Below are 115,343 nucleotides of genomic sequence, written 5' to 3'. Positions count from 1 at the left end.
AGTGAATAATGGGAGTTTCCTCAGCAACTTAATCGATGAATCTGCTTTTTTCTTTATTAATCAGGGTAGCTAAGACGCCCTGTAGTAAAATGAGCTTTACAACATAGATTTTATAGAGAAGTAGGTATTACAAATCCATATGCAGCGTCATTTAAGTAATAACAATAATAATTCAAGCAGCTCCGATAGCAGTCCCGCTGCCGACAACGAGCAGTTATCATTTGAGGACTTCGGCTTACATCCCGACCTGTTAAAAGCCATTGCTCATAGTGGCTACACAAAGCCCACCCCAATTCAGGCACAATCGATTCCAGCCGTATTGGCTGGGCGTGATGTGATGGGGGCGGCGCAAACCGGTACGGGTAAGACAGCGGCATTTACCTTGCCGGTCTTGCATCGCATCATGCCTTTTGCGAGTCACAGTACTTCGCCTGCACGTCATCCCGTGCGTGCCTTGATTTTAACGCCGACCCGTGAATTGGCTGATCAGGTGGCAGAAAATGTCGAGCGCTATTGTAGTACCTCTGCCTTACGTTCCACCGCCATTTATGGTGGGGTTGATATTCGTCCCCAACGGGATGAGTTGCGCCAAGGTTGCGAGTTATTAATCGCAACCCCCGGCCGTTTATTAGATCATTTAGAACAAAAAAATGTCAATTTAAGCCAAGTGGGTGTCTTGGTGCTAGATGAGGCCGACCGTATGTTGGATATGGGCTTTATGCCTGATCTTGAGCGAATTGTTAGTTATTTGCCTAAGCAACGTCAGAATCTGTTGTTTTCCGCTACCTTTAGTCCCGATATTCGTAAATTAGCTCGGAGTATTCTCAACCATCCCGTTGAAATTACCGTGGCAAATAACAATCAGACCGCAGATACCGTGACTCAAATCGTCTATCAAGTCAATGCGCAGGATAAGCGTTCAGCCCTGTTGTATTTGTTGATGACGCATTATTCAGAGCAGGTGATTGTGTTTGCTAATACCAAGCTCGAAGTGAATCGATTAAGTCGCTTTTTGGTGCAAGAGGGGATATCGGCCGAGCCCATTCATGGGGATCGTTCGCAATTTGAACGGACTAAGACGCTAGAGGATTTTAAAGCGGCTAAGGTGCAGGTATTGGTGGCAACGGATGTGGCAGCACGTGGTTTGGATGTGGCTGGCTTGCCTTGTGTGATTAACTATGACTTACCTTTTAATCCCGAGGATTATGTGCATCGTATCGGTAGAACAGGGCGTGCTGGTGCCAAAGGGACGGCCATTGCCTTTTATGATGAGGCCGAGGAATCAATGCTATTAGCCAATATCCAGGAGCTGGTTAAGCAGGATCTGCAACTAGCGCAATTAACCATTCCTGAGACCTTTATTGAACGGGCAAAAGAGCAGCCACGTCGCTCCTATCAGCAGCAGGCGAAGCGTGAACCGATTGATGCCTTTTTCTATAAGCCGTATGAGCCGGATCTAAGTGATGCACCAGCAGCCACCGGCAAACCACAACGTTCACACGAACGGCAAGAGCCAATGTTGGCGGTTTTGCTCGGTGGTGGTAGAAAATCTAGTCGAGAATAAGCCGTATCAAGTCAGTCTTGGGGCGACTACTTATCGGTCGCGCCTGCGGCTAGTAGCTCGCTAATCGCTCTAGGTCCCTCATCACTTTTGATGACCTGACCCTCCTGCGTATTTAGTAACAACCGCTCCAGATGGGCAATATAAGGCAGCATGGTGCCAAAAAATCGATTGCTGCCCGCTTCTTGAATCAAAATGGTGGGAAAATTTTCTACATCCAAATCGTCCAGTAAGGACTCTTCATCCTCAATATCCACCCATAAAAACACCTGCTCGGGAAACTTCTGGCTCAGTTCCTTAAAGGCCTCTAAGTAGCCATCACAGGTGCGACACCAAGCGGCACAATAACAGACCACAATACGTTGATTGTTGGCTGCAAGCGCCGCTTGAATTTCATCAATGTGTTCAAAAGCTTTTATAAAAAAAGACATGGATAAACCCGTAGTGTAGAAGCGATTTGATAAACTTCTATTAATCTTTTGCATCAGCATTTATACCTGAATTCGCAAATGCCGTCTATTATTATGTGCAATTTACTAACACATGTTAAATCATAAGGGAGCCCCTATGCCTAAGTCCAGAAAGTTTGGCTTAATCATCGTCGGTGATGAGATTTTATCTGGTCGTCGTCAAGACAAGCATTTGAGTAAAGTGATTGAGTTGCTTAGTGCACGAGGTATGGACTTATCGTGGGCGCGCTTTATTGGCGATGACTTAGATGAGTTAGTGCGAATTTATCGAGAAACCTTTGCCAGTGGTGATATCGTTTTTTCTACCGGTGGTATCGGTGCCACCCCAGATGATAAAACCCGTGAGGCTGCGGCTAAGGCGCTCGGCGTGCCATTAGTGCTTCATCCAGAGGCTGAGGCCTTGATTATGGAGTATGTAATGAGTCGCGCCGCCATTGGTAAGATTGATCAGGATATGGGCGCCCCTGAAAACCAGCGCCGTTTAGCCATGGGGGTGTTTCCCGAGGGCGCTGAGATTGTGCCTAATTTTTATAATCGTATCCCTGGCTTTTTTATTAAGGATCATACCTTTGTACCCGGTTTTCCTGAAATGGCTTGGGCGATGTTTGAGTGGGTGCTGGATAATAAGTACTTGGCATTGCAAAATAACCCCACTAAAACCTTGGCGGTGAATGTCTATCATATCCCCGAGTCACGAATTGCGCCTTCATTAGAGGAGATTGAGAGCCGTTGGCCTGATGTGACGACCTTTAGTTTGCCTAAAATGGCGCAAGGTGATACCCCTGGCTTTATAGATTTAGGGGTTAAGGGTAAAAACGAGAGCTCGCTTAAGGAAGCCTATGACTTTTTGCGCGGTGAGGTGTTGCGCGTCGGCGGTCGTTTTAGTTTCTAGTGTCGGCGGACAGCGATGACAGAGGGTAGGTCTAAATATTCGATTCAGGTACTTGAGCGTGCGGCGCGGTTGATGGAGTTACTCGCTCAATCAACTGAGCCCTTGAGTCTTAAGGATTTGGTGGCGCAGAGCGACTTAAATATTTCTACCTGTCATCGAATTTTAAATGACTTAGTGCTTGCTCAGTTTGTCGAGCATTTGCCAGGCGGTCGCTATCAACTCGGTTTGCGTTTGTTGGAGTTAGGCCATTTGGTTAAAAATCGACTCAATATTCAGGAATTAGCCTATCCGCAAATGCAGGAATTGCATAGAAAAACCGGTGAGACCATTAATTTATCGATTCGACAGGGCGATGATATTGTTTATATCGAACGCTGTTGGAGCGGTCAATCAGGCATTCATGTGGTGCGACCCATTGGCGGACGAGCCCCCTTGCATTTAACTGCCGTAGGTAAGCTCTTTTTGGCGGATTTTGATGCGGTGGAATTACTGGATTATGTGCAACGTACCGGTATTCCGGCGAGTACCGCCAAAAGCGTCAATGAAGTGCAGCGATTAAAAAATGAATTAGCGGCGATTCATCAGCAGGGCTTTGCCATTGATAACGAGGAACTAGAAGAGGGGGTGCGTTGTTTGGCAGCAGCGATTCTTAATGAGCAGGGACGGGTCGTGGCTGGTTTATCCCTGTCTGCGCCGGCTGCACGTATCCAATATGCGTGGAGTCAGGACTTAAAACGTGCCGCCAAAGACATCTCTCGCGAGCTGGGTTGCTTTTTATAAGCTCTGCTAGCTAATTGATTTATATATCATTTCTTTTCGCCAATCTGTTTGTGCAATGCAACAAAACACTTGACAGAGAGTGTCTTCTTTGGAATAATAACAATTGTTGCGATGCAACATAGGATTCATAATATGCTGCATCAACGATGAAGTACTCCCATTTAAACTGTCTCGTACTAAAAAGGAATTTATTATGAATAACCAAGTTCAACAGCAATTATTACAGCGTCAAAAAGAAGCCATCGATACGTTTATCTCTGTTCAGGGTTCTTTATTCAGCGGTTTCGAAAAACTAGTTGATTTAAACCTAAAAGCTATTAAAAGCGCTATCGCTGACGCTGCTGACCAAACTCAACAAGTTGCTGAGTTAAAAGATCCTCAAGAAGCTGCTAGCTACGTTGCTGCTATCGCTCAGCCTAACGCTGAAAAAGCCGTTGCTTATACGCAAGACGTGTACGCTATCATGAACGAAGTAAGCAAAGAGCTTATCAAGCTTACTGAAGAGCAAGTAGCTGAATCTCAAAAGAAAATGGAAGAAGCTTTAGAGCAGTTTGCTAAAAATGCACCTACTGGTTCTGAAAGCGCTATCGCTCTATTGAAATCAAGCTTTGCTACTGCTAGCAACGCCTACGATTCTATCAACAAGGCTGCTAAACAAGCGGCTGAAGTTGCTCAAAATAACTTAGCTGCTGCTACAAGTGCTACTTTAAAAGCTACTGAAAATGCAACTAAAGCGGCTGCTGCAGCTAAACCAGCTACTAAAACAGCTGCTAAGTAATTACTTAGCTTTGTAGCTGCAGTCTTAGACGAGTTGCAGCCTACATCAAAGTAAACATACCGTCAGATCGATTGATTTGACGGTATTTTTTATGCGGTTGCAGATTAGCTTTGGAGCTTAAAGACCAGCAGCTTTGATCGCATGAACACAGTTTTTAACCAGCTGCGGGCCTTGGTAAATTAAGCCTGTATAAAGTTGTACAAGATCAGCACCCGCTTGCAGCTTTTCTACGGCTTGGCGTCCATGACTAATACCACCCACCCCGATAATTGCGACATCAGGTCCTAAATGATTACGCAAGGTTTTAATCACTTCTAGTGACATGGCATGTACCGGCGGACCTGATAAACCACCTTTTTCATCTGCATGTGGCAGGCCCTGCACCGCCTCTCGGGAAAGTGTGGTGTTGGTGGCAATCACACCGTCTAGTCGGTGATGACGCACAATATTGCAAATGGCAATGCATTGTTCTTGACTAATGTCTGGCGCGATTTTTAATAAAATAGGCACCTGCTTAGATTGGGCTTGGGCTAGTACTTCACGCTCATCCACTAAGGCTTTTAATAAGCGATCTAACTCATCCTCAGCTTGTAGTGAGCGCAGATTCTCAGTATTCGGTGAGGAGATATTGATAGTAATATAGTCAGCATGTGCGTAGACACCGCGTAGACCGATTAGGTAATCATCAACTGCATGCTCGATGGGCGTGGCTGCGTTTTTGCCGATATTTAAACCTAAAATACCCCCGTATTCACGGTATTGATGCGTTTGTACATTCGCTAAAAAGCTATCTAAACCTTGATTATTAAAGCCCATACGATTAATCAAACATCCTCTTTCGGGAATGCGAAAGAGGCGAGGCTTAGGGTTGCCGTCTTGTGGTTTAGGGGTGACCGTGCCCACTTCGATAAAGCCAAAACCTAAGGTGCCTAGGGCATCGATAAACTCACCGTTCTTGTCCAAGCCAGCAGCTAAACCAACGGGATTTAAAAAGGTCAGGCCCATGACTTTTTTAGGCGTTTGTGGCATATCAGCGCTTAGACATTTTTTTAACACCTCAATCTTGGAGAGGTTATTTAACATCGTTAGGGTTTTATGATGCGCCGTTTCTGCATCCATGCGAAATAATAGCGGTCGTATCAGGGGATAAAAGTTGATTGTTGAAAGCATAACAAGACGCCCTAAAAATAATAATTAATCACGATTATAAGGAATCCACGTCCCGTCTCGGAAAATCTCAACGGGCTGATAGTCCATTTTATAGTTGAGCTTTTGACAACCCTCGACCCAATAGCCTAGATAAAGCCAGGGTTTGGCTGCCACTTTACATAAATCCAATTGGCATAAAATACCATAATGCCCCAAACTTGTTTTATCCTCGGGATCGTAAAAGGTATAAACGGCAGATAGCCCGTCATCACTCATATCAATGAGGGAGACCATTTTTAATTGATGGTTGGCATCACGATACTCTAGCAAGGCACTATCCACATAGCTTTGCAGAATAAACTCCTTATAATCCGTACGCATGCTGAGCTCGCTTTGCACCTCACCATGTCGATGTTGTTGGTACTTCTGATACAGTTGAAAATGCGCCTCTTCCCAGCGCAGCGGTAATCGACGGCAATGCAGGTGACGGTTTTTATTGATAATCCGCTTAAAGCGTTTGGATAAGGTGAATCGATTAACATCAATCCTTAGCGACTGACAAGCACGACATTGAGCGCATTGAGGGCGATACACAAAAACACCGCTACGTCTAAAGCCTTGGCGTAGCAAAGGACCGTAATAAGAGGCATTGACCTGATTTGCAGGCACGATAACTTGTGAGCTAGCTTGCTGGTCCGCCAAATAGCTGCACTTAACGGGAGAGGAGAGGTGGAGATTAAAGGACTGCATCATTGTCCTCACCCGCTGATACGGCGCGAATATACTGTCCGTCCAATGAAATGCGTCCGCTTGGCCAATGCACGGGTGCGGCGGCATAGGCTAATTGTTGTAAATAAAATTCGTAATCCGCTCGTGGGATTAAGGTAGCACCGAAGCTACGTAAATACTCAGAGTCCTGTTGACAATCAATCAGTCGAATACCTTGTTGTGCCAAAAAAGGTACTGCATGGCTAAAGGCAATGCGTGAGGCTTGGGAAAGCTTACTAAACATCGATTCGCCGCAAAAAATTTGCCCTAAACTCACCCCATAAAGACCGCCAATCAGCTCACCATCCTGCCACGTTTCGAAGCTATGCGCCATGCCGTGACGATGTAATTCGCTGTAGGCCTCGATAATTTCATCAGAAATCCAACCACCATCAAAATCCTGTTGCCTTGGAATGGCGGCACATGCCTGTATCACCTCTTCAAAACATTGGTTGACCGTCACTTGAATAGCAGCGTAAGCATGCTGTTCCTCACGGCGAATGGCTCTGAGCTGCTTTTTAAAATTCTTTGACAGATGTAGCTCATGAGGTCTTAACACCAGGCGTTCTGTAGGCGCCCACCAGAGTGTGAGCTCCTCCCCGATTGGACTGCAAGGATAGTAGCCCTGATGATAGGCGCGCCACACCAACCGGGCGCTCACTGCTTGACTAACGGCAATTAGACCCTCGGGATCACTTAAGGCAAAGTGGCTCGGGGGCAAATCGCTGTATTCATCAATCAAATAAAGTGGCGCCATCATGCTTATTCGATAACGTAATTAAAAGGCCCAAAATCACCGCTTTCCAAGGCCTGTACATAATGCTCTAAGGTGGTACGAATGCTTCTAAAAGCTAGCTCATCCCAAGGAATATCCTGGATATCAAAGTAGGCGGCCTCCAAGCTTTCAATACCGGGGTCTAGCTGATCGTTATGGGCTTGAGCTAAATAATACAAATGCAATTGATTGGCGCTAGGCACATCAATGATGGTAAATAAATCACCAATCTCAACCTGAGCGCCGGCTTCTTCGAGGGTTTCACGTTTGGCCCCATGGGCAGTGGTTTCAGAAAGCTCCATAAAACCCGCCGGGAAGGTCCATGTGCCATAGCGCGGCTCAATGGCGCGCTTGCAAAGGAGGACTTTGTTGTTATAAATCGGTAGTGCACCAACCACGATCAAGGGATTGCGATAATGCACCGCACCGCATGCTAAACACGCGTCACGTAGCTCATTATCCCCCGGTGGAATAATGCGACTAAGCTCCGCACCACATTGGTTACAAAAGCGCTGCGAAACCGGGTTGGGGAAAAAGAAGGAAGCATCGTGTTTGTGTTGTGTCATGACTCGTTCGATCAATAGGAAAGGGCGTTGTTAATAACAATGATCTTATTATACGGTGATGGCTAGATAAGTACAGGCTTTAGGAAGTGAGCGGTAAATGGCTTATGGCTATGGAGGTAGCTGTGTTTTAAACTGGAAGAGGCTCGAGGCGTTGAGAGCGTGCCGAGCACTGGGAATAGTGAGTCGAGCACTGGGAATAGTGGGCCGAGCACTGGGAATAAGGGCGAAGATTTTGAGGGTGGCAATGTGCATAGTCTTCAAATAAAGTAAGGGAGGAATTGCTCCACGCGGCTTTGTACTTGCCCTAATTGACAGACGCGGTTCAATGTTTTACCTTACACAGAGATTATTTTTAGCAATGAGGAAGCTCCTATGAAGTTTACACGTTCACTACTCGCCTTGGCGGCCGGCTTGGCTTGTTATGCTAGCAGCGCATTGTCTGCCCAAGTGGTTAATCTTTCTTATAACGGTGCACCCGATGCGGAGAAAAATGCGGTGCACGCCTTTGCTGCTGATTTACAGGCACTGGTCAAGGAAAAAACCGGTGGTGCCATTGAGTTGAAGCTTTATCCTAACTCCATGCTAGGTGAGGAAGAGGCGCGTATGGAGCAAACCATGACGACGCCGAGTCTTAATATTGCCTCCTTTGCTGGTGTCTCACCCTTAGTGCCAGAGGTGTATGTTAGCGCCACCCCGTTTATGTTTAAGGACTTTGCTACGGCACGTCAATTCTTTGATGAAGGCAAGTATTGGTCCATGGTATCCGAGGCTTTGGAGCAGCGTTCAGGTCTAAAAATGTTGGCGGTCGTTGAAGAGGGTGGTTTTTTAGCCTTTACCAATAGCAAAAAAGCCATTGCCTCACCGGATGATTTTAAAGGCTTACGTTTCCGTGCCATGGATCCGAGCCAAGTGGCGCTGTATGAGGCCTTTGGTGCGTCCGGTACGCCTATTCCTTGGACCGAAGTATATATGGCTTTAAAAACCGGTGTGGCAGACGGGCAGATGAATCCACCGATGTACATTCTATTAGGTAGCTTGCACGAGGTTCAAAAGTACCTGACCCTGGCCAATATTCAATATTCCGATCAGTTTTTAGTCGGCAATGCAAAAATGATTGAGGCCTGGGATGAGAAAACGCGTAGCGCCTTTATGGAAGCCGTGGCAGAGGCGAATAAAAATGCCCGCCAGCTCAATGAGGCTAAGGTTGAGGAGCGGATTGAAACCCTTGCAAATCATGGCATGGAAGTGATTCGTCCAAACGCTGAGCAGCTAGCGGCGTTCCGAGAAAAATCAGCACCAGCCTATGAGAAATTCTTAGCCGATCAAAAAATCTCGCAGGAGTTTTTAGACGCAGCTAAAAACGACTTAAAATAATCGCCTAGCTTTGCTTTTCATGATGGCCTTTTGATGAGTTCGAGAGGCCATCTTTGATCTACTAGTTTAAATTTAAATAAAATCGTGAGAAGATAGTATGCGCTCATCTCTATGTGAAGGCGTTGCACGCTTAAGCATCGGCGTGGCCACCTTGATGGTGATAATTAATGTCAGTGTGGTCTTATACGGCATCGCCATGCGTTACGTATTTGGCGGAGCACCGATCTGGACCGATGAACTAGCGCGCTATGCCATGATTGCGACCGCCATGTTAGGGATGGCGGGTGTCTGGTTGCGTGGCGAACATATGCGGATTTCCTTAGCTGAACGATTCCTACCACCTGCAAAAGCACGTTGGGTGGTGCGCTATCAATGGTTTTTGGGTGTCGTGATTGCCTTAGTTGGTGCTTGGCTTTGCTGGCGCTATGCCCAGTCAGTATCCATGTTCCGTTCGCCAACCTTGGGTTTGAGTCGCACCCTACTGATGCTATCGATGCCGATTGGTTTTGCCTTACTTGCCCTCGGCTTGTTGCTGCGGGGTGCTAAGCCTATGCCACAACAAATAGGAGAGGTCTAATGCTAATCACCATGTTTTTGGTCTTTGTTGTGCATGCATTATTGGGCGTTCCGCTATTTATGTCACTCTTAGTGACCTCCTTGGTGGGCTTTTGTTTTGTGGATCTGGAGATGGTCGCCAGAGTGATGCCACAACAATTTTTTAATGGCATTAACAGTTTTTCTTTGATGGCCATTCCATTTTTTATCTTGGCAGGTAATTTACTTAATGCCAGTGGCATGACCACACGCATCATGGACGTGGCGCGCTGTTTAGTAGGCCATTGGCGTGGTGGTATGGGGCATGTGAATGTCGTAGGTAGTGTATTTTTTGCGGGGGTTAATGGCTCTGCAGTTGCGGATACCTCAGCCTTGGGTTCGATTTTAGTGCCGGCCATGCGTAAGGACGGTTATTCCACCGCCTTTGCCGCTGGTCTGACAGCTGGCTCCTCCCTAATCGGTCCAATTATACCGCCCTCGATTTTTATGATTCTGTATAGTGCACTCACCAATACCTCAGTGGGTTCGCTTTTTTTGGCAGGTGTCGTGCCTGGCTTACTACTCGGCGTGGCTTATATGATTTTAAATGCCATGTATGCCTATAAGCATCATTTACCTGCTTCTGAAAAGTGGGCAGGCTGGTCGGTGTTGCTACGCAGTCTATTGTTTGCCTTACCTGCTTTGGTTGCGCCATTTATTATTGTTGCCGGTATCGTCTTTGGTAAGGTCACGCCCACGGAATCGGGTGCCTTAACAGCCGCCTATGTTGCTGTTTATGGACTATTGAGTCGCTCCTTAACACTGCCAAAATTGCTGAGTGCGGTTATTGAGACGGCGCGTTTAAGCTCGGCCATTTTCCTTATTATTGCGGCTTCAGCCACCGTGAGTTGGTTGCTTTCTTATGTACAAGCACCGGCACAATTTGGTGAGTTGATTGCGCCTTTTATCCATAGTCCAACAACCGTTTTACTATTGATTAGTTTGATCACCTTTGTGACTGGGATGTTTATGGAAGAAGTATCGGCGCTGACATTGTTGACGCCGGTGTTATGGCCTGTTGCCATACAGGCAGGGGTGGATCCAGTGCATTTGGGCTTGGTGATAACTTTTAATATTACGATTGCCCTGATTACGCCGCCCATGGGTGCTTGTGTTTATGTGGCAGCCGCAGTGAGTAAGCTAGATATTCTGGATTTATTTAAAACGATCTGGCCCTTTGTGTTGGTTGCTGTGTTGGTGTTGTTACTGGTGATCTTCTTTCCAGTGTTGGTGTTGTGGCTACCACAAATGCTTGCCTAGGGCGAAGGATTGAAGCCTAGCTAAACGGTCACTCGGGTGTGATGATAAGCGTCGACGAGTGCTTGCTACGCCTATTATCACCCCAAGCCCATCGCCGTGGCCTCTTGCTTTAGTACCTGCGAGGCCTTGTACATCTGCTTCATCGGGAAGCGCATGCTGATATAGTCTTGCCCCGACTCAAGCGGAGGAGGTTCATCCTGTCCCTCAAATGGCTTTAAGGTCAGCATGTTATAAACATAGTCGATGTTTTTCTCCAAATCCGTAGGAATATCATCAAACTGACTCATCAGCGGCACCATGGAGTTTATCTGACTAGCCAAGGCATCAGCTTCCAGTAAAATGCGGTTTAAGCGAATAATATCCATTTGGCGACGGTCAGGTTCACTCATCATGCGGTTTAAACTATCGGTAAACAGTGCAAAGGCATCTTGCATTTTTTTGCGCGATAATTGCATTGCCAATAGCGTGGGCTCCGTTGGTTCCACCATCCGTTGATCCTTGGGTAGCGCTTGTAATACACGTACATGGGCAATGGTATCGTGCAGATAGTGATAAAGGGCGTCAATGGTATTACTCACATAGCGTGGTAGTTGATCCTTTTCCCACCAAGGCAATAAAAAGCTAAAGAGAAAAGTAATCACCGAAGCAATCGCTGTATCCAACGCCCGTTCACCGACCAACCAGTAAAAGCCTGGGGTCAGGTAGTGGAAACCAATCAAAATATAGACCGTGATAAAGACCGATCCCAGTTTAAAATTATCCTTAATATAGGTATTGCCTAAAATCATGGCGATGAACATCATCGTCAAAATCACAATATCATTGTGCGTAATGGCAAAGAGTCCGATCGTGATCACGCAGCCAATCAAGGTCCCGATAAGGCGCCAGCTCGTGCGCTGCTGGGTCAGGGTAAAGCCCGGACGCATAATCAGTAGTACCGTCACCAGAATCCAGTTACTATGATTGCTAAGGTTCTGATAGGTATCGCCATCAATGGGGGCGAGTAGCGCCAAAGCGGTGCCTAGCTGCACCAACAGCACTGCCGCCGTCACTCGCAGCGAATAGCGCACAATCGGTGAACGCAAGCCGTCTTTAAGCTGATTTACTAGACGCGACAGAGAATAGTCATTGGTCGAACGGAATTGCAATAAGGAGGGACTGATGGTGATTGCTTCCTTAGCGCTCGCTGTGCGTTGCAGACCGGACTGGCGTGGATCCGGTGGACCTTGGAAGTTTTTGACGTAGCGTAGATTATTACTGATTTCCTCCACATTAAAGTGGGTATTTCGAAGGCGTCGATAAATCTGGATCACTAAACCGTAAATTTCGGGGTCCTCTTGTGGCAGATTTTGCGCCCGAAACTGCTCAATTTCAAACTCCAGCGCTCGCAACTCGGCCTTGACACTACTGCGATAGGAGAGCGGTTCATTACGAATCAAATCGGTGGCAGCATGCTGCAGGGTGGTGCTTAAAATGACTAAAGTATCCCGCATAAACAGTAAGGCATCATGCTCACCTAGCTTTTCTCGAAGAAATTGATAATCCGTATGAGTAGCGACCATATTATCCATAATCGCCACCATCCGATTAAAGATATTCCACAAGCGAGTGCGTTGTTCATAGGAACTGCTCTCATCGGCGCTCGGCAAATGCCGTAAAATCATATCGCGCGCTGCTTGTTGTGCCTCAATCATGCGTGAGGTCTGGCTAATCAGTTGATGAAAGCTTTGATCTAAATCCCGCTCCATATCGTATAAACGGGCTCGTGCCAGCATATAATCGGCGGTGGCATAGAGCGCAGTCGCAATAATGAGACGCTGCTCGTATTTTCTAAACACATAGCTGATACTCAGGCTGAAAAACCAATAGCTAGTACAACCCAACAAGGTGAGTACACTATGTATCATCGCCTCATCAAAGGGTTTGACAAAATTATGATTGATTAGCACCGCTAGTAAGGCGGCAAAGCCAATCAACATGCCAGATTTACCGTAGCCGGCCAGAATGGTATAAAAAAACACCAACAGGGTGACGACAATCCAAGAAATCGCAGGATAGGGACCGACTAGGTTCACCAAAAAAGTGCCTGCACTACATAATAGCAAGGTGGATAAAAGCTCATTACTACGTGCTCGTAGACTGTAGGCAGCAGGTGGATCCACAATTGACATGGCCAAGACACCGCTGGCAAAGGCAACTCCATGGGCGTAGTCCTGCAATAAGCCGACAAAGACCACAACGGCCACAAATAAGCCGAAGGCCTTACGTAGTCCGAAGTATAGCTCCGGGCTGTGGATAAATTTATTGAGCGTATCGCTTGCAATATGCACTGCTTCTCACCTGATAATTAGGACTCATAAGACGCTTTATTATAAACTTTTGGGCGCAATCGATTTTCTAAAATTGATGAGATTGCCATTGCGATACTGTTGTTTTATGCATGATTTTTTAAAAAAAATGATGTATTTAGGCGATTGAATTGATTTTTTAATCCTAATGAGCTAATGTTTCTAGTTATGTTTTTTTATCAGAAAAACAACGGACTTATAGACAGAAGATATTCAATTACCCATTGAGTATAGTTGACTAGTTACACACCAAGTCATCGAGCTATATAGCCCTAAGTTTAGAAGAATCTGTCGTTTCTCGCCACAAGCGAATGCGCAGACTCCGTTTCTGACTTTTTTGCATATTTTTAATGCGATGTACAAGCCGCTGAAGGTCTTGTTCGAGCCAATTATCTGTTGTGGGTGGAGATCCTCTGTGAGGGTTGAAGCGCTGCGGCGGCTAGTTGACTACGTCAAGCACCACAAGTTCAGTAGGGTAACGTACTGGTTATGAAAGGATCATAAAAATGGAACAATTAACGGGCGCAGAGATAGTAGTTCGTTGTCTGGCCGAACAGGGTGTTAAGCACATCTTCGGTTATCCGGGCGGCGCAGTACTATACATCTATGACGCTATTTTCAGTCAAGAAGATTTTCAGCACATTCTAGTGCGTCATGAGCAAGCCGCAATTCATGCTGCCGATGCTTATTCCCGATCGTCTCATAAAGTTGGTGTAGCCCTGGTGACCAGTGGTCCTGGGCTGACAAATGCCGTGACCGGCCTGGCGACCGCATACATGGACTCGATTCCGATGGTGGTTATCAGTGGTCAGGTCGGCACTAAAATGATTGGTGAAGACGCCTTCCAAGAGTGTGATGCCGTGGGGATCACGCGTCCCTGCGTAAAGCATAATTTCCTAGTACGTGATGTCAAAGATTTGGCCGACACCATGCGTAAGGCCTTCCATATTGCTTCGACCGGTCGTCCCGGTCCGGTATTGGTGGATATTCCCAAGGATATTACCGTTGATACGTGTCGCTATGCACCACCCAAGGGGGAGGTGAGAATGCGCTCGTACAATCCAGTGGTTAAGGGGCATCAGGGGCAAATTAAAAAGGCCATTACCGCATTGCGCGCTGCCTCTCGACCGATGGTGTATGCCGGCGGTGGGGTGATTTTATCCAATGCGGCCGAGGAGCTGCGAGAGTTTGTTGATTTATTAGGAGCACCCTGCACCACTACCCTTATGGCCTTAGGCGGTCTTAATGCGAGTCATCCTAATTATGTCGGGATGCCGGGGATGCATGGTACCTATGAGGCCAATATGTCCATGCAAAACAGCGATGTGCTGATTTGTGTGGGTGCGCGTTTTGATGACCGCGTGGTTGCCAATCCTAAGCATTTTGGTCAGGTGCCACGTAAGGTGATTCATATTGACGTGGATCCATCTTCAATTTCTAAGCGTGTACGTGCGGACTTGCCAATTGTGGGTAATGTCAAAGACGTGCTGCAGGAGATGAACGCTCAGCTCCGCGCATTGCGAGATAATCCAGACAAGCCAGCTAAAAATATTGAGGCTTGGTGGCAGCAGATTAATGAGTGGCGTGAGCGTAAGTGCTTAGCTTATACACAGTCAGATGATGTGATTAAGCCTCAATTTGTGGTTGAAAAGCTATGGGAAGTGACTGGTGGCGAGGCCTTTGTTACTTCTGATGTAGGGCAGCACCAGATGTTTGCTGCGCAGTACTATGGCTTTGAAAAGCCGCGTCGTTGGTTAAATTCTGGCGGCTTGGGTACGATGGGCGTGGGCTTACCTTATGCCATGGGTGCGCAAATGGCAAATCCTGATGGGATGTTTGCTTGCATCACTGGTGAAGGCTCGATTCAGATGAATATTCAGGAGCTCGCCACGTGTAAGCAGTACGGTTTTACCCCGAAAATCATTTGTTTAAATAACCGTTATCTCGGTATGGTCAGGCAGTGGCAAGAGCTTGATTATGAGTCACGCTATTCCGAGTCCTATATGGATTCATTGCCCGACTTTGTGAAGTTAGCAGAGAGCTATGGTCATGTGGGGATTCAAGTGACCAAGGTGGCGGATGTGGAGCCGGCCTTGCGTGAGGCCTTTTTCGGTGCACACAAGGATCGTTTAGTGTTCCTTGATTTTATGACTGACCGTGAAACTAACGTTTGGCCGATGGTTAAAGCCGGTAAGGGCTTAACTGAAATGCTAATCGACGGCATTGATGTATAGGGGAAGGGCAAATGAAACACGTTATTTCGATTTTATTGGAAAACGAACCCGGTGCCTTATCTCGTGTGGTCGGCTTGTTCTCTGCTCGCGGCTACAATATTGAGACGCTCACCGTAGCGCCCACTGAGGACCTCAGCTTGTCACGTATGACCATTATGACCAACGGTTCGGATGATGTGATTGAGCAAATTACGAAGCATTTAAATCGCTTGGTGGATGTGGTCAAGGTGGTTGATTTGACCGAAGCACCGATGGTAGAACGCGAGTTGATGTTGATTAAGGTACGCGCTGTAGGCAAGGAGCGTGAAGAGGCTACACGCCTTAGCGATATCTTCCGCGGTCGTATCGTTGATGTCACCGACAAGACCATGACCATTGAAGTCACCGGTGTGCAGGAAAAAATTGATGCCTTTATCGAGGCAGTAGAGCCAGGGATGATTTTAGAGGCCGTGCGGAGCGGAGTGACTGGCGTAGGGCGCGGTAATCGTATTTTAAAAGTTTAATTTTTAAAAATAACGCAGTAATAGATTAATTTTATAGAGGAAGTTATGAAAGTTTTTTACGACAAAGATTGTGATTTATCCCTAATCAAGGGCAAGCAAGTAGCGATCATCGGTTACGGTTCTCAGGGTCATGCGCATGCGCTTAACTTACACGAATCCGGTGTGAATGTGACCGTTGGTTTACGTAAAAACGGTGCGTCTTGGAAAAAGGCTGAAAACGCTGGCTTAAAAGTTGCTGAAGTGGCTGATGCGGTTAAAGACGCTGACGTTGTGATGATTTTATTGCCGGATGAAAACATTGCCGAGGTTTACAAAAACCAGGTTGAGGCCAATATGAAGGCTGGCGCTGCCTTAGCCTTTGCTCATGGTTTTAACGTTCACTACGGTCAGGTCGTGCCGCGTGATGATATCGACGTGATCATGGTTGCGCCTAAGGCACCAGGTCACACAGTGCGTAATACCTACCAAAATGGTGGTGGTGTACCTCATTTAGTGGCTGTTTACCAAGACGTATCTGGCGCTGCCCGTGATGTTGCGCTTTCATACGCGAGCGCTAACGGCGGTGGTCGTGCCGGTATTATTGAAACGAGCTTCCGTGAAGAGACTGAAACTGACTTATTCGGTGAGCAGGCCGTACTTTGCGGTGGTGCCGTTGAGTTAATCAAGGCTGGTTTCGAGACCCTAGTTGAAGCGGGTTATGCACCTGAAATGGCGTACTTCGAGTGCTTGCATGAGTTAAAGCTTATCGTTGATTTAATCTACGAGGGCGGTATTGCTAATATGAACTACTCTATCTCGAATAACGCTGAGTACGGTGAGTATGTGACAGGTCCTCGTGTTGTGACTGAAGCAACTAAGCAAGCAATGCGCGAGTGCTTACATGACATTCAGACCGGTGAGTATGCTAAGAGCTTTATTCTTGAACACGCAGCCGGTGCGCCTACCTTAACCTCTCGTCGTCGTATTAACGCAGAGTCTCAAATCGAGAAAGTCGGCGCTGAATTGCGTGCCATGATGCCTTGGATTGCAGCGAATAAACTAGTTGACCAAAGCAAAAACTAAGCCGGTGCGCTTTACTGTCTTAGGAACCGGTAGCGCTTCGCAGCTACCGGTTTACAACTGCCGCTGCCTCGCTTGTGAGCGAGCAAGGGCAGATAGTCGTTTGATTAGACGTCCCGCCAGTGCCATGTTGCAAATCGGTCGGGACGTTTATTTATTTGATAGCGGGCTGATGGATTTACGGGAGCGTTTTCCCATGCCAGCAGCCGATGAGGTGGAAGCACCACGTCTCACAGCGATATTTCAAACCCATTATCATGCCGATCATGCGCAAGGCTTGTTAAGTCTGCGTTGGGGTGAGGGTATGTCGCTACCAGTCTATGGGCCGGATGATGCGGTCGGCTTTGCTGATCTGTATAAACACCCCGGCATCCTTGATTTTTCCCATACCTTAGCGCCTTTTCAGTGCCTGACCCTAGTGGATAATGACACGGGCAGCGTCACTGTCACGGCCTTGCCCCTAGAGCATTCGAGACCAACCTTAGGCTATTTAATTGAGGTATCTAAAGGCAAAGCCATTGCCTATTTAACCGATACCAAAGGCTTGTCGCCGGAAGTGCTAGCTTTATTGCGTGCCAAGGCAGTGGACTATGTACTTGTAGATTGTACCTACCCACCTGGTGTGAAGGCGAAAGGGCATCATCATCTACATGAGGCCTTGGCCTTGGTGCCCCAAATACCAGCAAAGGCTTTTTACTTAACCCATATCGATCATAGCTTAGAGACGTATTTGATCCAGCATCCCGAGCAATTACCGACCGGTGTGCAACTTGCTCAAGATGGGATGTGTTTTGATTTAAGTGTCGCGTAGCTTTTCTAGCAAATAGCCTATGTGCTCCCTCCGCACTTTTTAAGCTCTGGCATTAGCATAGCGTCAATTCCTTTTTTACATCATCACTTATGCCTGTGGTTCATTCACAGTGACCACCCTTGTGCTTGCGCATGTTGTTGTACAAAGACACGGCATACAGAAAGTGATGCTCTATTTGAGCTTGATCAATCCTTTCTGCAAATGATATTGACAATGATTCTCATTAGTATTAAATAGTTAACTAAATTAAGCGATTAGCTAAGTTAGTTTTTCATTTCAAATCAGATTTTAAGCTTGTGATGATGTCAGAAAATCACTCAGTAGATGAGGCAACTCTCAGCCTAGACGAGTTGCCGTGCAATGTAAAAGCAGTGATTGCACATGTACGTGGCGAGGGTGCTTTACAGCAAAAATTCCTAGATATGGGCTTTATTCCAGGCGTTGAGATTGAGAAGGTACGCTCCGCACCATTACTTGATCCAATTCAAGTGCAGGTGCATGGATACTACGTATCCATGCGTCGTCAAGAGGCAAAGATGTTAGAGGTTAGACGAGTAGCACCATGATTAAAGTAGCCATTGCGGGTCAGCCTAATTGCGGTAAATCGACTATTTTTACCATGATGAGTGGGGTCAAGCAGTATGTGGCTAATTACCCCGGTGTGACGGTTGAGAAAAAAGCACGGTACTGCGCCATGCAGGGCAGACCATTGAGTTGGTCGACCTCCCGGGCACCTATTCCTTTAGCGCCTTCTCTGCTGAAGAGCAGGCGGCTATTGGCTATATCGTTGATGAAGATCCTGACATCATTATCAATGTGGTTGATGCGTCGAGTATTCAGCGTAGTCTATATCTGAGCTATCAGTTACTCGAAATTGGCAAGCCCGTGATTGTAGTACTCAACATGATGGACGTGGCGAAGCGTCGGGGCATGCAGATAGATATTGATGCCTTGGCGGCGGAGTTTAAGGTGCCGGTGATTGAGGCGGTGGCGTCAAAGCAGATTGGTAGAGAGGAAATTCTAGCGGCAATTAGTGCCATTTCTCAAGCGCAGTCACTGGCGCAGTCGCCACCCCAAGCATACCAATTATTTTACCCAGAACTAGAGGCAGCCATTGATACACTGGCACAGCGTATTGCCTCAGAAATCGAGGCGAGCGTTGCCCCACGGTGGTTTGCGCTTAAGCTGTTAGAGGGTAATGCCGTCGTACAAGCCAAGCTACTAGCAATTGCCCCTGCCTTGGCTGAAGCGATTGCAACTGTCAAACAAGGCTTAGCGCAACAGCACCCTGAGCTTGATGCGGTATCCAGTATTGCCGCTACCCGTCATGCTGCAGCCAGTGCCTTATGTCATAACATCGTGCGCTTGCCAGCGAAGTCTTCAACCTCACTCACTGCTCTGATCGATAAGGTCGTGCTAAATCGTTACTTGTCTTTTGTCGTCTTGGCTTTGGTGGTATATGGTACCTACGAGCTGTCGATTGTGAAAGGCTATGAGCTGACCAATTATACCTGGCCTTATTTAGCAAAGGCCAAGAACTTTATTGTGAGCTTATTACCTGCACCGCAGTTGATTGAGGTGCCACTCATTACCGAGTTTGTGGTGTGGTTGGTGAATAGTGCCTTAGCGCTTTTGAACTATGTGCCCATCTTCCTGATTTTATTTTCTATTATTGCGATTCTAGAGGATACGGGCTATATGCCTAGGATCGCCTTTGTCTTGGACCGCGTATTTAATCGCTATGGTCTACATGGTCAATCGACCTTGCCGTTGGTGTTAGGTGGAGCCTTTGTGGGCGGTTGTGCCGTGCCCGGTATTATGGCCACCAAAGGGATTGCTGATGAACGGGCGCGCATTGCCACCATCATGACTGTTCCCTACATGAACTGCTTAGCCAAGGTGCCGTTTTATACCTTATTGTTGGGGGCGTTTTTTGCCTCATCCATGTCATTGATGATGTTTTTTATTTCTACAGTGACTTTCTTTATTGCACTCAGCGTGGCCAGAGTATTGACCATGACGGTGCTTAAAAATCGCGCCAGCAAGCCCTTTATGATGGAGTTGCCACCTTATCATTTGCCAACGGTTAAGGGCGTCTTATTGCGTGCGGTGCAGCGCGTGTGGATGTACATCTATAAGGTCGGCACCATTGTGATGGCGGTGGCTGTCGTACTTTTTGTGCTATTGCAATTTCCGGGGGTACCAGCAGCGACTAAAGCTGCGTTTGAGCAACGTGCTACAACCATGGTTGAGGACTTTAAAGCGAGTGTACAAAACTCACCTTATGCTGAATCGTTGCACAGTAAGGAAACGATTTATCAACTGGTGAATTTACACAATCAATACCGTTCCGAGCGGATGGTGGCGGCCAGTTCAGCGGATAGGGTAAAAGCGTTGGATACACGCTTTGAACAAACATACCCTGAGCTGTTTAGATTTGTGAAGCCTACTAATAACGATGAGCGTGCCGTTAATCGGGCCTTGCGTCAATTAGCACAAAAGTCGCAGTTATTACAAAACGAAATTAAAAACGAGCGTATTGAGAATTCCTTACTCGGTAGTGTCAGTCGCTTTATTGAACCGGCGACACAATGGGCGGGCTTTGACTGGCGTATTAACGTGGCGTTCTTAAGCTCTTTTGCTGCACGTGAAAGTGCCGTAGCCACCATTGGTTCGATGTATGAGCAAGGTCAGGGTGATCGTCCAGAAGAAGCCTTCGCTAGTGCAGAAACGGGTTATACCGCACTGCATGCAGTGGCGATGTTGATTTTTATGATTTTTACGCCGCCCTGCATTGCCTCGATGGTGGTACTAAAGCTTAATGTGCAGTCCTACAAATTGATGCTGTTGGCGATTGCGCTGCCTTTTAGTCTCGGTTTGTTATTTGCTTCTACTTTCTTTACCTTAGCAACGCATTTTGCCTGGGATGGCTTGCATACCATGGTGTATTTCTACTTCACGGTGGTGGCCATTACCTTAGTTTTAGGGTTTTTTAGGGGTTCCGCTGTTTTGCCTGAAACGAGTGGTGGGCAGGCGAGCTATCACTATCGCTAATGGTGTTAGGGAGCGTAGTGTGCAAGTAGCATTTGATTCCTGTTTGTTTTAACTAATCTTAAAGGTGTTCTGATGAAAAAATTCTTAATGATCGCATTATGTTTAGCCTTGGCGCCCAGTGCCTTTGCCCATACTGCCTTAATGTCTTGCTTTGATGAGGGCGATGGCACCATTACATGCGAGGGTGGTTTTAGTGACGGTAGTAGCGCCAGTGGTGTGAATTTCTACGTTGAGCAAGATGGCCAAAAAATTCACAGCCTGACTTTTGATGAGTTGAATAGTGTCAACTTTAAAAAACCCGAGGGTGAGTATAAAGCCGTGTTTGATGCTGGTGATGGTCATCGTATCCAGCTAAATGGCAGTGAGATTAATTAAGCGAAGCGAGGATTATTTATGAAGAAATTTTTCACCTTAAGTGCTTTGATGTTTGCCTTAGGTATGGGCTCGGCCAATGCGCATTTTCAAATGCTTTACACACCGGAGTCTGCTTTAAATCAGGGTCAAACCATTCCCATGAAGCTTGTGTTTGCTCACCCATTTGAAGATTCACACACCATGGATATGAAAAAGCCAGCGTCTTTTTATGTGGTTCACAAAGAAAGGCAAAAGGATCTGCTAGCTGAGCTTAAATCCATTGAGTGGACGGGTAATGAGAATAAAGGCCAAGCCTTTGAATTAGATTACAAAGCACGTTCCATGGGCGATCACATGTTTGTCTTAACCCCAGCGCCTTATTTTGAAGAAAACGAGGACGCATACATTCAGCAAATCACCAAGCTCATCGTCAATGTGGCCGGTATGCCCACCGATTGGGATAGTGAATTAGGTCTGAAGGCTGAAATTGTGCCATTAACCAAGCCTTATGCCGTGTGGGAGCATGGTAGCTTTAGCGGTGTGGTGATGAGTGAGGGTAAGCCAGTGCCATTTGCTGAGATTGAAGTGGAATACCTCAATACGGATGTGGATGTGAAGGCAAACAAAACCGGCCCCCTAAAATATAAAGCACCACAAGATAGCTTTGTGACCCTTGTGCTCAAAGCCGATAGTCAGGGCGTCTTTAATTTTGCCATTCCTAAAGCGGGTTGGTGGGGTTTTGCCGCCCTGGGCGTAGGTCCTGATGACAGCTATGAAGGCAAGGAACTAAGCCAAGATGCGGTGATTTGGGTTCAGGCTAAAGCCATGACACAAGAGTAAATTAAGATGATGGATTTAATTATTATTGGCGCCGTGTTTGCGCTTGCTAGCTGGTATATCTATCATAAGCTCGTTAAGAAAAAGGGTTGCAGCGGTTGCGCTTCATCTAAGGGTTGCGCTGCTGCTCAGCACCAAAAGCAAGCCATGATGAAAAAGCAACGATTGCCAGAAGTGGATCAGAGCAAATAAGTCCGCATAGCGCAGGGCTACTTTAATAGTTAACACAGTGCTTTTACTATAGGCGCTGTTAGCAAGAAAAATCCCGAGCAATTAAGCGTGGGTGCTAATTTGCTCGGGACGATGTTGCTTTAGCGCTGTGAGGGCTTTAACTTATAATCCAAAGGCACGGAAACGATCGGCCTCAACCATATAGTCTTTAGCCGCTGCAGGTGTCTCGATGCTACCAAAAGGCATTTGTGCTGTTAACACCCAGTTGCTAGGAATATCCCAGCGCTCAGCGACGGCGGCATCGATGAGGGGGTTATAGTGCTGTAGTGAAGCGCCAATATCATGCTCGGCAAGCGCCATCCATACGGCATATTGAGCGATGGCGGTCGAATGCTCAGACCAAATTGGGAACTTGTCCGCATAGAGTGGGAACTGCTCTTGCAATGCCTTAATCGGCTCCTGATCTTCATAAAATAATACGGTACCACGCGCAGCTTTAAAGGCATCCATTTTTGCATTGGTGGCTTCAAAACTATCCGCTGGCACGATTTCACGCAATGTCTCACGTGTCATATCCCATAAGGCCTCATGTTCATCCCCAAACAGCACCACCACACGAGAACTTTGTGAGTTAAAAGAGGAAGGGCTCTCACTAACAATTTTTTTTATGAGTTCGTAAAGCTCGGCATGAGAATGGTCGATGTCTTTGCCAAGGTGATAAATAGAACGACGCTTTTTAGCTAAATCATGTAATTTCATTGTTTCTCCAACATTAGAATGGCTGACGGCCTCGCCTGCTTCAGGGGAGGTGGTGATAATAACTAATAACTAGACGCTCATGTGCGCCTGTAAAAAAATTTACTGACTAGTCATATATTACTTGATTGCTGCAAGGTGGTCTAATCAATTCATCTAAATGAGTTGATAGCCAATCTTAATCTTAGCCGTATTGAAAAAAGCATGTGGTTCAAGGTGGCTTAGCGACTACCCAAGGGCGTCTACATGTTACCATGGAGGGTGATGAATTAATTGATTAAATTTACTTGTATAGGTACCTTGGTGAGCAATCAGTTACAACAAAAGAATCAAGCACAAAAGCGCCCGTTACTCGCAAGAGAGGGTTGGCCTTTTATTGCCCTCGCATTGATTTTAACGCTTATCGCAGCTTTTATTAATAGCTGGCTAGGTTTAGCCTTGGCCTTAGTGGCGATATTTGTTATCCAGTTTTTTAGAGATCCGAGTCGTCAGGCACCGTCCGGCGATAGCTTGGTGCTGTCTCCAGCTGACGGTCGTATTGTGGCCGTTGAGGAAGTGCACGATCCCTATGCTGAGCGTCGTGCGCTTAAAATCAGTGTGTTTATGAATGTATTTAATGTGCATTCCAATCAGATGCCGATCAGTGGACGGATTCATAAGGTCGAGTACCATCCGGGTAAATTTGTTAATGCCGATTTGGATAAGGCTTCGGTAGAAAATGAGCGTAATGCCATTGTGATTGAGCGCGCCGATGGGCAGCTGGTCACTTCGGTACAAGTGGCCGGTTTAGTGGCACGACGCATTTTATGTTATGTGACGGAGGGGCAGGTGCTGCAGGCGGCGGATCGTTACGGCTTTATTCGTTTTGGTTCGCGGGTGGATGTGTATTTACCCTTGCAGGCTAAGCCACTTGTCGCTATCGGTGATAGGGTTTCGCATACAACGACGGTATTAGCCGAATTGGAGTCATGATGGCAGAGGATCAACGAGCGAGCGCTGAGGGGGCAGAGGCAGGGGGCGCACAGGCCAATGACGACTTAGCTAGTCCTGATACGCTCAGTCAGGACGATGGTGCAGAGCCCTTATTGATTAATGCAAAACCGGTGCCTAAGCGAGGTATTTATTTATTGCCTAATGCGATCACCACGGCTAATTTATTTGCTGGCTTTTTTGCGGTGATGCAAGCCATGAATCATCGCTTTGAATGGGCTGCTTTAGCGATTTTTGCGGCCATGGTGATGGATGGGATGGATGGTCGTATTGCACGTTTAACCAAAACCCAATCATCCTTTGGTGAGCAGTACGACTCCATGGCTGATATGGTGTCTTTCGGCGTGGCGCCAGCTTTGGTGATGTATACCTACACCCTAAACGATTTGGGTCGTTGGGGTTGGTTAGCTGCCTTTGTGTATGTGGCCGGTGCTGCTCTGCGTTTAGCGCGTTTTAATAGCAATATTAACATTGTTGATAGTCGTTACTTTCAGGGCTTACCGAGCCCTGCGGCGGCTGCTTTAACCGCCGGTTTTGTCTGGTTGTCGGTGGATAATCGCTTACCCATCTCGGATCCGCATGCGTGGGTTGCTTTTGTGATCACAGTGTATGCAGGCTTGACCATGATTTCCAATGCGCCGTTTTTTAGTGGCAAATCAGGTCTCTTTATGGAGAAAAAATCACCAGCGCTATTGATGACGCTGTTGGTGTTGTTATTTGCCTTGTTGATGCTTAATGCACCATTGGTCATCACCGTTGTCTTTTTATCCTATACCCTATCAGGTTGGGTGATTATGCTGCTACGCTGGCGCAAGGCTAGGCGCTTACGCAGCTTGAGAAAGACCGAGTAGTTAAATCATAAATAATAAAAACTAAAAACGCCCGCGGTACCATAAATGGTCGCGGGCGTGGTGCTATTAGCATTCGACAAAGAAACAATCGCGATCAAAGCGGGGGTCCGGTCCAGTATGCCAATGCGTCATCTGCTGACCATCTTTGCCCATATAAATATGCAGCAGCTTATTCCAGTGGTTAACCTCCTTGTAGCGGTAGCTCCAAATCTGCTCACGCTTTTCGCCTAAGCCAAGGGTCTCGATTTCCGCTGGTGGACCAAATTCGCATAGTACCGCTTGGGCAGACCACTGACCACGATCTAGCTTTTTAAAGTTTTGTGGAGTGAGTACCGAATAAACAGAGCCGATTAAATAGCCCTCAGCATTGACATCAGCACCGTACACATATTGCCCGTTAGGCTGTTGTGACCAAAGCAAACGTTGACCGCCATCGGCACGCTCGCACTGATGAGTAGCTTGTCCCATAATGCTCAAAGCCTCAGGTAGTGGAGCATTTGCCGGCACATCACGATAGCTGGCGCAGGCACTAAGCACGCCGGCTAAGGCAAGCAAAAATGCGGGTCGATAAAGGGCATGGAGGGCACGCGGTTGGGCTTTTTGCGGCTTATTTATCACAGATTGCATTATTTTCTCTCAAGTGGTGATTTTAAACACAACTTAAATGGTAAAAGGGAGTATAATTAGCGATTAACTTATAAATTAGTGACAGTTAGGTAGCGACTGGCTAGCTTTAGTTTAGCAGATGATCAGCGTGATTAGCATGCGAGCTTTATCATCAGTCGCCGTAAAACCACCCACTTCAAGGGGTGGATATAAGGCGACAAAGTTGCTACAATCAATCAGTTGTTAATTCAAACCATCTACAAAAAACAGCTAAGACAAGTATAGTATAAATTGCGAGTACGCAGTGTTTTGGCTAGTAGATGGTATTCCATACACACTCTCAAACTAGCTCGTGTCAACAGACAATCTTAACGGTAGGGTTAGTTTGAAATAAGAATCTTAGATGCAAGGTGTGAATTGCAAGGCGGTAGCCACCTCTAAGATTTGCGGTCGGGCTTGATCGTCTAGTTGTAGGAATCCCATCCCTTTAGGGAGGGGAGGAAGTCAAAAGTTTGGGTTTAATTGATTATGTTCACGTTGACGCTCTATCCGTGTCAACGCATGTTTTAAGGATATATAGTATGTCAGTTGCAGATATTGATAAAGCAAAAATTGTTTCAGAATTCGCTCGCAAAGAGGGCGATACCGGTTCACCTGAAGTACAGATCGCTTTGCTTACCGCTCGTATTAACGAGTTAGGTTCTCACTTCAAGGAGCACGCCAAGGATCACCACTCACGTCGCGGTTTATTACGTATGGTTAGCCGTCGTCGTAAGTTACTAGACTACTTAAAAAGAACTAACGCTAACGCTTACCGTGATTTAATTGTTAAATTAGGCTTACGTAAGTAATTGACGGGTCTTTAGAAGTAGAGATTCATAGCCGTGCACAGATGGTTTCTGCTGCACGGCTTTTTATTGTTAGTCCGACAAGCGTTATAGAACCGTGGTATCGCTTGAGATTTCGGACAAAATTGTAGATTAAGGAATCCACATGTTTAATAAATTTACTCAGTCTTTTCAGTATGGTGAGCATACTGTTACCCTAGAAACCGGCGAGATTGCGCGTCAGGCGACGGGTGCTGTGTTAGCTTCGATGGGCGATACAGTTGTGTTAGCGACCGTGGTTGCCGCTAAGGATGCTAAGCCAGGTCAGGATTTTTTCCCACTGACCGTGGACTATATTGAAAAGGCCTACGCCGCTGGTATGATTCCCGGCGGTTTCTTTAAGCGTGAAGCTAAGCCTTCCGAAAAGGAAACCCTTACCTCTCGTTTAATTGACCGTCCTTTGCGTCCCTTATTCCCTGAGGGTTTTTATAATGAAGTGCAAGTGATTGTGCATGTGTTATCGGTGGATCCAGAGATTGATCCCGATATTATTGCCATGATTGCAAGTTCAGCGGCGGTAGCGATTGCTGGTATTCCATTTGATGGTCCTATCGGCGCGGCACGTGTGGGTTATATTGATGGCAATTACGTGCTGAATCCGAGCCCTAGCCAATTAGAAAAATCGCAGATGGATTTAGTGGTAGCGGGTACAGAAGCTGCGGTGTTGATGGTTGAGTCCGAGGCTAAGCAGCTATCCGAAGAGGTGATGCTAGGTGGTGTGGTGTTTGGTCATGAGCAAATGCAAGCCGCTATTAATGCGATTAATGAGCTGGTAGAAAAAGCAGGTAAGCCTGCTTGGGATTGGCAGCCCGCCCCTAAAAATGAAGCCCTAGTAGCCCAAATTAAAGCGGCAGCACAAGAGGGTCTTCAGGCGGCCTATAAAGTGCGTGAAAAGCAAGCGCGTAGTGCGCAAATCAAGCAAATCCATGCAGCGGTGCAGGAGCAGTTAGCCGCTGCTGCCGCTGATAAAGGCGAAGAGCTTGACGCGGTTGAGGTTGAAAATATTCTTTTCTCGCTAGAGTCTGAGATTGTGCGTAGTCAAATCCTTAACGGTGAGCCGCGTATTGACGGCCGAGATACCCGCACCGTCCGTCCTATTTCGATTCGTTTAGGTGTGTTGCCTCGGACCCATGGTAGCGTTTTATTTACGCGCGGTGAAACACAGGCTATCGTGGTGGCGACCCTTGGGACCAAGCAGGATGAGCAAATCATTGATTCGGTGATGGGTGAGGGGCGTGAACGCTTTATGTTGCATTACAACTTCCCACCGTTTTCTACCGGTGAAACCGGTCGCGTAGGTTCGCCTAAGCGTCGCGAAATCGGTCATGGTCGTTTGGCAAAGCGTGCCTTAGTTGCCACCTTGCCTAAGCACGATGATTTCCAGTACACCATTCGTTTGGTGTCTGAGATTACGGAGTCTAACGGTTCTTCCTCAATGGCTTCGGTGTGTGGCGGTAGCTTGGCCTTGATGGATGCGGGTGTACCGGTGCAGGATCACGTGGCTGGCGTGGCGATGGGTCTTATCAAAGAGGATAATAAATTCGCCGTGCTGACTGATATTCTGGGTGATGAGGATCACTTAGGCGATATGGACTTTAAAGTCGCTGGTACCAAAGCGGGTATTACTGCCTTACAGATGGATATTAAGATCCAAGGCATTACCAAAGAAATTATGCAGGCTGCGTTGGCTCAGGCCAAAGAGGGTCGTATGCATATCTTGGGTAAGATGGAAGAAGCGATTTCTGGTTCGCGTAGCGAGCTTTCCAGCTTTGCGCCACGTATGTTGACGGTTAAAATCAACCCTGAAAAAATCCGTGATGTGATTGGTAAGGGTGGTGCGACGATTCGCGCGCTAACCGAGGAAACAGGTAGCCAAATCGATATCAGTGATGACGGTCTAGTGACAATTTCTAGTGCCGATTTAGATAAGGCAAAAGAGGCAGAGCGTCGTATTCTTGAGATTACCGCTGAGGTTGAGGTAAATCAGGTGTATGAGGGTACGGTGCAGCGCATGCTAGATTTTGGTGCGATTGTACAAATCCTACCGGGTCGCGATGGTTTACTGCATATTTCTGAAATCGCTAATTACCGCATTAATGATATTAATGAGGTACTTAAAGTGGGTCAGAAGCTACGCGTTAAGGTGATCGAAGCGGATGATCGCGGTCGTATCCGTTTATCGGTGAAGGCCTTAGGCGGGATTGAAAACGAAGAAAACCTACTGGGTGAGGTTGATACGCCTGCAGCAGAGTAAGTGAGGCGGCAAGTAGTGGCGTGTGTTAAAACCCACAAATTTCTTATGATTGTGGGTTTTAACTAACAAATTTGATTTTTTACTTGTCATCTACTTGCATTAATCTCAAAACCCTGTATAATTTATTGCTTAGCCAGTCGGGGCATAGCGCAGTCTGGTAGCGCATCTGGTTTGGGACCAGAGGGTCGTAGGTTCGAATCCTACTGTCCCGACCACTATTTATCAGTAGATAGTAGTGGTAGCAATTAGCCGTAATCCATTGTGATTGACGGCTTTTTTGTTGTCTAAAATAATGTGCTATGGTGGCGTGTGGCGTCCCTTAGGCTGAGTACTACAGCGCCACCTGTTCAGCCCTAGCCCACAAGCGCGTCACTAAACCCTGCCAATCCTCGTAGTTCTGCGAGACTATCCATGCTGCTACTTCCTCAGCCACCGGTGGAAACACGGCCCGTGGTAGATTAGCTTGCATGAGCCATTGGCGTAAGGCGGTGGTCTCAAACTCAGTAAATACAACAGCCCGATTTAAATCTTCTAAAATTTTGCCATTAGAAAACTGCTCGACTTGCTTGGCTAAGGCCTTGGTATATATTTTTTTTCCTAGTACCATGGCTTCGCTGCAAAGACCGAATCCAGTATTACAAATCACCCCGGCGCAGGCGGCGAGATCTTGCGGGAAGTGTTCGCGACTTAGGGGTTTGACTAGGATATTTTTGTCTTGCACCGTGGTGTCACCTTGACGATAGACGATAAAGCGCTGTTCAGGGATTTGTTGTAACCACTGAATCACCTGTGCCGTATCCTCAAAGGGCAGGTACACCAGGATAAAGTCTTCTTCACGCGTGGCTTGCTCATGGTTCATGGCAATCAGCGGAGGTACGATAGGCGCATCATAGGGCGCCCAATGCACACCGATATAGTGCTTAGCTGGGGCAAAGCTTTTGAGTGCTTGAGCCAGTAGCGGTGATTTTTCCGTGCCGGGAATGGCATGACATAAAGCGTATTGATGGGCTAGGCCGATGGCAGGTACGCCACGTAGCTTGGCGGCCCATGCGCTAACCGGTTCAAAGTCCGTCAATACCAAATCATAGTCCTTGACATTTAAGGCGCTGACATCCTTTATAAAGCGTAGCGGACGGGCATCACTGATGGTTTTAAACCAATTGACGGCACCCTGCTTGGTATAAAATGAAAAGCCCTGAAAGGCTCGGTAATCACCAAACATGGCCATATCAAAATAGGCATTGGCTGGGCGACCACTAAACACAAAATCTACTTTGCAACCGGCTGCTTGTAGCGCCGGTAACATCACACGGGCGCGGGTGATATGACCATTGCCCGTGCCTTGTACACCATAAAGAATTCGCACTAATAAAACTCAATCAAATTAAATCGCCATGATGGCTAAGGCGGCCCAAGCGCTAGCTAAACCTAAGACCATACCAGCCACAATATCACCGGGGTAGTGGACGCCTAAAATCACACGCGATAGCCCTACCAAGGTAGCAAATACATAGGCTGGCACGGCTAAGAAGGGGTATAAAGCCACAATAATCGTCGCAAAGACAAAGGCTGCCGCCGTATGCCCAGAAGGGAAACTGAATTTATCCGACGGGGTGACTAGACTGACCACATCAACGATTTTGTAGCAGGGGCGGTCACGCTTAATGCTATTTTTAAGCACATAGTAAATCGGTAATTCAAAGCTATAAGCTAGTACGCCTGCATAGAACAGCTGCTTACCTTCAGGACCGGCCCAAATCCACATGGCCATCCCGAGTATGGCATACAATGGGCCATTACCAAGTGTCGAGAGGAGTTGACTTAAGATCGCAATATTCTTTTTGCGGTTATAAGCTGATAAGCGGAAAAATAAGCGTGTATCAGTTGCACCTAAGCGCGCGAGCGTACTTGCTTTCATGGAAGACTCCTGTCATTTACAGACGATTCCCTAGTTATCAAGATAATAGTAACAGTCTGTAATGACAGCTTTATGACAGCTAATATCGCTCAGTGCGCCTGCGCTCCTTTAGTCCTCAACCTGGCCGTGGTACTTGGTTTTACCGTCATCGCCATTTCTAAAGCGCACCTCCTCGGGGTAGGGGTAGAAGTCATCCATCTGACCGTTTTGGATACGCTCCTTCTTGCCTTGCCAGAAAGCCGAGGTTAAGAGCTCACTATGATGCTGCATAAAGGTTTTGCGCACCACTGGATCGCCTAATAAAAAGGCGCCAAACTCCTCTGGGAACACATCGTATTTGTCCACCGGATACCAGACCTCACCCGACATTTCCAGTTCCGGATAGGGGGCAGGCGGGATATCGCGGAAATGGCAGTCGGTCATATATTCGATTTCATCGTAGTCATAGAAAATCACGCGACCAAAACGGGTTAGGCCGAAGTTCTTAAAGAGCATATCACCGGGGAAGATATTAGCCGAAGCAAGCTCTTTTAAGGCATTGCCATAGTCGATGATGACGCGCTCTTTTTCCTCATCGGTGGCATTTAATAAATACATATTAAGCGGCTTTAGACGACGCTCCACATAGCAATGACGTACCACAATAAAGTGCTCAGTTTCTTCTAATTGAGACGGCGCAAGTTCGCGTAGCTCCTGAATCATTTCCTCGCTACAACGATGACGTGGTAAGGCGACATTGGAGTATTCTAGCGTATCCGCCATGCGCCCCACGCGGTCATGCTTTTTGACTAAAAGATACTTAGCACGTACATAATCCTGGTCGAAGTCCTTATTCGGGCCGAACTTATCCTTTATCACCTTAAAGACAAAGGGGAATGATGGCAAGGTAAAGACCGTCATGACCAAGCCTTTAATACCGGGGGCAAGAATAAACTGATCCTCAGAGTAATGCAGATGTTGTAAAAAATCACGCCAGAAAATATTCTTACTCTGTTTGTGCAATCCTAGCATGGCGTACATATCGGCCTTATTACGCATTGGCATCAATTGCAGTAGAAAGTTGACATAGCCTGAAGGCACATCCATTGACACGAGGAAATAGGCCCGTGCAAACGAGAAGAGCACGGAAATATGCTGCGGATTAAAGAGCGCCGTATCTACCTCCAACTCGCCCTTAGCATTGTGCATGATGGCTATGGCAAAAGGGTGACGGGCGTGACCGTTAATCACTTGGCCCATGATGTAGCCGCATTTATTACGATAAAAGGGTGATTGCAGTACCTGTATATGTAGATTGAGCTCATTAAGAAGATAGCCCTCACCTAGATAGTCAAGGAGTGCCTGATAAATCCTCTCCACATCGCGCGCTTGATCGGCAAAGGGCACCTGCCAATCATAGAAGTCTAGTACCTTGGAAAAACAAGCGTGTAAATCGCGATCGACCGGATAAAAGGACTTAAAGGTGCCACGATCGGACTCTAGATACTCGGTGGCTGCCGCCGGTTTGACAAAAATAAACTGATTGCGGTAGTAGGCCTTATCCAGTAGCTTAGTGGAGACGGAGTTAAAAAAGGTCTCTGCTAATTCGGGTTGATAATGGTCCACTAAGAGTGCGATATACGCCGTTTTTGTCAGACGCCAGGTCTCCTCATGCTGGATCACCTCGTGGTAGTGTTGGCGTAGCTCGCTAATGGCTTCACTGACCCGTTCATCATATACCTGAATACGATCGGCCACCAGTCGTTGGATCTGCTGCCAATCTCGGTTTTCGAAAGCCTCCTTGGCATGGGCGGAGAAAGAACGGAAAATGCGGTAGTGCTTATTAAAGCCACGTAAAATCGTCTCGGCAATCGCTTGGGCTACATCGAGTAGCTCCGGATCGGCTTTACATTGTTCGGGTAAGGTATTGCTAGCCATAAATCGTAAAAACTTCGCACTTATAAATGCGTAAAAGGTAAATTAGTCATCTATACAATGGTAGGAGATTAGGCTAGTAAACACCATAGGTACTTATCTCTACTGCACTGCACAAAATGGCGCCTGAGCTTGACATTTGCCATAAAAAAACCGAGTTAAACGCAATTTGCATTTAACTCGGTTGTATCTAGGTAGCCTCAGTGATTACATATGGTCGATCATCACCTGACCGAACTGAGAGCAACTCACCTGAGTAGAACCCTCTAAGGCACGGGCAAAGTCATAGGTCACCTGCTTAGACTTGATGGCATCACCCATGGCTTTGATAACGAGGTCAGCAGCTTCGGTCCAACCCATGTGACGTAGCATCATCTCAGCAGAAAGGATCACAGAACCTGGGTTAACCATATCCTTGCCGGCGTACTTAGGAGCAGTACCGTGAGTCGCCTCAAACATGGCAACCGTATCCGATAAGTTAGCACCTGGTGCGATACCGATACCACCAACCTGTGCTGCTAAGGCGTCAGAGATGTAGTCACCGTTAAGGTTTAGTGTAGCGATAACGGAGTACTCCTCAGGGCGTAATAAGATCTGCTGTAAGAAGGCGTCAGCGATATTATCCTTGATGACGATTTCCTTGCCAGTTTTAGGGTTTTTGAAGGAGCACCACGGACCACCGTCGATCAACTCAGCACCGAACTCCTCGCGAGCTAATTCATAACCCCAGTCACGGAAGCTACCCTCAGTAAACTTCATGATGTTACCCTTGTGCACGAGGGTCACGCTGTCGCGGTCGTTATTAATTGCGTACTGAATGGCTTGGCGTACTAAGCGCTTGGTACCTTCTTCAGAAACAGGCTTAATACCAATACCAGAGGTCTCAGGGAAGCGGATTTGCTTCACGCCTAACTCGTCTTGGAGGAACTTGATTAGTTTTTTAGCGTTATCAGATTGGGCTTCGAACTCAATACCGGCGTAAATATCCTCTGAGTTTTCACGGAAAATAACCATATTGGTTTTTTCAGGCTCTTTAACCGGTGAAGGCACGCCCTCAAAGTATTGGATAGGACGTAAGCAGAGGTAAAGGTCTAGCTTTTGGCGTAAGGCCACGTTAAGTGAGCGGATACCGCCACCAACGGGTGTGGTTAGCGGGCCTTTGATAGAAACCACATACTCTTTTACCGCATCCAGTGTCTCCTCAGGTAACCAAACGTCAGGACCATAGACCTGGGTTGATTTCTCACCCGCATAAACTTCCATCCAGTGAATTTTACGCTCGCCACCGTAGGACTTTTCAACCGCTGCATCGATCACTTTAATCATCACTGGGCTAACATCAACACCGATACCATCACCCTCGATATAAGGGATAATCGGGTTATTAGGAACGTTTAAGCTATTGTCCGCATTGACTGTAATTTTTTCGCCGTTTGCCGGCACTTTGATGTGTTGGTAAGACATGCTTTTCTCCAGAACTGGTTGCAATGAATAGACTAGTACAATAAAGGTTAATATAAAAGACAATTAACACTCAACTCTCAGTAACAGCAGAGATTTTAAAAACTTTGCTTACACTGTATAAGACTTGAGATGACTAATATATACTGCTTACTACCTAGTCTTATATAAGACTCGATTAGTGTACCTTATTATCATTGAAATTACTCTTATTTTTCACGAACTGTAATAAATAGTTATATGGCAATTTTTAATCCCACGCGTGAGCAGGTCAGAGATTTTTTTATTCAGACCTGGCAAAAGTATCAACATAAAGCAGCGCTAAGTGCGATGGAGAAAATAGCATTGGGCTGGATTATGAAGCATCCTGAGTACCATGCGATGTTGGATAATCCTGAGGCCCGCAATAAGGACTTTAGCGTGGCCGAGGGGCAGACCAATCCCTTTTTACATCTGTCAATGCACATTGCGCTTGAAGAGCAGATATCCATTGATAACCCGCATGGCATTCGTGAGGTTTTCGAGCAGCTGAGCGCTAAGTTGGACGAGCATGCAGCGCATCATGAGATGATGGAGTGTTTGGGTCAGGTGATTTGGCAGGCACAGCGTAATCGTGGCCCGCTTGATCAGCAATTATATATTGAGCTGTTAAAGCAGCGAGTTAATACACATTAGGGATTAGGACATGGGCATGAAGTTAAATCAATCTTTTGAAAGCACTGAACGCTATATTGCAACCGATGATTTGCGTTTGGCGGTAAATGCCGCATTGAGTCTTGAGCGTCCACTGTTGATTAAGGGGGAGCCTGGTACCGGTAAAACTATGTTAGCCGAGGAGGTAGCAGCGTTTTTGCAACGTCCTTTGTTGCAATGGCATATTAAATCGACCACCAAAGCACAGCAGGGACTGTATGAGTATGATGCGGTGTCGCGCCTACGTGACTCTCAGCTAGGAGATGAGCGTGTCAAGGATATCGCCAACTATATCCGTCCCGGGGTGTTGTGGCAGGCCTTTGAGTCTGAGACGCCGGCGGTGGTGCTCATTGATGAAATTGATAAGGCGGATATTGAATTCCCTAATGATTTATTACGCGAGCTAGATCAGATGGAATTCCATGTCTACGAGACAGCACGTACGATTCGGGCGAAGCACCGGCCGCTGGTGATTATCACCTCGAATAATGAAAAGGATTTACCAGATGCCTTTTTACGCCGCTGTTTCTTCCACTATATTGAGTTCCCAGATAGCGAAACCTTGCGCCAGATTGTGGCTGTGCATTATCCCAATGTCGATCAGGATATCCTTAATAGCGCCATGCAGCGTTTCTTTGAATTGCGTGAGATGCCCGGTTTAAAGAAAAAGCCCTCAACCTCCGAGTTTTTGGATTGGCTGGCCTTGTTGAGTGCCTCAAATATCAATCCACAAAGCGTGGAAAATGGCAATCTGCCCTTGGCGGGTGCTTTGATTAAAAACGAGCAGGATTTGTCCTTAATCGAGCGCTTAGTGGCCATGGCAACAGGGCAGGGACGACGCTAGGACAGGCAAGGCGATGTTAATCAATTTCTTTTATCTGCTGCGGCAATACGGTATTCCTGTGTCAATCAATGAGCTTTTGACCTTGATTGACTTATTACGGCGCCCGCTGATGACGCCCACCTTGGATGATTTTTATCGTACCGCTCGCATGACCATGGTCAAGGATGAAAGTCATTTTGACCGCTATGATCAGGCCTTTGCTGCCTTTGTTAGCAAAGTAGAGCCAGTGATGGAGCAGTTTAAAGAAATCCCTGAACATTGGTTGTTGGCAGAGTTTAAAAAGCATTTAAGCGAGGAGCAAAAAGCTGCCATTGAAAAGCATGGTTGGGATAAGCTAATGGAGCTCTTTAAGGAGCGGTTGGCAGAGCAAAACGAGCGTCATGCGGGTGGTAGCAAATGGATTGGTACCGGTGGCACCTCGCCCTTTGGTCATAGCGGCTACCATCCCGAGGGGATTCGCATCGGTGGTCCCTCTGCTGGTCATCGCACGGCAGTCAAAGTCTGGGAAGAGCGCCATTTTCGTGAGTACGATAGTCAGCAGGAGCTCGGCACCCGCAATTTTAAAATGGCCTTGCGCCGTTTACGACGCTTTGGGCGCGAGGGGGCGGTCGAGGAGTTGGATCTGGATGGCACCATTCGTGGCACTGCTAAAAACGCTGGTCATTTAGATTTGCAAATGGTACCAGCACGTCATAATACGGTTAAAGTCTTAATGCTACTCGATTCGGGTGGCAGTATGGATGATCATATCGCCATTGTGGAAGAGCTCTTTTCTGCAGCACGCAGTGAGTTTAAGCATTTTGAGGCGTATTATTTTCATAATTGCCTATATGAACGGGTGTGGCGCTATCAAGCAGGGCGCCGCGTGTACAAAAGTACGTGGGATTTACTGCGCAGCATGAATGAGGATTGGCGCCTGATCTTTGTGGGTGATGCGGCGATGAGTCCCTATGAAATTATCCATCCGGGCGGTTCGGTGGAGCACTACAATAAGGAAGCTGGCGGGGTCTGGCTAAAGCGCGCAGTCGAGCACTGGCCCAAGTCCATCTGGCTTAATCCTAATCCGCAGACGCATTGGCAGTACTATCACTCAACCCGACTGATCTATGAACTACTCGGTGGCAGGATGTATGGCTTAAGCATCTCGGCGATTGATGAAGCCATGCGTTTATTAGCTAAATAGCGTTGGACTAACGCGGTGATGAGCGCTATTTGCGCATGTTTAGTCTTAAAAAGTCATATTTTTGCAACAAAAAAGGTCTAACGCATCAAACCACTAGACAAGCACGCGTTCACTTGCTATAGTTATGCTCTTAACCTAATACATTACACAAGCACTCGTGGTGAAATAGGTAGACACAAGAGACTTAAAATCTCTCGGACATTGCGTCCGTGCCGGTTCGATTCCGGCCGAGTGCACCAAGACTGGAAGCTTGGCAGAGTGGTTGAATGCACCGGTCTTGAAAACCGGCGAGGGTTAATAGCCCTCCGTGAGTTCGAATCTCACAGCTTCCGCCAGTATTATATAATAAGCCCTTGATGTTCAAGGGCTTTTTTGTTATTGGTTTAAGTATTAAATAATTATTAATGGGCTTCGTAGATCGGCTACTTTCTTAACTAAAAAGAATGTATCGAATGGGAATATAGTATGAAAGGAGCTAGATAATTCCCATAATGCGCCTATAGTGATTACTTTATGAACCTACCCCATTCTATTTAATAATCTTTAATAACTGATCAAATGAATAGATACTAGGCGCTGAGCCGCTACCCTTTCTGGTTATACGAAGAATTTTAGCATCGATAAGTTTATTTAGGTTTGTATGAATAGTCGTTCTGCCAACGCTACTACCATGCTGTTCAGTAATATAACTTTGGACATGGCCGGAATTAAAAATGGGTCTAATGAATATAAAATCGGTTAAGGCTGAACTGTAAGGGGAGTTGGTAGCCGCTACAATTTCTTTTTTCATTTCATTATGAAGCTCGAGAATTGCTTCTACCTTGATGATATTTGATTTGGCTTGGGAGTTGACTGCTTGTAGAAAAAATTTAATCCAACCATTCCAATCTCGATGAGAAGATATATTGTTTAATCTCTCATAATATTCGCCTCTTTTAGATTCCAAAACTTCTGATAAATAAAAGTTTGGCGTGTTGAATCTATTTTTTTTATATAAAGTTAGGGGAATAAGAAGACGTCCTATTCTGCCGTTACCATCTTTAAATGGGTGAATAAGCTCAAATTGAGCGTGTAGAATGGCAGCCTGAACTATCGGATCGACTTCGTCATAGGATATGTATTGTTCCCAGTTCTCAAGAGCTGTAGATAAAACGATTGGGCTAGGAGGAACAAAAATAGCATTTTCTATGGTTGAGCCTTCGGTGCCAATCCAATTTTGTTCTTTTCTGAATTCACCAGGCGATTTGTCTTGGCCTCGGACACTAGTCAGCAATTGTTGGTGCAATTCTAATATCAAGCTTAATGACAGTCTGCGGCCTTCCTCAAGATACTCTTGGGCAGTTATCATCGCCATTCTATAATTAATAATTTCTTGAATGTCATTTTCTTGTCTTGTGGTGGCAGGCAGTTTCCCTGCCTCTTTATCAAGAACATCTTTGTATGAAGCCTGAGTGCCTTCAATTCTTGATGAAAGATCAGCTTCTTGGTCTATTAAGGTAGAAAGTAATACCCTTGGGCTGGGGATAGCCCTTAAAATTCCATCATAGGTGGAGAGAGCAGAGTTAGCGTCACTGATATCTCGAATTAAGCTTGCTAACTCGAGTTTTTCTAGGGGTAGAGGCAAGTTATCAGGAATATATGTGTGTTTAGACATGAGTTGATAGCGTTTATAAAAGATGTTTTTATTGAAGACTCAGTGTACATGAAGTGGGTTTGTGTTCGGAAGTTTGGAGTAAACCGTTCACAAAATAACTGGTGTTCGGCATACAGGACACAAAACAATTTGCGTCCTGTATTTACTGATAAACCGTTCACAAAGCAATTGCTGTTCAGTGCGCCGCACATAAAACCCTATCCGCCACCCTAAAGGCATTAAAAGTAAAAATTAAATGATCGGACAACTAGTGTGACAGAGGGGGGAAGATATTGATGAAGTACTATCCCACAAAAGGCTACCGTCACGGGCGAACATCCCAGGTGTCAAAAGCATTGACGATTTAATTTAATTACTATCTGCTCAAAACTTCACCAATCCAAATTTACTAGTACAAATCAATTAGTTAAACAGTGTTTTCGACTGTATTAATAGACTTATTCACAATAATTGTGGATAAGCTATTGTTAGATTTTTATTGATTAACTCGGTAATCCTCCCACAAAACCATAGCAATTAGAAGTAGAATTTCTTATAAAGGAAATTCAATGAAAAGATCACGGTAATACTCCCCTAAAATCGAAACACTGATGAGTGGAAAATTTCGTTAAACTATTTTTAACGGAATTTTTCATGCGTAGAAAACAATTTACCGAGCGACAAATCTTATCTATTCTTAAACAGCATGAGAGCGGCGAGGGCAGTCTGCTTGCATACGCATGGATAACGGGCCTGAACTCATTATCAATCACATGATGGACTGGGCAAAGGAGAAGCAAATAACGCTTTTACATATCCAGCCCGGCAAGCCACAACAAAAGTTAGAACGATTTTTTAATACTGTTTCTACCTAAAATTGCTACTAAAAAGGGGGGCTACATATTAAGCCGAGTGGTCGCGTGGCGTCGTCGACGTGTGAAGTAGTGCCGTTAACAAACAGTTTGACTCATAAAAAGCCTGCTGACGTTATCGCGGCAAGCGGGCCTTAGTCGTCACATAGGTGTTATAAGGCTCTCGTTTAACGCTCTAAACCCGCAATGCGTCTAAAGCGATTAATCGCAGCACCCACGACCACCTTGCGCAGTGGCTCCGGAGGGAGCCAGCTTGGTTTATCCAAACTAACCACCGTGTGCAATTCCTCCGAATCAATGCCTAAAATCGACTCGGCTAATAATTTGCCATAAATCGAGCCCTTGAGTACGCCGGCGCCATTACAACCAACCGAGGCAAAGATATTCGGACCTAGCTGACCAAAGTACACCGCACCATTGCGGGTCAAGGCTGTCACGCCACCCCACACATGTTCGAATTCATAGCCTTCAAACTGTGGGTAGCGATGTCGAATACTTTTAAGGAGAATTTCTTTAACCTTGAATAAATTCTCTGGACGCTCGTAGGAATACTCGGTGCGCACTAAGAAGCGGCGATCTTGGCTGAGACGTAAGGTCGTGCCAAGCCGATTGGCCGGAATCAAACCCCATTCCTTGTCAGCGCCTAGGGTATTAAGCTGCTCATCATCTAATTGCCCCGTCATACCGGCGTAGGTATAAATGGTGATAAGGCGGTCTTTTAAATAACCAAAGTGCTTGGCAAAACCGTTATTGGCTAGAATAATGGCATTACTCTTATAGTTATGGGTTAAGGTGCGAACCGTGTACTCACCCTTTTTATACTCGATACTACTGGCTGGACAACGCTCTGCTAAAGTGACGTTAGCGGGTAATGAATCGGCTAAGCCACGAATTAAGGCGGCGGGCTGAACCAGTACATTAGTGTCTGAGTATAAGCCAAAGCGATAATAAGGTGAGCCAATATGATATTCCAGCTCCTCCTTATTCAACAACTTGCACGGCAGCCCCCATTGGCGTAAATCATCGGCTAATTGACGCAGACCGCGTTCACCCTTGACCGTCGCCGCACCGTGATATTTACCTATATCGCTCCAAGCACAATCAATGCCATGCTCATCAATCAGTGATTTCAGCCATGCTTTACCCTTATTGAGAATGGTAATTTGCTTTTTGGCAAAATCCGCATCCGCATCATGGCCGGACATTTTGGTATTGTGCGGCACATTAATTAAAAAGCCAGAGTTACGTCCTGAGGAGCCTTCGCCCACGACGGATCCCTCAAGTACCAATATTTCAAGTTCTGGCTTTAATAGCGCCAATTGGCGTGCTGCTGCTAGGCCTGTGTAGCCCGCCCCAATAATAATAAAATCAAACTTCTTTCGTGACGATGGGGGGGCAGCAATGGCGCGCGGTGCTAATACCGCATTCCAACCAGATACGGTAGCGTAGGATGGAAATATCTCAGTGGATGACATGGATTCATTGACTCCAATCAAAATTAAAAACAAGGCTAGTTTTTGCTCTCGAGCCCTTTCATCACTTCTTCTTGCACCACATCCCACACCTCGGTTTTAATATCATTGTAGCGCTGAGATAGTTGAACCTTGGCATTGCGGGGGTGTGGTAGGTCGTTTTCTATATCTTTGACAATTCGACCTGGCTTAGCGCCTAAGACAATCATCCGAGTAGATAGTAATAAGGCCTCATCAATGGAGTGCGTAATAAACACAATGGTCTTATGGTTAGCCTCGTAGATTTTAACCAATTGCTCTTGTAAGACCTGACGGGTCATCGCATCCAGCGCGGCAAAGGGTTCATCCAAGAGTATCACATCAGTGTCATTAGCCAGCACCCGCGCAATGGCTACCCGTTGACGCATACCGCCCGATAACTCCTTGGGGTATGAGTTCTCAAAACCTGCTAAACCCACCATATTAATATAGTGCTGTGCCCGCTCTTCACGCGCTGCTTTGGGTACCCCCTTGAGCTTTAGGCCAAAGGCGACATTTTGCATCACGGTTTGCCATGGGAAGAGGGCATATTGCTGGAACACCATGCCACTGCCTGGATCGACATCCGTAATGAGACGGTCATTGACCATCACCGTGCCTTCACTGGGCTGCTCAAAGCCCGCAATCAGATTTAATAGGGTTGATTTGCCGCAGCCTGAAGCACCGAGCAGTACGACAAATTCGCCCTCCTTGATATGTAAATCCAAGTCTTTAAGTACGACTAAATCGCCAAATCGCTTGGTCACATTGTTGATTTTAATCATAAGATTCTCTCTTTACTTCCAGGCTAAGACTCGTTTTTCGATACGACGCAGTAGTGCATCAATAATCAACACCGTGAGACTGATCATGACCATACCTAATACCACGGTATCGGTTTGGAAAAACTCCTTACCATTCATAATCATAAAGCCTAAGCCCTCTTTGGCGGCAATCAGCTCGGCAGAAATAACACAGGTCCAGGCTAAACCAAGAATAATTTTAAAGCCAATAATGATTTGTGACAGACTGGCGGGTAAAATCACGTGTCGCATCACTTGATAATGTGATGCGCCCATATTACGTGCTGCCTGGATAAGTACCTTATCCACGTTACGGGTCGCATCAATCACATAAAGTAAGGCGGGGGCAATGGTACCCATAAAGACGATGCTGTACTTCTGTGTTTCTGTAATACCAAACCATAATAAGGATAAGGGAATCCAGCTCATTGAGGGTAGGGGGCGCAATAAGGAAATAATGGGATCAAAGACAGCGCAGGCACGGCGCGAGCTACCTAGCACCAAACCGAGTGGTACGGATACCGCCACTGACATTAAGAAACCAATCATCACGCGGCGAGTAGAGGCCAAGACGTTGGCAACTAAGGTGCCGTTTTCTAAGGTGCGAACAGCGCGTTGAAATACATCACTGGGTGCAGGTAAAAAGATAGGATCAATCAGTCCTAGACGTGTCGATAGCTCCCAGAGACTAACAAAAATAAGCACGGATAAGGTGCTAATCATAAATAATGAATACTTTTCTGAACGAGCGTTGTTCATACGAGGTCCTGTTTTCAGACTAAAGGAACTGAGCAGCGACCACAGAGGATCGCTGTTCAAGGTGATGAGGCATTAAAAGCTTAGGACTTAACGAATAAAGTCGTTTTTGATCCAGTTTTTAACCTCTGGTGATTTATCGATCTGACCATACTCAACCAACATATCGGCCAGTTTTTGTAGACCCTCGACGAACTTACTATCGGCGCCAATCATCGCTTGTTGTTGCTCGAAGTTGTACCAGTCCGCGTCTTTAATGGTTTGTAGCTGCTCGTCGGCGGACATTTGCGTCAGCTTAGTTAGTACCTCAACGGCAGCCTCAGGATCCTTGCCCAGTGACTCAGCAGCAGCAAAATAAACTTTGGCGAAATCCTTGACAATGTCAGGGTTACGATCAGCAAAACGCTTGCTCACCACTAAGACATCAGGGCCTGGTGTAACGCCGTAGTCCTTAAAGAGACTAAAGTCAGTATCGTCGGCAATCAGCTTGACCCCTGGTAAGCTAGCCACGGTATTAAAATACGGCGTCCATGTGGCACACGCATCAATTTGTTTTGCCTTGATGGCTGCCGGAATCTCAGGGGCAGGGATATTAATCACATTAATATCACGCTCAGTAAGACCATTTTGTGCCATCAGGTCTAACACCAAGGTGTGCGCACTGGAGGCAAAGGTAGTACCAATGGTTTTACCCTTAAGATCGTTAATCGACTCGATCCCTTCAAGTGCAAACAGTCCCTCAACACGACCAAAGTTATCAGGTACACCGATCACATAAAAGCGCTCTACGCCTTGAGCCATTAAGGCGATGGCTGAAACTACACCGGTGCCTGCTACATCAATATCGCCACTCATCAAAGCGCTCATACGGCCAGATGAGGTGCCAAAGAACTCCCAACCTACCTTTAGATCCGCCTCAGCAAATTGACCGTTTTCAATGGCTAAATACGCAGGATAATGACCTAACCAGGCCGAACCGCCATAATTAATCGCTCTACTTTGAGCTAATACCGCTAAAGGACTGCTGGCCAAAGCAATCGCTGTGCCCGTTAAGGCTGAAGTCTTGATAAAACGTCGTCTATTCCATGTATTCATGTATTACCTCCTATTTATTTCAGACATGAGCCACTCATTACCGTACCATCAAAATGAGGTTAAAAAAATTGAGGATATTGCTAGTATTAACGTCGATGGGCACAGTTAATCAAGCCGCTTGTATTGACAGAAGCTTGTTAATTTACCATCTAGCATACATTTTGGCAAAATTACTTAGGGTCCTGACTCCGTGTCAATCGCGTTCAATGAGTCCTTGCAGATGCTGTTTAGGCTTCTAATGCCGCAGTGCTAGTTGCCTATATAGCTTGTTGTGAAAGAAATCAGCGGCACCCGTTTGCGGACCTTAAATAGTCATTTTTTTATGCTATAAATTTATAAAATTCATTCTTTTACCCGGGAGCAGTTATGCCGCTACGCCTTAAGTCGCTCTATCGTCCTTTGAGTCTATTTACATTTACGCTCATGACTGCCGCTACGAGTAGCCTAGCCATTGCCGCTGAAGCACCCACGGTGGACTCGGTAACGCCTACAGGAGAGGTAGTGCGTGCGGATTTGGTGCGCATTAGTTTTACGCAAGCGGTGGTGAGCTTGGGGTCAGAGGCGGTCAATCCTTTTTTTATTCAATGTCAGCAGGGTGAGGTCGCAGGTACTGGTAAATGGGTGGATGACCGTGTTTGGCAGTATGATTTTGAGCAGCCCATCAGTGAACCCAACAGTTGTTTAATACGCAGTAATCCTAATTTTCAGGATGTAAATGGCACGCCTTTAGAGGAGTTGGAGTATAAGTTCAGCACCGGTAAATTAACGCTGAGTGCTAATCCTTGGCCGGATAGCGAAAACATTAGTGAGGATCAGCATTTTATTTTAAGTTTTAACGATCGAGTCTCGAGTGAGCAACTACGCCAACACGGCTATTGCGCTGTGGAGGGGGTCGGTGAGCGCTTACCCTTGCGGGTCTTAGATAGCACAGCCAGTAAGCGCTATTTGGAGGCCACTTGGTCGCGACGTAATCCTGACTGGACTCGTGTAGTGCATTGTGGTCGTCAATTACCCAGCTCTGCTGCCGTGGCGGTGGTGGTAGAGGCGGATTTACGTACGGACTCTGGTCATCGTTTGGCACAAACGAAACGCTTTGATTATCAGGTGAGAGCACCTTTTGATGGCAAGTTATCTTGTCAGCGCTTAGCTGAAAGTGCGCCTTGTTTACCATTGTCAGATATTCGGGTGAGTTTTAGTTCACTGGTGGAGGCTGAGCGCTTAGCTCAACTACGCTTGCGGGTAAATGGTGAGTTGCACCAGCCGTCAGTTAATGAGGATGGTTATCAGTCGAATCTTAATGATTCGATAGTCTTCAAAGGCCCATTCCCAGAAAAGGCCGAGCTGCAATTGCTAATTCCTGATGATTTTAGTGATGATGTGCAGCGTGAGCTAAGTAATCGGGATAGTCTGCAACAGCCTTTTAGTTTGGATGAATTACCACCCTTAGCTAAGTTTGCCAAGCAGGCTTTTGGTATTTATGAGCTCTTAAGCGGAGACGACAAAGCAGAGGCAATCATTCCGATTGCTCAGCGTCGTTTGGGTGCGGACCAGGCAGCGGGAGCAAGTTTACTGGAGAGCATCGTGGTCACGGATGATGCAGAGGTGATGCGTTGGATGCGGCGTTTTTCTCGCTTGGATGAAAATCAGGTTGATGCCACTGCCTTAGCAGATATGATGGCTGACCGTAAGGAAGTCCGTTGGGAGGAGGGTGAAGCCTCTGAGCTGATTGATACCCGTGCTGTGTCGATTTTTGGGGCAGAGACAGCGCAACGTACTCGGCTCGAATTACCGCCTCTGTCAGCAAGTACAGAGTCAGCTGCCGAGCTGGTGGGGGTGCCACTCCGTCAAAGCGGTTTTTATGTATTGGAATTACAATCGCCGACCCTAGCCGCATCCTTGTTGTCTGCTGGGAATGACACCATGTATGTGCGCAGCACCGCCTTAATTACCAATCTGGCCGTGCATATGAAGTATAGTTCCGAGGACTTTCTCGTATGGGTTACTCGGCTGGATAGCGGTGAGCCGGTAGCTAGGGCAGATATCACGATTTCGGACTGTAATGCCAAGCCTTTACATCAGGGCACCACCGATGAGGCAGGTCGACTTTATCTAAATCGTCCTTTAGCTGAAGCAGCGACTTGTCAGTACGTTGAGGTCGGTGATTATTTTGTGTCTGCTAGGGTCGCAGCCGATCATCCGGCGGCCTTAGGTGTGCCGCAGTATAGCTTTGCCTTGAGCCGTTGGACCGATGGCATTGAGCCGTGGCGTTTTAATCTTGATAATTACCTGTATGGTGATTCTGATAGTGGTCGCTTGGTTGAGCATAGTTTCTTTGACCGCCCGCTGTATAAAAAAGGTGAAACGGTATCCATTAAGCATTATTTGCGCGTGTTGGATAAGCACGGTCTCGCCTTGCCTAGAGCTAGTGAGCTGCCGGATCAGATTCGTATCAGTCATGCTGCCAGTGGGGATAGTTATGAGCTTGACGTGACGTGGTTGCCGACAGCGAGCGGTGGTTTGGGGGCGACGACGGATTGGACCTTACCCCAAAACGCTAAATTGGGTCATTACACCTTAAGTTACTTACGTCAAGGCAAGGAGGTCTTACAAAGCGAAGAGGGCTTTAGGGTTGAGCAGTTTAAAGTGCCGTTTTTAAAGGGAGCGATGCAGCTTAGCAGTGACGGTCAGACACCGCTAGTCGCCCCTAAATGCTTGGATGTGGATTTACAGTTAAATTATATTAGCGGTGGCGCAGCCTCTAATTGGGATACGACCGTGTCAGCGATGATGAGTGCGTGGCGTCCGCAATTTGTTGCCTATCCGGAGTATCAATTTGCCGCCGATGTGCCTGGCTCAAGCACATCTGATGCTGAAGCCTCAGATGCCGCGCCCCGTATCTTTTTAAAGCAGGCACCGTTAAGCGTGGATGCTGAGGGGAGAGGGCGTTTGGCGCTTACGCAATTGCCGTCGATTCAAGGGGCCTCAATGGTGCGCGTAGAAACGTCGTTTATGGATCCAAATGGTGAGCTTCAGACCCTGCAGCAAAGGCAGAGCATGTTGCCAGCGGATTTAGTGATTGGGATGAAAGTGACCGAGTTTGACCAAGGCGCTCAATCGAGCAAAATTGATTTGGTACTCGTCAATGCACAAGGGCAGCCTTTAGCGCATCACCCCTTTACGGTTGAAGCTTCGCAAGAGATCTATTATGCTGTGCGCAAGCGCTTAGTGGGCGGTTTTTATAGCTACGATAGTACGTGGCGTAAGCATAATCTCGGTCAGGTGTGTGAGGGCAAAACAGATGCCTCTGGTAAGTTCACCTGTGAATTGAATCAGCAATTTAAAGGGCGTATGCTGTTTAAAGTAAGCAGCCAAGATCAGCACAAGGTCACCGTAAGCAATACGGCAATCGCTTATTTTAGTGATTGGGCTTGGTTAGGCGCCGCCGATCACGATCGGATTGATATTGTCAGTGATAAAAAAGACTATCAAGTAGGCGACACAGCGATTCTGACGGTGCGTATGCCGTTCCGTAAAGCCACGGCCTTGGTGGCAGTGGAGCGTGCCGGTATTTTAACCACGCAGTTGCATGAGCTCACGGCCGAGGATCCTAATATTCGTCTGGAGATTGAGGATAGTTGGTACCCTAATGTCTATGTCTCAGTGCTTGCCGTGCGGGGGCGTATCACACCAGAGGAGGGTGCCGAAAAAGTGCCTAATCCGGTGTTGATTGATTTGAATAAGCCGAGTTTCCGTTTCGGTTTGACTGAACTTAAGGTCACGAATCCGGACAAGCAATTTAGGCTTGAGCTTAATTTAGATCGTAGTAGCTACCAACTGAGAGAAGTCGCTACCGCCAAAATTAAAGCGACCTTAGCCGATGGTACGCCCGCCTCAAGAGCGACCGTTGCTTTGGCTGTGGTGGACGAGGCCTTATTAGAATTAGCGGAAAATCGCAGTGCCAAGATTATTAAAGCCATGCGACGTGAGCGTGGCTATGGTGTGACCACGGCCACTGCGCAATCGGAAGTGGTAGGGCGTCGTCATTATGGCCGTAAGGCTGTGCCAGCTGGCGGTGCTGCTGCGGACTTGGCTAAGCGCGCTGGTACCCGTGAGCTCTTTGATACGCTCCTCTTGTGGGAGCCAGCGATTGAATTGGATGTGAATGGTGAGGCGACGATTCCTATCCCTCTCAATGACAGTATTTCTCGTTTTAAAGTGATGGCTGTCGGCGATTATGGGGTCGATCGCTTTGCTGAGGCGACGGCAGAGTTTAGTAGCAGTAAGGATCTACAACTTATCGCAGGTATCCCGGAGGTGTTGCGTGCCGAGGATAGTTATGATCTTAGTCTAAGTTTACGTAATAGCACCGATCAAAACCTGGTGGTGTTGGTGGGCGGTCGTAGTAGCGGTGCCTTCGCAACGGAGCTTAAGCAGCAAAAAGTAAAGCTACCGGCACAGCAATCTACCACCGTGACTTGGCCCGTGAGTTTAGAACAGGTGGCGCCGTATGCCTTGGCCGATACTGCGGATCAAGCCACCACGGCATCCACTCAAACCATTCGTTGGGAGTTTTATGCCTTGCAAAAAACCTCCAAGGCGAAGCAGGCGACCGCATTGAGCGATAGCTTGAGCGTGACGCAACAGCTTAAACCCTTAGTACCAGTGAGCGTGCGTCAATCCACCTTAGTGGCTTTGGAGGGCGATAAGTCCTCACAAACGCTGTCGCTCGCGCTCCCAGATCAAGCGCTCAACATTGACGGTAAGCCAATTGGTGGGATTTCACTCTTGTTGCGTGATAGTTTATTGAGTCCTAGCCAAGCACTGACTCAATGGTTCAGCGATTATCCCTATACTTGCTATGAGCAATTGGCTGCTGTGGCGGTGGGTTTAGCGGATGCAGAGGCCTGGGAAAAATTAATGTTGGATTTGCCGCAACATCTAGATGCTCAGGGTCTCGTGAGATATTTCCCAGCACCTAGGCTCAAAGGCAGTATTAGTTTAAGCGCCTATTTATTGAATTTATCCGTGCATGCCAAGCGTATTGGTTTAAATTTTGATATTCCACAAGCGCATCAAGAGCGTATTTTAAGCGCCTTGGTGGCCGCGTTTGAGGGGCGCTTATCAGAGAGCTATGCGCAGCCATCATGGCGTCAAAGTGAACGTTTAGCCGCCTTAGCTACCCTAGTGGCCTATGGTCAGGTGTCGGCCCGCAGCGCGATCTCATTTTACGATCAATACGATAGCTGGAATATGAGCGACTGGTTGCATTGGTTAGCCATTAGTCAGGCCTTTGATGATCCAACAATGGCTGAGATCGCAAAAGCCGCCAAGGTGAATTTATTAAGCCTCTTAAGTCGTGAGGGCCAGTTATTAGTGCCACAAAGCAATGAGCTGACAAATACCTGGTGGACGATGTTTAGTCGCGAGGCCAATTTAGCGAAATTGCTCTTTTTGGCAGTTGAAGATCCAGCATGGTCTGCAGAAGTACCGTATTTATTAAACGGTCTTAATAGCCTGCAACGTCAGGGTCATTGGGGTACCACGGTGAGTAATACCTATGCTAACTTAGCCCTGCAACAGTATGCAAAGCATTTTGATCAACCCTTGCAATCAGCCAAATTTACGGCTAGTTTAAGTAGTGTGGCGCCAACCGCGTCAGCACATACTCTTAATACTGAGATTAAGCCGGACACCTTTAAGCAACAGCAGGGTGTGAGCTTGCCAATGATGGCTTGGCCTAGTGCTGGTGAGAGTCAACTTAAACTGGATTTTGAGGGCGAGGGTAAGCTCTGGGTCAATGTGACGACACATGCCGCAGTACCGCTCGACGCGCCTAAGTATGCCGGTTACCGTTTAGAGCGTGAGGTCATACCGGTCGTGCAAAAGCATCCATCGCATTGGTCCCAGGGGGATGTTTATCGTGTGAATCTTAAAATTCATGCGCATGCACCGATGACTTGGGTGGTGCTCAATGATCCGATTCCGAGTGGGGCGACGATCCTGGGTTCAGGTTTAGGCCGTGATAGCCAGATTCTACAGCAGCAGTCGGCGCAGGCGGCGACTCAAAAGGCGGGTTCTGATTGGCAGGCGATGCCGAGCTTTGTGGAGCGAATGAATGATAGTTATCGTGCTTATTACGCCTATCTGGATCAGGGTGAAACGGAGCTTTCATATACGGTGAGACTGAATCACAGCGGTCATTTTAAGCTACCCCCTAGTCGTGTTGAGGCATTGTATAGCCCAGACGTCTATGGTGAATTACCGAGTCCTGAGCCTTTTAAGGTAGAAGCAAAGTAGTATGAAAGCGGGGGTGACGAAGCGTGGCTGGGGCAAGCTGCTTTATGGCTTGCTGAGCCTAGCGCTGCTCTTAGTTTTAGCGCTATTAGCACTACGCATCGCCTTGTATTATTCCGCACCACCGCAGCTTCCAAGCTTGGCTGAAGTCAAAGCGGCAACCTCATCCTCGTATGTGGAAGTCTTAGATCGGCAGGGCCTGGTCCTAGATCGTATCCGTCAGGATTTCAGCAAGCGACAGGGTGAGTGGCTGTCCTTAGATGAGGTGTCTCCGGCCTTTATTAAGGCGCTGATTCAATCGGAGGATAAGCGCTTTTATCAGCATGGTGGCGTGGACTGGCTCGCTTTAGTCAATGCCACTCAAGCGCATTTGCGGCAACGCCTGAGTCGAGCTTTAGCACTCAACAATGCTGACACGAGTGGCGTGGGGCGTGGTGGAGCCTCCAGTATTTCCATGCAATTGGCAGCCATGTTGAACCCCGAATTGCAAACGAATACGCTACGTAGTTATCGCCAAAAATGGCAGCAAATGGCCACAGCGCTAGCACTTGAGCGGCATTGGACGAAGCAGGAAATTCTTGAAGCCTATGTGAATCGATTACCGTTCAGGGGTGAGCTGGTGGGGATTGCCGCCGCCGCAGAAAGCTTTTATGGAAAGTATGCCTTTGGTTTAAACCCACGTGAAGCAGCGCTTCTAGCGGTGATGATCAGAGCACCTAATGCCTCAGCTGAGCGTTTGACAGAACGAAGCTGTGAGTTATTGAAAAAAATGGCTGAGCCTGCAGCTTGTCAGGGGCTGGCGCATTTTGTTAATTACTATTTGCGCTTACCCCATCCGCAAACCTTGGATCGACCGCAGCATGCTCCGCATTTGGCACGTTACGCCCGGCAATGGGCTAATCAGCAGCAGCAACAACGCGTCCACACCAGTCTAGATGCGGCATTGCAACGGCGGGTCAATGAGATTTTACAGCATCATCTTAGTGAGATTCGTGATGCCACGGTGCAGGACGCCGCGGTGCTGGTCTTAGATAATGCGAGCGGGGCTATTCTTGCCTATGTGGGCTCCTCCGCACAATTAAGTGCAGCGCCAGAGGTGGACCATGTGCGGGCGCCGCGGCAGGTGGCATCCACGCTAAAGCCCTTTTTATATGCACAATTACTGGATGAAAAGCGTTTAACGGCTGCGTCTTTATTACATGATTCACCGATTAATTTATTAGCCGGTGAGGGCTTATATATCCCACAAAACCATGATCGTAATTATGCTGGTTGGGTGACGCTGCGTACGGCGCTGGCCTCATCGCTAAACATTCCAGCCGTGAGAGCAATTGTACTATTAGGGGTAGAGCCATTTTATAAAAAACTCAAGGCCTTGCATTTGCCTTTGCATCAGGATAGTGAGTTTTACGGCTATAGCTTGGCTTTAGGCAGTGCGGATATGGACTTACTGAGTTTAACTAATGCCTATCGAAGCTTAGCTAATCAGGGTGTTTATAGTTCGGTCTGGTGGAATCAGGCGGAAGCTGCGACGGCTGAGCCGGTGGCGGTTTTTTCGCCGGAGGCTGCGTGGATTATTGGGGATATGCTCGCCGACCGTCAGGCGCGTGCTTATACCTTCGGTTTGGATAATGTACTGAGCACACCGTTCTGGACCGCAGTGAAGACCGGTACCAGTAAGGATATGCGCGATAATTGGACCATTGGTTGGTCGGCCGATTATACCGTGGGCGTTTGGGTCGGTAATAGTGACGGTCGCAGTATGCAAAATGTCTATGGGGTCAGTGGCGCTGGACCGATTTGGTACGATGTCATGGCCTATTTGCATCAACATCAGCGCTCCTCAGCGCCAACAAAACCAAGCACTATCGTCACAGAAAAGGTACATTTTGTAGGGGTGGCAGAGGCTGAGCGTGAGGAGTTTTTTATTGATGGCACCGCCATGACTGAGGTTGTCGCCCTGAGCAGTTTAGCGCCGGATGCACTCGCTCCGATCACCATTGAACGACCGATTAATGGCAGTATCCTAGCCATTGATCCTGAAATACCGGCATCTTCTCAAAAGCTATTGTTAAAGGCCTCGATTGCCGAGCATGATGCCCGCGCGTCTGCATTGCAGTGGCAGCTTGGGGAGCTGACGCTGGGCCAGGGCAGTGAGTATTTTTGGTCGCTCCGTCGCGGTAGTCATATCATTCGTTTAAAAGATGCTCAGGGCGAGCTCTTAGATCAGGTCAGAATTACCGTGCGATAGTCTTGCCTGCATTGACAGTTGGGGTGTTTAAGTATATTCTGATATAGTTTTTTATTAGTTATTAATGAGGAGAAGGGTATATGAAGAAGTGGTTAGTTTTTGTTTTTGCGTTGTCGTTTGGTTTTTTCATAACGGCGTGTGGCGGCTCTAGCAAGCCCTATGAAAAAACGGCCATTGAATTTATTGAGGCGATGTACAATGGCCAAGGCGATAAAGTGCAAAAAATGATTTACATCCCTGCCGAAGAGCTTAAAGAGCCAGGCATTGAAGAGATGGTCAAGGGCAAGATGGCTGCGGCGGCACATGATGCTAAAAAACAAGCCGATCAATATGGCGGCCTTAAAAACGTAACGGTGTTGGAGTCCAGCCATGATGAGAGTGGTAAACGTGCAGATGTGCGCTTAGCGTTAACGTTTAAGAATGGTCCCGAGGGTTCTCGTGAAGAGCGCGTCGATCTGATCAAAGATGGCTCGACGTGGAAGGTGAATCTTGACTAAGTAGCCCTAGGTTTTAGTCCCGATGCGCTTAGTAAAATCGTTACCACAAGGAGTCCTGATACTGTTAGGACTCCTTCTTTTTGTGGGAAGCTACTTGCTGTTACAAGGCGACTCACCTGAGGCAGTGGCATTGGATAAACCACCAGTGGCAGCTCAGATTGCCGAGAAGTTAGCGCCGGGGGATTTGATTTTTCGTAGTGGTACCGCTTACGAAAGCTACGTGATTAAGCGACTGAGCGGCAGTGCCTTTTCACATATCGGGCTGGTGGTGCAGGGGGCACCGGAGGTGGAGATTATTCATGCCACAACGGATGATGATCCAGCACGACTTAATCAGGTGATACGCTCGCCTTTGGCGGAGTTTGTGAGCCCAGAATTGGCCACGCATTGGGCCGTATATCGTCTATCAAGTTTAGCTAGTCATGAGCGAGCGGCCTTAGTGCAAGCGGTGGAGCATAGCCTGGGATTGCCTTTTAGCTTAAGGGCGAGTGAGAACGATGGCGCACGCTATTGTACGACCATTATTCGAGATGGGCTGCCGCCAGCCTTGCAACAGCAACTCACACCACGCTTTACTTCCTATCCGGGCTTTCGTGGGGAGTTGTTATTTCCTGAAGCCTTTTTCGCCTTGCCGGCATTAGAGCTTATCCATACTAGTGATGAGCGAGTGAGCGATCTATAATAAATCATTCTAATGTTAATCGTAAAAAGGAGACGGGTTGGTGAGTCAAGAGCAATTACGCGTCGCCGTGGCGCAGTTTCCAGGTAGCAATGATATTGTTCAAAATAAACAGTATATTTTGGACTTAAGTCGGCAAGCGGCGGAGGCAAAGGCTGAGTTAGTGGTGTTTCCAGAAGCAGCGATGTGCGCTTTTAGTTCTGATTTAGAAACCTTGCAAGCTGTAGCGGGGGGGCATTCTGCCGCCTTTATCGAGGTTATGCAGCAATTAGCGCAAGACCATGGTTTTGCGGTGATTGTGGGTGTCTTAAGCCCCTCCGAGCAGGTCGACGATGCACGAGTCGTTAATCAACTGATTGCCATTGGGGCAGATGGTCAGCTGATTACACGCTATACCAAAATCCATTTATACGATGCCTTTAGTTTTAAGGAGTCCGACAAGGTACAGCCAGCGACACTGTATGAGGATCAGCGCGAACTGAGTTTGTTTAATCTTAAAGGGTTTAGTATCGGTTTAGTCAATTGTTATGATTTGCGTTTTCCTGAATTATCCAGAAAGTTAGCCATTGCGGGCGCGGATATTCTATCCATAAGTGCAGCATGGTTAGCAGGTCCTTATAAGGAAATGCATTGGCAGACCTTATCCCAAGCGCGTGCCATTGAAAATACCTGCTATGTCTTGGCTTGTGGTCAAACAGCACCTAAAAATACTGGTCAAAGCATGATTATTGATCCGATGGGGGCGATCTTGGCAGGCGCAGCAGAGGAGCCGGGGGTGATTGTACAGACGCTGACGCGGGAGCGTATCCGTGCGGTGCGCCAAACCTTGCCTTGCTTAGCCAATCGTCGTTATGAGGTGTAGGCCACACTTTAGCTAAGTGTGAGTCAGCATCGTGTTAAAATTGCTCTATTAAGAATCATTAGTATTTAAATCTATTTTAGGAGAGTTTGATGGCTTTAGTCTCAATGCGCCAATTATTGGATCACGCTGCTGAGCATGGCTACGGTATCCCTGCCTTTAATGTTAACAACTTAGAGCAGGTGCAAGCCATTATGGAAGCAGCCAGAGAAACCGACAGTCCGGTGATTATGCAGGCCTCTGCCGGTGCTCGTAAGTACGCCGGTGAGCCCTTTTTAAAGCATTTAATTGAAGCGGCGGTTGAGGCTTATCCAGAGATTCCGATTGTGATGCATCAGGACCACGGTCAATCACCGGAGGTATGTCGCGGCGCCATTGATTTAGGCTTTAGTAGTGTGATGATGGACGGTTCGCTCCAAGCCGACGGTAAGACGGTCGCTGACTATGAGTATAACGTTGACGTGACGCGCCAGGTAGTGGAAATGGCGCATCGGATCGGTGTTAGCGTGGAGGGTGAGTTGGGCGTGTTAGGCTCGCTCGAAACCATGCAAGGCGATAAGGAGGACGGTCACGGTGCCGAGGGTACCTTAACCCTGGATCAGTTATTGACGGATCCGGATCAGGCGGCTGATTTTGTTAAGCGTACTCAGGTCGATGCTTTAGCCATTGCCATTGGTACTAGCCACGGTGCGTATAAATTTACCCGCAAGCCAACGGGTGATATTTTATCGATTCAGCGGATTAAGGAAATCCACGCCCGCTTACCCAACACGCACCTTGTGATGCACGGTAGTTCTAGCGTGCCGCAGGAGTTATTGGCTGAAATTCGTGAGTTCGGTGGTGATATGAAAGAGACTTACGGGGTGCCGGTTGAGGAGATTCAGGAGGCGATTAAGCATGGCGTACGCAAGGTCAATATTGATACCGATATTCGCTTGGCGATGACAGCAGCAGTTCGTCGTTTTCTTCACGAAAATCCATCCAAATTTGACCCTCGTGAGTTTAATAAGCCAGCGCGTGAAGCGGCTAAGCAGATTTGTATTGCGCGCTACGAGGCCTTTGGTACCGCGGGTAATGCCTCTAAAATCAAGCCCGTGTCGTTAAAAGAGATGGCGGCACTCTATGCTGCGGGTGATTTATACCAAAAAACGGTCTAATCCCATCCAGCGCTTAATAAGCAAAAGGCGACTCGCATATCGTTGAGTCGCCTTTGTTTTTGCCTATATAAAAAGTGCTTGCCTTAGCCCGCTAGGGGCGTGGAGAGCACTAAAAACTAAAAGGATAAGCCGTTTGCAATATAGTAGGTGATTAACACCGCAATGCCAAAGCTAAGCACAAAGCGTAGCCACATGCTAAGGCCTTGCTCTACATGTACGGCGGCTGTTGGCACATCATTACTGAGCTGAGCCTGACCGGTAATCATGGGTGTAATCAGATTCTGCTTTTTAATAAAGCGATAAAATAGCACAGCACCCACATGGAGTACCACTAATAAAATCATCAGAAGCTCGGTGCTGTGGTGTATTTTTGCCATTAGCTCTCTGATGTCTTTAGCAGCCAGACGATATAAAGGACCTTGGTAAAAATAACCGTCGCCGGTAAATAAACCGCTCACTACTTGGAGCCCGAATAAGCCCAAGAGGGCCAACACGGATAAGGCGCCGAGCGGATTGTGACCAAAGACCTTTTGACCACTTTTTAAATAGTCGATAATGGCCGTGGGTCCCTTAATAAACTGGGTAAAGCGTGCATAGTAGGTGCCGCTAAAGCCCCAAAGAATACGGAAAATAATAAGACAGAGGGCAGCGAGACCAAGGCGCAGATGCCACTCCATATTGCCAGTTTTAACGGTGATAAAGGCACCGATCACACAGGCGGCAAAAGACCAATGGAATAGGCGCAAGGGCAAATCCCAAATCCGAATACGTCGTACTTCAGTTGCGCTGGGTGTAAGCATAAATTCAAACCTTTTTAATTACATGAATGCCTTAATAAGCAGGTGTTGCCATTATAAGGGATCAAGAACTCAATTTCCTTTCATTACTTGTGGAATTGTTTCATTCGAGTAATAACAGCGCTGTGCCTTGTTATACTTATACAGTGAGACAGACTGATGCCATGATGTAAGGCTGTTCAATTAATTAAGATAATTTATTTTTTATTCGGATATCAATTAAATGCTCGATCTCGGATTATTACGCAAAGACTTAGATGCTGTGGTTAGCGCTTTAGCACGTAGAGGCGTTGATTTTGATGTGGCTCGTTTTAATGACTTAGAGGCGCGCCGCAAGGACTTACAGGTACAGACCGAAACATTGCAAGCCAGTCGCAATGCCCTTGCCAAGGAGATTGGTAAGCTCAAGTCCCAAGGCTTGGATGCTGATGACTTGATGGCACAGTCAAAGGCCATCCCGGAGCAGCTAAAGGCAATGGAAGAGGAGCTATCTGCACTACGAGAAGAGCTCAATGCGATCTTGATGTCGACCCCAAATCTTCCGCATGCCTCAGTGCCAGTCGGCGCCGATGAGGGGGATAATGTCGAGCTTCGCCGTTGGATCCCAGGGCAGGATTACGTGGCTGAGAGCGTGTTTCCCGAGACCTTGCCCTTTACTGTACTCGATCACGTTGATTTGGGTAAGCCACTTGGCATGGACTTTGAGGTGGCAGCCAAAATCAGTGGCTCACGCTTTAGCTTTTTAAAGGGCGGTATTGCCCGTTTACACCGCGCTTTAGCGCAGTTTATGTTGGATTTGCACACTTCAAAGCATGGTTATACCGAGTGTTACACTCCGTATATTGTGAATAGCGCTTCGCTGTACGGCACCGGTCAATTACCTAAGTTTAAAGAGGATATGTTCTGGGTGACTAAAGGTGGTGAGGATGATGCGGCTGAGGACGGTAGCAAGAGCAAGGAGGAGCTGTTTTTAATTTCAACCTCTGAGATTAGCCTTACAAATATTGCGCGCGATGAGATTCTCGATACGGCGGAGTTACCGATCAAGCTGACCGCTCACAGCCCTTGTTTCCGTTCCGAAGCGGGTAGTGGCGGGCGTGATGTGCGCGGAATGATTCGTCAGCACCAATTTGACAAGGTAGAGATGGTACAAATTGTCCATCCTGATGACTCCTATGAGGCTTTGGAGGCGATGACTTCGCATGCCGAGGAGGTGTTGCAGTTATTACAGCTACCCTATCGTGTGATTACCTTGTGTACCGGTGATATGGGCTTTGGTGCAGCGAAAACCTATGATATTGAGGTATGGGTACCGTCACAAAACACCTGGCGTGAGATCTCTTCTTGCTCGAATACCGAGGCATTTCAAGCGCGCCGCATGAATGCCCGCTACCGTGTAAGTCAGGGTAAAAATGAGTTCGTGCACACTTTAAATGGTTCCGGTGTGGCCGTAGGGCGTGCCTTAGTGGCAGTGATGGAAAATTATCAACAGGCGGACGGCAGTATTATCGTGCCGGAGGTATTAAGACCCTATATGGGTGGTTTGGAGCGTTTGACGCCTCAGGCTTAAGGAATTAGGGAGTAGTGAGCATGTTATTTTTACTTTCACCCGCTAAAAAATTGGATTACGACAGTCCCTTGGCGGCGGATTATGAGTTTGAACAACCACTTTTTGTAGCGCAAGCGACGGAGTTAATTGAGGTCTTAAAAACAAAGTCGGAGCAGGAGATTGCCGACTTGATGAAGCTTAGCGACAGTCTTGCCTCACTTAACGTTGAGCGTTATCAAGCGTGGGAGCCGAGCTTTGATCAGTCAAATTCGCGCCAAGCCATTTTGGCCTTTAATGGCGATGTGTATGAGGGCTTAGAGGCGTCGACATTGAATCAAAAGCAATTGGCGTGGACTAATCAGCATGTGGTGATTCTGAGTGGTCTGTATGGGGTGTTACGACCTTTGGATTTAATGCGCCCTTATCGCTTGGAAATGGGTACGCGCTTAGCGACTGAGCGGGGTAAAAATCTTTATGAGTTCTGGAATGGGCAAATCGCCGACTATTTGAATCAACGCCTTGCCGAGCAGAAAAATCCGTTGATCATCAATTTAGCGTCTGAGGAATACTTTAAAGCGGTTAAAAAAGATGTCTTGACGTACCCGGTGGTGAAATGTGTTTTTAAAGAGGAACGTGACGGTGCTTATAAAATCATCAGTTTTAGTGCCAAGCGTGCGCGTGGTCTGATGTGTCGTTATGCGATTGAAAATGGTATTGATGATCTTGAGGGCTTAAAGCAGTTTAATTTAGAGGGTTATAGCTACGATGAGGCCTCATCTAGCGAGGATAGTCTGGTTTTTTTAAGACCCGATCAGCGTAAGAAGTAATTTAAAGCGTGTGGGATTAAAGCCGAGTCTGAGGGGATTCGGCTTTTTTTTGGTTGTTGATTAATCTCACTCATCAGCAACCTGTCAAAACATCACCACAGTGAGGAGTAGAGTGAGGCGTCATCCTCACCCTACTCGATAGCAGGCATTAGGCCGCTAGGGCGGCTTTATCCCGTCTAGCTTGTAAAATATTGAGCGCGCAGAACACCACCACAATGCTTAAGCCGATAATATCCGTCAAGGTCTCGGGAACAATCAGCATTAAACCACCGATCGCCATTGGCAAACGCTGCCAGCTTGGAAGGTGGGTTTTAAAGTAGCCCTCTAGTGCAGCAGATAATGCCATTACCCCAGCAAAAGCAGTCACTGCCACGGAGACAATATTAAACCAATGCGGGCGTGCAAATTCACGGGCCGTGACCGCAATATCGCGCGTGTCAATCATGAGCATGTCTGGGTTGTACACAAACATAAAGGGCACGATAAAACCGGCTAAGGCCAATTTCAATGATAAGAAACCAGTGCGCATTGGATCACCCCCAGCAATACCCGCCCCAGCAAAAGAGGCTAAGGCCACTGGCGGTGTGATATTGGCAAAAATACCGAAATAGAATACAAATAAATGCGCCACAATCACAGGTACATTAAAGGTCGCTAAGGCCGGTGCCACCATGGTTGCAGTAATAATATAGGCTGGAATAGAGGGTAAGCCCATACCTAAAATCATGGAAGCAAACATGGTCAGTACCAGGGTGAAAAAGAGTGAGCCCGCACCCATGGACACAATCAACGAAGTCATCACATTACCAAAGCTGGTGAGGCTGACGACACCGATCACAATGCCCACCACCGCACACGCTGCCATCACGGAGAGTGATTGCTTCGCGCCGTCTTCAAGGGCCTCTAAAATCGCCTTGAAGCCCATTCGGGTCTCGGGACGAATCCAGCTAATCACAACTGTAATGCCAATGGTATAAGCTGCCGCATAGCCGATAGGAATTGACTGAGCCAACATCACAATCAGCGCAACAATGGGTAGCAGCATATGACCGCGCGCCATAAGCACCTCTTTTAAGCGCGGTAAATCTGCTTTAGGTACACCGCGCAGATTGTCCTTACCGGCACGGAAATGCACTTGTGCCAACACGCCAAAGTAGTACAGGAGGGCCGGGATCAGAGCAGCTAAGGCAATGGTGCTGTACTTCACACCGGTGGTTTCAGCCATAATAAAGGCACTCGCCCCCATAATGGGTGGCAAAATTTGGCCACCGACAGAGGCGCTGGCTTCAACCGCACCAGCAAAATTGCGGCTATAACCAACTTTTTTCATTAAAGGAATGGTAAAGGCACCGGTACCCACCACGTTAGCCACTGCGGAGCCGTTAATACTTCCCATAAAGCCACTAGAAATCACCGCAACCTTGGCTGGACCACCTTGACGGCTACCCGCAAGCGCCAGGGCTAAATCATTAAATAGTTGCCCCATGCCAGAGCGTGATAAAAAGGCCCCAAATAAAATAAAGAGGAAAATAAAATCCACAGAAGCGCCGATGGCAGTGGAATAAAGACCCTCAGTTTTTAAATAAAGCTGCCCAAAAATATCCCCTAAATCATAGAGACGCGTTGCCAGACGATCTGGCACAAAATTCATATGACTATAAAAGGGGTAGCTTAAGAAGATAAGCGCAAAAATCGGTAAAATCCAGCCCGTAATTCGGCGTCCTGTTTCTAACACCACAACCACGGTCAATATGGCCATCACAATATCGGTGGTGTTAGGGATGCCGCCGCGCACGGTCATGATATTTTGATATTGCGAGATGATATAAAACATGCCCGCTAAGGCTGCTGCTACCCACAACCAGTCGTACCAGACCACCTTGCTACGACTACTTTTTTTGGCTGGAGGGTAGAGTAAAAAGATTAAGGCTGCACCCACCGCCACGTGCACTGAACGTAAAATCAGTGTGGGCACGGGGTTAAAGGTCATATAGAGGTGAAATAAAGAGTAAAAAACAGCAATCGCGGTAATAAGCCAGCGTATGCTTTGGCTACTCGGGGTGCGGGTGACCGATTCACGGTCAAATTTCTCCAGAATAGTTTGACTACTCGCGGTAGTCGTCTGAGAAGTATCCATAGTCATAACAGTTTTTTCCTAGCCAGAAAAAGGGGCGAAAGGTTTTTTTGGGTTCAATCGTAATTTCGGTGTAATCAGGCACTAAGCGGTAGATCTCCCAGCTGCCTTGAGGGCTGATGATACGACCCTGCATATATGCTGACACGATCCAATGCAAGGCCGGAAGTATCACCTGACTTCGTAATCCCACAAAGCCTTCGGGTGCTACAATCGTTTCACCGTCACTAGGGGTGCCAGCACCAAAGGTTTGCAGATAACTAGCATCCAGCAATAATTGACCGGAAGATAAGTAATAGTGTTCTTGCCAATCCTGCAGCTCGACCGAATGGCGCCACCGCAAACTAAACTCAGATTCGTTTAAATAGCAAGTTTGATCTTGAAAACTGATCTTTAAGCGCTCTTGCGGCCAGATGATAAAAGCCGTCAAGCCCAACATCATAAGTAGCAGTAGCGCTATTGGAAGATGGTGTTTAGACATAAGCAAAGCTCCCGGCGGGAACCGGGAGGCTTTGATTAGGCTTTATAACTTATTTAGCAACTTCGTCATAGTACTTCTTCGCACCGGGGTGTAAAGGAGCGACTAAGCCAGACTGCGCCCCTTCAAGCGTGATAGCGCCGGCTGCTTGGTGAGCAGACTTAAGGTGCTCTAAGTTTTCAAAGAAGGTTTTGGTTAACTTATAACCGTCGTCCTCACTGATATCCTTATGGATAACCAAGGCGTTTTGAATCGCTGCGGTCGGGATGTCGGCATCATTACCGTAGGTACCGGCTGGGATATTTAAGGATACGAAGTAAGGCTTATCCTTGGCGATGTCGGCAATACGATCGGCAGGAATTTCAACCATTTGCAGATCGAAGCTTTGCTGCAACTCCATCAAGGAGGCATTAGGTAGGCCGCTGGTCAGGAAGGCGGCATCAATACGGCCCGCTTTAAGCGCATCGGCTGCTTCGGCATAGCCTAAGTAGTCCACACGTAGGTCGTCATAGGTCATGCCAAAACCGTTAATAAGATTGCGTGCGTTAACCTCAACTCCAGAGTTTTGGTCACCTACCGCCACACGCTTACCGCGTAAATCCTCTAGCGTTTTAATGCCAGAGCGCTTGGAGGTGACCACTTGAACGTAGTTAGGATAGAGGGCGGCGATTTGCTGAACCTTATCGATCTTAGCAGGGAAGCTATTTTCACCGTTAATTGCATCAGTTAACACATCACTCATCACAAAGGCCATTTGTACTTTGTCTTGGTTGATGAGGTTGATATTTTCTACTGAAGCGCCGGTAGTTTGTGTCTTTGAGTTAACGCCGTAGGCCTTATTGTATTGCTCAGCCAAGGCTGTAGCGATGATGTTATAAGGGCCAGAAGCACCACCAGTAGCAATGGTCACAAAGCGAGTCTCTAACTTATCGCTAGCAGTGCTTGCAGGTGCTTCGGCAGCAGACTGTTGTGGCTCAGTCGTGGTTGATGAGTTCTTGGAATCATCAGAACAAGCAGCCAGTGTAAAAGCAGCAGCTACTAATAATACAGATTTCTTTAGCATAATAACTCTCTAAATTAGTAAAACAGCTCATCCCTGAAAAAGAGATGGCTATTAGTTGTTAGGGAAGGCGTTAGAGGCCAATCATGGAATCATAACTTATTTCATGACAAATGTTTATACATTTTGTAAAAAAACCGCCTAACACTGTGGTGCTAAGCGGTTTTGCAGATGCTGTTAAGCACAGTATCTTAGTTGGTCTCACTGTCTTTAGAAGCAGCCACCTGCTCAGCACTAGCGGCGGTGATTTTCATGCTGCCGGTTTTATTAAAGCGAGCGTGCCAGCTTAAGGCCTCACTTAAAATATGTGGGGTATGACCACTATTTTCCGCACAAGCACGCTCAAAGTAGGAGCGTAGCTCAGCACGATAGTCAGGGTGGGCGCAATGCTCAATAATGCGTTCGGCGCGTTGGCGTGGTGATAAACCACGTAAATCGGCTAAGCCCTGTTCGGTGACGAGGATTTGTGAGTCATGCTCCGTATGGTCAACGTGAGACACCATGGGCACAATACCGGAAATATCACCGCCTTTGGCAATGGACGGACGTACAAAGAAGCAGAGGAAGCCATTTCGTGCAAAGTCGCCGGAGCCACCAATGCCGTTGATGATATCACTACCCATCACGTGGGTGGAGTTGACGTTGCCGTAAATATCCGCTTCTACCATACCGTTAATCGCAATCACGCCGAGACGACGCACCACCTCTGGGTGATTACTGATTTCCTGGGTGCGTAAAACAATGCGCTCACGGTAGAAATCGATATTTTTATTAAGCTCTTCTAGACCCGCTGGGCTAAGGGATAGCGAGGTGGCTGAGACTTTAACTAACTTGCCTGATTTGATCATATTCAGCATGCCGTCTTGAATGACTTCGGTATAGGAGGTCAGATTATCAAAATCACCCTCATTTAAACCGGCCATCACGGCATTCGCAATATTACCCACGCCAGACTGAATCGGTAGTAAATTCGGCGGTAACACCCCCTTATTTACCTCATCTCTTAAGAAGTTCAGAATATGCTCGGCAATCTTCTTCGAAGCCGCATCCGGCTCAGTAAAGACGTTAACCCGATCGGTGCCGTGGGTTTCAACAATGGCAATGATTTTTTCGGCGGGGCAATGGTAGTAAGGTTGGCCGATGCGATCAGCGACCTCTACAATGGGTATCGGCTTACGATGCGGTGGGAGGGCAGTGCCGTAGTAAATATCATGCATGCCGTCAAGTTTTTCACTCAGTGCGTAGTTGACCTCGATAATGACCTGATCTGCTTGGTCGATCCATGTCTTGTTATTACCCACAGAACCGGCAGGAATTAAACTGCCGTCTTCACGAATACCTGCGACTTCAATCACAGCAATATTTAACTTGCCGTAAAAGCCGAACCACGCATGCTGCGCCACATGAGAAAGATGAATATCCATGTACTGCATTTTGCCGCTATTAATTTTCTTGCGGCACGTCGGGTCGGATTGATAGGGCAGTCGCATCTCAATGCCGTCTACCTCAGCCAAGGCACCATCTAATTCGGGTGCGGTGGAGGCGCCTGTCCAAACGCCGATTTTAAAGGGCCTGTTTTGAGCGTGCTCTTCACGAATGCGTGCCGCTAGGGCAACTGGAATCTCCTTGGGATAGCCGGAACCAGTAAAACCACTCATTCCTACATTAACCCCTGAAGGAATCTTTTTGACAGCCTCCTCCGCTGACATAACTAAACTGTGATAGCCCTTATTCTTAATTCGTGATAGAGACTCAAACTTCTGACTCATTTCTTAACCCTTAATTTGATGGCACATGTCCGAATATTAACAACTGAAAGTCGATGATTTTTCATAAGGATAACGATAAATTATCGACGCCTAAAGAATATAACACAGTTAAATTGAGAATTTTCTAATAAAAAAAGAACCGATACTAAAACTAGCTATCGGTTCTTTAATTTTAGGTGTTGTTGTGAGGATTACTCGTTGGCATCACCCGGTGTCGGCTCAGTGGTACTCGCTGCTGTGTTAGTTTCAATTTGAACTAACTCGCTTGTGGCAATTACTTTGGCCGCTTTGCGTGGTCGTCCCAATTTGACGGGTGCAGCTTCGGGGATAGGCGTCACCGCATCGGCGTTGGTTTCAATCATGTGTAAACCAGCAGCAGCAATCACTTGCGCTAAGCTCTCGCTTGCATGCTCTGCGTTGTTGGCGACGGGCGCAGCCTCAGCCTCCTCGGTGCCGTTGTCGGCTGGAGCGCTTGCGGTGATGGGCGTGTCGTCCTCGGTGGCAGCTGCGGCTTCGGACGCAGGCTCGACTTCGGACTCGGGCGTCGCTGCGGCCGTTGCTTCACTTGCTGCTTGTTCTGCTTCCGCGGCAGGCGTTGAGGGCTGGTTATCGACTGGCTGCGAAGTCTTAACCTCATCTTCCACTGCTAGTGACTCGGTGGGCGTGGCGCTTTCTGGCATCGCAGGCGCTGCGGAATCCATCACTGGCTCGCTCGTCACACTGAGCGGTGTTTCTGCTTCAGTTGCAGGGGTCTGCTCAGTGTCGGCAGCTCGTTTAGTGAGCTCCTCAACATCAATTTCACCCTTGGCAATTTGTTCAGATACCTCTTCATAGTCCTGACTCGGTGCATTTAACATCACCTCATTCGGCACGAAGGGTAAGGCTGCTGCTGCCGCGTTATGCTCTTTTTGAGAGCGACGATTACGCTGATTACTGCGGTTTTGACGGCGACGTGTATCAGCTTGCGTGGCGTCGTCTTGCGTTGCCGCATCTGCTTCGGCTGTGTGGGATGGCGCTTCATTTACTTGAGGCGCTTGCTCTGGCGTCGTCACGGCTGCCTTAGCCTGTTCATCAACTACGGCTTCTGTCGTTGGCTGCTTTTGACGCGTGCGCTTTTGCTCGTCACGAGCTGGTGCACGGAGAAAGCGTGGCTCCTCCTCATCACGGCGTTGCTCGGCTGGCTGCTGTAATTCATGCTGCGCATTCGCTTCCGCTTGGATAGCTGGCTCAGGCGCTTGTTGTGTTCGCTGTTCAGCCGCTTTACGCTGCTCGCGTTGCTCGTTTTTGCTTGCTTGAGCTTGCGTCTCTTCAGCAACTTGTTGCTGCTGATTCTGATTTAATTGCGCTTGATTGTCATTGTCTTGACGCGGTTGGCGACGCGAGCGACGATTGTTGCGATTTGCGTCTTGCTCCTGACGACGTTTATCATTTGACTGACTCTGTTCTTGTGCTTGCTGATTGGCTTGCTTTGGCGCTGCCTCTGCTTGAGCTGCCTTTTTAGGGCGTGCTTGACGGCGTGGCTTTTGTGGTGTGCCAGCTTCAGTTTCTTGCGCGGCACCACGTTTAGCGGTACGGCGTTGATTGCGTTGACGCGGTTGACGTTGCGCCGAGTCGCCACCTTGGCGTGCAGGGTTTTTCTTAGCAGCAGCGGCTTTTTTAGCTGGTGTCGCCTTTTTTGTCGTTTCCGTTGCTTGTTCCTCAGTATCTTGAGGGCGCATAAAGAAAGACATAATGCGCTGCAAGAAACTCTTAGGCACGACCCGCTCAGCTACCTCAGCCGCTTTGGCGGTGGCGGCTGCAACCGTTTTTTCTACTTTAGGTGGGATAGGCTCATCATGGGCAATGCCTTTCACAATAGCGCTGGGGCGTTTTTCCTGCTCCTCAAGACGGGCAGTTTGCTCGCGCCACTGTACGACCGATTCAGGGACCGGCATCAATTCCACACTGCTTTTATGATCATCTAAGCGATTATCGTCGTAACGTAAACGCTCAATATGGTGGTGCGGGGTTTCTAGGGCTTTGTTAGGAATCAGTACAATACGAACATTGAGACGATTCTCAATTTTCACAATATCAGCGCGTTTTTCATTTAATAGGAAGGTCGCTACATCTACCGGCACCTGTGCATGGAGGGCGGCGGTATTTTCCTTCATCGCCTCTTCTTGGATCAGGCGCAGGATATTTAAGGCGCTGGACTCCACATCACGAATCACACCAGTACCATTACAGCGTGGGCAGGTAATATGTGAACCCTCGTTGAGCGATGGACGTAAGCGCTGACGTGATAGCTCCATCAGGCCAAAGCGGGAAATCTTGCCCATTTGGACGCGAGCACGGTCAAAATGTAAGGCTTCGCGCAGTTTTTGTTCAACCTGGCGCTGGTTTTTATTATCGTCCATATCAATAAAGTCGATAACAATTAAACCGCCCAAGTCACGTAGACGTAATTGACGCGCTACCTCCTCGGCCGCTTCAAGGTTAGTTCGTAAAGCGGTTTCTTCAATATCTACGCCACGGGTTGAGCGTGCGGAGTTAACATCAATGGCGACTAAAGCCTCGGTGTGGTCCACCACAATGGAACCGCCAGAAGGTAGTGAGACATTGCGCGCATAGGCGGTTTCAATCTGATGCTCAATCTGGAAGCGTGAGAATAGCGGCACCGCATCACGATAGCGCTTAACTCGATTGACATTTTCCGGCATCACATCCTGCATAAAGGCCATGGCCTGTGAGGTAATCTCATCCGTGTCGATAAGAATTTCAGCAATGCTCGGTGAGAAATAGTCGCGAATCGCGCGAATTACGAGACTGGATTCCTGATAAATCAGTACTGGGGCAGGGTGCTGTTTGGCTGCGTTATCAATGGCATTCCAGAGCTTTAACAGATACTGTAAATCCCAGTCCAATTCCTCGGTAGAGCGTCCGATACCGGCCGTGCGGGCGATGATGCTCATGCCCTGTGGTAGCGCTAATTTATCCATCGCCTCTTTGAGCTCTTGGCGATCCTCTCCCTCAATGCGACGTGAAATACCGCCGCCGCGAGGGTTATTAGGCATCAATACTAGGTAGCGACCGGCTAAGGAGATAAAGGTAGTGAGGGCAGCGCCTTTGTTACCGCGCTCCTCCTTTTCGACCTGTACAATTAGCTCCTGCCCCTCGTGTAGGGCATCTTGAATGCGAGCAGTGCGTAGATCCACGCCCTCTTTAAAGTAGCTGCGCGCAACCTCTTTGAATGGCAAAAAACCATGGCGCTCGTGACCATAGTTAATAAAACAAGCCTCTAAACTCGGCTCAATACGGGTAATCACACCCTTGTAGATATTGCCCTTGCGCTGTTCGCGACCGGCGCTTTCAATATCGATGTCGATAAGCTTTTGCCCATCAACAATTGCAACGCGTAATTCTTCTTGGTGCGTTGCATTAAATAACATGCGTTTCATGTATCAAACTCTCCGAAAAAATGCCACAGCAATATATGCTGAACTCCCCGGAAAGAGTTGTTACGGGCTTGGTGACGCTGCGAAATGACGACAGCTAGTTTTTTGTGTGTTGTTTTTATTGAGTAGACATCACTAAGCGTAAATCAGCACACCCCAACGCTCGGTGCACACACAGGCTGTATGGGTACCGAGTAGGGGGGCGTTTATCCGTACTTGTGGGAGGTATTCGATAGGCTCCCAGCAAGTGACATGGGCTATTCACAATCAACTGAACAAACAAAAAAATAGTTAAAAAAACAAAAAACATGAAACTGATGTATTTATCAATCAGTTTACTTATACCCTATAGAGCTAGACTGGTGGCCTAGTCTATAAGTAAAAAATCCTGTACTTTCACTTAACAATCAACCATCTCATCTGCATGACAAGTGCACTGTGGGCAGGAGGTTAAATACTGCCGCATCAATAACAGTCACTGTCAACGACAAATGAACACCGATAACAACTCAAAAGAAAACGGGCCTCAGCCTAAATGCACTGACTCAGTGGGCAAGATGCGCAGGCACTGGCTGCCATAGGTGTGAGCAGCAGCCTGAGCAAAGCTCAAAAACCCTGACAACGCTGTATAAATCAAAACTCAGTAAAAATCCATGAGTTACAATAGCGTGTTAAGGTAGAGTGTAGGCTTTACAGTCTTGAGAATATCGCAAGCGGATAGGCAATAGGCCCTTCGACGATTGCGCCACTTTCTTTTACTGCGGGTATTAGGAATTATAGTTAGTCTTTACAATATGTGCAAACAAAGTTCATCAGATGCGCCCAGATTATCTGTACAAATGTTAGAAATCGATGCTGCCAGTGCGGGGCAGCGTTTGGATAACTTTTTAATCCGTGAGTGCAAGGGGGTGCCTAAAAGTCATCTTTATCGGGCGGTGCGTTCGGGGCAGGTGCGGGTCAATCGGGGCCGTGTCAGTGTGGATTACCGTTTGCAGCAGGGTGATACGGTGCGTATTCCGCCCATGCGCATGGCGGCCCCAGATGCTAAGCCCACGGCGCCACAGGCGGAATTTCCGGTGGTGTTTGAGGATGATGCGATTTTGGTGATTAATAAGCCTGCGGGTGTGGCGGTGCACGGCGGCAGTGGCGTCTCCTTCGGGGTGATTGAGCAATTGCGTGCGGCGCGGCCGCAGCAGCGCTTTCTCGAGTTGGCGCATCGCTTGGATAGAGAAACCTCGGGACTCTTAATTATTGCTAAAAAGCGCTCAGCCTTGGTGGCGCTGCATGATATTTTTAAGCAAGCTCGTACCCAACGGCATTATCGTGCCTTGGTGGTGGGAGAGTTGCAGCAAAAGGTGCAGCATATTAAAAAGCCTTTGCTGAGGTATTTGACGGCCGAGGGTGAGCGTCGGGTGCGGGTCGATCCCCAAGGGCGTTATGCGCATACCATTGTCACTGTGTTGCAACGTTACCCGGACTATACTTTGATTGATGCAGAAATTCTGACAGGTCGAACCCATCAGATTCGGGTGCACTTAAAGTCCATCGGTCACACCATCGTGGGTGATGAGAAGTATGGGGATGATGAATTGCGTAAAAAGCTAGTGCAACAAGGCTTTAAGCGTATGTTTTTGCACGCCTCTAAGCTGCGTTTTCCGCACCCCATTAGCGCCGAGTGGATGACGGTCGAGGCTGAGTTGCCGCCAGCCTGTGAGCAGCTGTTAAAGCGTATTGCGGCGCATGAATTTTAATTAATTGAGAATGTATTAAGCATGAAGTATTCAACCGTAATTTTTGATTGGGATGGCACCGTCGTTGATTCAACCTATGTGATTGTGGATGCCATTAAAAAGGCCAGTCGTGAACTGGGTTTAGAGGAGCCGACCACGCAAAAAGCCAGTTGGGTCATCGGTTTGTCGCTGCCCAAGGCCTTGTTGGAAGTGGTGCCGGGCTTAGATGAGACACGCTTGCAGGCCTTTATCGATGCCTATAGAAAGTACTATTTCAGCGCCGATCCCGATTTAAAGTTATTTGATGGGGTGTTACCGATGATTCAGCGCTTGCGTGAGCAGGGTCTGATGACAGCAGTTGCTACTGGTAAAAGTCGCTTTGGTCTTGATCGTGCCTTAGCCAATCACGGTATTGCGAATTTATTCGATGTCACTAAAACGGCCGATCAAACGCAAAGTAAGCCTAGCCCCGTGATGTTGCAAGAGATTTTTGATGAATTGATGGTGCAACCCGATGAATGCGTTATGATAGGGGATACCTCACATGATATTTTGATGGCGCGCAATGCCGGCTGTGATAGTATTGCCGTGACCTATGGTGCTCATACCCTACGTGAAATCAGTCAGGCTGAGCCTAGCTATATTGTGAATCATGTCGGTGAGTTGGAGCATCTGCTATCGCGTCACACTAAAAAACGCTCAGAGTAATTTATTATGCCTACTAACAAGCAATGGCCGGAAAGTTTGATCCGCAATTTCCTCATCCATATTTATATCGCCTGTGCGGTGCCGGGTCTGGTCGCACTTTGGATGAGCTATGCCTTCAGGGACGAAGGGCATATTGCCAGTGCTGAGGTGTTGGTGCATTATTTAGCCGCTGCCTGTTTGTTGATGTTGGCGGCTACCCTGCTAATTACACCTTTATCGCGCGTTTTGGCGCAGCCTAATTTAGCCATGATTAGGCGACCTCTTGGTTTAGCTGCCTTTGCCTATGCATTTTTGCATTGGCTAGGCTTTTTTTACTTGCATGAGTTTAATGGCACTGCGATTTGGGTGGCTTTTAGCCTCAATCCAGCGCTGTGGGCGGCGTTAGTTGCCTCGCTGTTAATGGTGCCGATGGTGTTGACTGCTAATCATCAAGCTATGCATGATTTGGGGATTTGGTGGCGCCGTATTCATTCGGCCATTTATGTGGTGGCGCTCTTGTGGATTTACTATATGGCCACGAGCTTTAGCTTAACCAATGGTGATCGTCTACTCTTTAGCTTAGTCTCCGTGCTATTAATTTGGCGTGTTTATCATGGCTTTACGACACGCCGTCGCGTGGCTAAGAAGCTCGATAGTATTAACACGCGTGAGCGGGACGAGGATAGGTAGCGCAACAAACCAGTAGCCACTTAGCGCCGGCGGTGGTGTAAGATTTCCCTCCGCAGGCGCTTAAGCAGCTTAAGCTAAAAACAAAAATAGGGTGGCTTGCTTATCAAGGGAGGGGGCGGGTTGCTTTTTCCATTCGGCAACACTGGCGGTTTTAATCCATTCGTTTTTCCCTGTAATATCTCTGGCCACGCAAAGACGGGTATTAGCATTGAGGTGTTGCAGCAAGCTAGCAAACATGGCCTCATTGCGATAGGGTGTTTCAATAAATAATTGCGTCTGATTGAGGCGGCGGGATTGCTGCTCCCATTGCTTTAATTGCTTGGCGCGCTCATCACTTTTGACCGGCGCATAGCCGTTAAAAGCAAATTGTTGACCATTCAGACCGCTTGCCATTAAGCCCAAAAGGATCGAGCTGGGGCCTACCCAAGGTACAACCTTAATACCTAAGGTATGCGCCTCAGCGACTACATTGGCGCCTGGATCAGCGACAGCAGGGCAGCCTGCTTCTGAGACTAGACCAATTTCCCCACCCTCGGGAATGGCTTTAAGCCAAGCACGAATGTCTTGGTTGGGTGTTTTGTTGCTGAGGCTATGAATGGTGATGTCTTGTAATACATGCTGTGTTTCAATTAGCTTTAAAAAGGCGCGTGCAGTTTTGGCATTTTCTGCAATATAGCTATCTAGCTTAGCCGCTAAAGCCCGCACCTCAGCAGGCAGCCATTGGGCGGGCGAGCTCTCGCTAAGGCCGACGGGAATCAAGTGTAAGGTTTTTTGCGTCATGAGTACTATCTTTGTGCCAATAAAGTAGGGTTAAAACCAAAGTGACGTAGCATGCGCGATAGCGCAATTAATGGTAGCCCGATGATGGCGGTGGGATCATCGCTACGCATGGACTGCATGAGGCTGATACCCAAGGACTCAGCCTTGGCGCTACCTGCGGTATCAAAGGGTTCGTCATAGCACAGGTAATGATGGATCTCTGCCTCGCTCAACTCGCGAAAATGACAGGCGGTCAGCACATCCTCAACTAACAGCGCCTCTCCATCCGTCACGGCGAGGGCGCTGTGAAACTGCACCACCTGACCGGAGAGCTGCTGCAATTGGGCAAAGGCGGCCTCATAGCTACCAGCCTTGCCGATAGGCTCACGCCCTAGGGTAGCCACTTGATCGGAGCCAATCACTAGGCTGCCGGGGTGCTTATCGGCGACGGCTTTGGCTTTGGCGGCAGCCAGTCTAAGACTAAGTTCAGCAGGATTTTCGCCGTCGCGTGGTGTTTCATCAATATGTGATGCTTCAACCCTAAACGGGATGCCTAGACGTTCAAGCATCATGCGTCGATATGGCGAAGTTGAAGCAAGAATAAGACAATTCGGAGCGGAAGTCATTATTTTAATTGACCTATATGGGTAAAAGAGGTTATTATTCTATGTTTTTACGTGGTTGCGAGTAAAGGCCATGCGCAAAATAGATGTATATACTTTTATTGCTCAGCAGCGCCCTATCGCAAAGCCGCTGATTGGTGAGGCTGACATTAGTCATTTTAGACGTTTTTGCTCAGATTTACCAACCCAAAAGCTAGCAACAGAAAGCTTGGATGAGTCCTTAGTGCGTAACCAAGTCTACTGGCAGGTGGAGGGCGAGCAGTTATCGACTGAGGTATATCCTCAGGGTCGCTATCTGTTGCATTTTTTGATTGAAGCCGAACCGGTTGTGATCTGTCAGCGTTGTATGAAGCCTTTTCGCTTTGCTTTAACGGTTGAAGCGACGGTTGAAGTCGTTCCTTCGGAGCAGCAACTTGAGGCGGTTAGTGAGTCGGGTGAAGTTGTACTAGACGATTATGAAAAGGTCGTGGCCAATCCCTATCTTGATATACTTGAGCTAGTTGAGGATGAGTTAATTTTAGCTTTACCCTTTATGCCAAGTCATGAGAGTTGTGCAGAGGGGCAGGCTTTACTAGACGAGTACGCAACACCAGCAGAGGAATCGCCTTTTGCGGTTCTGAAGAACTTAAAAAATAGCTAGTGTTTAGGATCTGGGATCGTTGTCCGCTAGAGCGTACTGTTAAGCTTTATTATTTGTTTTAATTTTTTATATTGTTCTGAGTGTAGAGCAAGTAATTATTTGTATTTGGAGTCATCATGGCTGTTCAACAAAACAAAAAATCACCATCAAGACGTGGTATGCGTCGTTCTCACGACGGTTTAACTAAGCCGGGCGTAGCGATTGAAGCAACAACGGGTGAGTTACATTTACGTCACCATATCAGCCCTAACGGTTTTTACCGTGGTCGTCAGGTGATCAAATCTAAAAGCGACGAGTAATTAATAGTTCACCCGTGCTTATGGAGGCATGTACGGCGCTTATGTTTACTGTGCCTATAATCTCATAGCGCAAGGGCGACTTTTAAAATTAATTAATTCATATTGTCGTGATCAAAATTGCTATTGATTGTATGGGTGGCGATGAGGGCCTTGCGGTTACCATTCCTGGTACAGTGCAGGTAGCCAATCGCTATCCAGATACGCATTTTTTATTAGTAGGTTTGGTCGATCAGATTGAGGCTGCATTGGAGCGGGCAAAGCCTGCTAATCGGTCTCAATTTGAGATAGTTTCTGCAGCTGAGGTTGTCACTATGGACGATCCAGTTGAGGTGGCTTTGCGCCGCAAAAAGGATTCTTCCATGCGTGTCGCCATCACCTGTGTTAAGGATGGTCGTGCCGATGCGTGTGTCTCTTCAGGCAACACAGGTGCCTTGATGGCGCTGTCGCGCTTTATTCTTAAAATGCTTCCCGGGATTGATCGTCCAGCCATTGCTACGGCCTTGCCGAATGTCAAGGGCGGCGGCACCACGGTGCTTGATTTGGGCGCCAATGTCGATTGTAGTGCTGAGCATTTACTTGAGTTTGGCATCATGGGCTCTGCCTTGGTGCAAGCCATTGATCATATTGACGCGCCCACGGTGGGTATCCTCAATATTGGTCAAGAGGATATTAAGGGTAACGATCAGGTTAAGCAAGCCGCTCAGCTGCTAAAAAGCAGTCATTTGAATTTCTACGGTAATGTCGAGGGTGATGATATCTTCAAGGGCACGACCGATGTGATTGTGTGCGATGGCTTTGTGGGTAACTCAGTGCTTAAAGCGATTGAGGGCACGGCCAAGATGATCTTAGGGCAGATTAAATTAGAGTTTAAGCGCAATCCCTTTAGTCGCTTTGCAGCGCTATTGTCAATGCCGGTCTTTAAAAGATTGCGTCAACGGCTAGATAATCGTCGTTATAATGGCGCCGCTCTGCTCGGTTTGCGGGGTGTAGTTTTTAAAAGCCACGGTTCTGCTGATGAACTGGCTTTTGCTTGTGCCGTGGAACGTGCCCGAGGGGCGGTGGCGAGTAATCTCTTAAGTAAAATTATCCATAGCGTAGAGCGAAGTAATGCTATAAAATCACAGAATGAGCAAGCGCATGCTTCAGCTGTGGTAGCAGATGTCGAGTCTAGCCCGTCGCAGCCTTAGTTTTTTCTGAGTTGTTCCGCCATATAGAGGAGTCCATAGTGCATCAATACGCCAAAATTATTGGTCACGGTAGTGCCTTACCGAAGTCAGCCATTAGCAATGACGAGCTTGCTAAGCAATTAGCAGCGCAGGGTGTGGAGACTTCGGATGAGTGGATTCAGTCTCGTACCGGTATTCGTCAGCGGCATATCGCCGATGCCTCAGTGCAGACCAGTGACTTGGCGCTTGAAGCAGCCAAAAATGCCCTCACATCAGCAGCGCTAGACGCAAATGACATTGATTTAATTATTCTCGCCACCACCACCCCGGATATGATTTTTCCGAGTACCGCATGTATCGTACAGGCTAAGCTCGGCATCACTAATCACGCCATGGCATTTGATGTGCAGGCGGTATGCAGTGGTTTTGTCTATGCGGTGACGATGGCGGATAGTATGATTCGCAGTGGCAATGCCAAGCGAGCCTTAGTCATTGGTGCGGAGACATTTACCCGCCTGTTAGACTGGCAGGATCGTGGTACCTGCGTACTCTTTGGTGATGGTGCGGGCGCGATTATTTTAGAGGCGTCTGAGGAGCCGGGTATTTTGGCGACGCAGTTAAATGCGGATGGGGCCTTTGAGTCTATCTTGCATGTACCGGGCCGTATTTCACGTGGTGCGGTGGTGGGTGATCCTTTTATGCGTATGGACGGTCAGGCGGTCTTTAAAAAGGCCGTGAGTTTGTTGGAGCGTTCAGCACTGGATGTGTGCGATAAGGCCGGCATCAGTCACGAGGAGATTGAGTGGTTTGTGCCGCATCAGGCAAATCTTCGCATTATTAATGCCTTGGGGCGCAAGCTCAGCCTACCAGCCGAGCGGGTGGTGGTGACGGTGGATAAGCACGCCAATACATCGGCCGCTAGCGTGCCTTTAGCCTTTGATGAGGCTTGTCGTGACGGTCGCATCCAGCCCGGTCAGTTGGTTTTATTGCAGGGCGTAGGTGGCGGCTTTACATGGGGTTCTGTGTTGTTGAGAGCCTAGTATCCCTCAGTGTATTCGATTTCAGTGATTAATTAGGGTGGTGTTATATGACTAAATTAGCATTTGTATTTCCGGGTCAAGGTTCACAGAGTGTCGGCATGCTCGACAGTTGGGCTTCAAATGATGCCGTTAAAGCGGTGATGGATGAAGCGAGTCAAGCCTTAGCCCAGGATTTACATCGCTTAGCGGCCGAGGGGCCGGCTGAGGCCTTAAATTTAACCACCAATACGCAGCCGATTATGTTGGTCGCCAGCTACGCCATGTATCAGGCCTATTTATCCGCTGGTGGTGCAGCACCTGAGGTGGTTGCAGGCCATAGTTTAGGTGAGTACACGGCATTGACGGCGGCGGGTAGTTTATCGCTTAGTGATGCTGTGCGCTTAGTGCGTATTCGCGCCGATGCCATGCAATCTGCAGTACCCGTGGGTGAGGGCGGCATGGCGGCCATTTTAGGCTTGGATGATGATGCCGTGCGACAGGTCTGTGAGCAGGCTAGCACGGCTGATAGCTTTGTCGAAGCGGTCAATTTCAATGCTCCGGCACAGGTAGTGGTTGCTGGTCACAAGGATGCTATTGATCGTGTTTGCGTGCTGGCCAAGGAAGCGGGCGCAAAGCGTGCGCTACCGTTGCCAGTTTCTGCGCCCTTCCATTCACGTTTATTAGAGCCAGCGGCGCAGGTGTTGGCGGATGCCTTAGCAGCAATTGAATTGCAGCGCCCAGCCATGCCCGTGATTAATAATGTCGATGTAGCCACGGCCGATATGCCTGAGGATATTGTGGATGCCTTAGTGCGTCAAGCCTGGCACCCAGTGCGTTGGGTTGAGACCATTCAGGCGATGAAGGCGATGGGCGTAACGCATGTGGTCGAATGTGGTCCAGGCAAGGTCTTAAGCGGTTTGATTAAGCGTATCGAACCTGAGTTACAGGTCTTAAGTATTAACGATCCTGCTTCTTTAGAAGCGACTTTGGCGGCTTTAAAGGGTCAGGCAAATCACGCCTAATCGCCTCTTATCATTGCTTTTATAAGCGCTTTTTTTAGGGTAAAAACAGATGTCGGAAAAAGTTTTAAAGGATAAAATTGCTCTCGTTACTGGTGCCTCTAGAGGAATTGGTAAGGCGATTGCCAAGGCATTAGCTGAGCAAGGTGCCGTGGTGGTGGGTACAGCCACTAGCGAACAAGGCGCTGAGGGCATCACCAAGGAATTAGAGGCGTTCGGCGGGCGCGGTGTGGTGTTAAATGTCACCGATGATGCGGCGTGTGATGCGCTCTTGGCAGAGCTGGCCAAAGAGGGTGGTCCGCATATTCTGGTAAATAACGCGGGTATCACGCGCGATGGTCTTGCAATGCGCATGAAGGACGAGGATTGGTTGGAAGTGATTCAGACCAATCTTAACGCTGTCTTCCGTTTAAGTCGTGGTGTGATGCGTGCGATGATGAAGGCGCGTGAGGGTCGGATTATTAATTTGACTTCAGTAATTGCCTCTGTAGGTAATCCCGGTCAAGCTAACTACACCGCCGCTAAAGCAGCGGTTGCCGGTATGAGCCGTAGCTTAGCTAGTGAATTGGGTAGTCGTAATATCACCGTTAACTGCGTGGCGCCCGGCTTTATTGATACCGATATGACACGTTCATTAGGCGAGGAAGCGACTGAGGCACTATTATCACGTATTCCTTTATCGCGTTTTGGTCAGCCTGAGGACGTGGCTAATGCGGTGGTGTTTTTAGCTAGCCCGCAAGCTGCTTATATTACGGGCACCACCTTACATGTGAATGGCGGTATGTTTATGCAGTAATCACTGCATGGCAGTAGCAGTTTTTAGTCAGGGTCTGCTTATTTGCACTCAATTGAGTAGCTAAATTAGGTGGATCTGTCGTAAAAAGAGTCGCAATACAGGAAAATTATTGTCTTAAGCGACTTATTTAATGAACATTGCAGTGTTTTTGTCTAAAATGCAGTTTTAAACACAGCGCATTGCAATTTTTGGGTGTTTTATCTACTTGAACTAGGCCTGCTTTTTGCTTAGACTTGAGTAGTTCAAAACGATTAATCACACGATGGGTCATATTTTTGACCATTAGTTTTTAATTATTAAGGGCATGTCCCTTTTTGGAGATATACATGGATAGCATCGAACAACGCGTCAAGAGCATTATTGCTGAACAATTAGCAATTAAGGACGAGTCTGAGGTAAAAAATGAGTCTTCTTTCCTAGACGACTTAGGCGCTGACTCGCTTGATATGGTTGAGTTAGTGATGTGCTTAGAAGACGAGTTCGAAACCGAAATCCCTGACGAAGAAGCAGAGAAAATCACGACCGTTCAACAAGCAATTGATTTCATCACTGCTAACAAGAAGTAATCGCTTGGGTGATTTTCGTATTACCGCCTAGACCGTCTTTTGTGCGCAGTCACGCTGGCACAACTAGCAGGCTTAGGCGGTTTTTTTGTCATTTTTTAGAACAAAAACTAACAACTCATTAAGGAGTGTTCTGTGAGAAGACGAGTCGTCATAACAGGCTTGGGCATTGTGTCACCTGTTGGAAATACCATTGATTCCGCATGGGATAATTTGGTCAATGGCCGCTCAGGTATTGGCCCGATTACCCGTTTTGATGCGAGTGAATTCAACTCTCAGATTGCAGGTGAGGTCAAGGACTTTGACGTCACTAAGTACATTGGCGCTAGAGAAGCCAAGCAGATGGATACCTTTATCCATTACGGTATTGCTGCCAGCCTGGATGCGTGGCAGGACTCTGGTTTAGATATTAATCAGATTAACCCTGAGCGTGCTGGCGTGATCGTGAGCTCCGGTATTGGTGGTTTACCTCGGATTGAGGAAACACAAACGGCCTACCTTGATAAGGGGCCGCGCCGTATTAATCCTTTCTTTGTGCCAGCCTCATTGATTAACTTAATTTCAGGCCACCTGACCATTATGCTAGGTCTAAAGGGGCCGAGCTATGCGGTGGTATCTGCGTGTACTACTGGCCTTCATTCGATTGGTGATGCTGGTCGTTTGATCGAGTATGGTGATGCCGATATTATGATTGCTGGCGGCGCTGAATCTACGGTATCTCCTTTAGGTATCGGTGGTTTTGCGGCGATGCGTGCACTGTCTACGCGCAATGATGATCCGACGGCCGCTTCGCGCCCTTGGGACGTTGACCGTGACGGTTTCGTCTTGGGTGAGGGTGCTGGCGTGATGGTACTCGAAGAGTATGAGCATGCCAAAAAGCGTGGTGCCAAGATTTACGGTGAGTTAGTCGGTTACGGTATGAGTTCCGATGCGCATCATATCACTGCACCAAATGAAGACGGTCCTCGCCGTGGTATGGTCAATGCCTTGAGAAATGCCGGCATTAATGCTGATCAGATTAACTATGTGAATGCGCATGGTACCTCCACACCACTGGGTGATGTTAATGAGACCAAAGCCTTAAAGCTGGCTTTAGGTGAGCATGCGCACAAGGTTGTGGTTAACTCCACCAAATCAATGACAGGGCACTTATTAGGTGCGGCTGGTGGTATTGAGGGCGTGTTTGCGACCCTAGCGGTTTATCATCAGAAATCGCCACCAACCATCAATCTTATCAACCAAGATCCTGAGTGTGATCTAGACTATTGTGCCAATGAAGCGCGTGACGTAGCGATTGAGTATGCGCTATCTAACTCCTTTGGCTTTGGTGGCACTAACGGCTCAATGGTTGTTAAGAAAGTCTAGTGTTATTGCATGTCCTCGCCAGTTTTAAACCGAGTTTGGTATCAGAGTTTAGAGATTAAGCCGAGCGCTTATGCGATTTTTTTTAAGGCCGGCTTAATCTGGCTCACTTTGTTACTTTTTTTCGACTTTATTACTGCCTGCTTGATTGCGTCACTCTTATTTGTTTTTTTAAAACATGCTTCCTCCCAAAGGACTTGGGGACTGTCCCTGAGTCCGGAGGGTGAGTGTCGCTATTATCCCTATGATTCTCGTCGTGAGGGTACCCGAGCGGCTGCGATTCGTTGCAAGCCGATCGCCGTGCGTTATGTCTTGTTTTGGTGTTATTTATTGCTGCAGGCAGAGGACGGCAAGCGCCATCAATTAATCATTTGCTTACATGCCTTAAAAGCGCAAGAGAAGCGTCGCTTTAATGCCTTATGTCATAATTGGTCTCAGGAGATAATGGCATGAGTACAGAGCGGGAATTAGACGCAGCCCTTGTAAAAAGAGCTCAAGCCGGTGAAAAACGGGCTTTTGAGCTGTTAGTGAGTAAGTATCAGCGACGCATTTTGCGGCTGCTGGGGCGCATTTTATACAATCAAAGTGATGTTGAGGACGTGGCACAGGAAACCTTCCTGAAGGCATATCGTGCCTTGCCTAAGTTTCGCAATGAGAGCGCCTTTTATACTTGGCTCTATCGGATTGCGGTTAACACCGCCAGAAATCATCTTTCCAGTAAACAAAATCAGCTGTTTGTCTCAGATCAACTGGAGAGTCAGGATGGTGAAACTTTTTCTTTGTTAGATAATCTAACAGATGGAGAAACCCCTGAAACACATATGCACAATCGCGAGATTTTAGAGGCTTTGCAGGCAGCACTTGATGACTTGCCCGAGCAATTGCGCCAAGCGATTGTGTTGCGAGAGCTTGAGGGCTTAAGCTATGAAGAAATTGCGGGTGTGATGGACTGTCCTGTCGGCACCGTCCGCTCGCGTATTTTCAGGGCACGTGAGGCGATTTCAGAGCGTCTCAAGTCGTTATTGGGTAGCGATGGTGATGGTAGGCCGTGGTAGCTACCCACCAAAAGGATGTCTTGTAAATGAGTACTACGATAGATTTATCAGCTGCTAAGCACCTCGATCAAGCCGAGCGTCTGAGTGCTTTTTTAGATGGTGAATTAAGCGATGCCGAGCTGAGCGCATTGCTAGATGGTATGGATGATAGTCACTATGCTGAGCTTAAGCGCTATCATCTGATTAGTGATGTGATGCGCGATGGCAGTCTGGCGATTCGTAGCTCCGAGCGCTTTTCAATGCGCTTGGCAGAGGCCTTGGCTGCTGAGCCTGCGCATGTGGCTGAGGCGTCAAGCTGGGAGGATGCGCTGCCGGCGACCGGTACCGATGGTGGCTATGCAAAGCTCCCCGTTCAGTCTGCGACTACGGCGAGTATTCACCAACTACCAGCCAAGCCCAAAGCGCGTTTAGCCTTTGTGGCCGGTGGGGTGGCAGCTGCGATTGCGACCGTGATGACCTATAGTGTTTTTCAGTCGGCGGAGATTCAATCGGGTGCGGAGTTGACGGCACCAGCCTTAGTGTCTAGTGCCCCAGTAGCGCCTACGACCCCAGCGAGCACCTTACACACGACCAGAGAGCCAGTGCTCACAGCCACTACCGATCATGGCGAGCTTAGTCCAGTGCGTAGCTTCCGTGCGGCACCGACGGTTGTGCATAGTGCGTCGGCAGCTGTTTCCTCTGCTCGCGCGGCCAGCGAGGAGTATCGTCGCACCTATCCCGAGTATTTACGTTCACACCGTGATATGTCGGCACAAACGCCATTTATGCAGGTAAATTACCAAGGCGCAGGTTTTGCTCAATGATTAAGTGGATACATCACGCCCAAGCCCTGCTGTTAGCACTGTGTTTAGGCTCAACCTTGAGTGCGCAGGCGGCACCGTCATCAGTGGCTGCAGATAGTCAAGTGGGACAGGCAGTGGAGGAGTTAAATCTAGAGCAATTACTGACGCAGATTCAATTGGCTTCCGCTCAGGTAAATTATCAGGGTGTTTTTGTATCGCATTGGGCGAATCAGCAGTTAGTGACCTCGGCCATTACCAACCTCTACAACAACCATCATTTATTGCGTCGCATCTACTCCATGGATGCTAGTCCGATTGAGATTTTGCGTACCGACGATCAGCAAATCCAATTAGTCCCTGAGCAACAGATTGTGATTAGTATGCCGATTCGGGAGCATGAGTTTCCCGGTCTTTTACTGAGCAAGGCCGACGGTATTGCTAATTATTACTTTGCGCATGAATTAAAGGCGCCGGGTCGAGTGGCTGGGATTCAATGTAAAAAAATTCTTTTAGAACCACGCGATGACAGTCGCTACGGTTTTAGGCTTTGTGTTGAACCGCTTAAGCGCTTATTGCTACAAATCGAAACGGTGAATGCCAAGCAGCAAGTGATTAGTCAGGCCCTCTTTACGCAAGTGCATTTTGACGAGCAAATCGATCCTGAGGCAATTCATACAGCGCATGACTATGTGAATTGGGAGCATCTTAAGCCACGTAGCGATGAGGTCGACTTGGCGGCTGAGGGTTGGGAATTTAGTTTTCCTAGCGGGTTTCATCAAGTGACTAGTTTTAAATTATTGATGGGAACCAATAAGGAGGTTCGTCAACTAACTCTTTCAGACGGTCTTTCCTCCTTTTCCTTATTTATTCAAGAGCTGACGCCAGAGGATCAGGCGCAATACGGACAATCCGATATGGTTGAAGGACCGGTCAATATTTACAGCAGACGGGTAGGCGATTATTGGCTTACTGCGCTAGGTGCTATGCCGATTGCAAGCTTGCAAGCCGTGGCGGAATCTGCTCAGCATCGTTCGCTTGCGGATTAGGTGCTTATATTTTATCTACTAGTATTCAAGGACATTTTTATGTTAGTAAAAAAAACCTTTGTATCCACCTTGTTGGCCATGAGTTTATTTGCTACTCAGGCACTTGCTCAAGATAATAAGCTCGTCCCTTCACCGGTGGTGAAGCAAGAGGCGCCAGCTGCAAATCAAGCTGCGCCAGCGGTGCCAACAACGACAAATCGCCTGGTGGCTTTGCCGGACTTTACTGAGATCGTGGCCAAGACAGAGACTGGCGTAGTCAATATCCGCACCATGGAGTCTGTGCCTGTACGCGGTTTTAGTGGTGGTCGCTTCGGCATGGATCAGGATATGGAGGAGATTTTCCGCTTCTTTTTCGGTCCCGATTTCGGTTTTCCGGGGCAGCGCCGAGATAATGATCGCCGTGGCCCGCAGCAGGGCGATCGAGCCGAGCGTCAGGTGCCAAGCAGTGTCGGTTCTGGCTTTATTATTTCTGAAGATGGCTATATCATCACCAATAATCACGTGATTGATAAAGCCTCTAAAATCATCGTCACGCTGAATGACGGTAAGGAATTGACGGCAGAGGTGGTGGGCACCGATGAGCGTACTGACTTGGCCTTACTGAAAGTGCAGGCAGGTGGCTTAAAGCCCTTAACTATCGGCGGCTCAGATGATCTGCAAAAGGGTCAATGGGTATTGGCTATTGGCTCACCCTTTGGCTTGGATTCCACGGTAACGGCGGGTATTGTGAGTGCCATTAATCGTGATACCGGTGACTATTTGCCCTTTATTCAAACCGATGTGGCGGTTAACCCAGGTAACTCGGGTGGTCCTTTAATTGATCTGAGCGGTAAGGTGGTCGGCGTGAATTCGCAGATTATTTCTCGTTCCGGCGGCTTTATGGGTATTTCTTTATCGATTCCGATTAATGAAGCGATGAAGGTGGTTGAGCAGCTTAAGGAAAATGGACAGGTCATTCGCGGACGTATTGGCGTGACCATTTCTGAGGTGCAAGAGGATGTGGCTGAAGCCATTGGCTTGGCAAATGCCGAGGGTGCCTTAGTAAGTAATGTTGAGCTTGGCAGTCCTGCCCAAAAAGCGGGTGTGCGTGCTGGTGATGTGATCACTAAGTTTGACGGCAAAAGCATCAAAAAATGGTCGGATTTACCCCGTTTAGTTGGCCAGACCCGTCCTAACACTGACTCCACCATTGAGGTATGGCGTCGTGGTAAAGCCGTCGAGTTAAAAATCACGGTAGAAGCGGTTAATGGCGATGCGGCCTTAGCGGCTAAGTCTAATCGTGAGTCGCCAGCGGATAAGTCGACCGCAGCCGATCGTTTAGGTCTGGTAGTGGCTGAACTGTCGCCGGCGCAACAGCAGCTGCTAGGTAACGATGCCGGTGTCGTCATCACCGATGTCCAAGGTGCAGCGGTTGAAGCTGGTCTGATGGTGGATGATATTATCCTCGTCTTAAATGATCAGGATGTTAGAAGCGTTGAACAATATCATCAGTTGGTCAAGGGCTTGGCAAAAAACAAAAATGCCGCTATCTTGATACGACGTGATAATTTAACGCAGTGGGTCGCAGTTCAACCTGAAAAATAAAGTACAATATACGGTGGTTGAACGCTAAAAAAGGCGCAATTTACGCGCCTTTTTTGTTACTTATTGCTTTTTTTCGGAATTCATGCAGCATATACGCAATTTCTCTATTATTGCCCATATCGACCATGGTAAATCGACCTTGGCCGATCGCTTAATTCAGCGTTGTGGGGGTCTGTCTGAGCGTGAGATGTCAACTCAGGTGCTAGACTCCATGGACATTGAGCGTGAGCGTGGTATTACTATTAAGGCACAGACGGCCGCTTTGCACTATAAAGCCAAAGACGGCAATATTTATAATTTAAATTTAATCGATACGCCCGGACACGTGGACTTCGCCTATGAGGTGAGTCGCTCGCTTTCGGCATGTGAGGGCGCATTACTGGTAGTGGATGCTTCCCAGGGGGTTGAAGCGCAGACGGTAGCGACTTGCTACACAGCGATTGAGCTCGATGTGGAGGTGATACCAGTACTCAATAAAATGGATCTTAACTCAGCCGATCCCGATGCCGCCAAGGCCGAAATTGAGGAGGTGATCGGTATTGATGCCTCTGCAGCGATTCCCGCCAGTGCTAAAACGGGTATGGGGATAGATGAGATTCTTGAGGCCATTGTCGAGAGAATTGATCCACCAGAGGGTGATCCCGAGGCGCCTTTACAGGCCTTAATTATCGACTCATGGTTTGACAACTACGTCGGTGTAGTGATGTTAGTGCGCATTGTCAATGGCGTCCTTAAGCCTAAGGATCGCATGCGTTTTATGTCGACCAATCAAACCCATTTGTGTGAGCAAGTGGGTGTGTTTACACCGAAGTCAGAGCAGCGCAAGCAGTTAAGTGCGGGCGAGGTAGGCTTTATTATCTCAGGGGTTAAGGAGCTCGAACACGCCAAGGTGGGTGACACCATCACGGTGGTGGGCAAGGAGGCCGAAGCACCTTTGCCAGGTTTTAAAGAGGTTAAGCCGCAGGTATTTGCTGGTGTCTATCCGGTTGAGAGTAGTGAGTACGACCAGCTCCGTGATTCGCTTGAAAAGCTTAAATTAAACGATGCTTCCTTGATGTTTGAGCCGGAAGTCTCGGAGGCGCTCGGTTTTGGTTTCCGTTGTGGCTTCTTAGGGCTATTGCATATGGAGATCGTGCAGGAGCGCTTAGAGCGTGAGTTTGATATGGATATCATTACCACCGCACCGTCAGTGGTATATGAAGTCGAGCTCAATAACGGCAAGGTGATCACGGTTGAAACCCCTTCACGGATGCCGAGTGTGGGTGAGATTGCCGATATTCGTGAGCCCATCGTCCAGGTGAGTTTATTGATGCCACAGGACTACGTGGGGCCGGTGATGACGCTTTGTAATCAAAAGCGTGGCATTCAGAAAAACATGGTTTACCACGGCCGTCAGGTCAATTTAGTGTATGAAATGCCATTGGCCGAAATCGTGTTGGATTTCTTCGATCGCTTGAAGTCGGTGTCGCGCGGTTATGCTTCCATGGACTATGAGTTTGTTGAGTTCCGCAGCTCCGATGTGGTGCGCGTGGATCTCTTGATTAATGGCGATAAGGTTGACGCCTTATCCATGATTGTGCACCGTCAGCACGCCCGTCAACGCGGTCGCGAGGTGGTTGCCAAGATGCGCACCTTGATTCCGCGACAGATGTATGATGTGGCCATTCAATGTGCCATTGGTGCCGAGATTATCGCCCGTGAAAACGTCAAGGCCTTACGCAAAAACGTCTTGGCCAAGTGTTACGGTGGTGATATCTCACGTAAGAAAAAGCTCTTAGAGAAGCAAAAAGAGGGTAAGAAACGCATGAAGCAGGTTGGTAGCGTGGATATTCCACAGGAGGCCTTCTTAGCGATCTTACAAGTTGAGGATTAATACGCGGAGCAGCTAGATCATCATGGATTACGCCCTAATTTTATTACTTTTATTAATCATCGCGATCGTGGTCAAGGTCATTGATAGGCTCTTACTCCGGCCGCGCAGAGTGGCTGCCTACGGTGAGGCTGAGGCAAAGCATCGTGGTTGGTTTATTGACCTAGTGCATAGCTTTTTTCCGGTGATTTTAGCGGTCTTTGTGTTACGTAGCTTTATTGTGGAGCCGTTTAGAATACCTTCCGGTTCGATGTTGCCAACCCTAGAAGCTAAGGATATGATCCTCGCCAATAAATTCTCCTACGGAGTGGTGTTTCCAGTTATCAACAAAAAACTTATCCCCGTGGGTAGTCCGGAGCGCGGTGATGTGGCGGTATTCCGCTATCCGCCACAGCCAGAGGTGGATTATATTAAACGCATTGTGGCGCTGCCGGGTGATCGCGTGGTCTATCATAATCACGATAAGACCCTCACGGTCAATGGTCAGCTTTATGGTCAAATGGATTTAGGGCCTTATATTAACCCCGAGCAGCAGGGTGGTGCGCCGGAGCAGTTTGCGGAAATGGCCGACGGCAAGACTTATAATATTCTGAAGTTGCCTTATGCTAACTTGGCGCGGCCGCATATTCGTTATCCCTTTATGGATCACTGCGAGTACACGGCTGAGCAGCTAAGTTGTACCGTACCACAGGGCCATTATTTTGCTCTGGGCGATAATCGTGACAATAGTGTCGATAGTCGCTTCTGGGGTTTTGTGCCAGAGGAAAATATTGTCGGTAAGGCATTTTTTGTGTGGATGAACTTGGGCTTTAACTTTGATCGTATTGGATCCATTAACTAACGCTAGCGATGAATTTAAGACAATTACAAGACAAGCTGAACTATCAGTTTACTAACGAGGCGTTATTAATCCGCGCCTTGACGCACCGTAGTCATGGGCAGTCTAATAACGAGCGCTTAGAGTTCCTGGGTGACTCTATTCTTAACTTCACCATTGCATCGATACTTTTTGATGGGTTGAAAAAAGAGGATGAGGGCGATCTGTCGCGCATTCGTGCTAGTCTGGTGAATCAACAGACCTTGGCAGAGTTGTCCGGCACCTTGGGTTTATCTGAGGTGCTGCGCTTAGGTGAGGGTGAGCTAAAAAGTGGTGGTTTTAGACGACCGTCCATTTTGGCAGATGCCTTAGAAGCGGTGTTTGGGGCGATTTATCTAGATGCGGATATTCAGACCGCACAGGCGGTGATTGCACGTCTTTATAAGCCGTTAATTGAACGTGTCGATTTCAAAACCGCTGGCAAGGATAATAAAACCCTCTTGCAGGAGCTTTTACAGTCTAAGCGTCTGGCCTTGCCACGCTATGTGGTGGTTGATACCCGCGGTGCAGCCCATGACCAGGAGTTTGTGGTTGAATGTCGGGTCGAGGACTTAGGCATTGTGACAGAGGCCAGCGGCCATAGCCGTCGTCAGGCTGAGCAGTCGGCTGCTGCTTTAGCTTTGGTGCAGCTGCAACCTATTTTGTCGCAACCACATTTTAGTAAAGCAAAGTACTTGGAACGTCAAGCCACGCAATTGAGTTTACCGGTTGCAACTGAGCAGGAACCATCAAATGAGCACAAGTAATCAGCAGCGTTGTGGCTTTGTTGCCATTGTAGGACGCCCGAATGTCGGCAAATCCACGCTGACCAATGCGCTTATCGGTGCCAAAATCTCGATTGTGTCACGCAAGTCTCAAACCACCCGTCACCGCATACAGGGCGTATTAACACGAGATAATCAGCAGTTTGTGTTTATCGATACGCCAGGCTTCCAAATGCGTCATGGGGGCGCCATGAATCGTATGATGAACCGTGTGGTGACGCAGGCCTTGTCTGAGGTTGATGTGGTGGTGCATGTGGTAGAAGCAGGCAAGTGGTCAGCTGGTGATGAAAATATGCTACCGCTCTTGCCACAAAATAAGCAGGTGATTTTGGTGCTCTCTAAAATCGATGCTTTAAAAAACAAAGCGGCCTTATTTGATTTTACTGCCAAGCTGATTGCCAAGTATCCCTATGATGCAGTGGTTCCAGTGAGTGCCTTAAAAGACACGCAACTCGATATTTTATTAGATGAAATTGCGCAGCGCCTGCCAGTGGGCGAGTTTATGTTTGAAGAAGATGCGCTAACGGATCGTTCCATGCGTTTTATCGCTGCTGAGATATTACGTGAAAAAATCTTTCGTTTAGTCGGTGATGAATTGCCATACTCTTCCACAGTGTTGATTGAGGATTGGCAAGAGGATGATCAGGGTGTGCGGATTAATGCCTGCGTGGTGGTGGAGCGTGAAGCGCATAAGCCCATTCTGTTAGGCGCAGGTGGTCAGCATATGAAGCGCATCGCTAGTGAAGCCCGTCAAGAAATTCGCGCCATGTTAGAAAAACCAGTGTTTCTGGAAGTCTTTATCAAGGTCCGCAAGGGTTGGTCAGAGCATGAGGGTGCTTTGCGTGACTTAGGCTATGAGTAGACGTAAGGCGCGAGTACAAGAGGCCGAGGCCTTTCTTCTTAACGCTTACCCTTGGAGTGAAACCTCAGTGGTCGCCCATGTGTTTGCCAAAGAGCATGGCGTGGTGGTGGCGGTGGCCAAGGGGGCAAAGCGCCCCTATTCAGTCATGCGACCGATTCTTAGTCATTTTCATCCCTTACTACTCAGTTGGAGTGGGCAGGGCGAGGTTAAAACCTTGACTCGCGCAGAATATAATGGCTTTTTCCCGATCCAAGGCCGTGCGCTGATGCCGGCTTGGTATATGAATGAATTATTGCTGAAGTTCCTGGCCCCAGAGGATCCGCATCCCGAACTCTTTGATATGTATAGCGAGTGCTTGCGTGAGCTAGCCGATGGGCTCAATGAAAATATTGTGTTACGTCGTTTTGAGTGGACCTTATTAGAACAAACCGGCTACGGCTTCGCGGATCCGCAACCTGACTTCTATGATCCCGCACAAAATCTGCATTGGCGTAAGCGCATGCGACAACGCTTGGATGAGCAGTTGGAGCAACGCGAGCTGAAAACCCGTGATGTGATTCAATCATTGCATCGTTTAGTGCGCGCGCATCAAGAGTAAATCCAAAGCGACTACCTGCGCTTGCTTTAGCGTTGACACATGCTATAATTCAAGCGTTCTTAGGGGAGTAGTTAGTCGTATCTTCCTACGAAGCGGTCATCAACACATTTGCCATTATCTCGGCATGGTGACAGCATCTATCGCATGAGAGCTTACCGGCTCCTAGCGAGCAGATTAACGAGACTTAAGACAGACACAAGGCTTGCTAGTGGGCGGTTTTGTGTTTGTCTTGTATCGTATCTGCCCACTGCTTAGGAGTTTAGCTTGGACGCTTTTATCGCCTCATTCTTAGCCGTCGCCTTGGCCGAAGTCGGTGACAAGACACAGTTATTAGCTCTTTTTCTCACTGCTGTGTTTGCACGTAAGTCCGCCATTGTCTGTGGTATTTTTATCGCTACCGTATTGAATCATGCGGTTTCTGCTTGGTTCGGTATGTGGATTGCCGAGCATCTTAATCAAACTCACCTAACGTGGATTGTGACTATTAGCTTTATTGCCGTGGGTCTGTGGTTATTAATTCCCGATAAAGACGATGCGGTCGATGAAAAGTATATGCAGTGGGGGGCATTGGTCGCGACTACCATACTGTTTTTCTTTGCCGAGATTGGTGATAAAACACAAATTGCTACGGTGCTGCTTGCCGCTAACTACCAGAACTTTTCAATGGTATTAGTGGGGAGTACGGCAGGGATGCTGCTAGCGAATGTGCCCGTTGTGTATTTGGGGGCATATTTGATGAAGCTCTTGCCCTTTAAACAAGTTCGTATTGGCGCCTGTATTCTCTTTTTGTTGTTAGGCGTGGCGACCTTGCTACGGCATTATTACTTTTAGAGCAATAAAAACACCGGTATCACTTAGTTGCGATACCGGTGTTTTTGTATACAGCAAGCTGCAATTAATCGTTGTTAGTGATACCTAAAATGCTTAATAAGCTCACAAAGATATTGTAAAGGCTTAGGTAAACGGAGAGGGTAGCACTGATATAGTTCGTCTCACCGCCTTGTACAATACGCTGAATATCAACCAGCAAAAAGGCCGAGAAGATCACGATTGCTAATACCGAGATGGTGAGGGTCAAGGCTGGAATCATCAAGAAGATATTCGCAATAGCCGCCACAATCAGTACCACCGCACCGATAATTAAGGTTTTGTGTAGATGGCTGAAGTCACGCTTGGTGGTGCTGGCGATCGTAGCCATCGTCGCAAAAATCGCTGCCGTACCGCCAAAGGCCAACATAATCAAATTGGCACCGTCATTCATGCTGAGCACAAAGCCTAGCATGCGTGAGAGCATGATCCCCATAAAGAAGGTAAACAATAGCAGGAAGCCGACACCGGCAGCGCTGTTACGATTACGCTCGACTAAAAACATCAGACCAAAGGCGCCTGCAAAAAAGACGATGGTAGACATGCCTGGGCTGAGTAACTGATTGAGACCCAACTGAAGCGCTAACCATGCACCGAAGACGGTGGGAATCATGGAAATGGCTAATAGCATGTAAGTATTACGCAGTACACGATTGCGCACCACGGCACCGGCGGTGCTTTGCTGCTGGTACTGAGTAGGTTGTTGATATTGATTCATGGATTCTCCAAAGAAACGCTAAATAGATAACTTAAAAATAGGCAGATAATAACAGCTTTTGAGTGGCAAATACTGCAAAATCACATCGTGTTAAAAGCTTACAAAAAACTGAAACCTGTGTCAATAGACAAGCTAATAGTTAGTATGTTCCCCTAGATTGATGAAAGTTTAATGAAAAAAAACTAGCGATTTTCAAAATAGCTTGCTAATTCAGCCAGTACTTTTTGCTTAATGCGCTTTTCCGCCTCTGCCATTTCATTATTAATAATCACTTGAATGGCATTTTGTAATTGGAGGGGTGTGTGATTAGCGCGATTAGTCATATCAGAGGCGCTATGCGACAGTTCAGCGGCTTGCTTGGCTTGCTCTTGTACCCACGCTGGTGCCTCGGCTAAGCGTAACTTATTGCTCGGCTGAAAGGTTCTTTTCGTGCTTGCTGCCGGCATAGGAGCAGGCTCCACAGCAATGGCTCTGCTATCGGCTTCAACCTCAGCTGCTGCCGGGCTTAAGGTCGGTATCTCCGCATCGAAGTCATAGAGTGCATCCTCGTCTGCCGGACCGACAATTGGGAAATCCTCTACGGCCTCTGATGGACTGACAACGGGATAGTCATCCGCTATCACATCCTCAGTGGCGGGACTTACGCTCGGAAAATCCTCTTGCGCCGCTTGCTTGGTTGGCGCTTCACGCGGTGCATAAGGAGGGCGTTTGCGAAAAAATGAACTCATGACTTGATTCCTTTAATTGCTAGTCATTTGGTGTGCAATTAGATTAGCGCCATCGTTGCGATAGTGCTTCCAGCGATTGCGGGCGTATTGCTTATCCTGCTCGTGCTCGGAAACAATTTCGAGGACACAGGCAAACTGCGTATAATGCGGCGGACAGGCCAAATCAAGATTAAGTAGCCACACCTCCTCTGCAATGGCAGCGAGCTCGCTAGCAGCCAGTAAACTCGGATCCTGCACCAACAGCACGGGCGTTGGCTGCTGCTCGTGCCCCCAGTCCTCATGGATGAGTTGCGCTAAATGCGCCGCGGATTCCACTTGTTCGTGTGGCACAAAGGCAGTCGGCGCAACATCCCAGAGCATGCGACTGAAGCCATCCAGTCGCTTTTGCTCAGAACTATAGACCAGGATTTTTTTGGCCGAGCGATAGTTTTTGGCAGCCGTCAGTGCCGCTTGTTGAATGCGGTGTCGAACCCCAAACGCAAAATACACCCTAACGCTCATGACCATTTCCTACCATTAATGATTATCCAATAAATACTGGGCTAATAAAGGTACTGGACGGCCAGTGGAGCCCTTGGTCGCACCGCCTTTATCCCACGCTGTACCCGCAATATCTAAGTGCGCCCATGGATACTTTTTAGTAAAGCGTGCTAGGAAGCATGCGGCTGTGATGGCGCCTGCGTCACGACCGCCAATATTCTGCATATCAGCAAAATCGCTCTTTAATTGCTGCTGATACTCTTCGTCCAAAGGCATTGGCCACGCTGTATCGCAGGCATCTTTACCCGCTTGCTGCAGGGCTGCACTGAGCTCCTCATGATTGGCAAAAAGACCGCTATTGACCTTACCAAGGGCAATTACGCAAGCGCCCGTCAAGGTGGCAATATCAATCACCGCTGCCGGCTCAAAGCGCTCGGCGTAGCTTAAGGCATCACATAAAATTAAGCGACCCTCTGCGTCGGTATTCAGAATCTCAATGGTTTGACCAGACATACTGGTGACCACATCACCCGGTTTGGTGGCATGACCGCTAGGCATATTTTCGGTGGCAGGGATGAGACCGACGACTTCGCGCTCTAACTCAATCTCAGCGATAAATTTAAACAGGCCTAAGACGGTAGCCGCACCGCACATATCCCATTTCATCTCATCCATTGAAGCGCCTGGTTTTAATGAAATACCGCCAGTATCGAAGGTGACACCCTTGCCCACAAAGACGATGGGGGCTTTGGTGCTAGTCTCTTTTTTAGGCTTATGATGCAAAATAATAAAGCGTGGTGGCTCATCAGAGCCTGCGGCAACCGATAGGAAAGCGCCCATATTAAGCGCTTCAATCTGTTTTTTCTCTAGCACCTGTACGCTCAGTGATTGGTATTTTTTAGCCAGCGTCTTAGCTTGCTCACCTAGGTAGCTAGGAGTGGCGATATTACCCGGTAAATTACCTAGTTCACGCGTCAATGCCATACCGCGAGCAATCGCTTGTCCTTCAGCAATGGCCTTATCCATGGCTTTATCATGCTTATCATCAAGTAGAAATACCAGTTGCTCTAGCGTAGGCTTATCCTGGTTCTTTTTGTTTTCTTTGCCCAAGGTGGTGGTGTAGCTGTACTGCGCATTTTCAAGGGTACGTGTGGCCAATCTAAGGGCTTCGGCTAGGGAGAGCGTCGTCACCTTTTCCAATAATAAGGTATTGGTCACTTTTTCTAGGCTTAGCTCATTGCATAGCTTAGCTAGTGCTTCATGCGCTTTGATGAGCGCCTTCGCATTGTAATCTTCCTTTTTACCAAGACCGATTAGGACGATGCGCTCGGCTTCCACGCCTTTAAGATGGCGTAGGACGAGACTGCTGCCCAGGGTGGCTTTAAATTCTTTTTTTAATAATGGGGCAATGGCATTTTTCGACGCCTTATTGATGGCTTCAGCCGCAAGGCCAAGTGCTTGCTCCTGATAAACGCCGACAATTAAGGCCTCGGTCTTAATCTCTTCAAATGACTTTGCTTGCTGTACTTTAAATTCCATTTGTCTGTCCTTATTCCTTATAATTAAAACTTCATTGTGTTAGTTATTATCGCTTAAGAATCTCTATGTCGCTATTCAAACGCTCAGCAGTTAACGAAATAAGCAGTCACGCCGGGGTGGTGATGTCTACCTTGATGGTGGTCTGGCTCAGTGTGTTGTTGGTTAGGTTATTGGGCCAGGCAGCAGAGGGCACCATTGGCTCGGATATCGTCCTAGGGATTGCGGCCTTTTCCAGTGTGACAGCGCTACCCACTATTTTAACAGTGACCTTATTTATTGCTGTGATTATTACCGTTTCCCGCAGTTATCGGGAAAATGAGATGGTCGTGTGGTTTAGCAGCGGGATCTCCTTAATCACTTGGCTTAAACCGGTATTACGTGTTGCCTTGCCAATTTGTGCGCTGATTGGCTTATTGACGATTCAGGTGTCGCCATGGGCCTATGCCAAAATTGAAGAGTATCGTCAGCGCTTTGAGCAACGTTCAGATATTTTTAAAATTGCTACCGGTCAGTTTATTGAAACGCAGCATGGTGCACGGGTCTTTTTTATTGAACAAGATGAGACCTTAGAGAGCGGTTTGGGTAGGGTCTTTGCCCGTATCACCGAGGATGATGGCTGGAGCAGTACCATTACCGCCGATCATGCGGATTATCGGGTGGATGTGCAGGGACGACGTTTTATTGATTTGGGTCCTGGCAATCGCTACGATATGCGCAATGAATCGAACGAGTTTCGAATGACGCATTTTGACTCCTTTACCATGCAGATTAAAACGGCTGATGCCGGCAGTGAAGAGGCGATTCGGCAGGCGGTGTTATCACGTCTAAAGGCGCGTCCTTTTGTTGATTTAATTAACGACCGCCAGCCTAAGAGTGACGGGCAAATTATGTGGCGGGTATCGATGCCCATTGCTGCCTTAAATTTGGCGCTGCTTGCCATACCTCTAGGAGCGGTGAATCCGCGGATGGGACGCTCGATTAATCTGGTGATTGCCGGTTTGGTGGCGCTACTCTATATGAATTTACTGAATCTGATGCGTAGTTGGATTGCTAACGGCACGGTCGGTTTTTTTGAGGGGACCTTAGGGCTTAATTTACTGGCGACCATGCTCTGCGTGTATTTCTTTTGGCGTCAAATACGGGTGAAAAAGCCTAAGCCACCGCTAGTTGAGGCGCCGACGGTGTAGCTGCTATGATGATGTTGTTATATATTCATACGTTATAAGCTTAATGTGTATTATAAGAAAAAATCATATTAATATAATGCTTTACTGAATTGAGCTGAGATGTTAGTGGAGCGACCATTGTATGAATTTACAGCAATTTCGTTTTGTACGAGAAACCATTCGTCAAAACTTTAATTTAACCGAGGCAGCAAGGCAGCTTTACAGCTCACAACCCGGTGTTTCCAAAGCGATTATTGAGTTGGAAGATGAGCTTGGTATTACTATTTTTGAGCGCCACGGTAAGCGCCTGCGTGGCTTGACTGAGGCCGGTCAGCAAGTGAGCGTCATCATTGACGATATTATGCGTCAGGTCGATAATTTAAAGCGCTTAAGCGATGATCTGGCGGAAAATGACGAGGGTAGTTTGATCATTGGTTGTACCCATGCCCAAGCGCGTTATTTTTTGCCGAAATTTCTGATTGAATTTACCAAAAAATTTCCTAAAGTCCGTGTTAGTTTAAGTGAGGGTGATCCACCACAGCTCGCTAATCGTTTGCTGCACGACGAAATCGATATTGCGTTTGCTACTGAAACTCTGTCGCAAGTGAGTGATATTGTGACGCTTGACTGCTATGAGTGGGAGCATGTGTTAGTGATGAGTAGTGAGCATCCTCTTAGTCAATTAACAACCTCACAAGCAAAAAATATCACTTTGGAGCAGATTCAGCAGTATCCGTTGATTACCTATGACCGTGCTTTTTCTGGTCGTACCACCATCGACCGTGTCTTTGCCGAACATGGTTTGGTGCCGGATATTATTTTAGAGGCGGTCGATGCCGATGTGATTAAAACCTATGTAAATTTGAATATGGGGCTAGGCATTATTGCTGGCATGGCTTTTGACCCAGGGCGTGATGCGGCCTTGATCCAAATTCCGGTAGGTCATCTATTCGGCCGTCATACCACGCGTCTAGGACTTAGAAAGGGTGTGTTTGTGCGTGATTACCTGTATGAGTTCGTGACCATGTGTAGCAGTCAAAAGATTTCTCGCCATGCCTTAGATGATATGTTGGCTTAGTTTGTCTGAGTGCTAGGGCGGTGCGCTCTAAAAACCCTACACAGTCTAGGTCAATACGACATAACGCTTGCAAATGAGAATCATTATCATCTATAATTCATTTATGCGATTGATTTTAGCTATAAATGAATTAGGAGAATGTTATGACTGGAGCGTTAGTAGTGGGTGCGGACCGTTTAGGTAATTTGACCGATCTTTTAAAATCGCACAATATTAAAGTCAAGCATCATATTAGTGGTCGTGAGGTATCGCATCAAAAGCGTGTGGATCAATTGCCGAGTGGCACTAGTTTAGTCATTTTATTGACCGATTTTCTAGGTCATAATGTGATGAAGTCCTACCGTTGCGCTGCGCAAAAGGCTGGCGTGCAGATTGTCTGCTGCCGCCGTTCTAAAGGCAGTATGCAGGAGGCCCTAGCGCGCTGTGGTTTTAAAGCGGCCTGCGCGACCTGCCCTAATCGACCTGAGCTACAACAAGCTCGTCACTAAGCGAGGAGGTGTGGGATGACTAGCGCTTTAAGATTTCAAAAGTGGTTTAGCCGTTTGATGCTACTTTTTGTGATCTGGAATTGTTTCGGACTGCGCATCGACACACCGCTTGACGGCTCTCAGGCGAGTGTCAGCCTCTTTATCAAGGAGGCTCCTAGCCTGCAGCTTATTTATTCAAACTAGTTTTTATATTTATCGTTTTCTGCCTCTGAATTTGGCTTTGTTCAGCTAAATTTCGGAGGCTTTTTTGATTGGGCGTCATCGTTATGCGCCCATAAAAAGAGCTCCACATCAGAAGATATGGAGCTGCTTTTCTGTATCAGGCGATAGGGTCTATCGCACCGCTAAAATTAGACGTCTAGAAGTGAGTCTTAGTACCGCTTAAACGACGGGCGCCGTTCCAGCGCTTATCCCAGTAGGAACTGATTTTCTCGACACGAACGACAGCACCTGAACGGGGGGCATGCACGAACTCGTTATTGCCTAAGTAAACGCCAACGTGAGAATTGCGGGCACCGCGGGTATTAAAAAATACCAAATCACCGGGCTGCAACTCACTGCGCTTAACAGCCGTGCCTAATTGCGCCTGAGAAGCGGCCACGCGTGGAATCTCCATGCCTAAGTGCTTATTCGCAATGTAGTGAATTAAACCGCTGCAGTCAAAGCCACTGCTAGGCGAGGTACCGCCAAAACGATATCTAACACCTAAGTAGTTAAGCGCAGCTTGCGCTAACTCACCAGAAGCGGTGGTTGGGGTGCTTAGCTGTACGGCAGCGTTTTTACTACCTAGATCAGCTTTAGTCTGGCTGAGTAACTGACCGATGGGGTCATTTAAGTCAGCACGCCACTCAGTAGAAGCGGGGGTATTGTTAATAGAAACAGCGCTTTGTTTGATGCTTGATTGAATAATCAAGTCACCGATCACGTCCTTCTGATTATCTGCCATAGTGACGCTACTAAACGTCAGTCCTGCAATAAATCCAGTTACTACAAATAATTTTTGGCAGAAAACCTGAAACCCGTGTGATTTTGCAAAGTTTAATTGAGCCATATCACAAAAAAAGGTAACAATATAATTAGAATAGTAAGGTTTTCACTTGCGAGCAAGTAGTAAGATTTTATATAAAATTCCAAGGAGTTACAAGGCATTAGATGAGGTTTTGTCCTACTAAATTGTAAATCGCAAGGTTGTTATTATCGTAGATGTAATAAAACTTAAGCTCAAAACAAGGCGTATTTGTTGCTAAATCCAAGTTTAAACTAATTGTGTTTGCTGCAGAGCCATATAAGACCTAGTCTGGAAGAGAATAATTCGCATTTAAAGTATCTAGCGCCATTGATTGAAGTCTAAAGCATCAGCTCATAATCAAGGCCCCACTGTTTAAAAATCTTTTTTGTAACACGTGAGGTGGTTTCTAAGAAGTGTTGTATAAGTGCTTGAAATTAATCGTGTCGCGTCGCTTCGATTTGATTGAATTGATGGCGCTCGCTACCTGCAGCAAAAAATAAAGCCATCTGATGTGAGAACGGGATGAACCCGCCATCAGATGGCTACTCTGGTGAGCTAAGCGCAAGCGCTGCCTAACCGAACTAAGGCAAAGCGCTAACTACATACCCGAATACACCGGACCCTCGCCGCCTTGTGGCGCTACCCACACAATATTTTGCGTCGGATCCTTGATATCACAGGTTTTACAGTGTACGCAGTTCTCAGCGTTAATCTGTAACTGATCCTCGCCCTGATCGTCCTTGGTAAACTCATACACCCCGGCAGGGCAATAGCGTTGCTCTGGACCGGCGTATTTTGCTAGATTCACACGCACAGGCACGGTCGCATCTTTGAGGGTTAAGTGAATTGGCTGATTATCGTCGTGGTGGGTATTGGATAAAAAGACCGAGCTTAAGCGGTCAAAGGTCAACACGCCATCAGGTTTAGGATAGTCAATCTTAGTGCACTCAGCGGCTGGTTTTAAGCACTCGTGATCAGCCTTGTTGCGGTGAATCGTCCAAGGCATTTTCCCTTTAAAGAGTAACTGCTCAATACCGGTCATTAAGGCACCGACATATAGACCCTTTTTAAACCATTGCTTGAAGTTACGCGCCTTATTGAGCTCCTCGTGTAGCCAAGAGGCTTCAAAGGCCTTAGGATAGGCATCCAACTGCGGATAAACTGGGTTTTCGACGCTCTGATCAATCCCTTTAAGGGCCTCGAAAATCGCTTCGGCACAGAGCTTACCCGATTTGATGGCCGCATGGCTTCCCTTAATCCGTGAGGCATTAAGGAAGCCGGCATCACAGCCCACTAAGGCGCCGCCCGGGAATACCAACTTAGGTAGCGATAATAAACCGCCCGCTGTAATCGCACGCGCACCGTAAGCAATGCGCTTACCACCCTCAAAGGTGGTACGAATGCTCGGATGTGTTTTAAAGCGTTGAAACTCCTCAAACGGTGATAGATACGGGTTTTCATAGTCTAGACCCACCACCATGCCAACGACCACGAGGTTATTATCCAAGTGGTAGAGGAAAGTACCGCCATAGGTCTTGCTATCTAAAGGCCAGCCCGAGGTGTGAATGGCTAGACCAGGCTTAGACTGTTCTGGCTTAACCTCCCACATCTCCTTAATGCCGATACCGTAACTCTGCGGATCGGCGTCTTTGTCTAAATTGAACTTGGCAATCAGTTGACGACCCAATTGACCACGCGCACCCTCGGCAAAGACAGTGTATTTAGCAAGTAGCTCGTAGCCGGGGGTATAGTTGTCAGAATGCGTGCCATCGCGATTAACACCCATATCACCGGTGACAATGCCTTTTACTGCGCCATTGTCATCGTAAAGTACCTCAGTTGCAGCAAAACCAGCGAAGATATTGACTCCTAGCTCCTCCGCCTGCTCACCTAACCATTTGGTGACATCACCTAAACGTACAATGTAGTTGCCGTGGTTTTTAAAGTTAGGGGGTAAGAGAAAGTCCGGTGTTTTTTTAGCGCCATTTTCACTGAGAAATAAAAATTGATCCTCAGTCACCTCAACTGTGAGCGGGGCTCCGCGCTCCTTCCAGTCAGGGATAAGCTCATTTAACGCGATGGGATCCATGATGGCGCCGGATAAAATATGCGCCCCAATCTCACCACCTTTTTCGACCACACAGATTTCAATGTCTTGATCAGCCTCTGCCGCTAACTGCTTTAAACGAATCGCAGTGGCTAGACCAGCTGGACCACCGCCGACGATCACTACATCAAATTCCATGGATTCACGTTCACTCATGCCTCTACTCCCTGATTAAATGTATTTTGATGTCAAATATATGAAAGAATATCACTAGTTAAACTTATTATTTTACATTGTTCTGTCACTTAAAGGATAAATCGTAATCGTTTGTTAAGCTAAGATGAGCTGATAAAATCCTCACAGGTGGCAAATGGCATTCTATGCTAGGGATTATTGCGCATTTGTATTGTGCTTAGGCTTTGCTAGAATTATGAGTTGCGCAAAGGATTTTAGTGCGTGCTGCGCCGGTTTTGGTGTAGCATTGACAATATTCACCAATAATAAATTCCCCACTTATCGGGTTAACTAGGAGAGATATGGATAAGGTATTTGAAAGCGCCGCCGCTGCGTTAGAGGGTGTTGTTGCTGATGGCCAGACCATTGGCATTGGCGGCTTCGGTTTATGCGGTATTCCCGAGGCCTTAATTTTAGCCTTGCGTGATTCAGGTGTGCAGAACTTGACCTGCGTGAGTAACAACGCCGGTGTCGACGGTTTTGGTTTGGGTATGTTGCTTAATACGCGCCAAATTAAAAAGATGATCGCCTCTTATGTAGGTGAAAATAAGGAGTTTGAGCGTCAATATCTATCCGGTGAATTAGAGCTTGAGTTCAATCCTCAGGGTACCTTGGCTGAGCGTCTACGCGCTGGTGGCGCTGGTATTCCTGCCTTTTTTACCCCAGCGGGTGTGGGTACCTTAGTGGCTGAGGGCAAGGAAGAGCGTGAGTTTAATGGTAAGCGTTATATTCTAGAGACCGCGATTGTGCCAGATGTATCACTGGTCAAAGCACAAAAGGCAGATCGCAGTGGTAACCTCGTTTTCAGTAAGACTGCCCGTAATTTCAATCCTAACGTTGCTGCCGCCGGCAAAATCACCATTGTGGAGGTAGAGGAAGTGGTCGAGGTCGGTGAGCTCGATGCAGATGAAATTCATTTACCGGGTATTTTTGTGCATCGTATCGTGGTAAATAGCAATCCAGAAAAACGTATTGAACAACGCACCGTGCGTCAGGCTTAGGATAGGGAGGTATTAACATGGCATGGACTCGTGATCAAATGGCTGCTCGTGCGGCCAAAGAATTAGAAGACGGCTTCTATGTAAATTTAGGTATCGGTATCCCGACCCTCGTGTCTAACTACGTACCAGAGGATATTACGGTATGGCTGCAGTCTGAAAACGGCTTATTAGGTATTGGTCCTTTCCCGACAGAGGACGAGGTGGACCCCGATTTGATTAATGCAGGTAAGCAGACGATTACCACCATTCCCGGTTCCTCTTTCTTTTCTTCTGCGGATTCCTTCGGCATGATTCGTGGTGGTAAAATTAACCTCGCGATTCTTGGTGCCATGCAGGTTTCTGAAAAGGGGGATTTAGCTAACTGGATGATCCCGGGCAAGATGGTTAAGGGCATGGGCGGTGCCATGGACTTAGTGGCCGGGGTGCAGCGTGTAGTCGTCGTGATGGATCATGTGGCCAAGGGCAAGGATGGCAGTATTTCTAAAAAAATCCTGCCTGAATGTGATTTACCCCTAACCGGTGTGGGCGTGGTCGATATGATTATCACTGACCTCGGTGTGATGGAGGTGACTGATGCAGGGCTCAAGGTGATCGAGCTAGCACCAGAGGTGAGCTTTGAAGAGATTCAAGACAAAACCGGTGTGAAGTTAATTTCCGGACTAAACTAGTTCAGCACTTAGCTTAATGCTTAATCGCGGCGGCGGTGGTTGGTAGGGATACTGGCCGCCGCCGTGTTAGTGAGGGACTATTTTTTAATAGTCGCCACGAGTAGTAATAACCAGCCCGCTAGAAAAAATAGACCACCAATGGGTGTGATCAAGCCCAGTGTTTTGACGCCTAACAGTACAATGGCATAAAGACTACCTGAAAATAGCAATACACCTAGCACAAAAGCCCAGCCCGCCCAACGTGCAATGCCTGGGTGCACGAGGCTAAGGGCTAATAATGGCACGCTTAGGAGCGCTAGACTATGGTACATCTGATATTGCACCCCAGTTTGCCAAACCGCTAATTGCTCGGTGCCCACCATCTGCTTTAGACCATGTGCGCCAAAGGCGCCTAAGGCCACGCCGAGGAAGCCGAAGATGGCCCCTACAATAATGAATAAACGCATACGACGTTGATCCTTTACAATAGAAATTAGTTCGAAACGATATTAGCTAGTAACTATATGAAGATTTTAACAGTTCCACAAAAAATTCAGGCTTTAAGAGAGCACATGGAGGCACATGGCCTGTCGGCTTGGATAGTTTATTCAGCCGATCCCCATCTGTCCGAGTATTTGCCCGAGCATTGGTCACAACGTGAGTATTTAAGTGGTTTTACAGGCTCAGCCGGTTTTATGGCAGTGACACAAAAGCAAGCAGCGTTGTGGACGGATAGTCGCTATTGGGTACAGGCGGAAGCACAATTACAGGGCTCTGGTATCGAGCTGATGAAGCTAGGGGCTAAGGGAGTGCCAAGTCTTGAGCAGTGGATTTGCGCACAGCTATCACCCGCTCAGGTGGTGGGGGTGAATGGCATGGCCCTTAGCGTCGCGCAAGCACAACAATTAGAGCAGCAGTTTGCCGCAGCTGAGTTAGCGATGCAGGTGGATTTGGAATTATTAGATGCCTTTTGGACTGCGCGTCCGCCGTTACCGCAAGCACCGATCTACGAGCATGAGGAGCGTTTTGCGGGTGCACCACGGCGTAAGAAAATCGGTCGTGTGCGTCAGGCCATGCAGGAGCTTGGCGCCAGCTGGCATCTGATTTCTTCCTTAGATGATATTGCTTGGCTATTGAATCTTCGGGGTAGTGATGTAGACTATAATCCGGTCTTTTTGTCCCACCTGTTGCTTTCTGAAGCGGATGCCTATTTATTTGTGGATGAGCAAAAGCTCTCGCCCGAACTGAAGCAACAGTTGCTGCACGATGGGGTGGTGCTTAAACCCTATGAGGCGGTGCAAGCGGTGTTAGCAGCGCAGTTGGCAGACGATGATACCTGCTCACTACTGATTGATCCGGTGCGTACGGCATGGGCTATCGTACAGCCCTATATGAAGCAAGTGCAATTGCGATTAAACCCATCGCAGGGGTTTAAAGCCCAAAAAACTGCCAAGGAAATTGCCCATATCCGTCATGCGATGGAAAAAGACGGGGCCGCCTTATGTGAGTTCTTTGCGGAGTTTGAACGACGCCTACAAGCGGGGGAGCAGCTGTCTGAGCTGGATGTGGATAGCCTGATTACGGAGGCGCGCGCAAGGCAGCCGGATTTTGTATGTCCCAGTTTTGCGACCATTGCTGGCTTTAATGCCAACGGCGCCTTACCGCATTATCGTGCCTTACCTGAGAACCATGCGATGTTGGAGGGTGATGGTTTATTGCTCATCGATTCCGGTGGGCAATATCTTGATGGTACAACGGATATTACCCGGGTGGTACCGATTGGCACGATCACTGCTGCCCATAAAAAAGACGTGACCTTGGTGTTAAAGGGGATGGTGAATCTATCGATGGCGGTGTTTCCGGTGAATGAGCCGGGGCCGAATCTAGATGCCATTGCACGATTGCCTTTATGGCAACATGGTTTAGATTTTGGTCACGGCACCGGTCATGGGGTCGGCTATTTTCTGAATGTACATGAAGGGCCACAAGTGATCTCGCACTATGGCTTTGGTCGAGCGCATACGGAGATGAAAGAGGGTATGATCACCTCGAACGAGCCGGGTCTTTATCGCACCGGTCAATGGGGGGTACGGATTGAAAACCTAGTGCTAAACCAAAGCGCTTACAAGACGGAGTTCGGTGAGTTTTTGCGCTTTGAAACCCTGACATTATGCCCCATCGACACGCGCTGCATTGATGTGGCACTGCTCACCGAGACGGAGCGAGCATGGCTCAACAGCTATCATGCTGAGGTGCGTGAGCGTTTATCACCCTATGTTACGGGTGAGACAAAAGACTGGTTGCTGAAACGAACTATGGCAATTTAGGATGCGGTGATGGATTAGCCCTCCCTCTGATGCACGGTGGGCTATCCCCTTGGCAGAGCTTGCCCATAAAAAAAGCTTCTCAATAACTATGAGAAGCTTTTTTAAAACCCTGAGACTTAGGACTACTTAAGTCTGGTTTCCTTGTACTCAACGTGCTTGCGTACAACTGGGTCGTACTTTTTAAATACCATCTTGTCAGGCGTGTTACGCTTGTTTTTAGTGGTGGTGTAGAAGTGACCTGTGCCGGCAGTTGATTCTAATTTGATTTTTTCGCGAATACCTTTAGCCATGATATGTTCCTTTAAATTTAAATTCTATGATGCATGACCGGCGATTAAACGCTTTGACCATTAGCGCGCATTTCGGCTAAAACGGCATCAATACCCTTTTTATCGATAGTGCGTAAAGCACTGGTGGAAATACGTAAACGTACCCAGCGCTGCTCACTCTCTACCCAGAAACGACGGGACTGAAGGTTAGGCAGGAAGCGACGCTTAGTTTTGTTTTGCGCATGTGATACTTTATTACCGGACATAGGGCGCTTACCGGTGACTTGGCAGACTTTAGCCATGTGAATTACCTCGTTAATTACATCGTTGATTTATAGGCTTGGTTGTTGGCCCAAGCCGGCCTTCTTAGAGCCCATAGCATCCACTATGGAACCTAGCATCATAGCTTGATTTTTGGCATAAATCAATAACTTATTCGTCTTTTCCTCAAAAAATACCCCATCAAAGCGCAAAAACCTGCCTAACCGCGGGTTTTAAACAACAACCGTCTGACTTAGTTAACGCTTGCGACCACGCGCCCGAAGAATAATGCCAACAGCGCAAAGAGTAGCATCGTTGCAAATAGGGGTAGCTCAGTCCCCGTATGCCAATGGCTGACAATGGCACTGGAGCAGGTGCCGAATAAAAAGAGTGTGGCGCCGGTTAGGGCGGAAGCCATGCCTAGGCGATGGCCTTGTTTTTTTAAAGCGAGAATGGGGGCGGTAGGGTTAATCATGCCAAGGCCGACGGTAAAGCTAAACATCACCACCATAAAAACACTTAAATTGACCCTGCCGCTGAGTGATAAGATTACGCCAAGCGCTAGCACCGCCACGGTCCAGTAGGCTGCGATGCGATAGAGTAGCAAGACAGGAATATGGCGACGTAATAAAAAGCCGCAACTTTGGGAGCCTATCATCAGGCCAAAGGCTACGATGCCAAAGCTCCACGCAAATTGATTTGGACTTAAGGTAAAGGTTTCCATCAGTACCGTGGAGGAGGAAGCGATAAAGGCAAACATTGCCCCCATACTGAAACCGGCTGCCAGTGAAAAGCCGATAAAGCTACGGTCAAAAAGCAATTCCACATAGTTCTTAGCGATAAGGGCGGGGCTGATGTGTAGACGATTTTCTTTAGGTAGGGACTCCTTAAAGCAAAAAGCCACCAGTAAAAAGCTAATCAAGCCATAGGTGGCGAGCATCATAAATAGCCCGCGCCAACTACTAAAGCTCGCCAGTATGGCACCAATCATGGGTGCCACCACTGGTGCCATGCCAGTGAGTAGCATGAGTAGGGTCATGGCATTGGCGGCCTCTTGGGTGCTGTAGTGATCGCGCACCACCGCTCGGGAAATGGTCATAAAACAGGCTGCGCCCATAGCTTGCAAAGCACGTCCTATCAGTAAAAACTCAAAGTTGGGCGCAAAGGAGCAGAGTAAACTGGCCGCTAAATAGAGTAGTGCACCGACCATGAGCGGCCCTTTGCGACCGAAGCGGTCGGTGAGGGGGCCGACAATAATTTGTGAAAAAGACAGTCCAAATAAAAAGGCGGAGACGCTCAATTCCACACGATTTTGCGGTACCGCAAAGTCACTCGCAATCACTGGAAAGCTTGGCAGGTACAGGTCAATCGAGGCTGGTCCCACAATCGCTAAAGCCGCCATAATATATAGCCAAAAGGGAATGCTAAACCTTGTTTTTTCTGTAGACATACCAATACCAACTGTGTAAAACCAATGAACAAACCATTAAACTGAGGGCATTCATTAACCAGAGGCTAGCCAAGCCCGTGGTGGAATGGGGCATTAAGACCTGGGTAATCAACGCAAGCTGGCCTTTGCCTGCACCAAAGCCGAAGTAAAAGCCGATGCCGATACCGATGCCGAGTAGGCAGACCGTTTGTAAGATAAAGGGTACGGTGGCAATGCGATGGGCGCGTAGGGCGTAGGTGTTGAGACATTGTAAGCCATCCCAGCAATGAATCACGGGGAAGAAGCTTAATAAACCGCCGGCAATCAAGGCGACCTGTGGATCCTGGGTGTAGAGCCCGATAATCTCGTTTTTCATCAGTAGCACCAGGGCGATGGTGAGGATGAAGCCTGCAATGGCCAAAGCAAAGCCCGCTAACACGCTGCGGTGTGCCACTTCCCATTGTCTGGCGCCGAGGGCTTGGGCGGTCTGCGCTGCGGTGGCAATGCCGATGGACATTGGAATCATATAGGTGAAAGAAATCAGATTAAATAAAATCTGATGGCTGGCGGATACATACGCACCCTCACGCGCCACAAACAAGGTAATAAAGGTAAAGGCACAGATCTCCACTAAATAGGAGGCGCCCATGGGAATACCTAAACGCAAGATTTCAGCGATGATATGCGGTTTTGGTCGTGAAAGTCGTAGTCGATAGCGTTGATAGTGTGGGTCAAGCAATAACAGTAAAAGTCCAACCACTAGCTGGAACCAAGAAACGACGGCGGTGGAAATACCAGCGCCATCACTACCCATTTGACTAAATCCTAGATGACCGAAAATCAATAACCAGTTAATAAAAAACTTTAAGGGTAAACTGGCCACGCTTAAATACATCACCGTGCTGGCTCGTTGACTGGCCGTACAAATCGAATAAACCACACGAAACATCAGCGCTGCTGGTAAGCCATAAAAGGTGTAGCGCAGGTAGCTGGCAACATCAGCGCGTACCTCAGGTGATAGCTCGCCTGCTAAATTGATTAAAAAATCTGGATTGAGGAGGCCGATAGCGCCGATCACGGTGATAAGCAGCGACATCCAAATCCCTTGCCCAAATAACTCACCCACCTCATGCAGTTTGTTGGCGCCAATGGTTTGAGCGCAGATCGGGATTAGGGCATGAATCACGCCCATCAGGCTGATCACGATGGTGACATAGATAGAGGCAGCAATCGAGATGGTTTGTAAGGCTTGTACACTGAAGTTACCCAGCATCACACTATCAATGATGGCAAAGGCTACCCCGACCCATTGGCTGATAAGAATCGGCCAAACTTGGCGTAGAATTTTTGCTGCGAGCGTCACCACTCGCTCAATCGCTGGATCGCGGACGATCGTGGGCTTATTAATCGTGGACACGTAAAACTCGTTGAGCTTAAATGATTAAAACGGTGCAGGCAAGGAAATGAGACGGAATAACTCACCATGCCGATCGCTATCACGACTGCCTTGCCATAGCGTGACCCCACTACTTAAGTGGTCGGCGGCAGGCAAGCGGGAATAAAGATGATCGAGGCCAATACGGCGCTTTTCATTGGTTTGCGTTAGTAGCCACTCACAATCATCATTCTTGGTGAGGATCGTTTGCCCATATATATAAAATAGCGCTGATTGACCTTGACCAACGCCCACGCTGCGGATGCATTCGCCGTTCTTAACATGGGCTTGCACCGCATCAGCGAGCTCATAGGCCACGGATTTATAGCTGCGGTTATAGTCAACCGCCGGCATCCATAGTGCCACGATAATCAGCCAAGAGGCAGTCAGGCCAATGGCAAATAGCACCACGCCACGCCACAGCGCTTCGGGCTTGAGTCTTAAGCGCCAGTTAATCGCCGCAAACCATAAAATTGTCACCACCATACTGAAAATCACTGCCCACCAACGGATTTCAATTTCAAAGCCCGGCACTAAGCGAGTGATATTGGCGTGAATTTTAGCTGGCCAGCCTAAGTATAAGGCAATCCAACCCAACCAAATCACGGCAATGGCTAAGCTATTGACCATGATTGAGTACCAATCCAAGGCATTAATTAGGTGACGACGTATGGTTGGTATCGCCATCGCCGCTAGTATGGTCATTGGTATCACCAGCGGTGCGTATTCTGGTTCAAAGCTATTACTTAGCAGAAGTAATAAAACGAAATTAGCAGCACTCAAGATGGTTGGGATAAAGATATGCGGTGCGGCAAAGTAATAACGCCATTGCCATAAGCTATAGAGGGCAAAGGGCCAAAGCGGTAAAAGGAACCAAGCTAAATCGCGGAGTGAGCTTAAAAAGTCACGCCCATAGCCGCTAAAGGCCGTTTGATTGTACTGTAACCAGGCACTAAACCACTCGGGTTGCTGAGATTTGATAGCCAATAACCAAGCACCTACCAGGACAAGACTAATGAGGAGTGCAATGAGCAGTATCCGTTTATGCTGATGATTGTAGTGTGGGTAAAACAGCAGCATCAGAGCGCTAAGGACGAGCGGAAAGACACCAATCAATCCGGCTGCAAAAAAGCTACCACTGAGACCCGCAATTAAGAAGAATAAGGCTTGCTTAGGCAGCTCTAAAATACGCACAAAGCCGTAAAAGACTAGGGCGTGGCAGGCCATCAGTAGCGGGATAAAGCTGGTCTCATGCATGCGCATCAGGATGCCGAAGCAGGCAATGAGGAATAAAAAGGCACAATCTGCCAACATCCGCCCGTAATCACGTGGTGCCGGATCGCCGCCAAAGGGTAGTGGCATGGGTTGACATTCGGGGCGGTGCGCTAATAAATAGCAGCCATACCAAATGCCATACAGCACAATATAAAAGTACAGTAAGTTTGCCAGTTTCACTGCGGCAATTTGCGATTCTAAGGGATTTAGCCATAAAGCAAAGAGTGGGCTGAAAACGGCTTCAAAGGCTGCGCCTATCCAGAGCAGTAAAGGGCCCTGTTCAACGGCGGGTAAATCACCAATATAAGGCGCCATAAAATACGCACCGCCGTCATGGATCGCTCGTAACATGCTGGCTAAGCCGACTGCATCATCGGTTTTCCAAGCGTCCCTGAAAAATAGGCCGAACAGCACATAGGCCAAGCCTACCCAGAGTAAGGTTTGTCTAGGTAGCTTACGCGTTGTGGGCGCAGTTAAGCGGGCAGGTGTTTTTATTTCTTGTAAAGGCACAGATTGAATGCTGAGATTAGGATTAGTAAATCCCTGTAGTTTAAACTAATTTAACAAGATATTCACTAAGCGCTGTCTAAAATCGGCTTTAGGCCAGTGCGTTGTTAGAGCGATTGAACAATAAAAAAAGCAGCCCATCAGGCTGCTCTCTGTACTACCCTAATCAATGCTGATTAGTTGCTTTTCTTCTTTAAAGCGCCAGCTGTAGTTGCATAGCGATTGCGGAAGCGCTCAACGCGACCGGTTTCAACAACGCGAGTCTGTGCACCGGTATAGAAAGGGTGTGATTCAGAAGTCACATCACATTTGTATAACGGGTAAGTTTGGCCGTCGATGTCGATGGTTTCACGTGTTGGTGCAGTTGAGCGAATAATGACATGATTACCGGTTTGTTGGTCTAAAAAAACCACATCGCGGTACTCAGGGTGAATACCTTCTTTCATGATAAATCCGTATATAGTGCTAATTGGGTCGCCAACCTCACATACCATATGGAGGCCACGTATCCTGTTAATAGCAGGGCAGTATAACAAATATCCCTGTCAAATAAAAGTAAAGACGGATAAAAATCCGTCTTTTTGTTGCGAAAAGGCTAAATGGCTTTTCAAAATGGCACTGTAAAATCAGTGCCTTAGCCGTGGCAGCGCCTATTAGGAGGCGACGATCAGAGCTGGCATATCAACCGTAACATGGGCGGAGTCCAAGGCAATGGCAATATGCTTGGCAAAGTTTTCAGCCAGGCCGGGATGATCGTTTAGCTCATGGTAACCAACCTCCTGCGCAATACCTAGGATGCGGTCTAATAGCAGCACCTTACCACTGGGGCGAAAGGGCTCGCACTCGAGCTCCTCCCATTTGGCGTAGAGCCACTGCTGTGCTGCCTCAATGGAAGCCTCGCTAAGATCCAGGTCGTTAAGCGTGTATTCTAAGCGCTGATCGGGGCTGAATATGAAAGTAACTTGATGTTTCACAGTGAATGTCCTTGTTATCCGCTTGAAGAGCGTGTCAATAGTTTAGATTTAACAATTTGAACATGTTTTTTACCCCTTAACTGTCATGCTGTTGACTATCATAGGAGGGATTTTTGTGGCGCTGATGGCAATCATTTAAAGCGCTTTTCGAATTACTTTATAATACCTTTCCCACTCATTTTTATATTGCAAAACCATGTTTTTAGTCTTTAAGGATCCATCTGCTGTTGCTCAATTTGTCAGTGAGCGCTTAGTTCAATTAATTAAGGATAAGCCTGCCGCGATCTTGGGGTTGGCGACTGGTAGCACCATGGAGCCGGTGTATGAGCGCTTTTGTCAGGACGTGAAGGCGCAGGGACTGGATGTGTCGCAGTTGAGCTCCTTTAATTTGGACGAGTATATTGGTTTATCGGCCGATCATCCGCAAAGTTATCATTACTATATGAATCGGTATTTATTTGATCATCTGAACTTTGCTAAGTCTAAAACCTTTGTGCCGGATGGTACGCCTGTGGATGTTGAGCTGCACTGTGAGCAGTATTCACAAAAGATTATGGACAATGGTGGGATTGATTTGCAGTTGTTAGGGGTAGGTGGTAATGGTCATATCGGCTTTAATGAGCCGGGCACGCCCTTTGATAGCCGCACCCATGTGATTGATTTGTCCGTGCAGACACGTATCGATAATAGTCGCTTTTTTGATTCCATGGATGAGGTGCCAACGCGCGCAGTGACCATGGGCATGAAAGATATTATGGAGGCTAAGCAGATCCTCTTTATTGCCACGGGTGCGAATAAAGCGGACGTGGTGGCGGCACTGTATGCCAGTGACTATGATGAGCAAATGCCTGCCTCAATGCTTAAGCGGCATCCGAATACACTTTTTATTATTGATGAAAAGGCGGCGGCTCAACTGCCAGCGAGTGCGGTTCAGCGCATGGCCTAAATAGGCTGCACCCACTCGCATTTACAGCTAGTGGCGTCAGGGTATCCATCACCTAACGCCACTTTTTAGTTAAAATAGCCCGAGTTCTGATAGTGAATTCGCCTCTTTTTGACTCACTACGATATGATCCAGTAGGGTGACATCAATCAGTGCTAATGCCTTATGCAGGTGCTTGGTGAGTGCGATATCTGACTCACTGGGGGTAGCGGAGCCTGAGGGATGGTTATGCGCAAGGATCACGGCGGCGGCATTAAATTTGAGTGCTTCCACTGCCACCTCCCTTGGGTAGACGGTGGTGCGGCTGAGGGTGCCGCGTGAAACTTCAGTGCAGCAAATGAGTCGATAGCAAGCATCAAGATAAATGGCAATGCAATGCTCCACCGCCAGATGCCCTAAGCGATTGATGCAATAGCGCTTTACCAGTTGTGAATTGTTGAGCGTGTCGCTTTGGCGTAGCTCCTCCTCAATGCTGCGTCCGGCTAGTTCATTAATGGCTTGAAGCTGGCAGATTTTAGCATTACCCATGCCTTTAAAGCGGCGCAAATCGCTATAGTCGGCTGCTAATAAATTACGTAAACCGCTAAATTGCTCCAGTAATTCAGCACTGAATTGCACGGCATCGCGCCCAGGCGCACCGGTGCCTAGCACCACGGCAAGTAGTTCGGGAGTGGTTAGGACTTTGGGTCCATGCTGTAATAAGCGTTCTCTAGGTCGCTCTTGGCCTTGAAATGTATGTGGTGTATTCATTTTAGGTACAATAAGTGTTTAATCGAAACTTAACTATGGCTTAAAGCCTCAGGAAAAACGCAAAAGTGAGTAATATTGTCCATGCAGATTCGTATTTAACCTTGCATTACCGCATCAGCTTGGATTCTGGAAAGGGCAAGGGGCAGGTATTTATTGATACTTTCGACGCTAAGCCGGCAACCCTGTTGTTGGGTTCTGGTCAGTGGTTGCCAGGGTTAGAAGCGCCATTAATTGGTTTAAAGGACGGCGATAGCCTGACTTATCATGTGGCTGCGGCAGAGGCCTATGGCGAGCGTAATCCGGATTTATTAATCCATGTGTCTAAGCAGCTGCTTGATCAGCATGCGGGTGCCGATGCGGATTTTGAGGTGGAGGATATGCTTGAGTTTATGGCACCCGATGGTAGCAAGTATGCCGGCGTTTTTATGGGTTGGGATGGCGACAGTGCCTTAATTGATTTTAATCATCCGCTGAGTGGTGTCGATATCAAGGTGGATGTAGAGATTCTGGGAGTGATGTAGTCATGCCTCAGCAAGCTGAGATTTATTTAGCCGAGCCACGCGGCTTCTGTGCTGGTGTGGACCGCGCCATTGATATTGTAGAAAGAGCCTTGGAGCTTCATGGGGCGCCGATTTACGTGCGCCACGAGATTGTGCATAATCGCTTTGTGGTTGACTCCTTGCGCGCCAAGGGTGCGGTTTTTATTGAGGAGCTGGATCAGGCGCCAGCGGGTGCAATTGTGGTGTTTTCTGCGCATGGTGTCTCTTTGGCTGTGCGGGAGGAGGCGGAGCGTCGTGGTCTGCAGGTCTTTGATGCGACATGTCCGCTGGTGACCAAGGTGCATATGGAGGTGAAGAAAATGCACAATGCCAATCTTGAAATTATCATGATTGGGCATAAGGGGCACCCGGAGGTTGAGGGTACCCTCGGTCAGGCTGAGGGGCGTATTCATCTGGTGGAGACGCCGGAGGATGTAGCTAATCTGGTGGTTGAGAATCCAGATAGTTTGGCTTTGGTGACTCAAACCACCTTATCGGTGGATGATGCCTCTCAGGTGACGGCTGCACTAAAGGCTCGTTTTCCTAATATTGTTGAGCCTAAAAAGAGCGATATTTGCTATGCTACGCAAAACCGTCAGGATGCGGTGAAAATGATGGCGCCTGAATGTGATGTGTTTTTTGTGGTGGGGAGTATTAATAGTTCTAACTCTAACCGTTTACGCGAGGTGGCTGAGCGTCTAGGCTGTCCCTCGTATTTGGTGGATGGGCCCGAGTGTATTAATCCTCAGTGGTTGGAGGGGGCGCAGCGTATTGGTATTACGGCGGGTGCATCGGCACCTGAGGTGCTAGTGCAGGACGTGATTTCTCGTCTCAAGGCGTTAGGAGCTATTTCAGTTCGTAAAATGCAGGGGATTGAAGAAAATGTCGCTTTCCCCTTGCCGCGTGAATTGTCACGTAAGTTAGTGGATGATTAAATCCCCAGGCTTTGCTTAAACGCAAGCTTTGTGCCCGAGATTTACTTGATAAATTGGCAACTGGCTATATTATAGAGAGGGCGACCGGAATGACAGCTGGGTGTCAGGAGTTGTTACTATTTCGGTTTCACTATTGTATTTATTAATGGTAGGCTATCATCTAATTCACTATAATTTAGTTGAACCTACCACTTGCTAGGAGAAAATAGTATGAAAATCAAATCATTTGCTTTAGCTGCTTTATTGTCTGCTGCTGCCCCTGCGATGGCTGCTGAGTGCACCATCAATATCGAGGGTAACGATGCCATGCAGTACAATGTTAAGGAAATCGAAGTCAGCAAGTCATGCGACGAGGTGACGCTTAACCTTAAACACGTTGGTAACTTACCTAAAGCAGCTATGGGTCATAACGTCGTGATTTCTAAAGCTGCTGATGCACAAGCTATCGCTACTGAGGCAGCTGCAGCGGGTCCTGCTAATGACTACTTAAATAAAGACGATGAGCGCATCATCGCCCATACCGATATGGTTGGTGGCGGTGAGGAGACCTCTGTTAAGTTTAAGCCTTCTGTATTTGAAGAGGGTGAGAGCTATGAGTTCTTCTGCTCATTCCCTGGTCACTTTGCGATCATGAAAGGCTCAGTGAAATTAGTCGACTAAATAATTATTGATGTAGGGGCTTCGGCCTCTGCTGACTAAGACACAATATGAACCACTGCTACGGCAGTGGTTTTTGTTTGCCTATAGAAAATAGGTAGGTGGATAAAGGGAGTCGTCGTGTATATCAACGATGTGTTTGGAAATTAAGCGCACTGCATTGGCTTGACTTGTTGTGCACAAGCTACGTAAAAGTGAGATTTAAGGTATTTTTGTTGTATAAAAATAACAGAATACAGTAAAAACGTATCACTTATACAACATAAACGTTGTTTTATCGCTAAAAACAGGTAAACTGAAGTTGTTGTTTGGTTTTGTTTGTATGAAGTAGTTGGGGCTCTAACTTAAAGTATTTTCTTAAGAGTGCCAACAAGCAGCAAGACCTAGGGTTGTTGTTTTAGTTCTTTTTTGTTGCCTCATGGCAACAGAAGCGCGACTAAAACAACAAAAAAAAGAGAATTTTGAGTTTAAGAGTAGTCAAAACACTCAAAATTTGGTGCAATAAACACATCTTCCCTTTGTGGAATATTTAGAGGGCAGTCATTCAAACAAGTGGATGTTGCGAATACTGTTCTAATTACTCAAATCTACGGAGATTTAACAAATGAAAAAGACTTTGCTAGCTGCAGCTCTTGTTACCGGTTTCGCCGGTGTTGCTCACGCAGAATCATCTGTCACTTTATACGGTTTAGTTGACGCTGGTTACGGTTTTAAACAGACTGAGACTAAGTTCCGCGGCGATTACCAAGGCAACAAGGTAAGAGTACGTGAAAATGGTGTTGATAGTGGCGTTCTTAACGGTAACCGTTGGGGTCTAAAAGGTAAAGAGGACCTAGGTAACGGTACATCTGCTATCTTCGTATTAGAGAGCGGTTTTAATCTTAATAATGGTAAATCAGCTCAGGGCGGTCGCTTATTTGGTCGTCAGGCCTATGTTGGTTTGGCTGGTGATAGCTGGGGTACTTTCACTATCGGTCGTCAGTACAACGCTGCTGATACCTTTGTAGCGCCTGTTGATCCATTTGGTACTGGTGGTGGTTTAGCTTCTGCTACTGCAGTTTTTGGTAGTTCGTTATCTGAGCGTAACGACGGTGTTATTAAGTATGTAACTCCTAACTACAGCGGTTTCCAGTTTGGTCTTGGTTTAGTTCACTCTGATAAAGAAGAAAAGACGAATACTGCTACTGGTAGCTATAAAGAAACTAAGCGTCAAATTGGTGTAACTACTGGTTTGGGCTTTACTTCAGGTCCTATCTATCTAGGTGCTTCATTTGACTATATTGATGGTAAGCATAAGAACACTAATCCAGGTAATCTTGAGGACGTAAGAACTAAAACTAAAGCATGGAACGTTGGTGCTACTTATGACTTTGATGTAGTTAAGTTGCACTTAATGTACGGTGCTTTAATTGATGGTCACGTTAATCCTGACGCCGACTTAGAAGCTGGTATCGGTGACTTAACAGCTGCGGCTTTTTCTAACATGCGCGGAACCAATCCAGCTGCTATCGGTGGTGAAGGTTTACGTCAGCACTCTTGGTTAGGTGGTTTATCTGCGCCTGTGGGTGATGCTGGTAAGATTATGTTCTCTTACGCTGGTAACACTTCTAAAAACAAAGAGTGGAATGAGAATGTAAAAGTTAAATCTCACAAGTTTGCTTTAGGCTACCGTCACAGCTTATCTAAGCGCACTTCCGTATACGGCGTAGCAGCTTACGGTTGGGCTGAAGGTAAAGAGCGTTACGAAAACTTCAACGGTAAAGCGAAAGCTACAGCAACTCAAGCAGTTGTTGGTTTACAGCACCGCTTCTAATTGTTCGCATGGCTTCTTGGCCGTGTAGAATAAATAGATAAAAAAGCCACTCTTCGGAGTGGCTTTTAGCATTTGTGTTCTCAGGAAGCTGCAGGGTTTGCCTGATCTGAAGGTTTCATCATAGTCAACAAGTAATAGCATGACCGCCTGCAAGAATCCCAACTAAACATGGTTAGACTGATCTCCTGCTCGTAATAATATGTCGCATCTGACATAGATTGGTAATAGCGCTCATCACAAGAGATGGTTACACTTGACTGACTTCTTTTGCTTTTATTAATCATATTGGTGAAGCAAAAAAAGGAAGCGCAAGTGAGGCAGAGATAGCTGAGTTTGCAAAATGTGGTTTAAATAGCTTTAGAAGTGTTTGAATCACGACTAACTAATATCCCTTAATTGTTTATTAGCTTAGTTTTTTAACCATTCACAATAGAGGTGGTGTGATGAAAGTAAAAATATTAGTAGCAACATTATTCGCTTCGTTTGCCTTAATAGCTCACGGCAATACTGATACGAATGACACTCACGTTGAAGAAGCCAACTCGCTTGGTAGTCCAGCGAGTACAGGTTATGCTGGTGCAGGCTCGCCAGATAAGCCTCAACCTAAAAAGGCTGACAGCAATGAAGCATCTTCAGCTGAGGTGGTTGAGAAGATGTCTCGGGATGGTACTGAGGAAGAGCTGCCAGGGGCGGTGGAGCAGGCGATGGGTGATGACAGTCCCTTAAGTGCTATTCCTCGCGATGATTTACCTAAAGAGTGTTTAGACTATTTCCAAGCGCTTGAGGATCGCTTGCATCGATTCCCCGAAGCTAAAGACGCGGCTGTAAAAGCAGCTGAGGAGTTGAGAGCATCCTTTGAGTCCATGGAGGGTGATTTAGAGCAGTTCACCCAGACCTGTAAAGACAGGTATGAAGATTTTAAAGAAGCAAATAAAAAGCTAGACAAACGTTTGGAAAAAGACGAGGCTAAAAAGTGAGTGGCCTCCTCGATTAAAAAGCTGCGGTTTTAATTCGCAGCTTTTTTTGTGTGTTTGCCCAGCGAGGTTGGCAAACCCGACAGGTTGCAAGAGACCTGTATCACCCTGACTAAGGGGAAGATAATCCGAATGGCAAGGGCGTTGCTGGCTAACGGCAGGGTCTGAAGGAAGCCATAGGAAGTAAGATGTCCATAGCGTTAGTGAACCTGATTCGGCAGGTTAGGGGGGTAAGCGTGCATAATCTCGCAAAGCCCAATACTTAGTCAGCCCTAACATGTGATTGAGGATGGCATATCTTACAGGGAGTCAACGCAGTAACTGGGGAAG

The 115,343-nt window shown here is 47.6% G+C and carries 105 protein-coding genes, 3 tRNA genes and 1 pseudogene; 69 read left to right on the top strand and 40 right to left on the bottom strand.

Features of this window, described 5'->3' with window-relative positions:
• Positions 1–139 precede the first annotated feature (139 nt).
• Positions 140–1,564, top strand: a complete 1,425-nt coding sequence (locus A3GA_RS0105980) for a DEAD/DEAH box helicase (RefSeq protein WP_018026486.1) — start codon at positions 140–142, stop codon at positions 1,562–1,564.
• Positions 1,565–1,590: 26 nt separating this feature from the next.
• Here A3GA_RS0105980 and A3GA_RS0105975 read toward each other — a convergent pair whose 3' ends face one another.
• Positions 1,591–2,046, bottom strand: a complete 456-nt coding sequence (locus tag A3GA_RS0105975) for a thioredoxin family protein (RefSeq protein WP_225792204.1) — start codon at positions 2,044–2,046, stop codon at positions 1,591–1,593.
• Positions 2,047–2,128: 82 nt separating this feature from the next.
• Here A3GA_RS0105975 and A3GA_RS0105970 point away from each other — a divergent pair, with 82 nt between their 5' ends.
• From A3GA_RS0105970 to A3GA_RS0105960, 3 genes are all read left to right on the top strand, one after another.
• Positions 2,129–2,923, top strand: a complete 795-nt coding sequence (locus tag A3GA_RS0105970; protein ID WP_018026484.1) for a competence/damage-inducible protein A — start codon at positions 2,129–2,131, stop codon at positions 2,921–2,923.
• 15 nt (positions 2,924–2,938) lie between these two features.
• Positions 2,939–3,703 (top strand): IclR family transcriptional regulator, encoded by a 765-nt coding sequence (locus tag A3GA_RS0105965; protein WP_018026483.1) that lies wholly within the window; start codon positions 2,939–2,941, stop codon positions 3,701–3,703.
• A gap of 193 nt (positions 3,704–3,896) precedes the next feature.
• The gene (locus tag A3GA_RS0105960) at positions 3,897–4,481 is read left to right on the top strand and encodes a phasin family protein (protein ID WP_018026482.1); all 585 of its coding nucleotides are present in this window, start codon (positions 3,897–3,899) and stop codon (positions 4,479–4,481) included.
• 117 nt (positions 4,482–4,598) lie between these two features.
• On the opposite strand, the gene A3GA_RS0105955 is transcribed toward A3GA_RS0105960, so the two are convergent.
• Genes A3GA_RS0105955 through A3GA_RS0105940 form a run of 4 tightly spaced genes read right to left on the bottom strand, consistent with a single transcriptional unit; the run spans position 4,599 to position 7,739 of the window.
• Complete coding sequence (locus A3GA_RS0105955) at positions 4,599–5,651, bottom strand: quinone-dependent dihydroorotate dehydrogenase (RefSeq protein WP_018026481.1); 1,053 nt, start codon at positions 5,649–5,651, stop codon at positions 4,599–4,601.
• A gap of 24 nt (positions 5,652–5,675) precedes the next feature.
• A complete protein-coding gene (locus A3GA_RS0105950) occupies positions 5,676–6,383 on the bottom strand; it encodes an arginyltransferase (RefSeq protein WP_026156835.1) in 708 nt (235 codons plus the stop codon).
• Positions 6,367–7,158: a leucyl/phenylalanyl-tRNA--protein transferase gene (aat, locus tag A3GA_RS11405; RefSeq protein WP_244264049.1), complete on the bottom strand. Its 792-nt coding sequence runs from the start codon at positions 7,156–7,158 to the stop codon at positions 6,367–6,369. The genes A3GA_RS0105950 and aat overlap by 17 nt, the downstream gene beginning before the upstream one ends.
• 2 nt (positions 7,159–7,160) lie before the next feature.
• Positions 7,161–7,739, bottom strand: coding sequence for an NUDIX hydrolase (locus A3GA_RS0105940; protein WP_018026478.1), 579 nt, complete (start codon positions 7,737–7,739; stop codon positions 7,161–7,163).
• A 372-nt stretch (positions 7,740–8,111) separates the two neighbouring features.
• On the opposite strand from A3GA_RS0105940, the gene dctP reads away from it, so the two are divergent.
• The 3 genes from dctP (at position 8,112) to A3GA_RS0105925 (ending at position 10,967) form a co-directional block, all read left to right on the top strand.
• Entirely contained in the window at positions 8,112–9,113 is a 1,002-nt protein-coding gene (gene dctP, locus A3GA_RS0105935; protein WP_018026477.1) for a TRAP transporter substrate-binding protein DctP, read from the top strand.
• A 97-nt stretch (positions 9,114–9,210) separates the two neighbouring features.
• Positions 9,211–9,690 carry a TRAP transporter small permease gene (locus A3GA_RS0105930; protein WP_018026476.1) on the top strand — a complete coding sequence of 160 codons (480 nt, stop codon included), beginning with the start codon at positions 9,211–9,213 and terminating at the stop codon, positions 9,688–9,690.
• Entirely contained in the window at positions 9,690–10,967 is a 1,278-nt protein-coding gene (locus tag A3GA_RS0105925; protein ID WP_018026475.1) for a TRAP transporter large permease, read from the top strand. The genes A3GA_RS0105930 and A3GA_RS0105925 overlap by 1 nt, the downstream gene beginning before the upstream one ends.
• 77 nt (positions 10,968–11,044) lie before the next feature.
• On the opposite strand, the gene A3GA_RS0105920 is transcribed toward A3GA_RS0105925, so the two are convergent.
• Entirely contained in the window at positions 11,045–13,297 is a 2,253-nt protein-coding gene (locus A3GA_RS0105920; protein WP_018026474.1) for an FUSC family protein, read from the bottom strand.
• A 524-nt stretch (positions 13,298–13,821) separates the two neighbouring features.
• Here A3GA_RS0105920 and ilvB point away from each other — a divergent pair.
• From ilvB to A3GA_RS0105875, 10 genes and pseudogenes are all read left to right on the top strand, one after another.
• Positions 13,822–15,549, top strand: a complete 1,728-nt coding sequence (gene ilvB, locus A3GA_RS0105915; protein WP_018026473.1) for a biosynthetic-type acetolactate synthase large subunit — start codon at positions 13,822–13,824, stop codon at positions 15,547–15,549.
• An 11-nt stretch (positions 15,550–15,560) separates the two neighbouring features.
• Complete coding sequence (gene ilvN, locus A3GA_RS0105910; protein ID WP_018026472.1) at positions 15,561–16,052, top strand: acetolactate synthase small subunit; 492 nt, start codon at positions 15,561–15,563, stop codon at positions 16,050–16,052.
• A gap of 45 nt (positions 16,053–16,097) precedes the next feature.
• The gene (ilvC, locus tag A3GA_RS0105905) at positions 16,098–17,114 is read left to right on the top strand and encodes a ketol-acid reductoisomerase (protein WP_018026471.1); all 1,017 of its coding nucleotides are present in this window, start codon (positions 16,098–16,100) and stop codon (positions 17,112–17,114) included.
• A complete protein-coding gene (gene phnP / locus A3GA_RS0105900; protein ID WP_018026470.1) occupies positions 17,095–17,922 on the top strand; it encodes a phosphonate metabolism protein PhnP in 828 nt (275 codons plus the stop codon). Before ilvC ends, phnP begins: the two co-directional genes overlap by 20 nt.
• Positions 17,923–18,224: 302 nt before the next feature.
• On the top strand, positions 18,225–18,488 hold the full coding sequence (locus A3GA_RS0105895; protein WP_018026469.1) for a FeoA family protein: 264 nt from the start codon (positions 18,225–18,227) through the stop codon (positions 18,486–18,488).
• Positions 18,485–18,894 (top strand): annotated as a pseudogene (locus A3GA_RS12465) (FeoB small GTPase domain-containing protein); the annotation flags it as partial. The gene A3GA_RS0105895 and the pseudogene A3GA_RS12465, both read left to right, overlap by 4 nt.
• Entirely contained in the window at positions 18,892–20,976 is a 2,085-nt protein-coding gene (locus A3GA_RS11400; protein WP_420835241.1) for a nucleoside recognition domain-containing protein, read from the top strand. The pseudogene A3GA_RS12465 and the gene A3GA_RS11400, both read left to right, overlap by 3 nt.
• A gap of 72 nt (positions 20,977–21,048) precedes the next feature.
• Positions 21,049–21,351 carry a hypothetical protein gene (locus A3GA_RS0105885; protein WP_018026467.1) on the top strand — a complete coding sequence of 101 codons (303 nt, stop codon included), beginning with the start codon at positions 21,049–21,051 and terminating at the stop codon, positions 21,349–21,351.
• Positions 21,352–21,369: 18 nt separating this feature from the next.
• On the top strand, positions 21,370–22,170 hold the full coding sequence (locus tag A3GA_RS0105880) for a DUF4198 domain-containing protein (protein ID WP_018026466.1): 801 nt from the start codon (positions 21,370–21,372) through the stop codon (positions 22,168–22,170).
• Between the two features lie 6 nt (positions 22,171–22,176).
• On the top strand, positions 22,177–22,359 hold the full coding sequence (locus A3GA_RS0105875; protein ID WP_018026465.1) for a FeoB-associated Cys-rich membrane protein: 183 nt from the start codon (positions 22,177–22,179) through the stop codon (positions 22,357–22,359).
• Positions 22,360–22,500: 141 nt separating this feature from the next.
• Here the strand turns inward: A3GA_RS0105875 and A3GA_RS0105870 are convergent, their stop codons facing one another.
• Positions 22,501–23,097: a nitroreductase family protein gene (locus A3GA_RS0105870; protein ID WP_018026464.1), complete on the bottom strand. Its 597-nt coding sequence runs from the start codon at positions 23,095–23,097 to the stop codon at positions 22,501–22,503.
• Between the two features lie 300 nt (positions 23,098–23,397).
• Between A3GA_RS0105870 and A3GA_RS0105865 the strand changes: the two genes are divergently transcribed.
• Positions 23,398–24,066, top strand: a complete 669-nt coding sequence (locus tag A3GA_RS0105865; RefSeq protein WP_051052498.1) for a phosphatidylserine decarboxylase — start codon at positions 23,398–23,400, stop codon at positions 24,064–24,066.
• Positions 24,066–24,935, top strand: coding sequence for a CDP-diacylglycerol--serine O-phosphatidyltransferase (gene pssA / locus A3GA_RS0105860; RefSeq protein WP_018026462.1), 870 nt, complete (start codon positions 24,066–24,068; stop codon positions 24,933–24,935). Before A3GA_RS0105865 ends, pssA begins: the two co-directional genes overlap by 1 nt.
• Positions 24,936–25,001: 66 nt before the next feature.
• On the opposite strand, the gene A3GA_RS0105855 is transcribed toward pssA, so the two are convergent.
• Positions 25,002–25,562, bottom strand: a complete 561-nt coding sequence (locus A3GA_RS0105855) for a hypothetical protein (RefSeq protein WP_018026461.1) — start codon at positions 25,560–25,562, stop codon at positions 25,002–25,004.
• A gap of 560 nt (positions 25,563–26,122) precedes the next feature.
• On the opposite strand from A3GA_RS0105855, the gene rpsO reads away from it, so the two are divergent.
• The 3 genes from rpsO to A3GA_RS0105840 all read left to right on the top strand — a co-directional run bounded on the left by rpsO (position 26,123) and on the right by A3GA_RS0105840 (position 28,897).
• Positions 26,123–26,392 (top strand): 30S ribosomal protein S15, encoded by a 270-nt coding sequence (rpsO, locus tag A3GA_RS0105850; protein ID WP_018026460.1) that lies wholly within the window; start codon positions 26,123–26,125, stop codon positions 26,390–26,392.
• Positions 26,393–26,534: 142 nt separating this feature from the next.
• Positions 26,535–28,682, top strand: a complete 2,148-nt coding sequence (gene pnp, locus A3GA_RS0105845) for a polyribonucleotide nucleotidyltransferase (RefSeq protein WP_018026459.1) — start codon at positions 26,535–26,537, stop codon at positions 28,680–28,682.
• Positions 28,683–28,820: 138 nt separating this feature from the next.
• Positions 28,821–28,897, top strand: a tRNA-Pro gene (locus A3GA_RS0105840).
• Positions 28,898–29,013: 116 nt separating this feature from the next.
• Here A3GA_RS0105840 and A3GA_RS0105835 read toward each other — a convergent pair.
• The 4 genes from A3GA_RS0105835 to icd form a co-directional block, all read right to left on the bottom strand.
• A complete protein-coding gene (locus tag A3GA_RS0105835; RefSeq protein WP_018026458.1) occupies positions 29,014–30,048 on the bottom strand; it encodes an MJ1255/VC2487 family glycosyltransferase in 1,035 nt (344 codons plus the stop codon).
• 18 nt (positions 30,049–30,066) lie between these two features.
• Entirely contained in the window at positions 30,067–30,600 is a 534-nt protein-coding gene (locus tag A3GA_RS0105830) for a phosphatase PAP2 family protein (RefSeq protein WP_018026457.1), read from the bottom strand.
• A 108-nt stretch (positions 30,601–30,708) separates the two neighbouring features.
• Positions 30,709–32,517: a bifunctional isocitrate dehydrogenase kinase/phosphatase gene (aceK, locus tag A3GA_RS0105825; protein WP_018026456.1), complete on the bottom strand. Its 1,809-nt coding sequence runs from the start codon at positions 32,515–32,517 to the stop codon at positions 30,709–30,711.
• 204 nt (positions 32,518–32,721) lie between these two features.
• Entirely contained in the window at positions 32,722–33,978 is a 1,257-nt protein-coding gene (gene icd / locus A3GA_RS0105820) for an NADP-dependent isocitrate dehydrogenase (protein WP_018026455.1), read from the bottom strand.
• 237 nt (positions 33,979–34,215) lie between these two features.
• Here icd and A3GA_RS0105815 point away from each other — a divergent pair, with 237 nt between their 5' ends.
• The 5 genes from A3GA_RS0105815 (at position 34,216) to A3GA_RS0105795 (ending at position 37,030) form a co-directional block, all read left to right on the top strand.
• Positions 34,216–34,650: a DUF1841 family protein gene (locus tag A3GA_RS0105815; RefSeq protein WP_018026454.1), complete on the top strand. Its 435-nt coding sequence runs from the start codon at positions 34,216–34,218 to the stop codon at positions 34,648–34,650.
• Positions 34,651–34,666: 16 nt separating this feature from the next.
• Positions 34,667–35,512 (top strand): AAA family ATPase, encoded by an 846-nt coding sequence (locus tag A3GA_RS0105810; RefSeq protein ID WP_018026453.1) that lies wholly within the window; start codon positions 34,667–34,669, stop codon positions 35,510–35,512.
• A gap of 13 nt (positions 35,513–35,525) precedes the next feature.
• Positions 35,526–36,695, top strand: a complete 1,170-nt coding sequence (locus A3GA_RS0105805; protein WP_018026452.1) for a vWA domain-containing protein — start codon at positions 35,526–35,528, stop codon at positions 36,693–36,695.
• A gap of 151 nt (positions 36,696–36,846) precedes the next feature.
• Positions 36,847–36,934, top strand: a tRNA-Leu gene (locus A3GA_RS0105800).
• Positions 36,935–36,939: 5 nt separating this feature from the next.
• A tRNA-Ser gene (locus A3GA_RS0105795) sits at positions 36,940–37,030 on the top strand.
• 194 nt (positions 37,031–37,224) lie between these two features.
• On the opposite strand, the gene A3GA_RS0105790 is transcribed toward A3GA_RS0105795, so the two are convergent.
• The 5 genes from A3GA_RS0105790 to A3GA_RS0105765 form a co-directional block, all read right to left on the bottom strand.
• Positions 37,225–38,349: a Fic family protein gene (locus A3GA_RS0105790; RefSeq protein WP_018026451.1), complete on the bottom strand. Its 1,125-nt coding sequence runs from the start codon at positions 38,347–38,349 to the stop codon at positions 37,225–37,227.
• Positions 38,350–39,367: 1,018 nt separating this feature from the next.
• Entirely contained in the window at positions 39,368–40,675 is a 1,308-nt protein-coding gene (locus A3GA_RS0105780) for an NAD(P)/FAD-dependent oxidoreductase (protein ID WP_018026449.1), read from the bottom strand.
• 35 nt (positions 40,676–40,710) lie between these two features.
• A complete protein-coding gene (locus tag A3GA_RS0105775; protein ID WP_018026448.1) occupies positions 40,711–41,475 on the bottom strand; it encodes an ABC transporter ATP-binding protein in 765 nt (254 codons plus the stop codon).
• A 12-nt stretch (positions 41,476–41,487) separates the two neighbouring features.
• Positions 41,488–42,252 (bottom strand): ABC transporter permease, encoded by a 765-nt coding sequence (locus A3GA_RS0105770; RefSeq protein WP_018026447.1) that lies wholly within the window; start codon positions 42,250–42,252, stop codon positions 41,488–41,490.
• Between the two features lie 87 nt (positions 42,253–42,339).
• Positions 42,340–43,344, bottom strand: a complete 1,005-nt coding sequence (locus A3GA_RS0105765) for an aliphatic sulfonate ABC transporter substrate-binding protein (protein ID WP_018026446.1) — start codon at positions 43,342–43,344, stop codon at positions 42,340–42,342.
• Between the two features lie 366 nt (positions 43,345–43,710).
• On the opposite strand from A3GA_RS0105765, the gene A3GA_RS0105760 reads away from it, so the two are divergent.
• The 6 genes from A3GA_RS0105760 (at position 43,711) to fba (ending at position 55,081) form a co-directional block, all read left to right on the top strand.
• Positions 43,711–49,641: an alpha-2-macroglobulin family protein gene (locus A3GA_RS0105760; RefSeq protein WP_018026445.1), complete on the top strand. Its 5,931-nt coding sequence runs from the start codon at positions 43,711–43,713 to the stop codon at positions 49,639–49,641.
• A gap of 1 nt (position 49,642) precedes the next feature.
• Positions 49,643–51,889 (top strand): penicillin-binding protein 1C, encoded by a 2,247-nt coding sequence (pbpC, locus tag A3GA_RS0105755; RefSeq protein WP_018026444.1) that lies wholly within the window; start codon positions 49,643–49,645, stop codon positions 51,887–51,889.
• A gap of 80 nt (positions 51,890–51,969) precedes the next feature.
• Positions 51,970–52,386, top strand: a complete 417-nt coding sequence (locus A3GA_RS0105750) for a DUF4878 domain-containing protein (protein WP_018026443.1) — start codon at positions 51,970–51,972, stop codon at positions 52,384–52,386.
• A 94-nt stretch (positions 52,387–52,480) separates the two neighbouring features.
• A complete protein-coding gene (locus tag A3GA_RS11395) occupies positions 52,481–53,068 on the top strand; it encodes a YiiX/YebB-like N1pC/P60 family cysteine hydrolase (protein ID WP_208854082.1) in 588 nt (195 codons plus the stop codon).
• Between the two features lie 40 nt (positions 53,069–53,108).
• Positions 53,109–53,927, top strand: a complete 819-nt coding sequence (locus tag A3GA_RS0105740; protein WP_040614113.1) for a carbon-nitrogen hydrolase family protein — start codon at positions 53,109–53,111, stop codon at positions 53,925–53,927.
• Between the two features lie 89 nt (positions 53,928–54,016).
• The gene (gene fba / locus A3GA_RS0105735; RefSeq protein WP_018026440.1) at positions 54,017–55,081 is read left to right on the top strand and encodes a class II fructose-bisphosphate aldolase; all 1,065 of its coding nucleotides are present in this window, start codon (positions 54,017–54,019) and stop codon (positions 55,079–55,081) included.
• Between the two features lie 116 nt (positions 55,082–55,197).
• On the opposite strand, the gene A3GA_RS0105730 is transcribed toward fba, so the two are convergent.
• Entirely contained in the window at positions 55,198–55,881 is a 684-nt protein-coding gene (locus A3GA_RS0105730; protein ID WP_018026439.1) for a cytochrome b/b6 domain-containing protein, read from the bottom strand.
• Positions 55,882–56,101: 220 nt separating this feature from the next.
• Here A3GA_RS0105730 and serS point away from each other — a divergent pair, with 220 nt between their 5' ends.
• Both serS and yaaA read left to right on the top strand, forming a co-directional pair.
• Positions 56,102–57,448 (top strand): serine--tRNA ligase, encoded by a 1,347-nt coding sequence (gene serS / locus A3GA_RS0105725; protein ID WP_018026438.1) that lies wholly within the window; start codon positions 56,102–56,104, stop codon positions 57,446–57,448.
• A 20-nt stretch (positions 57,449–57,468) separates the two neighbouring features.
• Entirely contained in the window at positions 57,469–58,254 is a 786-nt protein-coding gene (yaaA, locus tag A3GA_RS0105720; RefSeq protein WP_018026437.1) for a peroxide stress protein YaaA, read from the top strand.
• 148 nt (positions 58,255–58,402) lie between these two features.
• Here the strand turns inward: yaaA and A3GA_RS0105715 are convergent, their stop codons facing one another.
• The 5 genes from A3GA_RS0105715 to A3GA_RS0105695 all read right to left on the bottom strand — a co-directional run bounded on the left by A3GA_RS0105715 (position 58,403) and on the right by A3GA_RS0105695 (position 67,135).
• Positions 58,403–60,397: a TRAP transporter permease gene (locus A3GA_RS0105715; protein ID WP_018026436.1), complete on the bottom strand. Its 1,995-nt coding sequence runs from the start codon at positions 60,395–60,397 to the stop codon at positions 58,403–58,405.
• Positions 60,360–60,869: a DUF1850 domain-containing protein gene (locus A3GA_RS11390; RefSeq protein WP_040614108.1), complete on the bottom strand. Its 510-nt coding sequence runs from the start codon at positions 60,867–60,869 to the stop codon at positions 60,360–60,362. Before A3GA_RS11390 ends, A3GA_RS0105715 begins: the two co-directional genes overlap by 38 nt.
• A gap of 49 nt (positions 60,870–60,918) precedes the next feature.
• Positions 60,919–61,929: a TAXI family TRAP transporter solute-binding subunit gene (locus A3GA_RS0105705; RefSeq protein WP_018026434.1), complete on the bottom strand. Its 1,011-nt coding sequence runs from the start codon at positions 61,927–61,929 to the stop codon at positions 60,919–60,921.
• A gap of 188 nt (positions 61,930–62,117) precedes the next feature.
• Positions 62,118–63,695, bottom strand: coding sequence for an acetyl-CoA hydrolase/transferase family protein (locus A3GA_RS0105700; RefSeq protein WP_018026433.1), 1,578 nt, complete (start codon positions 63,693–63,695; stop codon positions 62,118–62,120).
• Between the two features lie 191 nt (positions 63,696–63,886).
• Positions 63,887–67,135 (bottom strand): Rne/Rng family ribonuclease, encoded by a 3,249-nt coding sequence (locus A3GA_RS0105695; protein ID WP_018026432.1) that lies wholly within the window; start codon positions 67,133–67,135, stop codon positions 63,887–63,889.
• A gap of 836 nt (positions 67,136–67,971) precedes the next feature.
• On the opposite strand from A3GA_RS0105695, the gene A3GA_RS0105690 reads away from it, so the two are divergent.
• Genes A3GA_RS0105690 through A3GA_RS0105680 form a run of 3 tightly spaced genes read left to right on the top strand, consistent with a single transcriptional unit; the run spans position 67,972 to position 70,239 of the window.
• A complete protein-coding gene (locus A3GA_RS0105690; RefSeq protein WP_036559050.1) occupies positions 67,972–68,883 on the top strand; it encodes an RluA family pseudouridine synthase in 912 nt (303 codons plus the stop codon).
• A 21-nt stretch (positions 68,884–68,904) separates the two neighbouring features.
• Positions 68,905–69,570 carry an HAD family hydrolase gene (locus tag A3GA_RS0105685; protein ID WP_018026430.1) on the top strand — a complete coding sequence of 222 codons (666 nt, stop codon included), beginning with the start codon at positions 68,905–68,907 and terminating at the stop codon, positions 69,568–69,570.
• A 6-nt stretch (positions 69,571–69,576) separates the two neighbouring features.
• Entirely contained in the window at positions 69,577–70,239 is a 663-nt protein-coding gene (locus A3GA_RS0105680) for a ferric reductase-like transmembrane domain-containing protein (protein ID WP_018026429.1), read from the top strand.
• 69 nt (positions 70,240–70,308) lie between these two features.
• Here the strand turns inward: A3GA_RS0105680 and A3GA_RS0105675 are convergent, their stop codons facing one another.
• Both A3GA_RS0105675 and A3GA_RS0105670 read right to left on the bottom strand, forming a co-directional pair.
• Positions 70,309–71,019, bottom strand: a complete 711-nt coding sequence (locus A3GA_RS0105675; RefSeq protein WP_018026428.1) for an SAM-dependent methyltransferase — start codon at positions 71,017–71,019, stop codon at positions 70,309–70,311.
• 5 nt (positions 71,020–71,024) lie between these two features.
• Positions 71,025–71,624 carry a Maf family nucleotide pyrophosphatase gene (locus A3GA_RS0105670; protein WP_036558965.1) on the bottom strand — a complete coding sequence of 200 codons (600 nt, stop codon included), beginning with the start codon at positions 71,622–71,624 and terminating at the stop codon, positions 71,025–71,027.
• A 70-nt stretch (positions 71,625–71,694) separates the two neighbouring features.
• Here A3GA_RS0105670 and A3GA_RS0105665 point away from each other — a divergent pair, with 70 nt between their 5' ends.
• The 19 genes from A3GA_RS0105665 to A3GA_RS0105575 all read left to right on the top strand — a co-directional run bounded on the left by A3GA_RS0105665 (position 71,695) and on the right by A3GA_RS0105575 (position 88,754).
• Complete coding sequence (locus tag A3GA_RS0105665; RefSeq protein ID WP_018026426.1) at positions 71,695–72,261, top strand: YceD family protein; 567 nt, start codon at positions 71,695–71,697, stop codon at positions 72,259–72,261.
• 116 nt (positions 72,262–72,377) lie between these two features.
• Positions 72,378–72,560: a 50S ribosomal protein L32 gene (gene rpmF / locus A3GA_RS0105660; RefSeq protein WP_018026425.1), complete on the top strand. Its 183-nt coding sequence runs from the start codon at positions 72,378–72,380 to the stop codon at positions 72,558–72,560.
• A gap of 107 nt (positions 72,561–72,667) precedes the next feature.
• Positions 72,668–73,747 carry a phosphate acyltransferase PlsX gene (plsX, locus tag A3GA_RS0105655; RefSeq protein WP_018026424.1) on the top strand — a complete coding sequence of 360 codons (1,080 nt, stop codon included), beginning with the start codon at positions 72,668–72,670 and terminating at the stop codon, positions 73,745–73,747.
• A 38-nt stretch (positions 73,748–73,785) separates the two neighbouring features.
• The gene (locus A3GA_RS0105650) at positions 73,786–74,766 is read left to right on the top strand and encodes a beta-ketoacyl-ACP synthase III (protein WP_018026423.1); all 981 of its coding nucleotides are present in this window, start codon (positions 73,786–73,788) and stop codon (positions 74,764–74,766) included.
• 47 nt (positions 74,767–74,813) lie between these two features.
• Complete coding sequence (gene fabD, locus A3GA_RS0105645) at positions 74,814–75,767, top strand: ACP S-malonyltransferase (RefSeq protein ID WP_018026422.1); 954 nt, start codon at positions 74,814–74,816, stop codon at positions 75,765–75,767.
• 49 nt (positions 75,768–75,816) lie between these two features.
• Complete coding sequence (gene fabG, locus A3GA_RS0105640) at positions 75,817–76,560, top strand: 3-oxoacyl-ACP reductase FabG (RefSeq protein WP_018026421.1); 744 nt, start codon at positions 75,817–75,819, stop codon at positions 76,558–76,560.
• Positions 76,561–76,886: 326 nt separating this feature from the next.
• The gene (acpP, locus tag A3GA_RS0105635) at positions 76,887–77,126 is read left to right on the top strand and encodes an acyl carrier protein (RefSeq protein WP_018026420.1); all 240 of its coding nucleotides are present in this window, start codon (positions 76,887–76,889) and stop codon (positions 77,124–77,126) included.
• A gap of 132 nt (positions 77,127–77,258) precedes the next feature.
• Positions 77,259–78,488, top strand: coding sequence for a beta-ketoacyl-ACP synthase II (gene fabF, locus A3GA_RS0105630; protein WP_026156825.1), 1,230 nt, complete (start codon positions 77,259–77,261; stop codon positions 78,486–78,488).
• 9 nt (positions 78,489–78,497) lie between these two features.
• Positions 78,498–78,938, top strand: a complete 441-nt coding sequence (locus tag A3GA_RS0105625; RefSeq protein WP_018026418.1) for a hypothetical protein — start codon at positions 78,498–78,500, stop codon at positions 78,936–78,938.
• Complete coding sequence (rpoE, locus tag A3GA_RS0105620; protein WP_018026417.1) at positions 78,935–79,540, top strand: RNA polymerase sigma factor RpoE; 606 nt, start codon at positions 78,935–78,937, stop codon at positions 79,538–79,540. The genes A3GA_RS0105625 and rpoE overlap by 4 nt, the downstream gene beginning before the upstream one ends.
• Before the next feature lie 26 nt (positions 79,541–79,566).
• Positions 79,567–80,343, top strand: a complete 777-nt coding sequence (locus A3GA_RS0105615) for a sigma-E factor negative regulatory protein (RefSeq protein ID WP_018026416.1) — start codon at positions 79,567–79,569, stop codon at positions 80,341–80,343.
• Positions 80,340–81,368, top strand: a complete 1,029-nt coding sequence (locus A3GA_RS0105610) for a MucB/RseB C-terminal domain-containing protein (RefSeq protein WP_018026415.1) — start codon at positions 80,340–80,342, stop codon at positions 81,366–81,368. Before A3GA_RS0105615 ends, A3GA_RS0105610 begins: the two co-directional genes overlap by 4 nt.
• Positions 81,369–81,407: 39 nt before the next feature.
• Positions 81,408–82,952 (top strand): Do family serine endopeptidase, encoded by a 1,545-nt coding sequence (locus tag A3GA_RS0105605; RefSeq protein ID WP_018026414.1) that lies wholly within the window; start codon positions 81,408–81,410, stop codon positions 82,950–82,952.
• Between the two features lie 82 nt (positions 82,953–83,034).
• Positions 83,035–84,825 carry a translation elongation factor 4 gene (gene lepA, locus A3GA_RS0105600; protein ID WP_018026413.1) on the top strand — a complete coding sequence of 597 codons (1,791 nt, stop codon included), beginning with the start codon at positions 83,035–83,037 and terminating at the stop codon, positions 84,823–84,825.
• Between the two features lie 22 nt (positions 84,826–84,847).
• Positions 84,848–85,663, top strand: coding sequence for a signal peptidase I (lepB, locus tag A3GA_RS0105595; RefSeq protein WP_018026412.1), 816 nt, complete (start codon positions 84,848–84,850; stop codon positions 85,661–85,663).
• An 8-nt stretch (positions 85,664–85,671) separates the two neighbouring features.
• Entirely contained in the window at positions 85,672–86,445 is a 774-nt protein-coding gene (gene rnc / locus A3GA_RS0105590; RefSeq protein ID WP_018026411.1) for a ribonuclease III, read from the top strand.
• Complete coding sequence (gene era, locus A3GA_RS0105585; RefSeq protein ID WP_018026410.1) at positions 86,432–87,325, top strand: GTPase Era; 894 nt, start codon at positions 86,432–86,434, stop codon at positions 87,323–87,325. Before rnc ends, era begins: the two co-directional genes overlap by 14 nt.
• Positions 87,318–87,923: a DNA repair protein RecO gene (gene recO / locus A3GA_RS0105580; protein ID WP_018026409.1), complete on the top strand. Its 606-nt coding sequence runs from the start codon at positions 87,318–87,320 to the stop codon at positions 87,921–87,923. The genes era and recO overlap by 8 nt, the downstream gene beginning before the upstream one ends.
• A gap of 264 nt (positions 87,924–88,187) precedes the next feature.
• Complete coding sequence (locus tag A3GA_RS0105575) at positions 88,188–88,754, top strand: TMEM165/GDT1 family protein (protein WP_018026408.1); 567 nt, start codon at positions 88,188–88,190, stop codon at positions 88,752–88,754.
• 64 nt (positions 88,755–88,818) lie between these two features.
• Here A3GA_RS0105575 and A3GA_RS0105570 read toward each other — a convergent pair whose 3' ends face one another.
• The 4 genes from A3GA_RS0105570 to A3GA_RS0105555 form a co-directional block, all read right to left on the bottom strand.
• On the bottom strand, positions 88,819–89,508 hold the full coding sequence (locus A3GA_RS0105570; RefSeq protein ID WP_018026407.1) for a Bax inhibitor-1/YccA family protein: 690 nt from the start codon (positions 89,506–89,508) through the stop codon (positions 88,819–88,821).
• A gap of 182 nt (positions 89,509–89,690) precedes the next feature.
• Positions 89,691–90,236, bottom strand: coding sequence for a hypothetical protein (locus A3GA_RS0105565; RefSeq protein ID WP_018026406.1), 546 nt, complete (start codon positions 90,234–90,236; stop codon positions 89,691–89,693).
• Between the two features lie 12 nt (positions 90,237–90,248).
• Positions 90,249–90,737 (bottom strand): DNA polymerase III subunit chi, encoded by a 489-nt coding sequence (locus tag A3GA_RS0105560; protein WP_018026405.1) that lies wholly within the window; start codon positions 90,735–90,737, stop codon positions 90,249–90,251.
• A gap of 15 nt (positions 90,738–90,752) precedes the next feature.
• Positions 90,753–92,255, bottom strand: a complete 1,503-nt coding sequence (locus A3GA_RS0105555; protein ID WP_018026404.1) for a leucyl aminopeptidase — start codon at positions 92,253–92,255, stop codon at positions 90,753–90,755.
• A 65-nt stretch (positions 92,256–92,320) separates the two neighbouring features.
• On the opposite strand from A3GA_RS0105555, the gene lptF reads away from it, so the two are divergent.
• The 3 genes from lptF to A3GA_RS0105540 all read left to right on the top strand — a co-directional run bounded on the left by lptF (position 92,321) and on the right by A3GA_RS0105540 (position 94,987).
• Positions 92,321–93,442: an LPS export ABC transporter permease LptF gene (gene lptF, locus A3GA_RS0105550; protein ID WP_018026403.1), complete on the top strand. Its 1,122-nt coding sequence runs from the start codon at positions 92,321–92,323 to the stop codon at positions 93,440–93,442.
• A 121-nt stretch (positions 93,443–93,563) separates the two neighbouring features.
• Positions 93,564–94,499, top strand: coding sequence for a CysB family HTH-type transcriptional regulator (locus A3GA_RS0105545; protein ID WP_018026402.1), 936 nt, complete (start codon positions 93,564–93,566; stop codon positions 94,497–94,499).
• Between the two features lie 143 nt (positions 94,500–94,642).
• On the top strand, positions 94,643–94,987 hold the full coding sequence (locus A3GA_RS0105540) for a DUF2325 domain-containing protein (protein WP_018026401.1): 345 nt from the start codon (positions 94,643–94,645) through the stop codon (positions 94,985–94,987).
• A 358-nt stretch (positions 94,988–95,345) separates the two neighbouring features.
• On the opposite strand, the gene A3GA_RS0105530 is transcribed toward A3GA_RS0105540, so the two are convergent.
• Positions 95,346–95,933, bottom strand: coding sequence for a C40 family peptidase (locus tag A3GA_RS0105530; RefSeq protein WP_018026399.1), 588 nt, complete (start codon positions 95,931–95,933; stop codon positions 95,346–95,348).
• 661 nt (positions 95,934–96,594) lie between these two features.
• Positions 96,595–98,259: an electron transfer flavoprotein-ubiquinone oxidoreductase gene (locus tag A3GA_RS0105525; protein WP_018026398.1), complete on the bottom strand. Its 1,665-nt coding sequence runs from the start codon at positions 98,257–98,259 to the stop codon at positions 96,595–96,597.
• Positions 98,260–98,579: 320 nt separating this feature from the next.
• Here A3GA_RS0105525 and A3GA_RS0105520 point away from each other — a divergent pair, with 320 nt between their 5' ends.
• Together A3GA_RS0105520 and A3GA_RS0105515 are read left to right on the top strand one after the other, a co-directional pair.
• Positions 98,580–99,278: a CoA transferase subunit A gene (locus A3GA_RS0105520; RefSeq protein ID WP_018026397.1), complete on the top strand. Its 699-nt coding sequence runs from the start codon at positions 98,580–98,582 to the stop codon at positions 99,276–99,278.
• Between the two features lie 17 nt (positions 99,279–99,295).
• A complete protein-coding gene (locus A3GA_RS0105515) occupies positions 99,296–99,946 on the top strand; it encodes a 3-oxoacid CoA-transferase subunit B (RefSeq protein ID WP_018026396.1) in 651 nt (216 codons plus the stop codon).
• Between the two features lie 77 nt (positions 99,947–100,023).
• Here A3GA_RS0105515 and A3GA_RS0105510 read toward each other — a convergent pair whose 3' ends face one another.
• Entirely contained in the window at positions 100,024–100,392 is a 369-nt protein-coding gene (locus A3GA_RS0105510) for a DUF423 domain-containing protein (protein ID WP_018026395.1), read from the bottom strand.
• Between the two features lie 57 nt (positions 100,393–100,449).
• On the opposite strand from A3GA_RS0105510, the gene A3GA_RS0105505 reads away from it, so the two are divergent.
• A complete protein-coding gene (locus A3GA_RS0105505; protein ID WP_040614104.1) occupies positions 100,450–102,252 on the top strand; it encodes an aminopeptidase P family protein in 1,803 nt (600 codons plus the stop codon).
• Positions 102,253–102,374: 122 nt separating this feature from the next.
• Here A3GA_RS0105505 and rpmG read toward each other — a convergent pair whose 3' ends face one another.
• The 7 genes from rpmG to A3GA_RS0105465 form a co-directional block, all read right to left on the bottom strand.
• A complete protein-coding gene (gene rpmG / locus A3GA_RS0105500) occupies positions 102,375–102,542 on the bottom strand; it encodes a 50S ribosomal protein L33 (protein WP_018026393.1) in 168 nt (55 codons plus the stop codon).
• Between the two features lie 44 nt (positions 102,543–102,586).
• On the bottom strand, positions 102,587–102,823 hold the full coding sequence (rpmB, locus tag A3GA_RS0105495) for a 50S ribosomal protein L28 (protein ID WP_018026392.1): 237 nt from the start codon (positions 102,821–102,823) through the stop codon (positions 102,587–102,589).
• A 212-nt stretch (positions 102,824–103,035) separates the two neighbouring features.
• On the bottom strand, positions 103,036–104,232 hold the full coding sequence (locus A3GA_RS0105485; protein ID WP_244264047.1) for a multidrug effflux MFS transporter: 1,197 nt from the start codon (positions 104,230–104,232) through the stop codon (positions 103,036–103,038).
• Positions 104,207–105,628 (bottom strand): MATE family efflux transporter, encoded by a 1,422-nt coding sequence (locus tag A3GA_RS0105480; protein WP_018026389.1) that lies wholly within the window; start codon positions 105,626–105,628, stop codon positions 104,207–104,209. Before A3GA_RS0105480 ends, A3GA_RS0105485 begins: the two co-directional genes overlap by 26 nt.
• Before the next feature lie 24 nt (positions 105,629–105,652).
• On the bottom strand, positions 105,653–107,431 hold the full coding sequence (locus A3GA_RS0105475; RefSeq protein WP_018026388.1) for an ArnT family glycosyltransferase: 1,779 nt from the start codon (positions 107,429–107,431) through the stop codon (positions 105,653–105,655).
• Between the two features lie 173 nt (positions 107,432–107,604).
• Entirely contained in the window at positions 107,605–107,874 is a 270-nt protein-coding gene (locus A3GA_RS0105470; RefSeq protein ID WP_018026387.1) for a type B 50S ribosomal protein L31, read from the bottom strand.
• A gap of 207 nt (positions 107,875–108,081) precedes the next feature.
• Positions 108,082–108,402: a hypothetical protein gene (locus A3GA_RS0105465; RefSeq protein WP_018026386.1), complete on the bottom strand. Its 321-nt coding sequence runs from the start codon at positions 108,400–108,402 to the stop codon at positions 108,082–108,084.
• A gap of 196 nt (positions 108,403–108,598) precedes the next feature.
• Here A3GA_RS0105465 and nagB point away from each other — a divergent pair, with 196 nt between their 5' ends.
• A complete protein-coding gene (gene nagB, locus A3GA_RS0105460; protein WP_018026385.1) occupies positions 108,599–109,348 on the top strand; it encodes a glucosamine-6-phosphate deaminase in 750 nt (249 codons plus the stop codon).
• A 69-nt stretch (positions 109,349–109,417) separates the two neighbouring features.
• Here the strand turns inward: nagB and radC are convergent, their stop codons facing one another.
• On the bottom strand, positions 109,418–110,095 hold the full coding sequence (gene radC, locus A3GA_RS0105455; protein ID WP_018026384.1) for a RadC family protein: 678 nt from the start codon (positions 110,093–110,095) through the stop codon (positions 109,418–109,420).
• 65 nt (positions 110,096–110,160) lie between these two features.
• Here radC and A3GA_RS0105450 point away from each other — a divergent pair, with 65 nt between their 5' ends.
• The 5 genes from A3GA_RS0105450 (at position 110,161) to A3GA_RS0105430 (ending at position 115,016) form a co-directional block, all read left to right on the top strand.
• Positions 110,161–110,616, top strand: a complete 456-nt coding sequence (locus A3GA_RS0105450) for an FKBP-type peptidyl-prolyl cis-trans isomerase (protein WP_018026383.1) — start codon at positions 110,161–110,163, stop codon at positions 110,614–110,616.
• Between the two features lie 2 nt (positions 110,617–110,618).
• The gene (gene ispH, locus A3GA_RS0105445) at positions 110,619–111,569 is read left to right on the top strand and encodes a 4-hydroxy-3-methylbut-2-enyl diphosphate reductase (protein ID WP_018026382.1); all 951 of its coding nucleotides are present in this window, start codon (positions 110,619–110,621) and stop codon (positions 111,567–111,569) included.
• A gap of 210 nt (positions 111,570–111,779) precedes the next feature.
• The gene (gene azu, locus A3GA_RS0105440) at positions 111,780–112,229 is read left to right on the top strand and encodes an azurin (RefSeq protein WP_018026381.1); all 450 of its coding nucleotides are present in this window, start codon (positions 111,780–111,782) and stop codon (positions 112,227–112,229) included.
• A gap of 601 nt (positions 112,230–112,830) precedes the next feature.
• Positions 112,831–114,039 (top strand): porin, encoded by a 1,209-nt coding sequence (locus A3GA_RS0105435; RefSeq protein WP_018026380.1) that lies wholly within the window; start codon positions 112,831–112,833, stop codon positions 114,037–114,039.
• A 443-nt stretch (positions 114,040–114,482) separates the two neighbouring features.
• The gene (locus A3GA_RS0105430; RefSeq protein WP_018026379.1) at positions 114,483–115,016 is read left to right on the top strand and encodes a hypothetical protein; all 534 of its coding nucleotides are present in this window, start codon (positions 114,483–114,485) and stop codon (positions 115,014–115,016) included.
• Positions 115,017–115,343 lie beyond the last annotated feature (327 nt).

The organism is Oligella urethralis DSM 7531 (genome assembly GCF_000372065.1).
Taxonomy (GTDB): domain Bacteria; phylum Pseudomonadota; class Gammaproteobacteria; order Burkholderiales; family Burkholderiaceae_B; genus Oligella; species Oligella urethralis.
The sequence above is the reverse complement of the archived record's forward strand: the minus strand, read 5'-3'. Positions and strand labels throughout refer to the sequence as shown.

Excerpts from the sequence above, each read along its gene's own strand:
- A3GA_RS0105980 (WP_018026486.1), top strand. The coding sequence starts at position 140 with ATGCAGCGTCATTTAAGTAATAACAATAATAATTCAAGCAGCTCCGAT.
- A3GA_RS0105975 (WP_225792204.1), bottom strand. The coding sequence starts at position 2,046 with ATGCAAAAGATTAATAGAAGTTTATCAAATCGCTTCTACACTACGGGT.
- A3GA_RS0105970 (WP_018026484.1), top strand. The coding sequence starts at position 2,129 with ATGCCTAAGTCCAGAAAGTTTGGCTTAATCATCGTCGGTGATGAGATT.
- A3GA_RS0105965 (WP_018026483.1), top strand. The coding sequence starts at position 2,939 with ATGACAGAGGGTAGGTCTAAATATTCGATTCAGGTACTTGAGCGTGCG.
- A3GA_RS0105960 (WP_018026482.1), top strand. The coding sequence starts at position 3,897 with ATGAATAACCAAGTTCAACAGCAATTATTACAGCGTCAAAAAGAAGCC.
- A3GA_RS0105955 (WP_018026481.1), bottom strand. The coding sequence starts at position 5,651 with ATGCTTTCAACAATCAACTTTTATCCCCTGATACGACCGCTATTATTT.
- A3GA_RS0105950 (WP_026156835.1), bottom strand. The coding sequence starts at position 6,383 with ATGATGCAGTCCTTTAATCTCCACCTCTCCTCTCCCGTTAAGTGCAGC.
- aat (WP_244264049.1), bottom strand. The coding sequence starts at position 7,158 with ATGATGGCGCCACTTTATTTGATTGATGAATACAGCGATTTGCCCCCG.
- A3GA_RS0105940 (WP_018026478.1), bottom strand. The coding sequence starts at position 7,739 with ATGACACAACACAAACACGATGCTTCCTTCTTTTTCCCCAACCCGGTT.
- dctP (WP_018026477.1), top strand. The coding sequence starts at position 8,112 with ATGAAGTTTACACGTTCACTACTCGCCTTGGCGGCCGGCTTGGCTTGT.
- A3GA_RS0105930 (WP_018026476.1), top strand. The coding sequence starts at position 9,211 with ATGCGCTCATCTCTATGTGAAGGCGTTGCACGCTTAAGCATCGGCGTG.
- A3GA_RS0105925 (WP_018026475.1), top strand. The coding sequence starts at position 9,690 with ATGCTAATCACCATGTTTTTGGTCTTTGTTGTGCATGCATTATTGGGC.
- ilvB (WP_018026473.1), top strand. The coding sequence starts at position 13,822 with ATGGAACAATTAACGGGCGCAGAGATAGTAGTTCGTTGTCTGGCCGAA.
- ilvN (WP_018026472.1), top strand. The coding sequence starts at position 15,561 with ATGAAACACGTTATTTCGATTTTATTGGAAAACGAACCCGGTGCCTTA.
- ilvC (WP_018026471.1), top strand. The coding sequence starts at position 16,098 with ATGAAAGTTTTTTACGACAAAGATTGTGATTTATCCCTAATCAAGGGC.
- A3GA_RS0105895 (WP_018026469.1), top strand. The coding sequence starts at position 18,225 with ATGTCAGAAAATCACTCAGTAGATGAGGCAACTCTCAGCCTAGACGAG.
- A3GA_RS0105885 (WP_018026467.1), top strand. The coding sequence starts at position 21,049 with ATGAAAAAATTCTTAATGATCGCATTATGTTTAGCCTTGGCGCCCAGT.
- A3GA_RS0105880 (WP_018026466.1), top strand. The coding sequence starts at position 21,370 with ATGAAGAAATTTTTCACCTTAAGTGCTTTGATGTTTGCCTTAGGTATG.
- A3GA_RS0105875 (WP_018026465.1), top strand. The coding sequence starts at position 22,177 with ATGATGGATTTAATTATTATTGGCGCCGTGTTTGCGCTTGCTAGCTGG.
- A3GA_RS0105870 (WP_018026464.1), bottom strand. The coding sequence starts at position 23,097 with ATGAAATTACATGATTTAGCTAAAAAGCGTCGTTCTATTTATCACCTT.
- pssA (WP_018026462.1), top strand. The coding sequence starts at position 24,066 with ATGGCAGAGGATCAACGAGCGAGCGCTGAGGGGGCAGAGGCAGGGGGC.
- A3GA_RS0105855 (WP_018026461.1), bottom strand. The coding sequence starts at position 25,562 with ATGCAATCTGTGATAAATAAGCCGCAAAAAGCCCAACCGCGTGCCCTC.
- rpsO (WP_018026460.1), top strand. The coding sequence starts at position 26,123 with ATGTCAGTTGCAGATATTGATAAAGCAAAAATTGTTTCAGAATTCGCT.
- pnp (WP_018026459.1), top strand. The coding sequence starts at position 26,535 with ATGTTTAATAAATTTACTCAGTCTTTTCAGTATGGTGAGCATACTGTT.
- A3GA_RS0105830 (WP_018026457.1), bottom strand. The coding sequence starts at position 30,600 with ATGAAAGCAAGTACGCTCGCGCGCTTAGGTGCAACTGATACACGCTTA.
- aceK (WP_018026456.1), bottom strand. The coding sequence starts at position 32,517 with ATGGCTAGCAATACCTTACCCGAACAATGTAAAGCCGATCCGGAGCTA.
- icd (WP_018026455.1), bottom strand. The coding sequence starts at position 33,978 with ATGTCTTACCAACACATCAAAGTGCCGGCAAACGGCGAAAAAATTACA.
- A3GA_RS0105815 (WP_018026454.1), top strand. The coding sequence starts at position 34,216 with ATGGCAATTTTTAATCCCACGCGTGAGCAGGTCAGAGATTTTTTTATT.
- A3GA_RS0105810 (WP_018026453.1), top strand. The coding sequence starts at position 34,667 with ATGAAGTTAAATCAATCTTTTGAAAGCACTGAACGCTATATTGCAACC.
- A3GA_RS0105805 (WP_018026452.1), top strand. The coding sequence starts at position 35,526 with ATGTTAATCAATTTCTTTTATCTGCTGCGGCAATACGGTATTCCTGTG.
- A3GA_RS0105790 (WP_018026451.1), bottom strand. The coding sequence starts at position 38,349 with ATGTCTAAACACACATATATTCCTGATAACTTGCCTCTACCCCTAGAA.
- A3GA_RS0105780 (WP_018026449.1), bottom strand. The coding sequence starts at position 40,675 with ATGTCATCCACTGAGATATTTCCATCCTACGCTACCGTATCTGGTTGG.
- A3GA_RS0105775 (WP_018026448.1), bottom strand. The coding sequence starts at position 41,475 with ATGATTAAAATCAACAATGTGACCAAGCGATTTGGCGATTTAGTCGTA.
- A3GA_RS0105770 (WP_018026447.1), bottom strand. The coding sequence starts at position 42,252 with ATGAACAACGCTCGTTCAGAAAAGTATTCATTATTTATGATTAGCACC.
- A3GA_RS0105765 (WP_018026446.1), bottom strand. The coding sequence starts at position 43,344 with ATGAATACATGGAATAGACGACGTTTTATCAAGACTTCAGCCTTAACG.
- A3GA_RS0105760 (WP_018026445.1), top strand. The coding sequence starts at position 43,711 with ATGCCGCTACGCCTTAAGTCGCTCTATCGTCCTTTGAGTCTATTTACA.
- pbpC (WP_018026444.1), top strand. The coding sequence starts at position 49,643 with ATGAAAGCGGGGGTGACGAAGCGTGGCTGGGGCAAGCTGCTTTATGGC.
- A3GA_RS0105750 (WP_018026443.1), top strand. The coding sequence starts at position 51,970 with ATGAAGAAGTGGTTAGTTTTTGTTTTTGCGTTGTCGTTTGGTTTTTTC.
- fba (WP_018026440.1), top strand. The coding sequence starts at position 54,017 with ATGGCTTTAGTCTCAATGCGCCAATTATTGGATCACGCTGCTGAGCAT.
- A3GA_RS0105730 (WP_018026439.1), bottom strand. The coding sequence starts at position 55,881 with ATGCTTACACCCAGCGCAACTGAAGTACGACGTATTCGGATTTGGGAT.
- serS (WP_018026438.1), top strand. The coding sequence starts at position 56,102 with ATGCTCGATCTCGGATTATTACGCAAAGACTTAGATGCTGTGGTTAGC.
- yaaA (WP_018026437.1), top strand. The coding sequence starts at position 57,469 with ATGTTATTTTTACTTTCACCCGCTAAAAAATTGGATTACGACAGTCCC.
- A3GA_RS0105715 (WP_018026436.1), bottom strand. The coding sequence starts at position 60,397 with ATGACTATGGATACTTCTCAGACGACTACCGCGAGTAGTCAAACTATT.
- A3GA_RS11390 (WP_040614108.1), bottom strand. The coding sequence starts at position 60,869 with ATGTCTAAACACCATCTTCCAATAGCGCTACTGCTACTTATGATGTTG.
- A3GA_RS0105705 (WP_018026434.1), bottom strand. The coding sequence starts at position 61,929 with ATGCTAAAGAAATCTGTATTATTAGTAGCTGCTGCTTTTACACTGGCT.
- A3GA_RS0105700 (WP_018026433.1), bottom strand. The coding sequence starts at position 63,695 with ATGAGTCAGAAGTTTGAGTCTCTATCACGAATTAAGAATAAGGGCTAT.
- A3GA_RS0105695 (WP_018026432.1), bottom strand. The coding sequence starts at position 67,135 with ATGAAACGCATGTTATTTAATGCAACGCACCAAGAAGAATTACGCGTT.
- A3GA_RS0105690 (WP_036559050.1), top strand. The coding sequence starts at position 67,972 with ATGTTAGAAATCGATGCTGCCAGTGCGGGGCAGCGTTTGGATAACTTT.
- A3GA_RS0105685 (WP_018026430.1), top strand. The coding sequence starts at position 68,905 with ATGAAGTATTCAACCGTAATTTTTGATTGGGATGGCACCGTCGTTGAT.
- A3GA_RS0105680 (WP_018026429.1), top strand. The coding sequence starts at position 69,577 with ATGCCTACTAACAAGCAATGGCCGGAAAGTTTGATCCGCAATTTCCTC.
- A3GA_RS0105675 (WP_018026428.1), bottom strand. The coding sequence starts at position 71,019 with ATGACGCAAAAAACCTTACACTTGATTCCCGTCGGCCTTAGCGAGAGC.
- A3GA_RS0105670 (WP_036558965.1), bottom strand. The coding sequence starts at position 71,624 with ATGACTTCCGCTCCGAATTGTCTTATTCTTGCTTCAACTTCGCCATAT.
- A3GA_RS0105665 (WP_018026426.1), top strand. The coding sequence starts at position 71,695 with ATGCGCAAAATAGATGTATATACTTTTATTGCTCAGCAGCGCCCTATC.
- rpmF (WP_018026425.1), top strand. The coding sequence starts at position 72,378 with ATGGCTGTTCAACAAAACAAAAAATCACCATCAAGACGTGGTATGCGT.
- fabD (WP_018026422.1), top strand. The coding sequence starts at position 74,814 with ATGACTAAATTAGCATTTGTATTTCCGGGTCAAGGTTCACAGAGTGTC.
- fabG (WP_018026421.1), top strand. The coding sequence starts at position 75,817 with ATGTCGGAAAAAGTTTTAAAGGATAAAATTGCTCTCGTTACTGGTGCC.
- acpP (WP_018026420.1), top strand. The coding sequence starts at position 76,887 with ATGGATAGCATCGAACAACGCGTCAAGAGCATTATTGCTGAACAATTA.
- A3GA_RS0105625 (WP_018026418.1), top strand. The coding sequence starts at position 78,498 with ATGTCCTCGCCAGTTTTAAACCGAGTTTGGTATCAGAGTTTAGAGATT.
- rpoE (WP_018026417.1), top strand. The coding sequence starts at position 78,935 with ATGAGTACAGAGCGGGAATTAGACGCAGCCCTTGTAAAAAGAGCTCAA.
- A3GA_RS0105615 (WP_018026416.1), top strand. The coding sequence starts at position 79,567 with ATGAGTACTACGATAGATTTATCAGCTGCTAAGCACCTCGATCAAGCC.
- A3GA_RS0105610 (WP_018026415.1), top strand. The coding sequence starts at position 80,340 with ATGATTAAGTGGATACATCACGCCCAAGCCCTGCTGTTAGCACTGTGT.
- A3GA_RS0105605 (WP_018026414.1), top strand. The coding sequence starts at position 81,408 with ATGTTAGTAAAAAAAACCTTTGTATCCACCTTGTTGGCCATGAGTTTA.
- lepA (WP_018026413.1), top strand. The coding sequence starts at position 83,035 with ATGCAGCATATACGCAATTTCTCTATTATTGCCCATATCGACCATGGT.
- lepB (WP_018026412.1), top strand. The coding sequence starts at position 84,848 with ATGGATTACGCCCTAATTTTATTACTTTTATTAATCATCGCGATCGTG.
- rnc (WP_018026411.1), top strand. The coding sequence starts at position 85,672 with ATGAATTTAAGACAATTACAAGACAAGCTGAACTATCAGTTTACTAAC.
- era (WP_018026410.1), top strand. The coding sequence starts at position 86,432 with ATGAGCACAAGTAATCAGCAGCGTTGTGGCTTTGTTGCCATTGTAGGA.
- recO (WP_018026409.1), top strand. The coding sequence starts at position 87,318 with ATGAGTAGACGTAAGGCGCGAGTACAAGAGGCCGAGGCCTTTCTTCTT.
- A3GA_RS0105570 (WP_018026407.1), bottom strand. The coding sequence starts at position 89,508 with ATGAATCAATATCAACAACCTACTCAGTACCAGCAGCAAAGCACCGCC.
- A3GA_RS0105565 (WP_018026406.1), bottom strand. The coding sequence starts at position 90,236 with ATGAGTTCATTTTTTCGCAAACGCCCTCCTTATGCACCGCGTGAAGCG.
- A3GA_RS0105560 (WP_018026405.1), bottom strand. The coding sequence starts at position 90,737 with ATGAGCGTTAGGGTGTATTTTGCGTTTGGGGTTCGACACCGCATTCAA.
- A3GA_RS0105555 (WP_018026404.1), bottom strand. The coding sequence starts at position 92,255 with ATGGAATTTAAAGTACAGCAAGCAAAGTCATTTGAAGAGATTAAGACC.
- lptF (WP_018026403.1), top strand. The coding sequence starts at position 92,321 with ATGTCGCTATTCAAACGCTCAGCAGTTAACGAAATAAGCAGTCACGCC.
- A3GA_RS0105545 (WP_018026402.1), top strand. The coding sequence starts at position 93,564 with ATGAATTTACAGCAATTTCGTTTTGTACGAGAAACCATTCGTCAAAAC.
- A3GA_RS0105540 (WP_018026401.1), top strand. The coding sequence starts at position 94,643 with ATGACTGGAGCGTTAGTAGTGGGTGCGGACCGTTTAGGTAATTTGACC.
- A3GA_RS0105530 (WP_018026399.1), bottom strand. The coding sequence starts at position 95,933 with ATGGCAGATAATCAGAAGGACGTGATCGGTGACTTGATTATTCAATCA.
- A3GA_RS0105525 (WP_018026398.1), bottom strand. The coding sequence starts at position 98,259 with ATGAGTGAACGTGAATCCATGGAATTTGATGTAGTGATCGTCGGCGGT.
- A3GA_RS0105520 (WP_018026397.1), top strand. The coding sequence starts at position 98,580 with ATGGATAAGGTATTTGAAAGCGCCGCCGCTGCGTTAGAGGGTGTTGTT.
- A3GA_RS0105515 (WP_018026396.1), top strand. The coding sequence starts at position 99,296 with ATGGCATGGACTCGTGATCAAATGGCTGCTCGTGCGGCCAAAGAATTA.
- A3GA_RS0105510 (WP_018026395.1), bottom strand. The coding sequence starts at position 100,392 with ATGCGTTTATTCATTATTGTAGGGGCCATCTTCGGCTTCCTCGGCGTG.
- A3GA_RS0105505 (WP_040614104.1), top strand. The coding sequence starts at position 100,450 with ATGAAGATTTTAACAGTTCCACAAAAAATTCAGGCTTTAAGAGAGCAC.
- rpmG (WP_018026393.1), bottom strand. The coding sequence starts at position 102,542 with ATGGCTAAAGGTATTCGCGAAAAAATCAAATTAGAATCAACTGCCGGC.
- rpmB (WP_018026392.1), bottom strand. The coding sequence starts at position 102,823 with ATGGCTAAAGTCTGCCAAGTCACCGGTAAGCGCCCTATGTCCGGTAAT.
- A3GA_RS0105485 (WP_244264047.1), bottom strand. The coding sequence starts at position 104,232 with ATGTCTACAGAAAAAACAAGGTTTAGCATTCCCTTTTGGCTATATATT.
- A3GA_RS0105470 (WP_018026387.1), bottom strand. The coding sequence starts at position 107,874 with ATGAAAGAAGGTATTCACCCTGAGTACCGCGATGTGGTTTTTTTAGAC.
- nagB (WP_018026385.1), top strand. The coding sequence starts at position 108,599 with ATGTTTTTAGTCTTTAAGGATCCATCTGCTGTTGCTCAATTTGTCAGT.
- radC (WP_018026384.1), bottom strand. The coding sequence starts at position 110,095 with ATGAATACACCACATACATTTCAAGGCCAAGAGCGACCTAGAGAACGC.
- ispH (WP_018026382.1), top strand. The coding sequence starts at position 110,619 with ATGCCTCAGCAAGCTGAGATTTATTTAGCCGAGCCACGCGGCTTCTGT.
- azu (WP_018026381.1), top strand. The coding sequence starts at position 111,780 with ATGAAAATCAAATCATTTGCTTTAGCTGCTTTATTGTCTGCTGCTGCC.
- A3GA_RS0105435 (WP_018026380.1), top strand. The coding sequence starts at position 112,831 with ATGAAAAAGACTTTGCTAGCTGCAGCTCTTGTTACCGGTTTCGCCGGT.
- A3GA_RS0105430 (WP_018026379.1), top strand. The coding sequence starts at position 114,483 with ATGAAAGTAAAAATATTAGTAGCAACATTATTCGCTTCGTTTGCCTTA.